This is a genomic window from Streptomyces sp. NEAU-174 (genome assembly GCF_052665095.1).
Map to the genome: position 1 here is coordinate 402,740 of NZ_JBQTCE010000003.1, position 113,398 is coordinate 516,137.

General features: G+C 70.3%; 99 protein-coding genes, 2 tRNA genes and 4 pseudogenes (2 of these 105 cut by a window edge). 44 read left to right on the top strand and 61 right to left on the bottom strand.

Annotated elements, in window-relative coordinates:
• From thrB to ACT2CW_RS11165, 6 genes are all read right to left on the bottom strand, one after another.
• Positions 1–388 carry the 5' end (the start) of a homoserine kinase gene (gene thrB, locus ACT2CW_RS11140; protein ID WP_037951055.1) on the bottom strand. It extends 527 nt beyond the left edge of the window, so 388 of the gene's 915 nt are visible here — the first part of the coding sequence; it begins with the start codon at positions 386–388; its stop codon lies off the left edge, out of view.
• A 507-nt stretch (positions 389–895) separates the two neighbouring features.
• A complete protein-coding gene (gene thrC / locus ACT2CW_RS11145) occupies positions 896–2,014 on the bottom strand; it encodes a threonine synthase (RefSeq protein WP_233361966.1) in 1,119 nt (372 codons plus the stop codon).
• A gap of 125 nt (positions 2,015–2,139) precedes the next feature.
• Positions 2,140–3,432: a homoserine dehydrogenase gene (locus ACT2CW_RS11150; RefSeq protein ID WP_445516431.1), complete on the bottom strand. Its 1,293-nt coding sequence runs from the start codon at positions 3,430–3,432 to the stop codon at positions 2,140–2,142.
• A 222-nt stretch (positions 3,433–3,654) separates the two neighbouring features.
• Positions 3,655–5,058, bottom strand: coding sequence for a diaminopimelate decarboxylase (lysA, locus tag ACT2CW_RS11155; RefSeq protein ID WP_182472052.1), 1,404 nt, complete (start codon positions 5,056–5,058; stop codon positions 3,655–3,657).
• 38 nt (positions 5,059–5,096) lie between these two features.
• A complete protein-coding gene (nrtL, locus tag ACT2CW_RS11160; protein WP_445516432.1) occupies positions 5,097–6,101 on the bottom strand; it encodes an ArgS-related anticodon-binding protein NrtL in 1,005 nt (334 codons plus the stop codon).
• Between the two features lie 251 nt (positions 6,102–6,352).
• Positions 6,353–6,793: a response regulator gene (locus ACT2CW_RS11165; protein ID WP_256652455.1), complete on the bottom strand. Its 441-nt coding sequence runs from the start codon at positions 6,791–6,793 to the stop codon at positions 6,353–6,355.
• 230 nt (positions 6,794–7,023) lie between these two features.
• Between ACT2CW_RS11165 and ACT2CW_RS11170 the strand changes: the two genes are divergently transcribed.
• Positions 7,024–7,095: transfer RNA gene (locus ACT2CW_RS11170), tRNA-Arg, on the top strand.
• A 947-nt stretch (positions 7,096–8,042) separates the two neighbouring features.
• On the opposite strand, the pseudogene ACT2CW_RS11175 reads toward ACT2CW_RS11170, so the two are convergent.
• The 4 genes and pseudogenes from ACT2CW_RS11175 to ACT2CW_RS11190 all read right to left on the bottom strand — a co-directional run.
• Positions 8,043–9,041: pseudogene (locus ACT2CW_RS11175) on the bottom strand (recombinase family protein); the annotation flags it as partial.
• Between the two features lie 35 nt (positions 9,042–9,076).
• Positions 9,077–9,337, bottom strand: a complete 261-nt coding sequence (locus ACT2CW_RS11180; protein ID WP_445516433.1) for a hypothetical protein — start codon at positions 9,335–9,337, stop codon at positions 9,077–9,079.
• 1,045 nt (positions 9,338–10,382) lie between these two features.
• Complete coding sequence (locus ACT2CW_RS11185) at positions 10,383–10,745, bottom strand: ATP-binding protein (protein WP_445516434.1); 363 nt, start codon at positions 10,743–10,745, stop codon at positions 10,383–10,385.
• Between the two features lie 547 nt (positions 10,746–11,292).
• Positions 11,293–11,916, bottom strand: a complete 624-nt coding sequence (locus tag ACT2CW_RS11190) for an ATP-binding protein (RefSeq protein WP_445516667.1) — start codon at positions 11,914–11,916, stop codon at positions 11,293–11,295.
• Between the two features lie 296 nt (positions 11,917–12,212).
• Here ACT2CW_RS11190 and ACT2CW_RS11195 point away from each other — a divergent pair, with 296 nt between their 5' ends.
• The 3 genes and pseudogenes from ACT2CW_RS11195 to ACT2CW_RS11205 all read left to right on the top strand — a co-directional run.
• The gene (locus ACT2CW_RS11195; protein WP_445516435.1) at positions 12,213–13,088 is read left to right on the top strand and encodes a helix-turn-helix domain-containing protein; all 876 of its coding nucleotides are present in this window, start codon (positions 12,213–12,215) and stop codon (positions 13,086–13,088) included.
• Between the two features lie 3 nt (positions 13,089–13,091).
• Positions 13,092–13,316, top strand: coding sequence for a DUF397 domain-containing protein (locus tag ACT2CW_RS11200; protein ID WP_445516436.1), 225 nt, complete (start codon positions 13,092–13,094; stop codon positions 13,314–13,316).
• Positions 13,317–13,624: 308 nt separating this feature from the next.
• Positions 13,625–13,957 (top strand): annotated as a pseudogene (locus tag ACT2CW_RS11205) (DNA-binding protein); the annotation flags it as partial.
• 115 nt (positions 13,958–14,072) lie between these two features.
• Here ACT2CW_RS11205 and ACT2CW_RS11210 read toward each other — a convergent pair.
• Complete coding sequence (locus ACT2CW_RS11210; RefSeq protein ID WP_445516437.1) at positions 14,073–15,425, bottom strand: nucleotidyl transferase AbiEii/AbiGii toxin family protein; 1,353 nt, start codon at positions 15,423–15,425, stop codon at positions 14,073–14,075.
• Positions 15,426–15,699: 274 nt separating this feature from the next.
• Between ACT2CW_RS11210 and ACT2CW_RS11215 the strand changes: the two genes are divergently transcribed.
• Positions 15,700–15,776 (top strand) — tRNA-Met (locus ACT2CW_RS11215).
• Positions 15,777–15,817: 41 nt separating this feature from the next.
• On the opposite strand, the gene ACT2CW_RS11220 is transcribed toward ACT2CW_RS11215, so the two are convergent.
• The 9 genes from ACT2CW_RS11220 to ACT2CW_RS11260 form a co-directional block, all read right to left on the bottom strand.
• Positions 15,818–16,804, bottom strand: coding sequence for a hypothetical protein (locus ACT2CW_RS11220; protein ID WP_445516438.1), 987 nt, complete (start codon positions 16,802–16,804; stop codon positions 15,818–15,820).
• Positions 16,804–18,483: a restriction endonuclease subunit M gene (locus ACT2CW_RS11225; protein WP_445516439.1), complete on the bottom strand. Its 1,680-nt coding sequence runs from the start codon at positions 18,481–18,483 to the stop codon at positions 16,804–16,806. Before ACT2CW_RS11225 ends, ACT2CW_RS11220 begins: the two co-directional genes overlap by 1 nt.
• A gap of 644 nt (positions 18,484–19,127) precedes the next feature.
• Entirely contained in the window at positions 19,128–20,747 is a 1,620-nt protein-coding gene (locus ACT2CW_RS11230; protein ID WP_445516440.1) for a hypothetical protein, read from the bottom strand.
• Between the two features lie 185 nt (positions 20,748–20,932).
• Entirely contained in the window at positions 20,933–21,985 is a 1,053-nt protein-coding gene (locus tag ACT2CW_RS11235) for a beta family protein (protein WP_445516441.1), read from the bottom strand.
• A 414-nt stretch (positions 21,986–22,399) separates the two neighbouring features.
• A complete protein-coding gene (locus ACT2CW_RS11240) occupies positions 22,400–24,319 on the bottom strand; it encodes a tetratricopeptide repeat protein (protein ID WP_445516442.1) in 1,920 nt (639 codons plus the stop codon).
• A 500-nt stretch (positions 24,320–24,819) separates the two neighbouring features.
• Positions 24,820–25,458: a DUF6879 family protein gene (locus ACT2CW_RS11245; protein WP_445516443.1), complete on the bottom strand. Its 639-nt coding sequence runs from the start codon at positions 25,456–25,458 to the stop codon at positions 24,820–24,822.
• On the bottom strand, positions 25,451–25,720 hold the full coding sequence (locus tag ACT2CW_RS11250) for a hypothetical protein (RefSeq protein WP_361500504.1): 270 nt from the start codon (positions 25,718–25,720) through the stop codon (positions 25,451–25,453). The genes ACT2CW_RS11245 and ACT2CW_RS11250 overlap by 8 nt, the downstream gene beginning before the upstream one ends.
• A 590-nt stretch (positions 25,721–26,310) precedes the next feature.
• Positions 26,311–26,766 (bottom strand): hypothetical protein, encoded by a 456-nt coding sequence (locus ACT2CW_RS11255; protein ID WP_445516444.1) that lies wholly within the window; start codon positions 26,764–26,766, stop codon positions 26,311–26,313.
• A gap of 105 nt (positions 26,767–26,871) precedes the next feature.
• The gene (locus ACT2CW_RS11260; protein ID WP_445516445.1) at positions 26,872–27,813 is read right to left on the bottom strand and encodes a DUF72 domain-containing protein; all 942 of its coding nucleotides are present in this window, start codon (positions 27,811–27,813) and stop codon (positions 26,872–26,874) included.
• Positions 27,814–27,956: 143 nt separating this feature from the next.
• On the opposite strand from ACT2CW_RS11260, the gene ACT2CW_RS11265 reads away from it, so the two are divergent.
• Both ACT2CW_RS11265 and ACT2CW_RS11270 read left to right on the top strand, forming a co-directional pair.
• Entirely contained in the window at positions 27,957–28,625 is a 669-nt protein-coding gene (locus ACT2CW_RS11265) for a lytic polysaccharide monooxygenase auxiliary activity family 9 protein (protein ID WP_445516446.1), read from the top strand.
• A gap of 173 nt (positions 28,626–28,798) precedes the next feature.
• Positions 28,799–29,479 carry a DUF4234 domain-containing protein gene (locus tag ACT2CW_RS11270; RefSeq protein WP_414084733.1) on the top strand — a complete coding sequence of 227 codons (681 nt, stop codon included), beginning with the start codon at positions 28,799–28,801 and terminating at the stop codon, positions 29,477–29,479.
• 41 nt (positions 29,480–29,520) lie between these two features.
• On the opposite strand, the gene ACT2CW_RS11275 is transcribed toward ACT2CW_RS11270, so the two are convergent.
• The 3 genes from ACT2CW_RS11275 to ACT2CW_RS11285 all read right to left on the bottom strand — a co-directional run bounded on the left by ACT2CW_RS11275 (position 29,521) and on the right by ACT2CW_RS11285 (position 31,190).
• Positions 29,521–29,982 carry a hypothetical protein gene (locus ACT2CW_RS11275; RefSeq protein ID WP_182472073.1) on the bottom strand — a complete coding sequence of 154 codons (462 nt, stop codon included), beginning with the start codon at positions 29,980–29,982 and terminating at the stop codon, positions 29,521–29,523.
• A gap of 98 nt (positions 29,983–30,080) precedes the next feature.
• The gene (locus tag ACT2CW_RS11280; protein WP_445516447.1) at positions 30,081–30,479 is read right to left on the bottom strand and encodes a DUF427 domain-containing protein; all 399 of its coding nucleotides are present in this window, start codon (positions 30,477–30,479) and stop codon (positions 30,081–30,083) included.
• Positions 30,480–30,635: 156 nt separating this feature from the next.
• On the bottom strand, positions 30,636–31,190 hold the full coding sequence (locus ACT2CW_RS11285) for a MarR family winged helix-turn-helix transcriptional regulator (protein ID WP_445516448.1): 555 nt from the start codon (positions 31,188–31,190) through the stop codon (positions 30,636–30,638).
• Between the two features lie 125 nt (positions 31,191–31,315).
• On the opposite strand from ACT2CW_RS11285, the gene ACT2CW_RS11290 reads away from it, so the two are divergent.
• The gene (locus tag ACT2CW_RS11290) at positions 31,316–33,703 is read left to right on the top strand and encodes an MFS transporter (RefSeq protein WP_445516449.1); all 2,388 of its coding nucleotides are present in this window, start codon (positions 31,316–31,318) and stop codon (positions 33,701–33,703) included.
• Between the two features lie 92 nt (positions 33,704–33,795).
• Here ACT2CW_RS11290 and ACT2CW_RS11295 read toward each other — a convergent pair whose 3' ends face one another.
• Both ACT2CW_RS11295 and ACT2CW_RS11300 read right to left on the bottom strand, forming a co-directional pair.
• Positions 33,796–34,104 carry a hypothetical protein gene (locus ACT2CW_RS11295; protein WP_445516450.1) on the bottom strand — a complete coding sequence of 103 codons (309 nt, stop codon included), beginning with the start codon at positions 34,102–34,104 and terminating at the stop codon, positions 33,796–33,798.
• Between the two features lie 81 nt (positions 34,105–34,185).
• Positions 34,186–35,454, bottom strand: a complete 1,269-nt coding sequence (locus ACT2CW_RS11300) for an MFS transporter (RefSeq protein ID WP_445516451.1) — start codon at positions 35,452–35,454, stop codon at positions 34,186–34,188.
• A 129-nt stretch (positions 35,455–35,583) separates the two neighbouring features.
• Between ACT2CW_RS11300 and ACT2CW_RS11305 the strand changes: the two genes are divergently transcribed.
• Positions 35,584–36,474, top strand: coding sequence for a LysR family transcriptional regulator (locus ACT2CW_RS11305; RefSeq protein ID WP_182472077.1), 891 nt, complete (start codon positions 35,584–35,586; stop codon positions 36,472–36,474).
• Positions 36,475–36,520: 46 nt separating this feature from the next.
• Here the strand turns inward: ACT2CW_RS11305 and ACT2CW_RS11310 are convergent, their stop codons facing one another.
• Both ACT2CW_RS11310 and ACT2CW_RS11315 read right to left on the bottom strand, forming a co-directional pair.
• Positions 36,521–37,033, bottom strand: a complete 513-nt coding sequence (locus tag ACT2CW_RS11310) for a GNAT family N-acetyltransferase (RefSeq protein WP_138913835.1) — start codon at positions 37,031–37,033, stop codon at positions 36,521–36,523.
• A 241-nt stretch (positions 37,034–37,274) separates the two neighbouring features.
• On the bottom strand, positions 37,275–38,390 hold the full coding sequence (locus tag ACT2CW_RS11315; protein ID WP_445516452.1) for a ferritin-like domain-containing protein: 1,116 nt from the start codon (positions 38,388–38,390) through the stop codon (positions 37,275–37,277).
• A gap of 191 nt (positions 38,391–38,581) precedes the next feature.
• Between ACT2CW_RS11315 and ACT2CW_RS11320 the strand changes: the two genes are divergently transcribed.
• The 4 genes from ACT2CW_RS11320 to ACT2CW_RS11335 all read left to right on the top strand — a co-directional run bounded on the left by ACT2CW_RS11320 (position 38,582) and on the right by ACT2CW_RS11335 (position 42,492).
• On the top strand, positions 38,582–39,511 hold the full coding sequence (locus ACT2CW_RS11320; RefSeq protein WP_037951122.1) for an AurF N-oxygenase family protein: 930 nt from the start codon (positions 38,582–38,584) through the stop codon (positions 39,509–39,511).
• Positions 39,512–39,851: 340 nt separating this feature from the next.
• On the top strand, positions 39,852–40,682 hold the full coding sequence (locus tag ACT2CW_RS11325; RefSeq protein ID WP_445516453.1) for a TetR/AcrR family transcriptional regulator: 831 nt from the start codon (positions 39,852–39,854) through the stop codon (positions 40,680–40,682).
• Between the two features lie 88 nt (positions 40,683–40,770).
• The gene (locus ACT2CW_RS11330) at positions 40,771–41,037 is read left to right on the top strand and encodes a hypothetical protein (RefSeq protein ID WP_138913838.1); all 267 of its coding nucleotides are present in this window, start codon (positions 40,771–40,773) and stop codon (positions 41,035–41,037) included.
• A 192-nt stretch (positions 41,038–41,229) separates the two neighbouring features.
• The gene (locus ACT2CW_RS11335) at positions 41,230–42,492 is read left to right on the top strand and encodes an NlpC/P60 family protein (protein ID WP_445516454.1); all 1,263 of its coding nucleotides are present in this window, start codon (positions 41,230–41,232) and stop codon (positions 42,490–42,492) included.
• A 9-nt stretch (positions 42,493–42,501) separates the two neighbouring features.
• Here the strand turns inward: ACT2CW_RS11335 and ACT2CW_RS11340 are convergent, their stop codons facing one another.
• From ACT2CW_RS11340 to ACT2CW_RS11360, 5 genes are all read right to left on the bottom strand, one after another.
• Complete coding sequence (locus ACT2CW_RS11340) at positions 42,502–43,881, bottom strand: styrene monooxygenase/indole monooxygenase family protein (RefSeq protein ID WP_445516455.1); 1,380 nt, start codon at positions 43,879–43,881, stop codon at positions 42,502–42,504.
• A 77-nt stretch (positions 43,882–43,958) separates the two neighbouring features.
• Positions 43,959–44,570, bottom strand: coding sequence for a GTP-binding protein (locus ACT2CW_RS11345; protein ID WP_106969044.1), 612 nt, complete (start codon positions 44,568–44,570; stop codon positions 43,959–43,961).
• A 34-nt stretch (positions 44,571–44,604) separates the two neighbouring features.
• Complete coding sequence (locus tag ACT2CW_RS11350) at positions 44,605–44,997, bottom strand: DUF742 domain-containing protein (protein WP_020868455.1); 393 nt, start codon at positions 44,995–44,997, stop codon at positions 44,605–44,607.
• Positions 44,994–45,485, bottom strand: coding sequence for a roadblock/LC7 domain-containing protein (locus tag ACT2CW_RS11355; RefSeq protein WP_138913841.1), 492 nt, complete (start codon positions 45,483–45,485; stop codon positions 44,994–44,996). The genes ACT2CW_RS11350 and ACT2CW_RS11355 overlap by 4 nt, the downstream gene beginning before the upstream one ends.
• Positions 45,482–48,865, bottom strand: a complete 3,384-nt coding sequence (locus ACT2CW_RS11360) for a nitrate- and nitrite sensing domain-containing protein (RefSeq protein ID WP_445516456.1) — start codon at positions 48,863–48,865, stop codon at positions 45,482–45,484. The genes ACT2CW_RS11355 and ACT2CW_RS11360 overlap by 4 nt, the downstream gene beginning before the upstream one ends.
• A 390-nt stretch (positions 48,866–49,255) precedes the next feature.
• Here ACT2CW_RS11360 and ACT2CW_RS11365 point away from each other — a divergent pair, with 390 nt between their 5' ends.
• The gene (locus ACT2CW_RS11365; protein WP_445516457.1) at positions 49,256–50,026 is read left to right on the top strand and encodes a hypothetical protein; all 771 of its coding nucleotides are present in this window, start codon (positions 49,256–49,258) and stop codon (positions 50,024–50,026) included.
• A 94-nt stretch (positions 50,027–50,120) separates the two neighbouring features.
• Here the strand turns inward: ACT2CW_RS11365 and ACT2CW_RS11370 are convergent, their stop codons facing one another.
• Positions 50,121–50,603, bottom strand: coding sequence for a MarR family winged helix-turn-helix transcriptional regulator (locus ACT2CW_RS11370; protein ID WP_138913844.1), 483 nt, complete (start codon positions 50,601–50,603; stop codon positions 50,121–50,123).
• Between the two features lie 250 nt (positions 50,604–50,853).
• Between ACT2CW_RS11370 and ACT2CW_RS11375 the strand changes: the two genes are divergently transcribed.
• Positions 50,854–51,702 (top strand): lysozyme, encoded by an 849-nt coding sequence (locus ACT2CW_RS11375; protein ID WP_164428167.1) that lies wholly within the window; start codon positions 50,854–50,856, stop codon positions 51,700–51,702.
• Positions 51,703–51,881: 179 nt separating this feature from the next.
• Positions 51,882–52,460, top strand: a complete 579-nt coding sequence (locus ACT2CW_RS11380; RefSeq protein ID WP_432046249.1) for a TetR/AcrR family transcriptional regulator — start codon at positions 51,882–51,884, stop codon at positions 52,458–52,460.
• A gap of 70 nt (positions 52,461–52,530) precedes the next feature.
• Here ACT2CW_RS11380 and ACT2CW_RS11385 read toward each other — a convergent pair whose 3' ends face one another.
• The 5 genes from ACT2CW_RS11385 to ACT2CW_RS11405 all read right to left on the bottom strand — a co-directional run bounded on the left by ACT2CW_RS11385 (position 52,531) and on the right by ACT2CW_RS11405 (position 57,761).
• Entirely contained in the window at positions 52,531–53,082 is a 552-nt protein-coding gene (locus ACT2CW_RS11385) for an NAD(P)H-dependent oxidoreductase (protein WP_445516458.1), read from the bottom strand.
• Positions 53,083–53,192: 110 nt separating this feature from the next.
• Positions 53,193–53,798 carry a short chain dehydrogenase gene (locus ACT2CW_RS11390; protein WP_164428174.1) on the bottom strand — a complete coding sequence of 202 codons (606 nt, stop codon included), beginning with the start codon at positions 53,796–53,798 and terminating at the stop codon, positions 53,193–53,195.
• 68 nt (positions 53,799–53,866) lie between these two features.
• Positions 53,867–54,457: a Uma2 family endonuclease gene (locus tag ACT2CW_RS11395; RefSeq protein ID WP_432046246.1), complete on the bottom strand. Its 591-nt coding sequence runs from the start codon at positions 54,455–54,457 to the stop codon at positions 53,867–53,869.
• A 134-nt stretch (positions 54,458–54,591) separates the two neighbouring features.
• Positions 54,592–57,009: an endopeptidase La gene (gene lon / locus ACT2CW_RS11400; RefSeq protein ID WP_445516459.1), complete on the bottom strand. Its 2,418-nt coding sequence runs from the start codon at positions 57,007–57,009 to the stop codon at positions 54,592–54,594.
• A gap of 74 nt (positions 57,010–57,083) precedes the next feature.
• Complete coding sequence (locus ACT2CW_RS11405) at positions 57,084–57,761, bottom strand: rhomboid-like protein (RefSeq protein ID WP_445516460.1); 678 nt, start codon at positions 57,759–57,761, stop codon at positions 57,084–57,086.
• A gap of 469 nt (positions 57,762–58,230) precedes the next feature.
• On the opposite strand from ACT2CW_RS11405, the gene ACT2CW_RS11410 reads away from it, so the two are divergent.
• The 4 genes from ACT2CW_RS11410 (at position 58,231) to ACT2CW_RS11425 (ending at position 65,288) form a co-directional block, all read left to right on the top strand.
• Positions 58,231–58,959 carry a spermidine synthase gene (locus tag ACT2CW_RS11410; protein ID WP_445516461.1) on the top strand — a complete coding sequence of 243 codons (729 nt, stop codon included), beginning with the start codon at positions 58,231–58,233 and terminating at the stop codon, positions 58,957–58,959.
• Positions 58,960–59,063: 104 nt separating this feature from the next.
• Entirely contained in the window at positions 59,064–59,804 is a 741-nt protein-coding gene (locus ACT2CW_RS11415; RefSeq protein ID WP_086709713.1) for a response regulator transcription factor, read from the top strand.
• Complete coding sequence (locus tag ACT2CW_RS11420; protein ID WP_445516462.1) at positions 59,801–61,177, top strand: sensor histidine kinase; 1,377 nt, start codon at positions 59,801–59,803, stop codon at positions 61,175–61,177. Before ACT2CW_RS11415 ends, ACT2CW_RS11420 begins: the two co-directional genes overlap by 4 nt.
• Before the next feature lie 250 nt (positions 61,178–61,427).
• Positions 61,428–65,288 carry a multifunctional oxoglutarate decarboxylase/oxoglutarate dehydrogenase thiamine pyrophosphate-binding subunit/dihydrolipoyllysine-residue succinyltransferase subunit gene (locus ACT2CW_RS11425; protein ID WP_445516463.1) on the top strand — a complete coding sequence of 1,287 codons (3,861 nt, stop codon included), beginning with the start codon at positions 61,428–61,430 and terminating at the stop codon, positions 65,286–65,288.
• A 73-nt stretch (positions 65,289–65,361) separates the two neighbouring features.
• Here ACT2CW_RS11425 and fxsT read toward each other — a convergent pair whose 3' ends face one another.
• From fxsT to ACT2CW_RS11440, 3 genes are all read right to left on the bottom strand, one after another.
• Entirely contained in the window at positions 65,362–68,676 is a 3,315-nt protein-coding gene (fxsT, locus tag ACT2CW_RS11430) for an FxSxx-COOH system tetratricopeptide repeat protein (RefSeq protein WP_445516464.1), read from the bottom strand.
• Positions 68,677–68,914: 238 nt separating this feature from the next.
• A complete protein-coding gene (locus ACT2CW_RS11435) occupies positions 68,915–69,292 on the bottom strand; it encodes a MerR family transcriptional regulator (protein WP_445516465.1) in 378 nt (125 codons plus the stop codon).
• A gap of 190 nt (positions 69,293–69,482) precedes the next feature.
• On the bottom strand, positions 69,483–70,253 hold the full coding sequence (locus tag ACT2CW_RS11440; RefSeq protein ID WP_445516466.1) for an SDR family NAD(P)-dependent oxidoreductase: 771 nt from the start codon (positions 70,251–70,253) through the stop codon (positions 69,483–69,485).
• A 125-nt stretch (positions 70,254–70,378) separates the two neighbouring features.
• Here ACT2CW_RS11440 and ACT2CW_RS11445 point away from each other — a divergent pair, with 125 nt between their 5' ends.
• On the top strand, positions 70,379–70,561 hold the full coding sequence (locus ACT2CW_RS11445) for a DUF6104 family protein (RefSeq protein WP_037964994.1): 183 nt from the start codon (positions 70,379–70,381) through the stop codon (positions 70,559–70,561).
• 137 nt (positions 70,562–70,698) lie between these two features.
• Here the strand turns inward: ACT2CW_RS11445 and ACT2CW_RS11450 are convergent, their stop codons facing one another.
• Both ACT2CW_RS11450 and ACT2CW_RS11455 read right to left on the bottom strand, forming a co-directional pair.
• Positions 70,699–71,514: an AfsR/SARP family transcriptional regulator gene (locus ACT2CW_RS11450; protein WP_182472093.1), complete on the bottom strand. Its 816-nt coding sequence runs from the start codon at positions 71,512–71,514 to the stop codon at positions 70,699–70,701.
• Positions 71,515–71,553: 39 nt separating this feature from the next.
• Complete coding sequence (locus ACT2CW_RS11455) at positions 71,554–72,237, bottom strand: TetR/AcrR family transcriptional regulator (RefSeq protein ID WP_138913854.1); 684 nt, start codon at positions 72,235–72,237, stop codon at positions 71,554–71,556.
• A 147-nt stretch (positions 72,238–72,384) separates the two neighbouring features.
• Between ACT2CW_RS11455 and ACT2CW_RS11460 the strand changes: the two genes are divergently transcribed.
• Positions 72,385–73,005, top strand: coding sequence for a malonic semialdehyde reductase (locus ACT2CW_RS11460; RefSeq protein ID WP_414082917.1), 621 nt, complete (start codon positions 72,385–72,387; stop codon positions 73,003–73,005).
• A gap of 104 nt (positions 73,006–73,109) precedes the next feature.
• Here the strand turns inward: ACT2CW_RS11460 and ACT2CW_RS11465 are convergent, their stop codons facing one another.
• The 3 genes from ACT2CW_RS11465 to ACT2CW_RS11475 are packed head-to-tail and all read right to left on the bottom strand — an operon-like array spanning position 73,110 to position 77,376.
• Positions 73,110–73,508: a nuclear transport factor 2 family protein gene (locus tag ACT2CW_RS11465; protein WP_086884810.1), complete on the bottom strand. Its 399-nt coding sequence runs from the start codon at positions 73,506–73,508 to the stop codon at positions 73,110–73,112.
• 38 nt (positions 73,509–73,546) lie between these two features.
• Positions 73,547–74,470, bottom strand: coding sequence for an NAD-dependent epimerase/dehydratase family protein (locus ACT2CW_RS11470; RefSeq protein WP_138913855.1), 924 nt, complete (start codon positions 74,468–74,470; stop codon positions 73,547–73,549).
• 35 nt (positions 74,471–74,505) lie between these two features.
• On the bottom strand, positions 74,506–77,376 hold the full coding sequence (locus ACT2CW_RS11475; protein WP_445516467.1) for an AMP-binding protein: 2,871 nt from the start codon (positions 77,374–77,376) through the stop codon (positions 74,506–74,508).
• A gap of 400 nt (positions 77,377–77,776) precedes the next feature.
• On the opposite strand from ACT2CW_RS11475, the gene ACT2CW_RS11480 reads away from it, so the two are divergent.
• The 3 genes from ACT2CW_RS11480 (at position 77,777) to ACT2CW_RS11490 (ending at position 81,468) form a co-directional block, all read left to right on the top strand.
• Positions 77,777–78,646, top strand: a complete 870-nt coding sequence (locus tag ACT2CW_RS11480; RefSeq protein ID WP_182472097.1) for a DUF4097 family beta strand repeat-containing protein — start codon at positions 77,777–77,779, stop codon at positions 78,644–78,646.
• Positions 78,646–79,809 carry a helix-turn-helix transcriptional regulator gene (locus ACT2CW_RS11485; protein WP_445516468.1) on the top strand — a complete coding sequence of 388 codons (1,164 nt, stop codon included), beginning with the start codon at positions 78,646–78,648 and terminating at the stop codon, positions 79,807–79,809. The genes ACT2CW_RS11480 and ACT2CW_RS11485 overlap by 1 nt, the downstream gene beginning before the upstream one ends.
• A gap of 915 nt (positions 79,810–80,724) precedes the next feature.
• Complete coding sequence (locus tag ACT2CW_RS11490; protein WP_445516469.1) at positions 80,725–81,468, top strand: antibiotic biosynthesis monooxygenase; 744 nt, start codon at positions 80,725–80,727, stop codon at positions 81,466–81,468.
• A 164-nt stretch (positions 81,469–81,632) separates the two neighbouring features.
• On the opposite strand, the gene ACT2CW_RS11495 is transcribed toward ACT2CW_RS11490, so the two are convergent.
• Entirely contained in the window at positions 81,633–82,595 is a 963-nt protein-coding gene (locus ACT2CW_RS11495; protein WP_164428199.1) for a zinc-binding dehydrogenase, read from the bottom strand.
• Between the two features lie 169 nt (positions 82,596–82,764).
• Positions 82,765–83,997: an NAD(P)-dependent malic enzyme gene (locus tag ACT2CW_RS11500; RefSeq protein WP_138913861.1), complete on the bottom strand. Its 1,233-nt coding sequence runs from the start codon at positions 83,995–83,997 to the stop codon at positions 82,765–82,767.
• 512 nt (positions 83,998–84,509) lie between these two features.
• Here ACT2CW_RS11500 and ACT2CW_RS11505 point away from each other — a divergent pair.
• Genes ACT2CW_RS11505 through ACT2CW_RS11515 form a run of 3 tightly spaced genes read left to right on the top strand, consistent with a single transcriptional unit; the run spans position 84,510 to position 87,203 of the window.
• On the top strand, positions 84,510–85,463 hold the full coding sequence (locus ACT2CW_RS11505; protein WP_164428201.1) for an ABC transporter substrate-binding protein: 954 nt from the start codon (positions 84,510–84,512) through the stop codon (positions 85,461–85,463).
• A gap of 43 nt (positions 85,464–85,506) precedes the next feature.
• Complete coding sequence (locus ACT2CW_RS11510; protein ID WP_182469985.1) at positions 85,507–86,445, top strand: amino acid ABC transporter permease; 939 nt, start codon at positions 85,507–85,509, stop codon at positions 86,443–86,445.
• Positions 86,446–86,450: 5 nt separating this feature from the next.
• On the top strand, positions 86,451–87,203 hold the full coding sequence (locus ACT2CW_RS11515; RefSeq protein ID WP_037965037.1) for an amino acid ABC transporter ATP-binding protein: 753 nt from the start codon (positions 86,451–86,453) through the stop codon (positions 87,201–87,203).
• A gap of 218 nt (positions 87,204–87,421) precedes the next feature.
• Here ACT2CW_RS11515 and ACT2CW_RS11520 read toward each other — a convergent pair whose 3' ends face one another.
• The gene (locus ACT2CW_RS11520) at positions 87,422–88,210 is read right to left on the bottom strand and encodes a class I SAM-dependent methyltransferase (protein ID WP_445516470.1); all 789 of its coding nucleotides are present in this window, start codon (positions 88,208–88,210) and stop codon (positions 87,422–87,424) included.
• Between the two features lie 118 nt (positions 88,211–88,328).
• Here ACT2CW_RS11520 and ACT2CW_RS11525 point away from each other — a divergent pair, with 118 nt between their 5' ends.
• A complete protein-coding gene (locus ACT2CW_RS11525; protein WP_311766797.1) occupies positions 88,329–88,985 on the top strand; it encodes a CGNR zinc finger domain-containing protein in 657 nt (218 codons plus the stop codon).
• A 104-nt stretch (positions 88,986–89,089) separates the two neighbouring features.
• Here ACT2CW_RS11525 and ACT2CW_RS11530 read toward each other — a convergent pair.
• A pseudogene (locus ACT2CW_RS11530) lies at positions 89,090–89,350 on the bottom strand (S24 family peptidase); the annotation flags it as partial.
• 160 nt (positions 89,351–89,510) lie between these two features.
• On the opposite strand from ACT2CW_RS11530, the gene sodN reads away from it, so the two are divergent.
• Entirely contained in the window at positions 89,511–89,906 is a 396-nt protein-coding gene (gene sodN, locus ACT2CW_RS11535; protein ID WP_037965025.1) for a superoxide dismutase, Ni, read from the top strand.
• 134 nt (positions 89,907–90,040) lie between these two features.
• Here the strand turns inward: sodN and ACT2CW_RS11540 are convergent, their stop codons facing one another.
• Positions 90,041–90,601, bottom strand: a complete 561-nt coding sequence (locus ACT2CW_RS11540) for a TetR/AcrR family transcriptional regulator (RefSeq protein ID WP_414082924.1) — start codon at positions 90,599–90,601, stop codon at positions 90,041–90,043.
• A 140-nt stretch (positions 90,602–90,741) separates the two neighbouring features.
• On the opposite strand from ACT2CW_RS11540, the gene ACT2CW_RS11545 reads away from it, so the two are divergent.
• Entirely contained in the window at positions 90,742–91,668 is a 927-nt protein-coding gene (locus ACT2CW_RS11545) for an NmrA family NAD(P)-binding protein (RefSeq protein WP_445516471.1), read from the top strand.
• 153 nt (positions 91,669–91,821) lie between these two features.
• Complete coding sequence (locus tag ACT2CW_RS11550) at positions 91,822–94,278, top strand: SpoIIE family protein phosphatase (RefSeq protein WP_445516472.1); 2,457 nt, start codon at positions 91,822–91,824, stop codon at positions 94,276–94,278.
• 55 nt (positions 94,279–94,333) lie between these two features.
• Here ACT2CW_RS11550 and ACT2CW_RS11555 read toward each other — a convergent pair whose 3' ends face one another.
• Together ACT2CW_RS11555 and ACT2CW_RS11560 are read right to left on the bottom strand one after the other, a co-directional pair.
• A complete protein-coding gene (locus ACT2CW_RS11555) occupies positions 94,334–94,843 on the bottom strand; it encodes a pyridoxamine 5'-phosphate oxidase family protein (RefSeq protein WP_432048885.1) in 510 nt (169 codons plus the stop codon).
• 579 nt (positions 94,844–95,422) lie between these two features.
• Positions 95,423–96,256, bottom strand: a pseudogene (locus ACT2CW_RS11560) (LysR family transcriptional regulator); the annotation flags it as partial.
• Positions 96,257–96,548: 292 nt separating this feature from the next.
• Between ACT2CW_RS11560 and snpA the strand changes: the two are divergent.
• Together snpA and ACT2CW_RS11570 are read left to right on the top strand one after the other, a co-directional pair.
• Complete coding sequence (gene snpA, locus ACT2CW_RS11565) at positions 96,549–97,214, top strand: snapalysin (protein WP_164428217.1); 666 nt, start codon at positions 96,549–96,551, stop codon at positions 97,212–97,214.
• Between the two features lie 258 nt (positions 97,215–97,472).
• Positions 97,473–97,691: a hypothetical protein gene (locus ACT2CW_RS11570; protein WP_164428220.1), complete on the top strand. Its 219-nt coding sequence runs from the start codon at positions 97,473–97,475 to the stop codon at positions 97,689–97,691.
• 105 nt (positions 97,692–97,796) lie between these two features.
• Here the strand turns inward: ACT2CW_RS11570 and ACT2CW_RS11575 are convergent, their stop codons facing one another.
• Both ACT2CW_RS11575 and ACT2CW_RS11580 read right to left on the bottom strand, forming a co-directional pair.
• Entirely contained in the window at positions 97,797–98,243 is a 447-nt protein-coding gene (locus ACT2CW_RS11575) for an STAS domain-containing protein (protein WP_445516473.1), read from the bottom strand.
• Positions 98,244–98,471: 228 nt separating this feature from the next.
• A complete protein-coding gene (locus ACT2CW_RS11580; protein ID WP_445516474.1) occupies positions 98,472–98,873 on the bottom strand; it encodes an STAS domain-containing protein in 402 nt (133 codons plus the stop codon).
• Positions 98,874–99,138: 265 nt separating this feature from the next.
• Between ACT2CW_RS11580 and ACT2CW_RS11585 the strand changes: the two genes are divergently transcribed.
• The 3 genes from ACT2CW_RS11585 to ACT2CW_RS11595 all read left to right on the top strand — a co-directional run bounded on the left by ACT2CW_RS11585 (position 99,139) and on the right by ACT2CW_RS11595 (position 101,498).
• Positions 99,139–99,825 carry an HAD family acid phosphatase gene (locus tag ACT2CW_RS11585; RefSeq protein ID WP_445516475.1) on the top strand — a complete coding sequence of 229 codons (687 nt, stop codon included), beginning with the start codon at positions 99,139–99,141 and terminating at the stop codon, positions 99,823–99,825.
• Between the two features lie 238 nt (positions 99,826–100,063).
• Positions 100,064–101,002, top strand: coding sequence for a beta-ketoacyl-ACP synthase III (locus tag ACT2CW_RS11590; protein WP_164428228.1), 939 nt, complete (start codon positions 100,064–100,066; stop codon positions 101,000–101,002).
• 100 nt (positions 101,003–101,102) lie between these two features.
• Positions 101,103–101,498 (top strand): VOC family protein, encoded by a 396-nt coding sequence (locus ACT2CW_RS11595; protein WP_138913878.1) that lies wholly within the window; start codon positions 101,103–101,105, stop codon positions 101,496–101,498.
• Here the strand turns inward: ACT2CW_RS11595 and ACT2CW_RS11600 are convergent.
• From ACT2CW_RS11600 to ACT2CW_RS11610, 3 genes are all read right to left on the bottom strand, one after another.
• Positions 101,487–102,218 carry a helix-turn-helix domain-containing protein gene (locus ACT2CW_RS11600; protein WP_445516476.1) on the bottom strand — a complete coding sequence of 244 codons (732 nt, stop codon included), beginning with the start codon at positions 102,216–102,218 and terminating at the stop codon, positions 101,487–101,489. The genes ACT2CW_RS11595 and ACT2CW_RS11600 overlap by 12 nt on opposite strands.
• Positions 102,215–102,439, bottom strand: coding sequence for a hypothetical protein (locus ACT2CW_RS11605; RefSeq protein ID WP_020868512.1), 225 nt, complete (start codon positions 102,437–102,439; stop codon positions 102,215–102,217). The genes ACT2CW_RS11600 and ACT2CW_RS11605 overlap by 4 nt, the downstream gene beginning before the upstream one ends.
• 766 nt (positions 102,440–103,205) lie before the next feature.
• On the bottom strand, positions 103,206–104,117 hold the full coding sequence (locus ACT2CW_RS11610) for a glutaminase (RefSeq protein WP_445516477.1): 912 nt from the start codon (positions 104,115–104,117) through the stop codon (positions 103,206–103,208).
• Positions 104,118–104,288: 171 nt separating this feature from the next.
• Here ACT2CW_RS11610 and ACT2CW_RS11615 point away from each other — a divergent pair, with 171 nt between their 5' ends.
• Positions 104,289–104,879 (top strand): N-acetylmuramoyl-L-alanine amidase, encoded by a 591-nt coding sequence (locus ACT2CW_RS11615; RefSeq protein ID WP_182469996.1) that lies wholly within the window; start codon positions 104,289–104,291, stop codon positions 104,877–104,879.
• A 370-nt stretch (positions 104,880–105,249) separates the two neighbouring features.
• Here the strand turns inward: ACT2CW_RS11615 and ACT2CW_RS11620 are convergent, their stop codons facing one another.
• On the bottom strand, positions 105,250–106,860 hold the full coding sequence (locus ACT2CW_RS11620) for a Na+/H+ antiporter (RefSeq protein ID WP_445516478.1): 1,611 nt from the start codon (positions 106,858–106,860) through the stop codon (positions 105,250–105,252).
• A 77-nt stretch (positions 106,861–106,937) separates the two neighbouring features.
• On the opposite strand from ACT2CW_RS11620, the gene ACT2CW_RS11625 reads away from it, so the two are divergent.
• The 4 genes from ACT2CW_RS11625 to ACT2CW_RS11640 all read left to right on the top strand — a co-directional run bounded on the left by ACT2CW_RS11625 (position 106,938) and on the right by ACT2CW_RS11640 (position 109,483).
• The gene (locus ACT2CW_RS11625; protein ID WP_086886057.1) at positions 106,938–107,201 is read left to right on the top strand and encodes a UBP-type zinc finger domain-containing protein; all 264 of its coding nucleotides are present in this window, start codon (positions 106,938–106,940) and stop codon (positions 107,199–107,201) included.
• A gap of 152 nt (positions 107,202–107,353) precedes the next feature.
• On the top strand, positions 107,354–107,899 hold the full coding sequence (locus ACT2CW_RS11630) for a GNAT family N-acetyltransferase (protein WP_445516479.1): 546 nt from the start codon (positions 107,354–107,356) through the stop codon (positions 107,897–107,899).
• 247 nt (positions 107,900–108,146) lie between these two features.
• Entirely contained in the window at positions 108,147–108,560 is a 414-nt protein-coding gene (locus tag ACT2CW_RS11635) for an anti-sigma regulatory factor (protein WP_014054819.1), read from the top strand.
• A 17-nt stretch (positions 108,561–108,577) separates the two neighbouring features.
• A complete protein-coding gene (locus ACT2CW_RS11640) occupies positions 108,578–109,483 on the top strand; it encodes an RNA polymerase sigma factor SigF (RefSeq protein WP_086886059.1) in 906 nt (301 codons plus the stop codon).
• Positions 109,484–110,288: 805 nt separating this feature from the next.
• On the opposite strand, the gene ACT2CW_RS11645 is transcribed toward ACT2CW_RS11640, so the two are convergent.
• Positions 110,289–110,843, bottom strand: coding sequence for a hypothetical protein (locus ACT2CW_RS11645; protein WP_445516480.1), 555 nt, complete (start codon positions 110,841–110,843; stop codon positions 110,289–110,291).
• Positions 110,844–110,923: 80 nt separating this feature from the next.
• Here ACT2CW_RS11645 and ACT2CW_RS11650 point away from each other — a divergent pair, with 80 nt between their 5' ends.
• Together ACT2CW_RS11650 and ACT2CW_RS11655 are read left to right on the top strand one after the other, a co-directional pair.
• Complete coding sequence (locus ACT2CW_RS11650) at positions 110,924–111,892, top strand: diacylglycerol/lipid kinase family protein (protein WP_086879181.1); 969 nt, start codon at positions 110,924–110,926, stop codon at positions 111,890–111,892.
• Between the two features lie 319 nt (positions 111,893–112,211).
• Positions 112,212–112,469, top strand: a complete 258-nt coding sequence (locus ACT2CW_RS11655) for a WhiB family transcriptional regulator (RefSeq protein WP_014054815.1) — start codon at positions 112,212–112,214, stop codon at positions 112,467–112,469.
• 140 nt (positions 112,470–112,609) lie between these two features.
• Here ACT2CW_RS11655 and ACT2CW_RS11660 read toward each other — a convergent pair whose 3' ends face one another.
• A protein-coding gene (locus ACT2CW_RS11660) for a sensor histidine kinase (RefSeq protein ID WP_138915925.1) crosses the window boundary here: on the bottom strand, positions 112,610–113,398 show its 3' portion. Its footprint extends 681 nt past the window's final position; only the last 789 of its 1,470 coding nucleotides appear in the window; its start codon lies beyond the right edge, outside the window; its stop codon occupies positions 112,610–112,612.

Sequence of the window (113,398 nt, forward strand, 5' to 3'; positions counted from 1 at the left end):
TCGCCGCGTCGTCGAGCCGCTCGGCGCCGCCTATGGTCACCGCGCGAGCGGCGACGATCCCGGCGCAGATGGCGGCGGAGGAGGAGCCCAGGCCCCGGCCGTGCGGAATGCGGTTGGCGCAGACCAGCTCCAGGCCGCGGGGCTGCCCGCCCAGCAGGTCGAAGGCGGTGCGCAGGGAGCGTACGAGCAGATGGTTCTCATCACGCGGGAGCGACTCCGCGCCTTCACCGGCGATGTCGACGTGAAGACCGGAGTCGGCCACCCGGACCACCACGTCGTCGTAGAGGCCCAGGGCCAGGCCGAGGGCGTCGAAGCCAGGACCGAGATTGGCGCTCGTGGCGGGGACGCGCACTCGGACGGCGGCGGCGCGGAACGCTGGACCGGCCATCGCTCGATGACTCTCCTTGTGGTTACGTGCGATTGCTCGAAGAGGTACGGAACACCGCGAGGGCCGTGACAAGTACGGCGACGCCGCGCAGAGGCGATCGCTCTGCGTCGGGGCGGATTCAGTACAGCCTATCGAAGGAAGGTTCTGTGGCGACATAGGGCGCACGGGAGGCGCACGATGCGTGTCGCGCTCCCTGCCATCGTCCGCGACCACTCTACTGGAGCCCTCCGCGCGCCCTCGCGCTTCTCTGCCACCACTTGAGTGGATCTTTAGAAAAGCGCCGTGGGAGGGGCTGGAGGGGCTGGGTGGCGTACCCAGGGAGGGCCCGGCGGGCGGGGGCCGACGTGCACGCGGAGGGCCCGGCGAGCCCGAGGGCCGACGCGGACGCGCGGGGGTCGGCGGGCCGGGCCGGGGGCCCGCCGTAACCCTCGTCGCGCCAGGTCCCCGGCCCTGCTCAGGGCCGGTTCGCGGCGACCCGGCCTGCTCAGGGCCGGTTCGCGCGGCGCGTCAGGCCAGTCCGAGCCGTACGGCCGCGGCGTCCGCGTCCACCGGGACCACGACCGGCTGCGGCGCACCCGCCACCGCCCAGTCCGGGTCCTTGAGCCCGTTCCCGGTCACCGTGCAGACGATGCGCTGGCCCGGGTCGACCAGCCCCTGCTCGGCCGCCTTCAGCAGACCCGCCACGCTCGCCGCGGAGGCGGGCTCGACGAAAACGCCCTCCTGGGCGGCGAGCAGCCGGTACGCGGCGAGGATCTGACGGTCGGTCACCTCGTCGATGAGGCCGCCGGACTCGTCGCGCGCCTGCTCGGCGAAGGTCCACGAGGCCGGGTTGCCGATGCGGATGGCGGTGGCGATGGTGCTCGGCTCCTTGACCGGCTCACCACGCACGATCGGCGCCGCGCCGGACGCCTGGAAGCCCCACATCCGGGGCGTACGGGAGGCGTGCGGTTCGCCGTCGGCGAACGGCGCCGCGTACTCCGTGTAGCCCTTCCAGTAGGCCGTGATGTTGCCCGCGTTGCCGACCGGCAGCACATGGATGTCGGGCGCGTCCCCGAGCATGTCCACGATCTCGAAGGCGGCGGTCTTCTGGCCCTCGATCCGGGCCGGGTTGACCGAATTGACCAGCGCCACCGGGTACTTCTCCGACAGCCCGCGCGCCAGCGTCAGACAGTCGTCGAAGTTGCCGTCGACCTGGAGGATCTTCGCGCCGTGGACGAGGGCCTGGCCCATCTTGCCCAGCGCGATCTTCCCCTGCGGGACCAGCACCGCGCAGACCATCCCGGCCCGTACGGCGTACGCCGCCGCCGAGGCCGAGGTGTTGCCGGTCGAGGCGCAGATGACGGCCTTGGCGCCGGCCTCCTTGGCCACGCTGATGGCCATCGTCATCCCGCGGTCCTTGAACGACCCGGTGGGGTTGGCGCCCTCGACCTTGAGGTGCACCTCACAGCCGGTGCGCTCGGAGAGCACCTGCGCGGGGACCAGCGGCGTGCCGCCCTCGCGCAGGGTGACGACGGGGGTGGTCCCGCCGACCGGGAGGCGGTCGCGGTACTCCTCGATGATCCCCCGCCAGCCGTGCCACTGGCGGGTGCCGGACATTCGAGGCCCGGCGTCGGCGATTGCGTTCATGATTTCCCTTACTCTCCGCTCACCCTCTGTTCGGCCTCAGCGCGGCCGCTGCCCGGCGTCTGCTCGCCCACTGTTCGCCCATGGCTCGTCCTCCACCCGTCCTCTGCTCGCCCTCGACCGGCCCTCTACTCGCCCTCGACCCGCATGATGCTCGCGACATCGCGGACGGTGTCGAGCCGGCGGAGCGCCTCCACGGTCGCCGACAGCGCGGCGTCGCTCGCGCGGTGGGTCACGGCGACGAGGGACGCCTCGCCGTCCTTCCCCTGCTGGCGGACCGTATCGATGGACACGCCGTGCTCGGCGAAGACCGTGGCGACCTGCGCCAGAACTCCGGGTTTGTCGGCGACGTCCAGGCTGATGTGGTAGCGAGTGACCACATCGCCCATCGGGCTCACCGGGAGCCGGCTGTAGGCGGACTCCCCGGGTCCGGTGGCACCCGCCAGCTTGTTGCGGCAGGCGGCGACGAGGTCGCCGAGGACGGCCGAGGCGGTCGGCGAACCGCCCGCGCCCGGGCCGTAGAACATCAGCTTCCCCGCGGCGTCGGCCTCGACGAAGACCGCGTTGTACGCCTCGCGGACGGAAGCGAGGGGGTGGCTCAGCGGAATCATCGCCGGGTGCACCCGCGCGGTGACCGACCGGCCGTCGGCGGCCCGCTCACAGATCGCGAGCAGCTTGACCGTGCAGCCCATGCGCTTGGCGGAGGCGATGTCGGCGGCGGTCACCTCGGTGATGCCCTCGCGGTGCACATCGTCGAGGGTGACCCGGGTGTGGAAGGCGATCCCGGCGAGGATCGCGGCCTTCGCGGCGGCGTCGAAGCCCTCGACATCGGCGGTCGGGTCGGCCTCGGCGTACCCCAGGGCCGTGGCCTCGTCCAGCGCCTCGCTGTAGCCGGCGCCGCTTCCGTCCATCCGGTCGAGGATGAAGTTGGTGGTGCCGTTGACGATGCCGAGGACGCGGTTGACCTTGTCGCCCGCGAGCGACTCGCGCAGCGGCCGCACCAGCGGGATCGCCCCCGCGACCGCGGCCTCGTAGTAGAGGTCCGCACCGCGCTGCTCGGCCGCGCCGTGCAGCGCCGCGCCGTCCTGGGCGACCAGCGCCTTGTTCGCGGACACCACGCTCGCGCCGTGGTCGAAGGCGGTGGTGATGAGGGTGCGGGCGGGCTCGATCCCGCCGATGACCTCGACCACCACATCGATGTCCCCGCGTTTGACCAGGGCCGTGGCATCGGTGGTGACCAGCTCCGCGGGCACCCCCTCCCGGACCCGGCCGGGGCGGCGCACGGCGATCCCGGCCAGCTCGACCGGGGCCCCGATCCGCGCCGCGAGGTCGTCCGCCTGCGTCGTCATGATGCGCGCCACCTCTGAGCCGACCACTCCACAGCCCAGCAGCGCCACTTTCAGCGGACGCGTACGCATCATCCGACCTCGTTTCTCATCCATCGCGTTAATGCATCAGCGCGTTAGTGCACCAGTCTCATGCACTGGACGGGATTTTCTGTCCCGGGTCCAGTATCCGAGATCCATTTCTCGCAGGCTGAAGCCGCTCGCTGAAGCCGCCTGCTGAATCCGCTGCCTGAAGCCGCTCGCTGATTCCGCTGGCGGCAGCGGCCGACGACAGCGGCCGGCGAGTAGCGGATCTCGCTAGCCGACATCGAGCCGCAGCAGATCTTCCTCCGTCTCCCGCCGGACGATCTCGCGCGCCTGCCCGTCCCGTACGGCGACGACGGGCGGCCGGAGCGCGTGGTTGTAGTTGCTCGCCATCGAGCGGCAGTACGCGCCGGTGGCGGGGACGGCGATCAGATCGCCGGGCGCCAGGTCGGCGGGCAGGAAGGCGTCCCGTACGACGATGTCGCCGGATTCACAGTGCTTACCGACGACGCGGGAGAGCATCGGCTCGGCGGTGGAGGCGCGGGAGACCAGCGCCACCGAGTACTCGGCGTCGTAGAGCGCGGTACGGATGTTGTCGGACATCCCGCCATCGACGCTGACGTATGTCCGCAGCCCCGGCAGCTCCTTGACCGTGCCCACCTCGTAGAGCGTGAACGCGGTCGGCCCGACGATCGCCCGCCCCGGCTCGACCGACAGCCGCGGCACCGCGAGCCCGGCCGCGTCGCACTCCCGGTGCACGATGTCGCGCAGCGCCTTGGCGATCTCATGCGGCTCGCGGGGGTCGTCCTCCGAGGTGTACGCGATGCCGAGACCGCCGCCGAGGTCGATCTCGGGCAGCTCGACGCCGTGCTCGTCCCGGATCTCCTTCAGCAGCCCCACGACCCGGTGCGCCGCGACCTCGAACCCGGATGTGTCGAAGATCTGCGACCCGATGTGCGAGTGAATGCCGATGAGCTCGAGCCCATCGAGCTTGAGCGCCCGCCGCACGGCCTCGGCGGCCTGCCCGCCCGCGAGCGGAATGCCGAACTTCTGGTCCTCGTGAGCGGTCGCGATGAACTCGTGGGTATGCGCCTCCACACCCACGGTGATCCGGATCTGCACCCGCTGGCGCCTGCCGAGCCGCTGGGCGATATGCGCGACCCGCACGATCTCCTGGAACGAGTCGAGCACGATCCGCCCGACGCCCTCCTCGACCGCCCGCTCGATCTCGGCGGTGGACTTGTTGTTCCCGTGCAGCGCGATCCGCTCGGCGGGCATCCCGGCGGCGAGCGCGGTGGCCAGCTCCCCGGCGGAACACACGTCGAGGTTGAGCCCCTCCTCGTTCAGCCAGCGCACGACGGCGCGGGAGAGGAACGCCTTCCCGGCGTAGAACACGTCAGCGTCCTCCCCCTCCCCCTTGAACGCCTCCCGCCAGGCCCGACAGCGGGCCCGGAAGTCGGCCTCGTCGAGGAAGTACGCGGGCGTCCCGAACTCCTCCGCGAGCGTCTTGACGTCGATCCCGCCGACGGTCACGACGCCATCGGCGGCGTTCCGGCCGACCGTACGGGACCAGACGCGCGGATCGAGCTGATTGAGATCGGCGGGCGGCGCGGCGTAGTGCCCCTCGGGGAGGACATCGGCGTGGCGGGGCCCGGCGGGATGGGCGGAACGGCTCATGCTGTCTCTGCTGTCTCTCTCAAGGTCTTACACAAGGTCTACAGATGTTCGGGTGCGCTGATGCCGAGCAGATGCAGGCCGCCGGCGAGCACCGCCCCGGTGGCATCGGCAAGGGCCAGCCGGGAACGGTGGACGGCCGAGGGTTTGAGCTGGCCGGAAGGGATCGGCGGGCAGTCGTCATGAAACCGGTCATGGAACCGGAAGAAGGCGTCCGCGACAGCGACGAGATGCCGCGCGAGCTGGTCGGGCGCACGATGCCGGGCGGCGGCCTCGATGGTGCGGGGATGATCGGCGAGGAGGCGGAGTAGGCCGATCTCGGCGGGGTGGTCATACGCCCCGGAGTCGGGCTGGGGCTCAGGTGCGAGGCCGAGCCGGCCGGCGTTCCGCATCAGGGCGCGGGTACGGGCATGGGCATACCGAACCCGGAAGAGGGGGTTGTCCTCGCGCTGCGAGAGAAGCGGGGAGGGGTCGAGATCGGGCAGATCGTGCCCGGCGGGCCGAAGCAGTGCCCAGCGGGCGGCGTCGGGGCCGAGAGAGCGGAGCAGCTCGGCCCCGGAGACGGGAACAGGCCGAACAATAGGCCCCTGACCAGGAACAACGACTCCCCCGACGGCGTGGACGAGCCCCCGCACAACATGAGCGACCAAGGCGGCCCGCACCTCGTTCGCAGCCCCAAGGGGGACCGAAACCCCGGCAAGCGCCTCCCCGTGCCCGTAGCGAGACCCCTGGGAGAGAACGTCCCGCACGAGCTGAGCATGGGAGGTGGCATCAAGGGTGATGTTGAGAAACCCGGGGTCGGCGACATCAACGCGGGCGATCCCGGGCGTACGGAGAAGCCGCCGCCGCAAAACCTGGGCGATACCCAGCGCATCCCCACCGCCTCTGGCCAGCAGCAGAGCAACATTAGTGGCGTAATCCCCACACCCGGGCCGAGGCGGGGTCCGCACCTTCACCCGCTCCGGCACGGCAACGCACAGCTCGTCGTCCTCAACGGCACGACGCACGGTGTGCAGCACAGTGCGGGAGAGCTGGGCGGGAGTCACGGGACCAGCGTATGGGAGGAGGGGGGTACGAAAGCGAACCGGTTTCGCCCTTCGGACGAGCACACGACGGGGGAGCCGAGGCCGGGACCGGAAGGAAGCCCCGGGCCCCGAACCCCCCAAAGAAGCCCAAGCCCCGAACACACCCAAAGCCCAAGCCCCGGCCACAACCGAAGCCCGACCCCCGGACACCACCGAAGTCCAATCCCCCCGGGCCGAACCGGAGGGAAGAGGCCCGGGCCTGGGGCCCACCACTACCCGGTGGGCCCCACAACCGGCTCGGCATCACCAGGCGCGGCCGCACCGGTCGCACCGGCCGCCCCCTGCCGCATCAGCCGCCGCACGAGCTCGACAAGATCGACGGGCTCGAAGGGTTTCGCGAGGAAGGCATCGACGCCCAGCGCCTTCCCGCTGTCCATCTCGTACTGCGTACACGCACTGATGATCGCGACGGGCACATGACACGTTCGAGCATCAGCGCGCAGCCTCGATGCCGTATGCAGCCCATCGAGTCTGGGCATCACGACATCGAGAGTGATCACATCGGGCCGCACCTGGTGAACGATCTCCAGGCACTCGGCACCATCGGCCGCGGTCACGACCTCGAAGCCCTCCAGCTCGAGGTTGACCCTGATCAGCTGCCGGATGACCTTGTTGTCGTCGACGACAAGGACCCGGCCGGACAAGCCAGGCACATCCTGAAGAGTAGGCGCGCAGCCGCGGCTGCGTCCGGGTTTTCCCCACTTCCGCCCCGTGCGAGGGACCTTTCCCCAAGACCCCTGCGCCCCACCCTCCACATGCGGTATACGCCCCTCCGCTCCCACATCCACCCCCCGACCGCCGCCGCCCGATAAACGTTCATGACCACCCTCTGCGAGCTGATAGTGTTCTACCTGTCGCCGCGAGACAGCAGCGACAGACGCAAGCCCCCGTAGCTCAGGGGATAGAGCAACGGCCTCCGGAGCCGTGTGCGCAGGTTCGAATCCTGCCGGGGGCACTCAGAGGATGGGAATGAACGCGACGGTTATGCCGCGTTTGTCCACCCCGGGTGTCATGATCGGGTGCCAGCGCTTCGCTGCGGGCGCCCGATTTTTTGTTCCACGGATCCAGCTCACGGGTGACGACCACCAGTCCATCAAGCAGATGCCCCGGGACCGTCACCCGTAGGGTCACCTCTTCACGGGGTCGGCTGTAACGGACCTCCAGCCCGAAAGCGTCGTAGAGCCGCCGCTGGATCTCCTCCGGGACCAGGGCAAGGTCGATGTCGAGGTGCGGAAGCGCGTCTAGCAGAGCCTCGCTGTCGACGGAACGCACCTCCGGCTTCGGGGCTTCCAGCCGGGCCAGCTGCTCGGCGAGCGTCATGCGCTGCGTACCCAGGGTGGCGTGCTCCCGACGGATAGCGTCGCGGAACTCCTTCGCCTGTTCCGGGTCGGTCCCGCTGGCCCGCTCGTCATCACCAAACCCATCGGCGAGAGTGCGGATGAGCCGGGCCTGGCGCTCGCCGATGGCCTTGATGGCCTGCTCCAGCGCGATGCGTTCTTTCGCGGTGCGGTCGCCGGGCCCGTCCGCGAGCCGGGCGGCTTCGAGCGCGGCTCCGAGATGGGTGCGCCGGTCGGGGCCGAAGACGCGGGTGGCGAAGAAGCGGGAGACGGATGTGATCAAGGCCTCTTCCCGGACCCACAAACTCTTGGGATGCCCGCCGAACCAGGACTTGTCTCGGTGTTCGTTCGGGTCGACCTGGCAGGCGTAGTACGAGATCTGGTGGCGGTTCTTGCCGAACATACGGCGGTCGCAGATCTCGCAGACGACGTACGACCGCAGGACATAGGAACGCCGGGTCGCCGGGTGAGAGTTGGGACCGGAGGTCGTCCGCGACCCTCGGCGCTTCCGCGCCACGGTGGAAGCCACATCGAACAGTTCCTTGGAGACAAGAGGCTCGTGGGTGGGCTGCGGGGACCACACCCAGTCCTTGGGGTCGTTGTAGCAACCGCCTTTCGTCGTCGCGCGGCGATTCCAGACCTGATAGCCGGTGTACTTGGGGTTGCGCAGGATCTCTCTCACGGCCGACCCGCTCCAGCGATGGAGGGCCATGTCGGGACGAGTGGGCTCTGGCGGCGGGTACGCGACGGGATCCAGGTTCAGGCGGTCGGCGATGGCGTCGTATCCGAGCTTGTCCAGTCCGCGGAGCTGGAAGATGTAGGTGACGGCCGACGCCCGGGACGCGTCCGGGACGAGCCGGTGCTTGGTGCGGCCCTCGGCCCGGCGGGCCGGGACGGGATGCGGGACCTTTTCCGCGCGATAGCCGTAAGGCGGCTTGCCCACATTCCAGCCCTGAGATACATGCTCGATGAAGCCATCCCACGACAGCTCCAGCATCTGCAACACGTACCACTCGGAGACCGCCTGCTTAACGCGCCGCGTGAGCGTGGGCGTGGCGCGTTTGGCTCGCGGACCGGTGACGATCGGCTCATCGGCGGCACACAGGGCCACCCCGGCCTGCTCCAGCTCGTACTCGATCTTCGTGCCGAAGTAGGTCCGGCGCGCGACGCGTTCAATGGACTCGCAGATGACGGCGGCGAAACGGCGGTCGGGCCGCTGCGCCTCATCAAGCAGATTGGCCACACTGCCATCGCGGGGAATGGGAATCTGGAACTGCTGGTGCGCAAGGGAATTGCCCCGCTCACGCAACTCCTTACGGCCGGATTCCACATCGTAGAAATGGGCGACAATCACCCAGCCGGGCGGGAGCGCGGCTCTCGCGTTACGCAACTGCCGGGGCAGCGACAGGGTGGGGTCCTGGGCGTCCTCCGTAGAGGTCCGGCCGAGCCATGCCACCGGAACGGTCACCGGAAACGCCGAGGCGTCTGGGATACCGGCCGTGGACCAGGGACGGCCAGCTACGGGTTGCGCCCAGGGCCGAGTGCTGGGCGGGTTGCCGTGCATACGTTCTCTCTCTCCCAGGGTTCGGGGCGGGAGGCTCAGACGCGGCCACTCTTCGCGGCACTGTGACCGGCGTACAGCCACTCCAGCACCTCACGAATCACGACCCCCTGGCGCTGGGCCAGCGCCTGAGCCTCGCCACCATCGACGACGACGTACTCCACGACCGTCCGCAACCCCTCCGAAGTGCGCGTTTCAGTGTTGCCGCGACCGGTCGACGTCCATGGACGCTCGATCTCGGTGGTGTCGTCAAGGCCGCGATCTTGCGTGTCGGAAGATGGCTGTGAGGGCCGGTTCACGACCGCTCTCCAGCCGCCCGTTGCCGCACGTGAACGGCCACCCGCACACCCAGAACCCCATCTCCGCCGGAACAACCCGCCCCGAGCCACTGCCGAGCCTGCGCTCCCCAGCCCTCCACTGGCACAGGTGCGGCACCGGGCTGTGGCGACGGTTGCCGACCCGGTGCCGGGCAGGGGATGTCTCGGCGGCGGGTATCGCGGACGTTCTTCATCTGGAACCCCCAGGCGTGGTGCCGAGTTCGACAGTGGCGGCCAACTGGCGCTGTCATGATCAATAGAGATTCCAGGAGTGGGTCTTTGCCACCGCCGGGGAGCGGGTCCGCTCCCCACTGCACCTCAGCCACACGCACCTAGGGCGCGAGCCCACCCCACACCCGAGCCATCACCGAGCCAGTACCGGTCCACTTCGGCGGCACGGACGGACACGGGAGCAGGTGCTCCAAGATACTCGGGGCGCGCTCCCCCACACCGGGTGCACAACCGCGACCACCGCGAGCCACGGGGTCACCCCGAGAGCACCGCTCCCCCTCCGTTCCCCGACCGCTCCCGCCGCCCAAACCCCACGGCATCGGCCGCCAGGCCGCCAGGACACCCGCACCCGGCCCCGCGACACACGCACCGGCGCGGGCGCACAGCACCCGGCTCGCACCCCAGGAGCCGCCCTGAAGGAGCCAGGAAACGAGGTGCTCCCGACCCGCACCTCACCAGCCCGCCACGGGACCCGTACAGAACCCACGCTGCACCTGAGTCCCGCAGGGAGAAGGCATCCACCACAGCTCAACAGCCGAGCAACCAGCAACACGCGATCCGCGCACGCTGGGCCGCGCTGACCAGGTAGATCGGGATGCTTCGCTGTACCGATATAAAGTCGCCCTCGCCAGCAGCCAGCTCGTCTACGGCCTGGCCTGCGGTGATTCCCTGCACGGGGGCGTCGCATCCAAGGACGGCCCCGGACACGCCGATGGAAACGACGGGGGAAACGACAGGGGAAACGCCAGCGGGCCACGTCCGGTCAGCCCACTCGCCGACGCCCCAGCCGAGCAAGTCATTCCCCGGACCAATCCTCCCCACTGGCGGGCAGGGGCAAGGCGATCCAAGCTGCCTTCGCGCCCAGCAACCGGCGGAACCCCCAAGCTCCTCCGGTCAGTTCATGCACGATGTGCAAGCCCCGACCGCGCTCTGACAACAGCGCGCACAGCGCCTCCAGACCGCCACCCCGATCTGCCTCCACCGGAGCAAACAGAGCACCTACCGCAAAAGACGGGATCTCGGGAATCCTCGGATCGTGATCAACCACTTCGCAGATGACGTCCAATGCCGTGCGGTGCAGCCGCAGCTCATACGGCCCCACCGCGTGCTCAAGGGCGTTCGCCACCAACTCCGATACGGCAAGCACGGCATCACTCACCGACTCGCCGTCATACCCCAGACCGCTCAGGGCATACCCCAAGACGGCCCGGGCACGAGCCGGCCCCCCCGCTCGCCACCACGCCAACGCCACAGCACAACCGGTGCGCCGTCCGACATGCCCGACGAATTCATCGCTGCCCACTCCGAGCCGCGTGACGCCCACGCCAGACACGGCGATGTCGCCCCGTACCGAGCCCTACGACAGCCCAAACCCCGGGCAGCGCATGCGGCCCGCCGACCATGAGACAGGAACCGAGCAGAGCGGATGTGGCCAGAACAGACGCCGCCACAACGGCCTCCAAGGGTAGTCGCGACCAGAACGCGACCACCACACCGTCGACCCCGCCAAGACCGGGACCGTCCTCCCACCACGACTTTCCTCCGCAACTCCGGCTGCACCGGCCGCCACGTCGTCTACATGATCTGACAGGCCTCGTACACGGGCCAGACGTACTTCCCGTACAGCGAAGTCACCTTCGGCTGAGCCGTGCCCCGCCCCCGCCGACGCGTCGCGTCCGGCGGGGTGCTCGGTTGGCATCCGGGACTCACGGGGCCGCGTTGGCGGCTCGGACGGTCAGCGGCTCGGCAGCATCGATGCGCACCGCAGAGCCGTCGTCGAAGCGGAGTACGACGGTGAGCCCACCCGACGCCTGCTGCTGAGTGTCCACGCTGCGGACAAGGTGCCACCCGCCCCGCCTCCATACGGACTGGCCCGCTTGGACCATGCATGCGGCGACCTCGGCGCCGTCGCGCGCCGACACCAGGTCTGGGGCCTTCAGCTCAGCCCAGATGGTCTTCCCGATTCCGCAACTGCGCCTCTCGTAGCCCCAGCGATGAGCCAGAGCTTCCACAAGCAGCAGCCCTCGCCCGCATGTCTCGTCTTCTTCCGGCTTTCGCACCTCGGGCTTGCCGTCGCCGGCGTCGCTGACTTCCAGCCGGAGCACGCCTTCTTCCAATAGCCGCACGATCCGCACCCCCACCAGTCGATCATTGGGCACACGCACCCGCAGGGCGTTGGTCACGAGTTCGGACAAGATCAGCTCCGCTACCTCCCTGACGTCTTGCCCGATGTCCCAGGCACCGAGCACGGAGTGCAGCAATGCTCGCGACCTCGGAACGCTGTTCCGTCGACGGGGCAGTCGGAACTTGACTTCGTACGGTTCGCCCATGAGAGCTCCCACCGATCCAGCGAGCAGTTCGAACTCCAAGGTGAGAGCGGGAACGTGCTCGGTCGTCAGTCATCCGTGCATCTGAGCAAGCGCACGAACCTTGGCCACGCTTAGCGTTCATTTGAACGCACAACGTCATGAACGCTAAGCTGCACCTGGCAACGGGGCATCGTCAAGTCACGCGCCTTGTCAATTGACAAGCCGTTGCTAATTGATCGTTCTTGGTCGCACAGAGATCGAGAACGTCCCTCACCTGACCGATCTTTCAGGTCAGCTCGCGGGCACAAGGAGAAGCAATGACCAACAGCAACAGCACCTTGCTGATGTCACGCGTCACGTTCGGCCGGGCTCTGCGGCGGCTGCGGCATGAGACCAATCGCTTCACCATCGCGGAGGTCGCGGCAGCCCTCGGTTGCGATGTTTCCTTGATCAGCCGCATCGAGAATGGAAAGCGGGTCTGCTCCCAGCAGCACTTCGCCCAGCTCATGGACCTCTATGAGGTCCCCGCCGACCAGCGTGACGAACTTGCCGAGCTGCACGCAGCCGCTCGGGAGCGGCGCCAGCCATGGTGGGCGCCGTACGGCGAAGTGATCAGCGCGCAGTACGAACGCTTCCTCGGGTTCGAGGCGGCAGCCTCAAAGGTCCACGAGTATCAAGTCGGCATCGTGCCGGGACTCTTGCAGACCGAGGCTTACGCAACGGCGGTGACCGGCGTGGGCTTCGCCTCGCTGGGACCGGACCAGATCGAGGCACTTGTCGAGGTACGCAGCCTGCGTCAGCGGCACTGCCTCCACGAAACGAAACCCCCGCTGGAGTGCCACTACGTCCTCGCGCAGGCGGCCCTGGACTTCCAGGTCGGCGGGGCGCGCACGCACCAGGAACAGTTGGAGCACCTACTGGATATCTCGGCGCATCCGGGCGTCGACCTCCGCGTCATCCCCTACGAGAAGGGTGAACAGGCCGCTCAGATCTCAGCGTTCATGATCCTTCATTTCCTGGACGAAGACGTTCCCGACGTGGCCTTCGGCGAGTCAGTGGCTGGTAGCTTGACGATGGACGACCCCCGGGACCTGCGACGCCTGCACCGACTGTTCCGCAGTCTTACAGATGCAGCCCTCTCCCCAGAAGAGAGCCGCGACGTCATCGCTCACACGAGAAACAGGGAAAGCTGACTGATGGAGAAGATAGACCTCTACTCGATCGACCCTGCGTCCCTCACCTGGCAGAAGAGCAGCTTCACCGCGAACAATGGCCAGTGCTTCGAGCTGGCGCCCCTTCCCGGTGGAGGAGTGGCCGTCCGTGATTCGAAGAACCCGTCCGGCCCGCATCTCTGCTTCACCTCCGACGAGTGGCGAGCCTTCAAAGCAGGCATAACCGCAGGAGACTTCGACAATCTTTAACTCGATCTTCCGGAGCAGCTCACCGGTTCAACTTGCGGATCTTTCGGCCGTGGGCCTTGCAGGCGGAGACTGAGAAGCCACCAAGGAGATGAGCGCCGCCGAAGCAGCGGCCCCGCCCAGTCCACGTCACCCTCCGCCTCGGTCAGTGCTTCCGTGTTTCGGTCAGCCCACATTCGATGGTCTCGCGCACCGCTCCTGCTCGGAGGTCACCGAAGCCGGCGAGGAGCCTCAGCACCTCTGCTCAGCGCCGGTGGGCTTCCTCCGGGTGTTCGTCTCGTACGGCCAAGCCGGACCCAGAGCGTGGCGCCATGCATCGCCGAGGTCGTGGTGCTCGAGGCGGCACGGTCACCGGCTGGCTTGCCCTGGACCGCGCCGACGACCTGGGCGTGATCACCTCGGCGGTTACCCTCGTTGAAGTGGTCCACCCTCGCAACAAGCGTCCGGCCTTGAGGTGGACGCTCTCTCGCCTGGTCGTCGAACCGGTCACCGCGTCGATCGCCCCCACACAACTGGCCTCCTCGCCGACGCCGACCTGCACGGCCACAAGTACGCCATCGGCGCCCTGCTCACCTCTACCGCCCTCGCCGTCCCAAGGCCGGTCGATCCTCGCCTCCGGCGCGACGGGCCTCACTGCCCTGTGCAGCGACGGGCCGGGGGCACCTTATAGAAGGTGCCGAAAGACCCCGTCATCAGCCCAAACGCTGAGTGCGGGGTCTTCGCGTATGTGCAGCCAGACGTGCAAGCCTCCGACCCGGATCACACCCGATGACCGCCGCGACCATAGCAGTCGTTGCCGTATCGATCCCTATGGGCGTCCAGTCGCGTCGAAGGAGTGGCGCGGGAAAACGTCATGCCACAGTAGGCGCACTGGACGCGGTAGTACGGCGTCGCTGGGCTACGCCGAACTCCCGTCGGCCGGCAGACGGACTGGGAGAAGGTCGTTCGATCGCCAGGTTCGCCTGCCTTCCTGAGCTCAATGTCATAGCGAGGCTTGAAGGCGATATCCGTGACCTCGACACTGCCGATCTTGTAGTTGAACAGAGACTTGAGTCCCGGGCCGGACTGCCCTCCGGTCTGGTCCCATGCGTACAGGTACTCCTGGCCAACGCCGTCCTTACGCCTCTTGAAGCGCAGCGCGTACGGCTCAACCAGACGTTGAGTACCTTCGTAGGTTATGCGTAGCAGGATGCGGTTTACGCCAGCCTTCATGATCGGCGTACGGAGCTCGGCCGGGAAGAAGGCGAGCGCTCCGTGGTCGCCGTTTCGGAACGTGGAGAAAAGGGATCCAAGCTCTCCCCTGAAGCGATCCACGGCTGTCGAGAAGTCCAGCAAACTTTCCCTGGCGCAGACGATCTTGTGCTCCCAGTAGTAGCGCATTGTATCGAACGGAACGGCCAGCAGGAGCGACAGCGCAGCCCCGGGGCTGGGTTCGAAGATCGTCTTCTTCAGAAAGGTTTTGACAATGGCGCGCTTGTCCACCTCGATGTCATCATTGACGAAGATCGAATAAACCAAGTCAAACAGATCAAAGGAAGACTCGCGCTGCAGCAGGCACTTGAGCTTGTCCGCCAGGCCCTCCTCAAGGCTGACGACACGAATGTCGACATCGCAGTCCTGTCGGTCGCTGTAAGGATGAATCAGTCGACGCTTCTGCGGAAGCCGGTGGAGCCGACCGAACTCGGTGACGTCCATGTCGAGACCGATCGTCACCTTGCTTTGACTGCCGTGGAAGTCTGTGAAGTAGAGCTTGTACTTGTAGACCGTCTTGTCGTTCCCGATGCCGTGGCCGCCGGCCTGACGATTGCGCTCAAGGTCGAAGACCACGCCCGTGCGCGCCTGGATGAGGCGGCAGACCTCGTTGAGGGCACTGAGCAACTGGTCAGGGTCGATGGCGTCGGGGGCAGCGAAGTCAAGGTCGCTCGAGAAGCGTGTAGCGCTGAAGTACCCCTTACGGAAGGCGTTCCCACCCTTGAGGACCAGACGGTCCGCGAGCCGGCTCTCGCCGTACAGGCCCGCGAGGAGCCATCCGAACACATAGTCACGTTGCACATTGACAGCGTTGACGCCGAGCACGGCGCCCATCTCGTCGAGTTCCTCGCGGCTGATCATCTCGCCATTGTCCGCACAACAGCCTTGTGAGTCATCCGTTTTGCAACCGATCCGACGTGCCTCCGACAGGCGCCTGGCTGCCCACACCTGCCAGGGGCCACCGCGGCGGCCAACGTGCGGAGCATCGAAGCAATGCCCCTGTCAGGAGCGAGGCGCCGACCAGTGACGGGGGCCACACGCGCCCGAGAGGTGCAGCCTCAACGGTCCAGCAGCCTTGATGGCGGGCGGTGTCATACAGCGGCCCGCAGATGGCGTATAGTCTGAGAAATAACGACGCGGGGTGGAGCAGCTCGGTAGCTCGCTGGGCTCATAACCCAGAGGTCGCAGGTTCAAATCCTGTCCCCGCTACCAAAGGCGGCCCGACATTCATTGTCGGGCCGCATCTTTTTCAGCTAGGCCAGCTCCTCATCTTCTTGCACCTCGACATCATTCTCTGCATCCGAGACAAAGAAGTGATGTTCGCCCGACTCGGCAAGATATTGCCCGAGGCTGGTGCGCGCCTTGGCCACTGCCTGATAGTAGCTACGGAACGGACGAGATACCTCGGCTGCCGTTTCAGGGTCATTGGGCACCGGAATCTCGATCTCCAGGAACCGGTCACCTACATCCTCACGGTTCGTTTGCATGAAGATTACGCGCTTCCATTGCTCCCTGACAATCTTGAGAGTCATGGCCCAGAGCAGATAGAACGAGTCAAACTCGGCAGCTCGGCCAGGACGGATGATAATGATCTCTTTTGTCAGAAGGAGCTGCTCCTGCCCAGGCATCAGGACGCAGAAGTCACCAATATTCTTACTGGTGCGTTCCGGGCAGAGGATGTCGAATGCCTGCAGCCCGGACTCCTCGCCCCTCCAGAAGGATTCCGCAATCGAACGAGGCACGCGATTCGTCGGGTTAATGTTTACAAATCCAGCCCTCAAGTCCGAGACTTTAATATATGGAACGTTCCCGATGCGCTGCCCCGAGGATGGCGACCCGTGCCCACCACGAATAGTGATTACTCCACTGGTTGCGAGCTCAGCCAGCGTAGCGCTCCGAAAATCCTGAAACCTGGGCGACTTCATCTCTGACATGAAGTTCTCGTGGTAGCGACGGTCATAGTAGACCGGCACACGGGTGCGTGGGTGCACTTTCGCGGCAGGAATGTCGCGCATCGTGTCCGTGCGCTCACCATTCCGGAGGGCGAGGGCGTCCCGAAGCAGGATGTCGTTGATGGCCCCAACAGTCTCCCCCGTTTCGGGGTCTGTTTCCAGAACATGAGCACCAGTCGAGTCAAGCAGTGGAAGTAGGCGCCCCCCTTTGGTGAGCCCGCAGGTCGGCGCCGTGGAGACCGTAACTGTCCCCTCCGAGAACCAAGACGGTGCATTGATCGCCGACATCAGGATCCCTCCTCCTCTTCCATCACTGTTTGCACAGCTCTACCCTTTACCCCGTCGCCAACTTTTTCGAATACATAAAAGTTGGTCTTTGCTCGACAGAATTCTTCGAACGCTTCCATGGCAATGTTGAACATGCCTCGAAGCTCAAACCTGCCTTCCAACCATGACGGAAGCCACCGATACTTGTAAGAAAAGAAGTAGGTCTCAGGAAGGATGATGCCTACCCGGCCACCCACCTGCAGAAGGCGATGCGCCAGTTCCAAATAGATGAGGCCGATTTCGAGGTCAACGTATTCCTTGCGGCCACTTGCTGCAGCCTTCGAAATCGTGTATCCGGAAGCACGCGCATCAGACGCCTTGACCTTCAGCTCCTCGCCAAACGGCGGGTTGGTTAGGACAACGGTGAACGACTCAGCAACATGCTGATTCAGACCGCCACCAAGTTCTTCCTTGAGGCGAGGAAAGTCTCCTGGCCACATGTGCTGACGGACAGCGTCTCCCAGGAGGACATGAGTGGAGCCATCGCGCATGGAGATCATCATCGCCCGAGTCAGCTTTACACTCAGTGGATCGCGATCAACCCCATACAGGTTGTCATTGGCAAACTTGACCAATCGCCAGGTCTCGTCATCGCCAGGAAATTCATGCTCTTGAATCTGTCGAAGCGCCTCGACGATAAATCCGCCTGTTCCGCAAGCCGGGTCGATCACCTTGTCCTCGGAGGTGATCTCCATGATCGAAACACATGGCCGAATGACGCGCTGCGGAGTAAGGAATTGCCCCTCTCCTGATTTGAGCGCCTTGGTGCGGAAGATCTGGAATGCCTTCGACAGAAGATCGACCTGATCTCCCAGAATCTTCCAGGGCGACAGTATGTCGACGACAGCGAAAATCGTCGCGTCGGAGAGGAAGATTTCCTCACGGTCATCAGGATTGAAAACCCGATTGCGCTGCTTGACGAAGTACTCCCTGAACTGCTGCCTGATGTGATCAGCTGTCTCATGCACCATCGATGTTTGGTTACCGTACACCCGAAATGGAACAGCCTTATCGTGGTTTTTGGAATTTGATGACCAAGAATCAGACTGCACTTTCACCAACACCACATGAAGCAGCTCCCGAAGCTGATCCTCACGCCGAGTGGAACGCGAGTCGCCGACGACCGTTGTGGCCACAAGCCGTCGGAGGGCCGCCGAGAGCTGTCCCTCGGTTGGGACTACCAAGTCGTTCCACGTAGGCGGACTAACCGGCGGAGCGGTGAGATCGTCGCCTGGATTCGGAAGAGGCGCGTTCCTGATCTCAAGCCAGTCATTTGTATGCGACTTGTAGATCGCCAGGCTCTCGTTACCGTTGGTCCAGTAGCCCATACGGACAACTGGCTCCATGGCAAGGTAGCTCTTCAGCTGCTCCTTGCCTTCGCTGATAGAGGGAGCCTTAAACTCAAACAGCACCTGAAGTGCATGTGGTTCACCAGAGTCGTCAGCGAAGGCGGCGAGGTCAACTTGTCCGAGCGCTTTGAAGGACTGCCCACGCTCGCGCTTAGTGAGTTCGTTCGGCGCTGCTGGCACCCGCCACTCTGGGCGCCACCGGAGCTGGGTATCCTTCCAGCCCAAGTTCTTGAGGTCGGCGATCACGCGCTGACGCACGCCTTCCTCCGGCGAGCTGTTCTTCGGGCTCAAGGTTGGAGTCCTTCCTCCGCCAGATCCCTTGGGTTCAGGGATACAGACCACAACCCTAGCGGAAAGTGAGCTGCTCTTTTCGCACGCTCGATAGGGGTACGACCACCTAGTGGTACCCCCCGCGTCATGCGTCAGGGCCGCGTCGCGAAGCCCACGAAGGCTGCCCAGCTCTGCTGGGCGAAGACGAGGTCGGACCTCGTTGGCTTCCTCCGCCGGGACCTCGACACCGTGACCGCTGGACTCACCCTCCCCTGGAGTTCCAGAGTCGACAAAGGCACGTAAACCGGATGAAAACACTCAAGCGAGCTATGTATAGCCGAGCCTCGTTCGAACTCCTCCGGACCCGCATCCTCACCCAACCATGACCTTCACGGAACTGATGCTGTTGGTGATCTTCGCTCGTTGGTGTGAAGCTATGCGGTCTTCCGTTCTCGCTTGGTTTGGGTGTGCTGCTCTTGCCTGAGCGGGGCGGATCGAGCGGTCAGAGGGCCACGATGGCGATGGGCTCAGGTACGGGGCGGGTGGTTCCGCCGTTGACGGTGCGGATGGCTCGGGCGAGCAATCCGCGAGGCACGGCCGCGATGTGGGTGCGGGACCGGCTGAGCACTGCCTCATCTCGCCACTCGCCTCCATACGCTGGGGATTCACCCTCGTCTCCACTCCTCCAGCACCAACCAGACGTCGCGAGGCCAGGACATGGTCAGCGGGTCGAAGGAGTAGTCCTCCGCGGTGGTCTCCTTCCACAGGGCCTCAGCATGCTCGGCCTCGTCTGCGAGGAGGCGTGCGGTCGCCAGATGACCCCAGGCAGAGCCGTAGTTCCTCTCCCTCACGGCCTCCACCAAAGCAGGCCAGATTTCCCAAACGAGGCACTGTTGGAGGTTTCGCAGGTGATCGGCCGCCTTCTGAAGGATCACACCGCTCACGTGCCGGTTGACCTCGTGCCACTGGTCGTCGACTTCATGAATCCGATCGTTGTCCCAGCCGTGTTTCTCGACAAGTCCTCCCCAGAACGTCCAGGAACGCTGGGCCTGGTCACGCGCGTACTCGGCAAGCTCCTGCCGAGTCAGCCGAGGGAAGTCGTCGTCCGGTGTGACGGGCTCGGGTCCATCCGGCGGCAGGCTCGAGTCGTCTCCGTACCTGATCCGGGTCAGAACCTCCAGAGACCGGAGGGCAGACTCAACGTCCTCGTCCCGTACCAGGCCGCAGATCTCAGCCACGTCTTCTGCCACAGCGGCCCAGTCGGTCTCTGCGAGGTGGTTGTCCAGATCAGTGGCCAACCAGTCCGCCGAACCGCGACCACCAAGGCCATCCAGGATCCCCTGGATCTCGGAGTCAAGCCGCTCCAGAACGGCCTCGGGGGTCTCTCGCGCCCGCTGGGCCGCTACCTCGTGTTCCGCCCGCTCGGCCGCCTCTCTGTGCTGGTCACGGGCCGCCCGCACTGTCGGAAGACGTGTCTGCAAGGCACGCATCTCCTGAGACTTGGCCGCGTCGACCTCGTCCAGCAATTCGATCGCCTGCATCCGGTGGCTGGGCTGGACCAGCGGATCTGACGCGAGACGGCAAAGCAGAACCACGCTGTCCTTGGGGGCACGCTGGGCCACGGCTATCGCCAGAGCAAGACGGTCCGCGCTCGCGGCATCCGGGTGAGCCACAAGCTTCTCCACGGCTTCGGGTACGTACCCGGCCGGACGGTCGTGCTCAGCGAGGGCGAGGCCGACTTTCATGCGTGTCCTGAGCGGGACTGTCTCGTCTTCGGCAAAGAGCTGCGCAGTCCAAACAGCCCAGCCTTCGCGCACCGCATGCGTCAGCAAGCCCCAGGCGCTTCTGGGCAGCAGGTTCCGTGCTTCCGCGTAGCCCGCCTCATTGGCTCGGGCCACGAGTGTGTCGGCGGCACGGAGGCGCAGTTCCGGCGGCAGCCCCTTGGTGCCTGCTACGTAGCAGAGTCCGACGGTGTACTCGGCATAGGTATACGAGGGGCGGTAAGCGTCAACCCTCAACTCTGGGGCGATGCGCTGTAGGTCCTCGTGGAATGGGCCCGGTGTCTGAACCATGAACGATGCCGCTGCCAGCGCTGCCCCGCCGCGGATCTGACAGGCCCGCAGGCCGCCGGTCCGCCAATTGTCGGCCTGCGTCTCGTCGGCAAGGCGAACCAGGGAAGTCTCGATCACCTCGTCGGGTTTTCTGCGAGAGGCCGGTACGTCGCAGTCCGGCAACAACTCGGGGCGCTCTATGCACCCCGCCATATTGCGTTCCTTCATCGACACCAGATAGATCCTAGCCGCGATGCACGTGATCTCCAGGTGAGCAGGAGGGCCACCCACCAGGCTGGGACCACCACCATGACGGCGCCTGGCCTAGCAAGCACTTTCACCGCAGACAAGGCTTGCCACAGCAAACTCTGTACCTGGTGTCACACTGAGTGCGGGATGCCTTCCATCGAAGACGCAAGTCAACGGGGGTGCCCTGCGAGACAACTGACGACGAACGTCATGTGCTGGATGTTCCCCATCCGGTTCCAAACAGAGTGGTTGCCGGTGGTGACGGATCCCTGGGCACAGTCCCGCAGCCAGCCCTCCCCTGTTCCGGCCGACGGGCCCCGGAAGTCCGAGAGGCAGGCGAGGCGCCGGGCGGCGTCGCGGTTGATCGCGTCGCGGTGCTCGCCGCGCTGTAGCACCTTGGCCAGGAAATATGAACGGGTGGTGGTGTAACGGAGGATGCCCCACTCCGGTCCGCCGTTGCCCGAGACCGGGGTCTGAGCGGCGTATCCGGTGGGAAGGATGCCGTAGTCGCCGTAGTGCAGTTGGGAAAGGTAGGGGCGCCCGCTGTGGTGGATCTCGTGCCAGGTATCCCAGTCCGATCGTGGCGCCTCGTGCCAGCCGCTCTCCAGGAAGCCCTCAGGCCGCTCGGGGAAGCCACCCGCCGCGACAGCCACCGTCCGCCAGGTGGCGAGCGGGACCAGCACGTCGAGAGCGCGCAGAGCCTCTTTGGCGGCGTCCCGGCGAGAGGGCAGTACGGCGCCCAGATCGAGGAATAGGTCGACCGGTCCGATGGGACAGGCCCGGTCGAGCAGTTCGCCCAGCCACGGAACATCCCGGTCGTGCCACTCACCCGGGACCTGCATGCGGATACCCAGACCGCCGCCATGCTGCTCGGCCGCCGCAAGGGCCAGGGACTGCTGAGCCACGGGTCGACGCGGGCCGGTCACCGGGCGCAGGTTTCGCAGGGCCCACCACTCGGGCGGCAGGGTTTCGGCTAGGACAGCGGCCTCGCTCTCGTCAGCGAACGGCGCGTCCAGCCACGCAGGCCAATGGCGGTGCGCGGCGGCGACCCGGCGTGCGTCCTTTCGAAGTTCTATGGCAAGCGGATCTGGCAGCATCCCGGGGCGGGGTGGCAAGGTCCACAGCGGAGCGACCGTGGCCTGTATGTCCGGCCGTAGTCCACGGTATGCCTCCACCGCATGCGGGCGGGTCGGCAGAACGGCAACGTACAACGGTCCGGACATGGCGGCCCCCTCGGCACAGTCCGTGTCGTCTCCCCGCCCTCAGGGTGATTTGTGGGCCGAGGTATGGAAAGGGTGCTAATCAGCCACGACGGCGTGTATGCGTCAGGGGCGAGGGGTCGAGGAACCAGGGCCCGTGCTTCTCTGCTCACGGACGTAGTGCCCTCGCAGCGATGTGGGCCGCCCCGAGCCACGGCTGGCCTCATCGCGGACGGGCATGCGCCGGCAGCGGCTCACGTGGCGGGCCCAGGCATGTGGTGTGCGTCGAGCCCTACAAGAGCGTCCGCCCGCCGTTGTCCAGCTGTACCCCGCCGGGAGCGTGGCCAGCGCACCCGAGCCCAGGCTGCTACTGCGACACCCCAATGGGGTCTTCGGCTGATCAGCGTCGGACACCAGCCGGAACGGTCAGCCCCTGCCTCAGCTTGTTTCTGCCAGTCGACGTTCGATGCCCTCGCGTACCGCTACCGCTCGTGGGTCACTGAAATCTGCGATGAGTCTCAGCGCCTCCGCCCAGTGCCGACGGGCCTCGTCCGGGCTTTCGCCGAGTACGGCCGAGGCCAGGCCATCCAGAGCCAGGGCCTGGTGCCACTCATCGCCGAGATCGCGATGCGCCGAGGCAGCCTGGCGGTAGAAGTCGGCCGCCTCGGCATGACGTCCGAGCCGGCGGTACACCTCACCAACTCCCTGCCAGGCCAGCGCCTCTCGGCTGCGGTCGGCGAGGCGTCGGTGGAGTGTGGCGGAGCGCTGGTAGGAGGTCAGTGCCTCGGCGTACTGGCATTTCGCCTGCTGGGCATCGCCGAGGGTCAGCAGCCAGAAGCCCTCCAGACGCAGGTTACGGAGGCTGAGGGCGATATCGAGGGCGGCCTGGGCCGAGACCAGGGATGCTTCGACATCGCCCTGCTCACGCTGGACGTCGCTCAGCACGCGCAGGATGTTGCCCTCGCCGCGCTGATCACCGAGGGTTCGGTGCGCTGCCAGGGCCTGGTCGATGACGGTGGCCGCCTCTGGAAGGCGACCGGCGCGGTAGTGGGTGGTCGCGAGGTTGGACAGCGCAGTGGCGGCCCAGTGGGCGGCGTCCTGCTCCTGGAAGGCGGAGATGGCCTGCTCGAAGTAGCGGGCAGCGGTGTCGAGTCGTCTGCCGCGAAGGTGGTTCAGCCCGATCAGTTTGAGTGAGCGTGCTTCGCCAAGACGGTCGCCCAGGTCGCGCCGGATCGTCAGCGCGTTCTCGTGGGATTCGAGGCTCTCGGTCTGGCGGTTGAGGCGGGTGTAGGCCATTCCGAGGTAGGTATGGAGTGCGCCTTGTGCGGCGCGTTCGTCCAACCGTTCGGCTGCCTCCAGGCCGATGCGGCCCACGGCCGGCCAGCTTGTGCCTGAGACGGAAGGGAACTGCGCGTTCCACAGGACTGTGGCCATCTGCCACGTCAGTCGGTCATATCCGGCATCGGCGGCCGTACGTATGGCCTGGAGGAGGTTGTTGTGCTCCCTCTCGGCCCAGTCCACGGCGGCGTCGTACTCGGAGAACGTCAGCGGGCTGACGTCATCCGGGGCAGGTGTGAGGGGCACACGGTCCTCGGCGGGGTTGATCCAGCCCTGCGCGGCGTCGGCGGTGTGCAGGTACCACTCCAGCACGCGGCGTAGAGCTGCCTTCCGCTCGGCTGGCGGCTCCTCGTGCTGGGCCTGGTCGATGGCGTAGGCACGCAGAAGGTCATGGAACTGGTAGCGGTCCGGGGCGGTCTGTTCCAGGAGGTGTGCGCCGACCAGAGAGTCCAGCAGTTGCCGGGACCGACTGATGCTGGTCGCCCCTGCCAGGGCCGCCGCGGCCCGCAGCCCGAACTCGGGTCCGGGGTGTAGGCCCAGCAGGCGGAACAGACGGGCGGCTTGCTCGGACAGGGCGCGATAGGACCACGCGAAGACGGTGCGGACGGCTTCGGCCTCCTCGTCGTCGCCCGTGCTCAGGGCGTCCCAGAGGGCCGATTCGTCGCGTAGGTCGGCGATCAGGTCGTCCAGCCGTAGGTGGGGATGACTGGCGGCGCGTTCGGCGGCTATCCGCAGAGCGAGCGGAAGTCGTGCGCACAGCTGGGCCAACTCGGCGAGCTGCCGTTCGTCATCGACCGGCCGGTATCCCGCGGTGACGACGCGCAGCAGGGCAACCGCCTCCGGCTCCGGCAGCACACCGAGCGTGAGTCGGCGAGCTCCATCACGGATGGCAAGACCGGACAGGCGGCTGCGGCTGGTGACCAGCACCAGGCTGTGTGCGCTCCCGGGCAGCAACGGCCTGACCTGGCCGACGGTGGCCGCGTTGTCCAGAACGACCAGTACCCGGCGGTCGGCCAGCAACGAGCGGTATAGCGCGGCGGCCGCGTCGAGATCCTGCGGTACGGCTTCGGCCGGGACACCGCGAGGTCAGCAAGCGGTGCAGGGCCTCGCGTGCCGCGACCGGCTCCCCGGGGTCATAGCCGCGCAGATTGGCGTACAGCTGGCCATCCGGGAAGCGCTCCCGGACCTGGTGTGCCCAGCGCAGTGCCAACGATGTCTTTCCGGCGCCGGCAGTCCCGGCAATCACGTATACCGAGACGACGAGCGGGCCGCCGTCCTCGGTAGTGAGGACGGCATTCAACTGGCCAAGCTCATCGGTTCGGTTGACGAATCCGCCCACGTCGGCCGGTAACTGGCGTGGGACAGGGCTGGAAGAGCTCCCCGGGTCCGGTGTGCCCTGCGCGTGGAAGTGGATGCCTCCGTGCACACTTCTCGCCTGGACGACGTCACGTGAGGATCCCGACAGCTCGGAGTGGGTGCTGCGGAAGTGCTCGTCCTGTCCGCCTGGCGATGTGATCGGCCTACTCCCTTCCCGCGTCGCTCAGCGTCGGCGGATCAAGGTGCGCCACCTCGCGGTCGAAGTAGGAGATCACCTCTTCACCCACCGCGTAGAGCGCCTTGATGTAGTTCTCCCAGCGCTCGACGAGGTCACGGTCGGTGTAGCGGATCGCGCCGTTCGCAACTCCCGCTTCGGTGTAGAGGACTTGGAAGAGGGTGTGGCCGCCCAGCACAACCACTTCCGGAAGCGGGCCGGTGTCCTCCGAGGCGGCTACCTGTTCAGCGGGAACGATCCTGATCCGCTGCCCGTACTCCGCGCGCTGCCGCTGGGAGTGGAGTTCCCACTGCACGTACGGCGTCAGTGGCCTCTCGACCACCCGCACACGGTGAAAGGCATACCCTCTGCGCTCGTCCTCTTCAGCGGTCGCGGCCAAGGTGTCGCGCCGGTCGGCGAGGAGCCGAAGCGCCTCCTCCCAGTCACCCCGGCGCAGGGCGTCCCGGCTCGGACTGCCCTGCTCCTCGAAGTGCTGCCGGCGCTCCAGCTTCCAGGAACTCCCGTCACGGACCGCATCCTCCCGCTGCCGGAAGTCCTGCTTGTAGGCGGTGCGGATGAGCCGATCGCCCTGCTCGGGATCGAGATCGGGGGCGAGGAGGTCAAGCATCGGGAATGTCCTTCTTTGCCGCGCTGAGCATGTTCCCCGGGATGACGACCAGCCGCTCATCAGGAGCGAGGTTCACGCCCTGCGGCAGGCGGGGGCCGTAGACGGCTGTCAGATCCCTGCCGATCACAGCCACATCACCGTTGTCGAGCTGCCAGATGTCCGGACACTCGTCGTTGCCGTCGGAGTTCCCGAGCTCTTCGGCCGACTTCCCCAGCCGACGGTCGAATAACGCGGACGGGTCAGCCTCCCAGGCACGGGCCATGTCTGCCTCCGGTCGAGGTGGTCGAGCACGCTGTGGCTACCCACTGTATCCAGGACCACACCCATAGGTGAGGGGTCGCCCCACGGCCGAGCCGCCGGGCCGGTGGGACGGAAGGCATCAGGGGCGGCGCCCGTGCGGTCGGAGCGCAGGTCGGTTACGTGCGCGCCCGAGTCACCGGCACCGGGAAGGCCGTCTGGATCACCAGCTCACCGCCCACCAATGGGTCGGTCCGTCCCCATTCGCTGCGTCCCCCGCCGGGGGCACCTCGCAGAAGGTGCCAGCAGACCCCGCCATCAGCCCAGACGCTGAGTGCGGGGTCTTCGCGTGTGCGCAGCCGGACGCCGCCGAAAGGCGCTGAGCGCTTGGCTCACGAGATCAGTCCAGTCCGGCACACACGAAGCCGCAGGTTGACCTACGCTCGGCAACGGGCGTCCTCTTGTCCGATCCATGCGCGACGACTTCCCCGGGAGGTCAGTCGTCGCCGCCCTCTGGCGGCGGGGCACCGGACCATCCAGCCCGCGAGTCGGCAGACCGCTGCCATTGAGGCCCAACGCGTGTGGATGGCCGGAGCCCGAAGCGGTTTGGCGCCGTCAGATGTCCGTGACGGTGACGTGGGCAGCGGGTGTGGTCACCGCGACGCGTAGCGGTCCCTCGGTTGAGGGAACGAGCTGCGCCACCGTTTGGTCCTCTTCGTGAAGGGCGAACAGGGCAGGCACAGAGACATCCGTGGCGACGTGGCGTACGGTCCAGTTGGCGTTCTCGAGGTACGCCTGTGCCCGTCCGATCGCGTCGGCTGCCTCCTCGGCGGTGAGCGGATCGGTAGACCAGTTGTGGTGGAGCCAGGTGCCGTCGGCGTCCTCAACGGTACGCACGCCGTTGCCCTCGCCCCGCGAGGCGTGCCTGACCCGCAGCGCGTCGTAGATCCGGCTGGAGTGGTCGAGGGCACGGCGCACATCGGGGCGGTCGGCGGCCGGAGCCGAGTGCAGGGCGGTGCTGTCGGCCTTGGACGCGGGCTCACCGGCGGGGGCGAAGCAGGGCGAGGTCACCCCGTTACCCCTCCCCGATTCTGTCGCTGAAGTGCCTTATTGTGGCGTACTTTTGGGACGCGACGCAGACGGGGTGTATGCCGTTGCCTGGTCTGTTACGGGATGTCAGACCAGCCCCTGACGGCGGCCATGCGGTAACCGCGTGCCCGCGGGTGCCCCGAGCAGATGCCGCATTGACTCCGCGGCGCGGGCGGCCGCGTCGGCGCAGCAATTGTTGAACAGGGCATGGACCTCGTCGGCCTGTTCGGCCATTTCGTGGAGGCGGGGGATCCACTCCGTCAGTTCCTCCGGGGCGTAGATGTGGCGAAAGCGCTCCTCCTTGGTGCCCGTGCCCCAGGCGTCGTTGCGGCCGTGGAAGCGGGCCACCGCCAGGCGGGGTGAGGTGACCGGGGTGACCGGGGGTATGGAGGTGGGCAGTTTCTGGGTCATGTCTACGGCCACGGCGGACATGTCCCAGTCCTTGAGGGTCGCCTCGGTCTTGGCGCGTTCGTCCTCTTGCCACCAGGCGGGGTGCCGGAACTCCACGGCGACGGGCCAGCCCGCCGTGCGCTGCCCGCACTGGGCGAGGAACGCCTTTGAGTGTGCGTCGCCGGGGGTGAACCAGGGCGGGAATTGGAAGAGTAGGGTGCCGAGCCGACCTGACGACTTCAGGGGTTCCAGCGCTCCGCTGAAGCGCTGCCATACCTCGTCGAGCAGGGCCGGATCGATGTCTGCGGGCCTCGGTCGGCCGCCCCTTCGTCCGGGCAGGGCGGCCAAGCTGCTCGCGCGCAGCTCGGCAGGCAGGGCGTTCGGAGTCGTCGGGTGGGCGGTGAGGAGGGAGAACGCCTTGACGTCGAAGCGGAAACCGTCCGGGGTGCGCTCCGTCCACAGGGTGCTGTTGCGGGCGTTGGGGAGGGAGTAGTACGTGGCGTCGACCTCCACCACCGGGAACTGGGCGGCGTAGTGGCGCAGTCTTCCCTCCGCGTCGCGGAGCCCCGGTGGGTACCAGCCGCTGGACACCAGCGCGCGGTCCGTCCATGAACAGGTGCCGACCAGAATCTCTCCCATGCCCGCCGACTACCCGGGGTCAACACTCATGTAGCCCCGGTGAGTTCGAGGTTTCGAGGGCTTTGCTGTAGGGCAATCTGCGAGTTTGGGAGCGCTCCCACCACTCTCCCACTCCCCCTAGGACGATGGAGGAAGATCGCGAAATGATTTGTCATGAACGCGGAAATTCCTTACGTTGGGCATCCCGCGCCCTCGGCCTGCTGGCCGCGGCGCTGCTGTGTCTGATCCCGTGGTCCACCACCGCGAGCGCCCATGGATCCGTCGTCGACCCCGCGTCCCGCAACTACGGCTGCTGGCTCCGCTGGGGAGACGACTTCCAGAACCCCGAGATGGCGCAGCTGGACCCCATGTGCTGGCAGGCGTGGCAGGACAACCCGAACGCCATGTGGAACTGGAACGGGCTGTACCGCAACGGCTCCGCCGGCGACTTCCCGGCGGTGATTCCGGACGGACAGCTGTGCAGCGGTGGCCACACCGAGAGTGGCCGCTACAACTCGCTGGACAAGCCGGGCGCCTGGCAGACGACGAAGATCGGCGGCAAGTTCACCGTCAAGCTGTACGACCAGGCCAGCCATGGTGCGGACTACTTCAAGGTCTACGTGAGCCGGCAGGGCTACGACCCCACCACCCAGCCGCTCAAGTGGAGTGACCTGCAACTGGTCGCCACGACCGGCAAGTACGCCCCCAGCCAGAACTACTCGATCGACGTCAGCACCTCCGGCTACACCGGCCGCCACGTCGTCTACACGATCTGGCAGGCCTCGCACATGGACCAGACGTACTTCCTGTGCAGTGACGTGAACTTCAGCTGAGCCGCCTCTCAAAGACGCATGCACCCGCGCACTACGCGGCCCCGCCGGACACGCCTGTCCGGCGGGCCGTCGGCCCCGGTCCTGGAACCGCTTACGGATGAACGGGGCCGGAGCGATGATGGAGGGGGAGACAAACACCGCGTCTGTTCCAGCATGAGAGGACTGGAATCAGCATGGAACAGATTCACGCAGTTCGTCAGGTCGATCGCTATGTGCACCAGCGGCGCGCCACCGACCAGAGGTTCGTCAGCTGGCCTCTCTACTACTTTCTGCTCAGGTGGGTCACTCTTGGCATCTACTCGATTGTGATCTTTTATCGTCGCTTGAAACGCGCTGACCTCTTCAGGGAGCGCCAGGCCCATTACACCGCTGCGGTCATCACCGCCACCCGCCAGTTCGCCGAGCAGCACGAACACTACGGAGCGGCCCGCGATGACCTCAACGACCTGTGGCGATTCATGAAGGAGCGCTTCGAGGACGAACACAAGCCGATCAAGGCAGGAGCGTCCCTCGCGCTCTCATTTCTCACGCTCGGCATTTACGGGTTCTATGCCACCTACCGCACGATGCGATTTTGGTGGGAGATACAGCTGACCGAGCAGGATTTCTATGACCAACTGGGCACCATCTGGGCCAAGTTGGGGATGGTCAACTATCCCGTGACTCTTGAAGTGAACGAGAACCTGCATCGCAGCTTTGGAATCTACCTCTTTCTCACCATCATCACACTCGGAATTTTCTGGATCGTATGGGATTACCGCATGCATACCGATCCTGAAAAGATCTACCCAGAGTTCCATTCAGCCGAGGACGGCGTTCTCGGCGCACTCCGCACCGTCGATATGCGCGGGTGAGGTCGGCGCCTCAGCGCGGCAGGTACGTCCGCTGCCGCCGGTCAGGTGAGGGGGCACGGGAGGGATGGGGTCCAGTGGTTCGGGGTGCAGGTCACCAGGGCCAGGGAGAGGAAGGATGTGCGGCCCAGGTAGAAGCCGAAGGAGACGTCCGTGCCGTGGGTCAGGCGGTCGGTGGCCGTGGTGACCAGGCGGGCCTGGCGGGCGGTGTCGGCTTCCTGGTGGGAGAGGAAGCCGGGGGCGTGTTCGGTCAGTTCGCGGCCCAGCCAAGCCGCCGCGTCCTTCGGTTCTTCGAAGGTGGCGCGGATGAGGGTGGGGGTCTTCAGGAGCCAGAGGGACGTTTCCAGTGGGGGGAGCTCCGAGTGGCGGAACGTTTCCAGGAGCGTGCGGTAGTGCTCCTCGTCCTCCGCCGTGACGGGCGGGTGGGGGCGGTCGGGCGGGCGGCGGAGGGCCTCCCGGTCGAACAGTTCCTTCTCGCCCAGCCACGAGTACGCGTGGATGTGCACGCGTCAGGGGTTCCCCCCGGGGGGTTTCCGGAAGGCCCCTGACTGGGTGATGTCCCGGGTGGGGGCCGCCCTGCCCCTGCCGGTCTGTTGGTGTGCTCCTACTTTGCTACGTCGATCTTTGCCACCTCGTCGTAGAACGACAGGTGGTCCTTGATCTCCGACACCTTCTCGATCGGCCGCGGGTACGCCCACACCACGTCCGGCCGCGGCTCCGCGCCCTCGCCTGCCGGGCCGCGGTAGGTCCAGTACGCGGCCTCGCCCTTGAAGGGGCAGATGGTGTGGGTGTCAGTGGGCTCGAAGAGGGTCAGGTCCACGTCCTCCGGGGGGAGGTAGTAGCGGACCGGGAGACCGGTCTCATGGACGAGCAGGGGGCGGGTCGACTCGGCGACTACGCGGCCGTCGATCGTGACCGTGACGTGCTGCGTGCCGCGCTCCACGTCCACGCGGTGTCCGCCGCTCGTGCCGGTGGTCTTGGGGTGGGAAGCGGGGGTGGACATTTCTTCCTGGCCTCCTCGGTGTGGCATTCCCGGGTGGGGTTCCGGGGTTCCGGGGTTCCCGGGGGTCCCGAGTGGGGTTCCGGGGTTCCCGGGTGGGTTCCCTTGTGTGACGGGCGTCATGTTCCTTTCCCCCTCACAACGCTCTTCGCCGCGCCCTCATTCCGGACTGCGGGCCGCCTCGTCCGGCTCCCGTGGCCAGGCCCGGCCCTCCTGGCGTTCCACCTCGCGGTTGAAGCGGGTCAGGACGTCCTCGAAGCGGGCCACGTCCTCCGGGGTCCACGACTTCAGGAGCCGGGACAGGTCGGTCTGCCGGCAGGTCCGTTCCGCCGCCATGCGGTCGGCGCCCCGCGGGGTGACGCGGAGCTTGCGGGCCAGGCCGCCCTCCGGGTCCGGGATGCGTTCGACGAGGCCGGACCGGAGCAGGGCGCCGGTCTGGCGGTTGACGGTCGAGACGTCCAGTTGGAACGCGTCGGCCAGCTGGCCGATGGTCATCGCGCCCTCGGCGTCCAGGCGGGAGAGGAGCAGGTAGCCGGAGCGGTCCAGGCGGGTGGGGGTGCATGATTCAACCCCAGGGGTTGTGCCGGTGTCCGGCCGCGTCGTGGGGTCCTGGGCGTCCGTCGCCTGGCCCTTGCGCTCGCGGGGGGTCAGGACCGAGCACCTGGCCACCAGCATCAGCTCGCGTTCCAGTCGCTCCAGCCGACGATCCAGCACGATTCCTCCTCGCCTCCCCCGCGCCCCTCAATGGAAGTGTGCACGATACACACCCTGTGTAGGATGCACATCTCTCATGCTTCCATCAATCTCCTGAACTGAACTTCTTTGGAGGCGGCATTCGCATGCCCCAGTCAGCCCCACCTCGCGTCGCGGAACCCCTGAGCGCCGCGCCGTCCGGCACGCCGCTCCCGCGGGAGGTCGGCGGCGGCTTCGTGGCGGTGCTCGCGTTCTGCGGCATCGCCGTGTCCGTCATGCAGACGCTGGTCGTTCCGCTGGTCACCGAGTTGCCCCAGCTGCTGCACACCACCAGCTCCAACGCGTCCTGGGTGGTCACCGCCACCCTGCTCGCCGGTGCCGTCTCCACGCCCGTCATGGGGCGGCTCGGGGACATGTTCGGCAAGCGCCGGATGCTGATGGTCGCGCTGGCGCTGATGGTCATCGGCTCGCTGACCTGCGCCGTCACCTCCGACCTGGTCGTGATGGTGATCGGCCGGGCCATCCAGGGCGGGGCCATGGGCGCCATTCCGCTCGGCATCAGCGTCATGCGGGACGAGCTCCCGCCGCACAAGCTCGGCTCGGCGATGGCCCTGATGAGCTCGTCGCTCGGCATCGGCGGCGCGCTGGGGCTGCCCGCCGCCGCGTTCGTGGCGCAGCACACCAACTGGCATGTGCTCTTCTACGGGGCCGCTGGGCTGGGCGCGATATCCATCGCCCTCGTGCTCGCCGTCGTCCCGGAGTCCGCCGTCCGCACCCCCAGCCGCTTCGACGCCATCGGCGCGCTCGGGCTGACGGCCGGTCTCGTCTGTCTGCTGCTGCCCATCACCAAGGGCGGTGACTGGGGGTGGACGAGCGGCACCACGCTCGGGCTGTTCGGCGCGTCCGTGGTGATCCTGCTGCTCTGGGGCGTCTTCGAGCTCCGTACCGCCGAGCCGCTGGTCGATCTGCGGACCACGGCGCGGCGCCAGGTGCTGCTGACCAACCTCACCTCGATCATGGTCGGCTTCTCGTTCTACGCGATGTCGCTGATCCTGCCGCAGCTGCTGCAACTGCCGGAGGCCACCGGGTACGGCCTGGGCCAGTCGATGGTCATGGCCGGGCTCTACTTCGCCCCCATGGGCGTCGCGATGATGCTGGTCTCCCCGCTGTCCGCGCGGATCAACGCCGCGAGCGGGCCGAAGGTCTCGCTGGTCCTCGGGCTGCTCGTCATCGGCGCGACGTACGGTGCGGGGCTCGTCATGATCGACCACATCTGGCAGATCGTGGTGCTGTCCACCGCGCTCGGCGTCGGTATCGGCATCGCGTACTCGGCGATGCCCACCCTGATCGTCAGCGCCGTCCCCGCCGCCGAGACGGGCGCGGCGAACGGGCTCAACACCCTCATGCGGTCGATCGGCATGTCCACCTCCAGCGCGGTGGTGGGCGTGATCCTGGCGCATCAGACCATCGACTTCGGTGGGGTGGCGCTGCCGAGCAAGGACGGGTTCAAGATCTCGTTCCTGGTGGCGTGCGCCGCCTCGGTCGGCGGTCTGCTGATCGCCCTCTGCCTGCCCGGGCGGCAGCGGGCCAAGCGGACGGCGAGCTCGGGTCCCGTGGCCACTGCGGCTCCGGTGGCCACTTCGGCTCCGGTGGCCGACCCCGTTCCCGTTCCCGCTGCCGTCGCCGTCGCTCCCGCCGCTCCCAAAACTGCGGTCGCCGAGGTTGGCGAGGTTGTCGACGATCTCCCCGACCTCACCGGCGGCGTCATCCACGGCCGGGTCCTCGGCCCCGGCGACACCCCGCTCGCCGACGCCGCCATCACCCTCATCGACACGGGCGGCCGCCAGCTCGGCCGTACGGTCACCGGCCGCGACGGCCGGTACCACCTGCCCGCGCCCGACACCGCGAGCGTCGTCCTCATCGGCTCGGCCGCCGGGCATCAGCCGCAGGCCGCCACGCTGCTGGTCTCGGACCTGCCGGTCGTCTGCGATCTGCGGCTGTCCGGCGGGGGCGGGCTGACCGGGTCCGTACGGGCCCTCGGCGGCGAGCCGCTGACCGGTGCGACCGCCACGGCCACCGGGCCCGAGGGCGAGGTCGCGGGGTCGGCGACCGCCGACGAGAAGGGCGAGTTCGCGCTGCCGGAGCTGGCTCCGGGGACGTACGCCCTGACCGTGGCCGCCGCCGGGCACCGGCCGTACGCCACTCAGGTGGAGCTCACCGCCGGTGAGCCGGTGCGCGTGGACGCCGAGCTGTCGCCCGCGGCCCGGGTCCGGGGCACCGTACGGGACCGGGGCGGCCGGCCGCTCGGGGACGCGCGGGTCTCGCTGCTGGACGCCTCCGGGGACGTGGTCGGCCAGGTCATCACCGGTGCGGACGGGTCCTTCGGCTTCGAGGCGCTCACCGGCGACCACTACACGGTGGTGGCCAGCGGCTACGCCCCGGCGACCCGCCAGGTCACGGTCGGCGGTGCGGCGGGCACCGAGCGGCGGGACGTGGACTTCCTGCTGGGGCACGGCGACGACGGCGAGGAGTGAGTCCGGGCCCTGAGCGGGGCCCGGCGGAGCACGACGTAAAGAGGCGTAAAGAGCGGCAGGTAAGGAGCGGCGCCCTGGGCGCCGCTCCTTACTCATTCGTTCTCCTCGGAGAGGCCCTCCTCCTCGGAGAGGCCCTCCTCCTCGGAGAGGCCCTCCTCCTCGGAAAGCCCCTCCTCCTCGGGAAGGCTCTCCCACGCCTCGCCCTTCCGGTACAGCTCGAAGCCCTCCTCGTCCGCGATGGACTCCGCCTGGGCCCGGCTGCGGAGGGAGATCTCATACGTATGGCTGTCGACGGTCGCGTGGACGCCCGAGCCATCGGTGACCGTCTCGATGGAATGCGTCTCGTAGATGACGCGTCCCGGCTCGCACTTGCTCCAGACCACGTGCATGCTCACTGCCATCGGACCCACTCCCGCCGACGAGTCCCCTGGTTTCAGGGTCTCACCTGATCGCCAGGTCCACATGGCCTGACGTGGCCCTCGTCACCTCCGTCTGCCGAACAGCACCACGTTCGCCAGGGCGAGGACCACCAGCGCGCCCCCGAACCACATGACACTCGGGACCGCGATCCCGTCCGCCGCCCGGCCGCCGAGCAGCGCGCCCAGCGATATCGCCACGTTGAAGACGCCGACGTACAGCGCCGACGCCGCCTCCCGCGCGTCCGGCGCCGCGTGCAGCACCCAGGTCTGGCAGGTCACCGACACCCCGCCGTACGCCAGGCCCCACACCAGCAGCAGTACGGCCGCCCCCGCCGTCGTGGCCCCGGCGACCGGGACCAGCAGCTCGGCCGCCGCCAGCAGGGTGAAGATGACCATGAGGGTGCGGCGCGGATCGCGGTGGGCGGTGGCGCCGGCCAGGAAGTTCCCGGCGATGCCCGCCACGCCGTACGCCAGCAGCAGGGTGCTGATCAGGCCCGCCCCGACCCCGGCGACGTCCTCGAGCACCGGACGGACGTAGGTGTACGCGGCGAAGTGGCCGGTGACCAGCAGCAGGGTGGTGATGAGGCCGGTCCGCAAACGGACGTTGCGGAACAGCCCCGGCACCTCGCGCAGCCGGATGGTCCCGGTGGCGGGCAGCGACGGCAGGGTGACGGCCATGGCGGCGGCCACGGCCAGCGACAGCGCGGCGAAGGCGGCGAACGCGATCCGCCAGTGGACCAGATCGCCGATGAGCGTCCCGATCGGCACCCCGAGCACCGAGGCCACCGCGATACCGCTGAAGATCAGCGTGGTGGCGTGGCCCGCGGAGCGCTCGGGCACCAGCCGCACCGCGAGCCCGCCCGCGATCGACCACACTCCGCCGATGCTCACCCCGACCAGCACCCGGGCGAACAGCAGGACGGCGAAGCCGGGCGCCAGCGCGGAGAGCAGATTGGCGACCGCCAGCAGCACCATCAGACCGCACAGCACCAGCCGCCGGTCGTAGCGGCCGACGGTGACGGTGAGCAGCGGGGCGGCGAGCGCGGCGACCAGGCCGGGCACGGTCATGGCCAGCCCCGCCGTACCGTCCGAGACCCCGAGCGCGGAGCCGATCGAGGTGAGCAGGCCGACCGGCAGCATCTCGGTGGTGACCACCGCGAAGGTGCCGACCGCGACGGCGACGACGGCGGGCCAGGCTCCGGGCCGGGACCCGGGCCGGGCTCCGAGCCGGGACCCGAGCCAGGCCCCGAGCCGGGCTCTGAACGGCGAGCGCCCCTCGGGAGGTGACCCGGATGCGCCTGCCGGAGCGCTGAGTTCCGTGCTATTGGACATGTCTTTAGCGAACAGCCGTGCCCCTGCGGGAACAACGCCGAAGTTTTCAGCCTTCCATGAGCGAGGCTCATCAATCGGTGGAGGCTCGACAAAGGCTCGACAATCGGCGTCGGTGGGAGGCCATTGCCCATGGCCGAGTTGGAGATCCGCGAGCTGGAGTGCTTCCTCGTGCTGAGCGAGGAGCTCCACTTCGGCCGCGCGGCGGAGCGGTTGTATGTCTCGCAGAGCCGGGTGAGCCAGCTGCTGCGGAACCTGGAGCGCCGGATCGGCGCCCGACTGCTGGAGCGCACCAGCCGCCGGGCGCGGCTGACCCCACTCGGCGAGCGGTTCCTGACCGAGCTCCGGCCCGCCTACGAGGCGCTGTACGGAGCCTTCGAGAGCGCCCGCGGAGCGGCGCGCGGGGTGGACGGCGTGCTGCGGATCGGGTTCCAGGGGGCCGCCGACGAACGGGTGACCGCGGCCATCGCGGCCTTCCGGGAGCGCCACCCCGACTGTGAGCCGACGACCGTGGAGATCCCGCTGGCCGATCCGTTCGGCGCGGTGCGGGCCGGTGAGGTGGACGCCGCGATCGTCTGTCTGCCGGTGGCCGAGCCCGACCTCGTCCTCGGCCCGGTCTTCTCCAAGCAGCCGCAGACGGTGGTGGTCTCGGCCCGCCATCCGTTCGCGGGCCGCGGCCGGGTGGACGCCGAGGCGCTGGCCGACTGCCCGCTGATCGGACCGTCCGCCCCCGCGCCGCGCTACTGGCACGACGCGATGGCGCCCACCGCCACCCCCGGCGGGCGGCCCATCCCGCGCGGGCCGCTGGTGCATACGCTCCAGGAGGGGCTGGCGGCGGTCGCGGCGGGCCGGGGCGGGATGCTGCTGTGCGCCCCGACGGCGGAGTACCACCGCCGCCGGGACATCACCTTCGTAGCGGTCGAGGGGGTGCCGGACTCGATGCTCGGCCTGGTGTGGCGGCGGGCGGACGAGACCGCGCGGTTACGGGCGTTCGGGCGGGCGGTGGCGGAGCTGTGCGCTTAGGCGGTGGCCGAGCCGATGGGCGGTCGAGTGCGCACGTAGGCGGTGGCTAGCCCACATCCCTGCGCATGCACACCCGTGGCCAGCGGTCCAGCCCGTGACCGGCCTCGCTGAGCCGGATCTCGCGGAGGCCGGGGGTCAGCTCGGCCTCGGTCAGGGCCCGGAAGCCGCACCGTGCGGCGTAGTACGGGGCGTTCCAGGCCACGTCCACGAACGTGGTCAGGGTGAGCGCGGGGACGCCGTCGCCCGCGGCCCGCGTCGCGATGTGGTCGATCAGGGCCCGTCCCACGCCACGGCGGGCGCTGTCGGGATGGACCGAGATCTGCTCGATATGGATGTTTCCGTCGACGGGGTCGGTGATCAGGTACGCCATCGCCCGGTCGGCGTCGTCCACCGCGACCCAGGCCCGTCCGGCCCGCTGGTAACGGCTCAGCTCTTCCAGGCTCAGGGGCTCGTCATCGGCGACTTCGTCCATTCCGATGTCCCGGAAGCAGAGTCCGGCGGCGCGCTCTATGTCCTGGAGGACGGGGAGTTCTTCACTGGTGCTCGTTCGAATCCGCACCCCACCATCATCCTCCGGAACGCCGGAACAAAGGCGTGCCCCCCACCGCCGTGGAGAGCACCCTTCGGCCGTTCCTTCATATGAACGCATATGAACGCATATGAACGCCACCGGACCGAGGTCACCCCAATGACCTCGGCCTTATCCGCTGGCGGTGATCATGAATCTACCAAGGTCGGTGCGTTGAGGCGAGGTTGAGGGGGTGTCATGTGCGTACGCACGCCCGAGCGTCATGTACGTACTACGCCCGCGCGTCCGCCGCCCCCTCCGCGATCGCCTCGTCCACCTCGCCCGTGCGCGCCGCCTCCTCCGCCGCGAAGCGCTGCTGGTCCAGCCGCTCGGCCAGCTCCTCGTCCTGGTGCATCAGCAGGTCGAGGTTGCTGTCGCCCAGCTCCAGCACGCCCATGTCGACATACGCCCGCTGGAGCCGCTCGCCCCACAGCCCGATGTCCTTCACACACGGCACGATCCGGCTGAAGAGCAGCTTGCGGAACATATGCAGGAACTGCGACTGCTCGCAGTACTCCTCGGCCTCGGCCTTCGGGATGCCGAAGTTCTCCAGGACCTCCACGCCGCGCAGCCGGTCGCGCATCAAGTAGCAGCCCTCGATGACGAATTCCTCGCGCTCGCGCAGCTCCGCGTCGCTCAGCTGCCGGTAGTAGTCGCGCAGCGCCATCCGGCCGAAGGCCACATGGCGGGCCTCGTCCTGCATGACGTAGGCGAGGATCTGCTGGGGCAGCGGCTTGTCGGTGGTGTCGCGGATGAGGCCGAACGCGGCGAGCGCCAGGCCCTCGATGAGCACCTGCATGCCCAGGTAGGCCATGTCCCAGCGGGAGTCGCGGAGGGTGTCGCCGAGGAGGGTCCGCAGATCGGTGTTGATGGGGTAGACCGTGCCGAGCTTGTCGTGCAGGAAGCGGCCGTAGAGCTCGGCGTGGCGCGCCTCGTCCATGGTCTGGGTCGCGGAGTAGAACTTGGCGTCGAGGTCGGGCGCGGCCTCCACGATCCGGGCCGCGCACACCATCGCGCCCTGTTCGCCGTGGAGGAACTGGCTGAACTGCCAGGCGGCGACGTGATGGCGCAATTCGCCCTTGTCCCGGTCGGTCATCCGGTCCCAATGGCGGGTGCCGTAGAGGGCGAGCGACTCATCGGGGGTGCCCAGCGGATCGTACGGGTCCACGTCCAGGCCCCAGTCGATCCGCTTGACCGCGTCCCACTGCTTGTCCTTGCCCTTCTGGTAGAGGGCGAGCAGCCGGGCCCGGTGGTCGTCGTACTCCCAGTTGAACCGGGCGGCACCCCCGGCGGGCACCTGCCAGAGGGGGTCTCCGGGATCCATCGCGTAGAGCTCTTGCGTCGCCACCGACGCCTCCTTCGCCTCGCTCCCCCGTGAACGGATGCGTACTCGGCAGGCTCACACGTCCGTTACTCGGCGGTCAATAAGACCTCCCCAAGGGATTGACGGCCTTGCTGACACGGAGTCTCATAAGAGGTATCCGCCGGTAACCGTTCCCGCCGGCGTCTGTCCGAGCCATCAGTGAGGTGCCCTCGACGATGTCCACCATGACCGAACCACCCGCGCTCCGGGACGCGCTCGGGCTGATCAAGGACCGCGAACGGGTCGCGGAGCGGCTGCTCCAGTCCTCCGCCAAGCACTCCTTCGACCCCGACACCGAACTGGACTGGGACGCGCCGTTCGAGCCCGGCAAGTGGTTCTGGCCACCGGAGCTGGTGTCGCTCTACGACACTCCCATGTGGCGCCGGATGTCGGAGGAGCAGCGGCTGCTGCTGTCCCAGCACGAGGCGGCGGCCCTCGCCTCGCTGGGCATATGGTTCGAGATCATCCTGATCCAGCTGCTCACCCGGCACATCTACGACAAGCCCGCGACCAGCGCCCATGTGCGGTACGCGCTCACCGAGATCGCCGATGAGTGCCGCCACTCCAAGATGTTCGCGCGGCTGATCACCAAGGGCGGCACCCCGGCGTATCCGGTCGCCCCGCTCCACCACAACCTGGGCCGGTTCTTCAAGACGTTCTCCACCACGCCCGGTTCGTTCACCGCGACCCTCCTCGGCGAGGAGATCCTGGACTGGATGCAGCGGCTGACCTTCCCGGACGAGCGCGTTCAGCCGCTGATCCGCGGGGTGACCCGGATCCATGTGGTCGAGGAGGCCCGCCATGTGCGGTACGCGCGCGAGGAACTGCGCCGCCAGATGCTGCGGGCGCCGCGCTGGGAGGCGGAGCTGACCCGGATCGGTTCCGGGGAGTTCTCCCGGATCTTCTCGCAGGCGTTCATCAACCCCAAGGTCTACACGGACGTGGGACTCGACCGCCGCGCGGCCGTCGCTCAAGTGCGGGCCAGCGCCCATCGGCGCGAGGTGATGCGCAACGGCGCCCGCAAGCTCACCGAATTCCTCGATGACGTCGGGGTGATGCGGGGTGTGGGGCGCCGACTGTGGAAGAGCTCGGGGCTGCTGGCCTAAGCGCTCCGCGGGAAGTGCCCTGACCTGTCGTCGATCGTCCGCGGCGCCGTCGTGGCTGGTCGCGCAGTTCCCCGCGCCCCTTCGGGGCGCACCCGAACCGCACCGGACTTCAATGAGGCCGCTTAGGGGGCGCCTGCGGCGGACTGTTCCCCTCCCCGCCCCTTCCTACGCGGCGGAGCCGCATCTCGATGCCGCGGGACGGACGGGGCCATCGGCCGCCGGGCCAAGGGGGATTGGGCCGCCGGGCCCAAGGGCGCGGTCGGGCCGGGCCCGAGGGCCCATCCGGGTCGGGCCGAAGGGGGCATCCGCTTCGTAACGATGGGCGGTTACGCTGCCAGGCATGACGACAGGCAGCGGCACCGCTCCGGCGCCCCCGGAGGCGACACCCCCGGCGGAGGCGAGTGCCGCCGCGCGCCCGGCGGCGGAACCCCCGGTCGCCGCGGGCCCACCGGCCGCGCGCCGGGGCAGCTACCGCAGGCTGAGCGTCGAGGCGCGGCGCGCCGAACTCCTCACCGCCGCGCTCGACCTCTTCGCCCACCGCGCGCCCGAGGACGTGTCGCTGGACGATGTGGCCTCGGCCGCCGGGGCCTCCCGTCCGCTGGTCTACCGCTACTTCCCGGGCGGTAAGCAGCAGTTGTACGAGGCGGCGCTGCGCAGCGCCGCCGATGAGCTGGAACGGTGCTTCGAGGAGCCCATGAGCGGTCCGCTCAGCGCCCGGCTGAGCCGGGTGCTGGACCGCTATCTGGGCTTCGTGGACGAGCATGACGCGGGGTTCAGCGCGCTGTTGCAGAGCGGCAGCGTGGCCGAGACCTCGCGCACGAACGCGATCGTGGACGAGGTGCGGCGGGCGGCGGCCGAGGAGATCCTGCTCCATCTGGCGGTCAAGGAGCCCGGTGCGCGGCTGCGGATGATGGTGCGCACCTGGATCACGGCCGTCGAGGCGGCCTCGTTGATCTGGCTGGACGAGGGGAAGCGGCCGTCGCTCGAGGAGTTGCGCGACTGGCTGGTGGACCAGTTCGTGGCGATGCTGACCGCCACCGCGGCCACCGATCCGCAGACGGCGCGGGTGCTGAGGGCCGCGGTCAGGATGGAGCCCGCCGATGGGCCGGTCGGGCGGCTGGCGCGCCGTGTGGTGCCCGCGCTGGGTGAGGCGTCGCATCTGCTGTCCTGACGGGCGCGGCCGGTGGGACGACGTACGGCCGCGGTGAAGCGAACGTCCCGGTGAGACGTACGGTCGTCGTGAGACGTACGGTCATGGCGTGAGAAGCGAGGAGACGCCCTTCGTGGGCGGGCCGCTGGACGGCCGGGTGCTGTCGGTGCTGGTCGGCCTCACGGGCCAGCCGCCGAAGACCTACGAGGTGCCGGTGGAGGACGAGGCGGGCGGACCGCCGACGGTGTATGTCTATCGCAGGGTTCCCGCCGCCACTTCCAAGCGGCTGGGCCTGGTCCGGGGCTGGGCCTATGAGTACGACCCGGAGGGAAAGCCGGGTGGCGGGCCGAAGTGGCCATGGTCCAAGCCGAACTGACCGGCGGGTCGAACTGACCGCCGGGCCGGGCCGGGTCGAGCGACCGCCGGGCCGAGCCGACCAACCGCCCGCCGGACGGGTGACCGTATTCGCCCGACTCGCCCACAATTCTCCTGAAGATACGAACGTCATGCCACGATCCCTGCTGAGCTGGACGCCGGACAGAGGCGTCTCGGAGCCGGAGGTGATCACGTGTCAGGACGGATCGTGGGCTCGGTCTGCGCGGCGGCGATCACCGCGGCCGCCGCACTGGTGCCCGCCGTTCCAGCGGCCAAGGCGTCGGCCGCCCCCGCCCGCCCCGCCGACCGGTCCGTGTCCGAGCTGCTGACGCAGCTCAAGACGCTGTACCGGAAGGCCGAGGAGGCGACGGAGGCGTACAACGGGACCGAGGAGAAGCTGCACAAGCAGCGCACCAGGACCAGGGAGCTCACGGCCCAACTCGTCCACGCCCGTACGGAGCTCGCCGACAGCCACGACGACGCGGGACGGCTGGCCCGCCGGCAGTACCAGGGCCACAGCGCGCTCTCCTCCTACAGTTTCCTGCTCACCCTGCTCACCCCGCATCCGGAGAACGCCGCCGACGAAGCGCGCGAGCTGGATCGGGCGGCCGGCCGCGAGGCCGCCCTGATCCAGCGGCTGACCAAGGGCGAGCGGCGCGCCGACACCATCGCCACCCGGGCACGGACCGCGCTGGACAAACAGCTGTCCCTGGCGGCGAAGCGGAAGAAACAGCGGGACAAGGTGAAGAAGCAGCTCCGCTCCATCGAGAAACTGCTGGCCTCGCTCAGCACCCGCCAGATCGCCCAGGTGGCCCAGCGCGAACGCCAGGAGACCGCGAAGGCCCAGCGCAAACTGCTCGCCTCCGGGGCGCTCGGCTCCGCGAACGGCGCCTCGCCCGGCGCCGCGGGCCCGCCCGCCACCACGAACGGGGGCACGGGCGGCGGCACAGGCGGCGCCGCCCCGGCCCCCGGAGGCCGCCGGGACGCCCCGGCGGCGGGCACCCCCTCCCCGGTGGCCACCGTCACCGCGCCCGGCCCCCGCCCCCACCAGTCCCCCGGCCGCCGCCCCGGCATGGCGTCCGCGGAGGCCGGGCGGCGGGCCCTCGCCTACGCCCTGAACCAGATCGGCAAGCCGTACGTCTGGGGCGCCGAGGGGCCGAACTCCTTCGACTGCTCGGGGCTGACCTCCTCCGCCTGGGCGTACGCCGGGCGGACCATCCCGCGCACCAGCCAGGAGCAGTGGCGCCGGCTGCCACGGGTACCGCTCAGCCAGCTGCGCCCCGGCGATCTGGTGATCTACTACAAGGGGGCGAGCCATGTGGCGATGTACGCGGGCAACGGCCAGGTGGTCCAGGCGCCGCGCCCCGGCCAGCGGGTGAAGCTCTCCCCGCTCGCCTCCAATCCGTTGCAGGGCGTGGTGCGCCCGGGTCCGGTCACGGTGGCCAAGAAGCGGTGACGGCTCGTGTCAGCGGAAGGACCGGACGGCCTCGGGGGCGTGGTCGTCCACCTCGGCTTCGGCTTCGGCCCCAGCCAGATCGTCGGCCTCGTCATCGACCTCGACCTCGTCATCAACCTCGGCTTCGGCCTCAGCCGCCTCGGCCTCTTCCCTGACCTCGTCCAGATAGGCGGCCGCCTTCTCCGGCTCGTAGAAGAAGTTCTCGAAGTCGGAGGGGTCGTCGAAGCCGTTGGCGATGCGGTGGGCGACGGCGGGGAAGGCGGACCCCGCGCCGAGCAGGTTCACGATGTGCTCCGGCGGCGGGGCCAGCATCGCGTTGGTCCACTTGGTGACGTGCCGCGCGCTCTCCCAGTAGCGGTCGAACGTCGTCCGCATCCACTCCTCGTCGAACGGCCGGTCGCCGCGCTCGAGGATGCTCTCCAGATAGGCCGCCGCGCACTTGGCCGCGGAGTTGGAGCCCTGGCCGGTGATCGGGTCGTTGGCCACCACGACATCGGCCACGCCCAGCACCAGACCGCCGCCCGGCAGCCGCCCGACCGGGTGGCGTACGGTCGGCGCGTACCGCCCGGACAGCGTGCCGCCCGCGTCCGTCAGCTCGACCTTGGTGGCGCGCGCGTACTCCCAGGGCGTGAAGTGTTCCATCAGCTCCAGGACGCGCTCCAGGTGCTCCGAGGGGTCGGTGATGCCCTGGAACGCGTCGGCCGGACCGCCCGGGACGGTCTCCCAGAAGAGGATGTCGGCGCGGCCGCTGGTGGTGAGCGCGGGCATCACGAAGAGCTCGCCGACGCCGGGCACGAGATTGCAGCGCACCGCGTCGAGGCCGGGGTGCTCGGGGCGCGGGCCGAGGCCGTGCACATAGGCGACCGCGAGGGCGCGCCGCGGGGTGTCGTACGGGGAGCGGGCGGCGTCCCGGTCGAAGAGCGAGACCAGTTCGCCCTTGCCCGCGGCCACCAGCACCAGGTCGTACTTCCTGACGAGGACGTCCAGGTCGGAGACGGCGGCGCCGTGGATGACCACCTGGCCGCCGCGCTGCTCGAACGTCTCCATCCAGCCGGCCATCTTGATCCGCTGGTCGACGGACTGGGCGTAACCGTCGAGCCGGCCGACCCAGTCGACGACCCGCGGATGGCCCCCGGGGGCCGGCGGCCCGGCGACCGAGACCCCGAGGCCCTCGATCCGGGGCGCCCGCTCCTCCCAGAAGTTGAGCCCCAGGTCGCGCTCGTGGTCCAGCGCGGTGCGGAACATGCACTGGGTGGACATCACCCGCCCGCCGCGGATCTCATCGGCCGTCCGGTTGGACATCAGCGTGAGCTCGTAGCCCTGGGACTGGAGGCCGAGAGCGAGTTGGAGGCCGGATTGACCGGCACCCACGATGAGTATCTTCCGCATGGCTGTCGACTCTCCCTCATGCTCGGGCCGGAAAGAGGAACGGATCATTCCATCCCACGGGCGGAGCAGAGGTTACGTCACTCGGGTGACACGTCAACGGCGTGCCTCACCAGCGCCAGCAGCGCGTCCACGACCGCGATCCGGCGCCGGGCGTCCATCATCACCACGGGGACGGAGGACGCCACCGAGAGTGCGTCCCGTACGTCCTCGGCCTGGTAGAGCGGAGTCCCCTCGAAGTGGTTGACCGCCACCACATACGGCAGTCCGAGGCTCTCGAAGTAGTCCAGCGCCGGGAAGCTCTCGTCCAGGCGCCGGGTGTCGACCATCACCACCGCGCCGATGGCCCCGCGCATCAGGTCGTCCCACATGAACCAGAAGCGCTGCTGACCGGGGGTGCCGAAGAGATACAGGACCAGATCGTTCTCCAGCGTGATCCGGCCGAAGTCCATCGCGACGGTGGTGGTCAGCTTCTCGGGCGTCGCCTCGAGGTCGTCCACGCTCTCGCTGGCCTGCGTCATCAGCGCTTCGGTCTGGAGCGGAGTGATCTCCGAGACCGCGCCGACGAAGGTCGTCTTACCGACGCCGAAGCCTCCCGCTATCACTATCTTGGTGGCGATCGGCGCGCGGGAGCGGTCCGTCTGCCACCTCTGGAGCACCTCCTCGGCCCCGGGTATCCCGGCCCCGGGTATCTCCGACGTCGCCGGCGGGGTCGCCGTGATCGTCTCAGAGCCTGCGAAGTCCACTGAGCACCCTTTCGAGCAACGCGCGGTCCGGCTGGCCGGGGCCCCGCCCGGTGCCGTAGACGCGGATCTTTCCCTGGTCGGCCAGGTCGCTGAGCAGGACGCGCACCACACCGAGTGGGATCTTGAGCATCGCGGACACCTCCGCGACGGAGCGCATCCTGGCGCACAGTTCGATGATCGCCCGGATCTCCGGCAGCATCCGGGAGTTCAACCCGCTGGGGGCCAGGTCGAGCCGTCCGTCCGGAGACTCCAGCGCCGCGACGAAGGTCTCCACCAGCAGCACATGGCCGGAGCGGGTGCGGCCACCGGTGAGTGAGTACGGACGTACGCGAGCGGGTTTACGGGCGGGCCGGCCGGACCCGGCGGCCGTCACTGTGCGTGCTCCAGCGACCTGCGTAGTTCATTGCGGAGCTCGGGGGTGAGCACATGCCCGGCCCGGCCCACGAACAGCGCCATGTGATAGGCGACGACGGTCATGTCGCAGTCGGGGGTGGCGTGCACCCCCAGCAGCGAACCGTCGCTGATCGACATGACGAACAGACTGCCCTCGTCCATCGCCACCATCGTCTGCTTGACGCTCCCGGCGTCCATCAGCTTCGCCGCGCCGAGCGTGAGGCTGCCGAGCCCCGAGACGATCGTCGCCAGATCCGCGCTGGAGCCCTTGGGGCCGTCCTGCACCGACGGATCGGCCGACGCGGCCGCGGCGTGGTGCCGTGTGTCGGAGGAGAGCAGCATCAGCCCGTCGGTCGAGACGACCACGACCGAACGGACGCCCGGCACCTCCTCGACCAGGTTCGCCAGCAACCAGTGCAGATTACGGGCCTCGCGACTCAACCCGTAGGTACTACTGGGCGCATTCACCCGCGTGCCTCCTCAACCGTGCCACCCTCGTTCTGCGCCCCCGTTTGCCCTGCTGCTCCCCCGTGCCCCCGAGCGGGCTCGCCGTGGGCGGCGATCTCGGCGGCGGCGTCACGGTGCCCCTCGCGGGCGCCGCGCTGGAAGCCACCGAGCCGGCGCCGCAGTTCCTCCGCGTCCACCGAGCCGGTCCGCTCCCGTGCGTCGGGCTCCCGGACCGCCACGTTCCGCGGTCGGCGCTTGGGAAGCCCCTTGTCGGTGCGCACCGGCTCGTCGTCCGGGCGGGCGTGCTGGTCGGGGCCGATGGCGTACGGATCGGCGGACGGCTCACCGCCGCCTGCCCGCTCACCACCCTCCGCCGTCCTGCCGCCGGGTGGCGACGGGACGCTGTCTTCCGGGCCGTCGTACGACGCCGGGGCGCCGTTGGCCGGGCCGCCGTGGGCCGGGCCGCGGTTGGCGGGGCCGCCGTGGGCCGAGCCGCCGTGGGCCGGGCCCCAGGCGGCCGCGCCGACCGGGCGTATGCCGTGGCCGCCGATGTACCACTCGCGGTCCGCGCGGTCGCCGGGGTCCGCGCGGTCGTCGCTGCGGTCGGCGTCCAAGCGGTCGGCCGTGTCCGCCGCGTCCGCACGTACCTCGCGGCCCTCACGATCCCTAAGGTCCTCGCGGTCCTTACGGCTTTCGCGGCCGTCGCCACCCGTACGGTCCGAGCGGTCATCGCGGCCAGCGCGGTCCTCGGGGTCCCGTTGGCTCTCGCGCAGGCGGCGGAGCGTCAGCTCCATCGTCTGCTCGACGGCCGGGACCTCCGGCTCCTCGGGCCGAGGCGCCGGGGCCTTGTCGTCCGCGCCGGACCGGGTGCCCTCCGGCCCGTCCGCCTGGGCCAGCTTGGGGACGCGCTTGGGCAGGGCGGGCAGCGCACCAGCGCCTTCCGGGACCGGCGCACCGGCGCCTTCCGGGACCGGCGCACCGGCGCCTTCCGGGGCCGGATGGCCGCGCGGCGGCGTGGGCTCCATGGGGTAGTCGCGGCCCGTGTCCCCCGTCAGCCCCCACCGCGCACCGGGGACGGCCCAGGGGGCGCTCGGCTCCGGTTCGGCGGCGGCGTCGACGGGCTCGGGCACGGTACGGGGCTCGTCCTCGGGCACCGGCTCGGCGGCCCGGGGCACCGGGTCCGGCTCGGGCACCGGCTCCGCGGGCGGGGCGATCGGCTCCGCGTCGGCCCCCGCCACACCCTCTCGGTCGTGCGCGACCGAACGGGCCTGCCCCGGCAGCGCGTTGGAGTTCGCCTCGGCCTCCGAGCCCGGGAAGCCCAGGAAGGACGACGGCCCGGTGGCGCCGAACGTCGCGCCCGCGCCCACCGGCGGGGCGGGCGGCAGCCCGGCGCCGGGCGGACCGGAGGGAAGGATCTTCGTCGGGAGGACGACCACGGCCGCCACCCCGCCCGGCTGCTGCTCGCGCAGCTGCACCCGGATGCCGTGGCGCGCCGCGAGCCGGGTCACCACATACAGCCCGAGGCCCAGCGGGTCCTCCGGCTGGGGGCCCTGGCAGTACTCCGGTACCGGGTCGGCGAGCCGGTTGTTCAGCTCCACGAACCGCTCGGGCGTCATGCCGATGCCCTCGTCCTGGACGGAGAGCATGACCTCGCCGCTCTCCAGCAGCCAGCCGGAGATCTGGACCGCCGCGTCCGGCGGAGAAAACGATGTCGCGTTCTCCAGGAGCTCGGCGATCAGGTGGCTGACGCTGTCCGCGGCGAACCCCGCGACCTGGGCATGTGGCGGCAGCGCCTGGATCTGCACCCGGTCGTACCGCTCGACCTCGCTGATCGAGGCGCGCAGCACATCCAGCAGCGGCACCGGCCCCGGATGGGTGGCCTTCTGCTCGGAGCCCGCGATCACCAGGAGGTTCTCGCCGTAGCGGCGCATCCCGGTGGCCAGGTGGTCGAGCTGGAAGAGCGTCTCGAGGCGGTCGGGGTCCTGCTCCCGCTCCTCCAGGGACTCGATGATGGCGAGCTGGCGCTCGATCAGGCCGAGCGAGCGCAGCGCGAGGCTGACGAAGCTGCCGTGGACCCGGGCCCGCAGCCCCTCAAGCCGGGTGGCGACCGCATCCCGCTCGGCGCGCAGCCCGTCCCGCTCATCGGCCAGCCGCTGCCGCTCGCCGACGAGCCGGGTGCGCTCGCGCTCGAGCTCGGCGACCCGCTCGTACGTCTGCGTGGCCTTGGCGTGCAGTTCGTTGATCGCCCGTACGGCGTCCGCGAACTCGTCGTCGCGGCCCTTGAACGCGACCGGTTCCTCGGCCGCCGGATCGGCCGCGACCCGCCGGGCGCCGAGCCGGAGCGCGGCCAGCGGCCGGGTCATCGAGCGGGCGCTGTGCACTCCGGCGCCGAGGGCGACCAGCAGGGCGGCGCCGACGATGCCGATGCGCAGCTCCAGGTCGGTGACCTCGTCGTCGCGCACCCGCGCGAGCTGGGCGGCCTCGGCGGAGGCCAGCGAGGACTGCGCGCCGCGCATCTGGTCGATCCGGGCGTTCAGGGCGGCCTCGACGCGGTCCTTCTGGAGGAAGAAGTCATTGCCCGCGAGGCGGCCCTGGTCGGTGAGCCGGGCGAGGTAGCGCTCGGCGGAGTCGACCTCGGCGCCGCTGACGGTGCGCTGGTACGCCTCGCCCATGGCGGCCGGGGCGAGCTGCTCGAAGTCGTCGAGCGCCGCCTGCTCGCGGACGTTGGTCCGCTGGGCGGCCGAGACCAGCGTGGGCTGGCCGCCGCCCGCGTCGAGCGCGGCCAGCAGCAGTCCGCGGGTGGCGGACGCCTCCTCCACCGCGCGTCCGAGCGGGGCCAGCGCGGCGGTGCCGCCGGTCTCGGCATCGGCCGGGAGCCGGCGGGCGAGGGTGTCGGTGATCCCGTTCAAGGCCTGGACGGTCCGGGTGTAGGCGGTGAAGACGTCGGTGGCCGAGCCCTTGCCGGTCAGCGCCTCCTGCCGCAGCTCGGGGAGGGCGTCCAGGCGCCGCCGGACGGAGGCCGGGACGTCCCCGCGCACCTCCCGGACCCGGCGGTCGACCCGGGCGCGCATCTCCTCGGAGACCCCGTGGCCGGATGCGGAGGTGCGGCCGTCGGCGACATAGCGGGTCATGGCGTCGCGCTCGTCGGCGAGGGCGTGGGCGAGGGTCACCGCGCCGCGGTTGGTCTCCGCGAGGTCGACGAGGGCTTGAGCGTCGGTGGTGTCGTCGAGGGCGAGCAGCACGGCGGGGGTTCCGGCCCCGAGGACGGCGACGGAGACGAGGACGACCGACGTGGTGAGCCGACGACGGACGCGTACGGTGCGGCGTCGCGGCGCCGCCTCATCCTGGCGTGGCTCGCCGACCGCCTCGCGCGTGGTGCCCCGAAGCCGCTTCTTCCGCACCGGTGCTCACAATCCATTCTCGCCCGACCGCTGACGTGGACCAGAGGTGACGACGGATCACCAATTGTGTTTCCCCACCTCTGGTAGGGATTCCGACCCTTTCAGGACGGGTCTGGGGCAGGTATGCATCACCCGCCCGGCCACCCGAACGAGTGAACCGTATTGCGTAGTTGACCACCAACTTTGGCTCGCGGCCATACCTTCCCACCACCTTGCGCGGATTGGTAAAGACCTCGGCGCCCTGAGAAGATGCCCACCCGCAGCTTCCCAGAAGTGTCAATCCCGCCCCAATCAGGCAGCGGAGAAACCGGCGACGGATTTGGTACGGACCAACACCCGGTCCGGCCCTCGCCGCCATGGTGATCGACAGGGCTCCGGCAGACTGAGGGAATGCGCATCGAACTCGCGACCGCCCCCGGCGATCAGCACCATCCCAACGAGGACTACGCATCAGTAGCCCTTCCGGCCTCGGGGAGCGGCGGTGCGCTCGTGGTGCTGGACGGGGTGACCCCGCCCGAGGGAGGGGACGGATGCGTCCACAGCGTGGACTGGTTCACCGCGCGGCTCGGCGGATCGCTGCTCGAACTGTCCGGTTCGCGGCGGGATATGCCACTGACACAGTGCCTCTCCGAGGCGATCGCGCGGACCGCCGCCGCCCATAGTTCAACATGTGACCTTTCTCACCCACTGACACCCCAGGCAACCGTTGTCACAGCGCGCTGGAACACCGAGCGCATCGAGTATCTGGTGCTGTCCGACTCGGTGTTGCTCATCGAGCGGACCCATGACGGAGTGACCCCGGTCCTGGACGACCGCATCGACCGGCTGCGGGCCGAGGGCCGCCGGCTCGCCCCGCTGCGCAACGCGGCGGACGGCTTCTTCACCGCCGCCGCCGACCCCGGCGTCGCCGGTAAGGCGGTCACCGGGGAGCTCCCGCGCGGCGAGGTACGGGCGCTGGCGGCGCTCACCGACGGGGCGTCGCGCTGGGTGGAGCGGTTCGGCGAGGGCGACTGGACCGAGTGCTTCGCGCTGCTGCGCAAGGAGGGCCCGCAGGCGCTGATCGACCGGGTGCGGGCGGCCGAGCACGCCGATCCGGACCGTACGGCCTTCCCCCGGGGCAAGACCCATGACGACGCGGCCGTGGTCTTCGTGGAGCCCTGACGGCGGGGCCGCCCTCCCCTGGGCGGGTAGCGCGGTTGCCACATCCGCGTCGCCGGATGGGCGGGGGTCGCCGATCCTGACGGGTATGAGCGCCCTACTCCTGCGCCGCGCGCGCCGTCTGACCGCGGTCGTCGGCCTCCTGCTCCGCGTTCAACCGGTGCAGCAGCCTGGCGAGTTCGGCGACCTCGCTGCGCTCCCACGCGGCGAGACGGCGCGCATACCGCGCCCGCCGTGCTCCGCGCACGGCACGGAAGCGGCTGCGGCCCTCCTCGGTCAACTCCACCAGGAAGGCCCGGCCGTCGGCCGGATCGGGCGCCCGCGTCACCAGTCCGAGCCCCTCGAGAGCCCGGAGCTGACGGCTCATCGTGGCCTTTCCGACGCCCACGAAGCCCGCGAGCTCGGTGGCGCGCTGCGGACCGGCGTCCTCCAGCCGCATCAGCAGTCCATAGGCGGCGGATTCAAGCTCCGGGTGGACCTCCCGGGCCAATTCCCCCGAAGCGGCACGGGCTCTGCGGAGGAAAACCGCCAATTCGCGCTCCAGAGCCAGGAATGCATGGTCCACACCAATGCCGCCCATGGTGCCCCCCTCACCCCGCTCAGGGGGCAACGCCCCGTTGTCGTGCACGTCAGAGCCCTCTCCGGGTTTTCACTTCGTGAAAGTTTCTACCACGCGCGGCTGTTACCGCAGCTCCACCAGTATTTCGCAGGATTAGACCAACGGCATCACACTCTCCCCCTTCCGTCGGCCTATCTACGCCCGTAGCGTCAACTCCTGACATGGTCATTCCAATCGGAGCTCCCCCCACCGAGGTTTCGGAGGCAACGCCATGCCCGTGCACAGACCTGGTTCGGTCCGACGCGCCCTCAGTGCGCTGATCGGCACTCTCGCCGCGCTCCTCGCCATGACCCTCGCGCTGCCCGGTTCGGCGTTCGCCGCCCAGGCCCAGCGCGACAAGGCCATCCCGCATCCCGAGGACGACTGGGCGGGTTCCCAGATAGCCAAGCACGAGGGCGGATCCACGACCGGTGAGGCGCCGACGGGGCTGCTCGCCACCGTCGAGGGCGTGGACGTCAGCAGCCACCAGGGCAATGTCAGCTGGTCGACGCTGTGGGGCAGCGGCGTCCGGTTCGCCTACGTCAAGGCGACCGAGGGCACCAGCTACACCAACCCGTACTTCGCGCAGCAGTACAACGGCTCGTACAACGTCGGCATGATCCGCGGCGCGTACCACTTCGCCCTGCCGAACAACTCGACGGGTGCCGCGCAGGCCAACTACTTCGTCGACCACGGCGGCGGCTGGTCCAAGGACGGCAAGACCCTGCCGGGCGCGCTCGACATGGAGTACAACCCCTACGGCGCGACCTGCTACGGGCTGAGCGCCAGTGCGATGGTCAACTGGATCAAGTCCTTCAGCAGCACCTACAAGTCGCGCACCGGCCGCGATCCGGTGATCTACACCTCCACCAGCTGGTGGAAGACCTGCACGGGCAACTCCGCCGCCTTCGGTGGCGTCAACCCGCTGTGGATCCCGCGCTACGGCTCGTCCGTCGGCGAGCTTCCGGCCGGCTGGGGCTTCCACACCATCTGGCAGTACACCTCCAGCGGCCCGACGGTCGGCGACCACAACAAGTTCAACGGCGCCATGGACCGGTTGCAGGCGCTCGCCAACGGCTGAGCCCCGCATCGCGTCACCCCCCACACCTGGCGCGTCGACCGCATGCGGCGCGTCCGCCCTCCGGCATACGGACAGGTCTGTCTGTACGCTGGAGGGCGTCGGCCGTATCCCGGCCCCGGTCGCTCCCCGGCCTCGGTCACCCCGCACGGCCCCGTGTGTCCGCGTCAAGGAGCTTGATCATGAGCAGCGCCCGCCCCTCCGCCCATGAGCGGATCCTGTCCACCGCGACCGCCCTGTTCAACGCCCATGGGGTGCGCGGGGTCGGAGTGGACCGCATCATCGCCGAGTCGGGCGTGGCGAAGGCGACGCTCTACTCCCACTTCCGCACCAAGGACGATCTGGTGCTGGCCTATCTGCGCGGCTCGGACGAGCGCTGGGGCGGGGCGCTGCGGGAAGCCGCAGAGGCAGCCGGCGCCGACCCCCGGGACCGGCTCATCGGTCTCTTCGACGCGCTGGACTCGGCGACCGAGCGCGACGGCTTCCGCGGCTGCGCGTTCATCAGGACCGCCGGCGAGACCGAGCCGGGCACCGCCACCCACACCGCGACGGTCGAGCACAAGCGCTCCGTACGGGCCTGGCTGACCGAGCTGGCCCGGGAGGCCGGGGCCGCCGACCCCGAGCGGCTCGCCACGCAGCTCTCCGTGCTCGTGGACGGGGTGATGGCCGCGGCGGCGCTGGAGCCGAGGCCGGAGTTCACGGAGGCCGCCCGGGAGGCGGCGCGGGCGCTGGTCGCGCAGGCGTGCCCGGCCCGGGTGTAGACCGGCCCGTGCGTGGATACGGCGAAGGGCCCGGCCGCATACGCGCGGCCGGGCCCTTGTCTTCCGTCTGTTACGCGATGGCGAGATCACGCTCGTGCGGCAGCCCGGACGCCAGCAGCGCGCGGTAGCGCTCCTGGTGCGCGGCGAGCGCCGCGTCATCCATCCCGTGCGTACCGTAGACGACGAACGGCTCCTCGTAAGCCATGCCCGTGATGTTCGCGGCCGCGTCGAAGGGCTTCAGCAGTTCGACGACCGTGAAGCGGTTGAACCCGTCGGGCCGGTACATCTCCTCCTGCGCACCCGCCGTGGTGGCGATCCGCAGCGACTTGCCGCGCAGCGAGGTGCCGCCGCTGCCGTAGGCGAAGCCGCGCAGGAACACCTCGTCCAGCCACTTCTTCAGCAGCGGGGGCGCCGAGTACCAGTAGAAGGGGAACTGGAGCACGATCCGGTCGTGCTCCAGCAGCAGCCGCTGCTCGCGCTCGACGTCGATCCGCAGATCGGGATAGGCGGCGTAGAGGTCATTGAACGTGACGTTCTCCACCGGCCGAGCCGCCTCGGCGAGGGCGGCGTTCACCCGGGACGCGGCGAGATCGGGGTGGGCGAGGACGAGCAGGGTGCGCACGGAGTTCCTCCGGAGACGGTACGGCATGCGAACAGACAGGTCTGTCTGCCTCGCTCTCGAAACTACCAGACAGACCTGTCTGGCTGCCAGCGGTCCCGCCCGGGCCCGGGTCAGCCGCGGCCGGGCACGATCACCTGCCCCTGCGCCGCCCCCTCGATGACCTGCGCATACGCCTGGGCCACGGTCTCCACCGGGGTCCCCTCGGCGGGGTCCATGCCCAGCTTCTCCAGGGTTTCCCGCACCCATCCCGGGCAGATCGCGTTCACCCTCAGCCCGCGCTCCATCTCGATCGCGGCGGCCCGGACGAAGGCGTCGAGCCCCGCGTTCACCAGCGCGCCGAAGGCCCCGCCGGGGGTGGGCTTCTCGAAGACCCCACTGGTGAGGGTGATGGACCCGCCGTCGCGGAGGTGGTGGAGGGCACGGCGCACGAGCGCGACCTGGCCCAGCAGCTTGGCGTCCAGACCGGTGGTGAACTCCTCGTCCGAGGCGTCCCCGCCGAGCGGGGTGAGCGCGCCGGAGGCGGCGCAGCAGACGACGGCGTCGACGTCCTGGACGGTCGCGAAGAGGTGGTCGAGGGTGGCGGGGTCGGCCACATCGACGCGTACGGCGCCGCCGGCGCCGGTGCGGGAGGCCCGTACGACCTCATGCCGACCTTCGAGGGCGTCCACCACGGCACGCCCGATGGTTCCTGTCGCTCCGATCACGATGACCTTCATGCGGCTCAGCGTGCCGGAGCGCGGGGTGCGCCGCCTGGCCCTGTGGGAACCAGGCAGCGGGGGGTGGATCAGTCGCGGGGGAACTCGTCGGTCTTGAGCGTGAGGCCCACAACAGTGTTGGTCAGATCCACCTCATCGCCGAAAGACACCGTGCGTTCGTTGACGTAGGCGCCATCCTTGGGCTCGGTGAACAGATGACACCTGCCGGTGTAGGGGTCAATGATCAGGTAGACGGGGACCTCGGCAATGGCGTATGCCGACTTCTTGGGTCCGTAATCATTGGCACCCGTGCGCTTCGAGATCACCTCGGCCACGAACTCGACGTCCTGATGACGCCACAGGCCTTTGGAGTTCTTGACGGCGCCCTCGGCGATCAGCGTGACATCGGTCGCGAAGCCGTTGAGATAGCCGGGGTAGTCGATGCGGACATCCGACTTGATCCGCTTGCGCGGGTAGCGTGTCCGCAGTTGCTCGACGACGTCCAGGATGATGTCCCAATGCGTGTCCCGCTGCGGCGACATGAAGATGTTCCCCTCGACAATCTCAACCTTGATTCCCTCGGGGACGGGCATCTTCTCGAGCGCCTCGAACATCGCGTCCAAGGTGAGTTCGTCGCTGCTGTCGGCCATCTCGATCCTGTCAATCGCCATGACGGTCACCGTGCCGCTCCTCCCCGCCGCGCACCGAACGCACGCGGCCGGTTAGTCCAACGATACGCACGGCCGACAGGTCACGCGTGGCCCGGAACCCCGTTCGACACAGGGCCCCGGGCCACCGCTCCCGGCAGCGTCCGTCACGCCGCTACCGGAACCCCGGGGGTCGCCGCCCGGGCGGGCTCGAGGGCCAGCTCCAGCACCCGGCGGACGTCCGAGACCGGGTGGACGTCGAGCTTGTCCAGGACCTCGGCGGGGACGTCGTCCAGGTCGGGCTCATTGCGCTTGGGGATGATCACGGTGGTCACCCCGGCCCGGTGCGCCGCCAGCAGCTTCTGCTTGACGCCGCCGATGGGCAGCACCCGCCCGGTCAGGGACACCTCGCCGGTCATCGCCACGTCCGGGCGCACCTGGCGGCCGGAGAGCAGCGAGGCCAGCGCGGTGGTCATGGTGATGCCCGCACTCGGGCCGTCCTTGGGCACCGCGCCCGCCGGGACGTGGAGGTGGACGCCGCGCTCCTTCAGATCGCCGACCGGCAGCTCCAGCTCCGCGCCGTGCGAGCGCAGGAAGGAGAGCGCGATCTGGGCGGACTCCTTCATGACGTCGCCGAGCTGACCGGTGAGGTTCAGCCCCGCGCCGCCCGTCTCCGGGTCGGCCAGCGACGCCTCCACGAACAGCACATCACCGCCCGCGCCGGTGACCGCGAGCCCGGTCGCCACGCCGGGGACGGCGGTGCGGCGCTCGGCCGGGTCCTGGGCGGACTCGGGGGTGTGGTGCGGCCGCCCGATCAGCGGGCGCAGCTCCGCCACGCCCACCGTGAACGGCAGCTCGCGCTCCCCCAGCTCGTGCTGGGCCGCCACCTTGCGCAGCAGCCGGGCGATGGACCGCTCCAGGGTCCGTACGCCCGCCTCGCGGGTGTACTCGCCCGCGAGCTTGCGCAGCGCCTCGTCGGTCACCGTGACCTCGCCCGGCTCCAGACCGGCCCGCTCCAGCTGACGGGGCAGCAGGTGGTCACGGGCGATGGTGACCTTCTCGTCCTCGGTGTAGCCGTCCAGGCGCACCAGTTCCATCCGGTCCAGCAGCGCCTCCGGGATGGCCTCCAGGACGTTGGCGGTGGCGAGGAAGACCACGTCGCTCAGGTCGAGTTCGACCTCCAGGTAGTGGTCGCGGAAGGTGTGGTTCTGCGCCGGGTCCAGGACCTCGAGCAGGGCCGCGGCCGGGTCGCCGCGGAAGTCGGAGCCCACCTTGTCGATCTCGTCCAGCAGGACGACGGGGTTCATCGAGCCCGCCTCCTTGATGGCCCGGACGACCCGGCCGGGCAGCGCGCCCACGTAGGTGCGCCGGTGGCCGCGGATCTCCGCCTCGTCGCGGACGCCGCCGAGCGCGACCCGGACGAACTTCCGCCCCATCGCGCGGGCGACGCTCTCGCCCAGGCTGGTCTTGCCGACGCCGGGCGGGCCCACCAGGGCCAGCACCGCGCCGCCGCGGCGGCCGCCGACGACGCCGAGGCCCCGGTCGGCGCGGCGCTTGCGCACCGCCAGGTACTCGGTGATCCGCTCCTTGACGTCCTCCAGGCCCGCGTGGTCGGCGTCGAGGACGGCCTTGGCGCCCTGGATGTCGTACGCGTCCTCGGTGCGCTCGTTCCAGGGCAGCTCCAGGACGGTGTCCAGCCAGGTGCGGATCCAGCTGCCCTCGGGGCTCTGGTCGCTGGACCGCTCCAGCTTGTCGACCTCCTTCAGGGCCGCCTCGCGCACCTTCTCGGGCAGATCGGCGGCCTCGACGCGGGCGCGGTAGTCGTCGGACTCGTCCTCGGGGTCGCCGTTGAGCTCGGCGAGCTCCTTACGGACGGCTTCGAGCTGGCGCCGCAGCAGGAACTCGCGCTGCTGCTTGTCGACGCCCTCCTGGACGTCCTTGGCGATCGACTCGGCCACGTCCTGCTCGGCGATGTGGTCGCTCAGCCAGGTGACGGCGAGCTTCAGCCGGGCCACCGGGTCGGTGGTCTCCAGCAGCTCGACGCGCTGGGCGACGGACAGGAAGGGCGAGTAGCCCGAGTTGTCGGCGAGCTGCGAGACGTCGTCGATCTGCTGCACCCGGTCCACGACCTGCCAGGCGCCGCGCTTGCGCAGCCAGCTGGTGGCCAGCGCCTTGTACTCCTTGATCAGTTCGGTGACGGCACCGGGCAGCGGATCGGGCACGATCTCCTCGACCGTGGTGCCCTCCACCCACAGGGCCGCCCCGGGTCCGGTGGTCCCAGCCCCGATGCGGACGCGGCGCACCCCGCGGATCAGCGCGCCGGGGTCTCCGTCGGAGAGCCGGCCCACCTGCTCGACGGTGCCGAGCGTGCCGATACCGGCGTAGGTGCCGTCGACGCGCGGCACCAGCAGCACCTTCGGCTTGCCGCCTCCGCTCCCACTGGAGCGTGCGGCGGCCTGGGCGGCCTCCACCGCGGCGCGTACCTCGGTATCGGAAAGGTCCAGCGGCACCACCATGCCGGGGAGCACCACCTCATCGTCGAGAGGCAGTACGGGCAGGGTGAGCGGTGTGGACAGCGAAGCCATGATCTCCCCTTCGGCAGGCAAGTTGAGTCATGAGGACTCAATAAGTCAATGCCCACTCAATGCGCGAAGGGGGTTCAGGTGTTCCCGGAGGCTCGTTCGCTGTGAGCGAAGCCGGGCGAGGCGTCGTCCTTTCGCTCCGCCTGCGGGCGCCACCTGATGTTTCGCCGGACATACGGCCAGGAGACGACACCGAGCAGCAGGGCGAAGGCATGGCCCCAGCCGGTGAGCGGATCGACGTCGACGAGGATCCCGGCGACGAGCGCGAGGGCGACCCCGCCGAGCAGCGTCCACCGGCGCCGGGGCGACAGCAGCCCGGCGAGCGCGGCGGCGCACGCGATCAGCCCGTAGCTCACCCCGTAGTCGAGGCGGCGCAGCGAGCTGTCCGGGAGATGCCCGGCGGCCACGGAGACGGCCACCGGGACCTCGGTGAGCAGCGTCGCCAGCACATGGCCGAGCAGGAACACGGCGGCGGTGCGCACCCCGCCGAGCCGCCGCTCCAGCGCGCCGAGCACCAGGGGGAAGGCGGCCAGATACGGCGAGGTGATCCCGCCCACCGCCCACAAGGCGCTGACCAGCAGCGTCAGCAGCGGCCGCTGGGACAGGTGGAACACATCGGTGCTGGAGCCCGCGAGCAGATCGCGCACGGTGCCGGGATCGCCGAGGCGGGCGTAGAGCCCGGTGCCGAGCAGGACGAGGGTGTAGCCGAGGGTGAACGGCACGGTGAGCAGCGCGCGCGACAGCGAACGCGCCACCGCCGCCCTGTGGTGTCCATGCGCCCGTCCGACACTCGGCACCCGCGGCGTACTGGCCCCCACGGCCGCGGGCCAGCCGCGGCCCACCACCCGCCGCGCACCGGCCACGCGAGCGCATGGCCCGGCGGGGGCGACGGCCCGGGGGCCGTCCGGGTCACCGCCGTCCGCCGCCCGCGCGCCCGGAACGGCCGACGCGTCCGTCCCGCTCGCCGATGTCGCCCTTACCGATGTCGTCAACGCCCGCGCCCCTCTCTCACTCCCGCCGCTCCCCCTGCTCCCCGCTTATCCGCCACGACCGGAACAACAACCAGGACGCCGTGAGTCATGTCACGGCGCCCTCAGCTGTGACATGGACGACGCCACACCACGCCCCGGCACGGCCCCGCGGCACCGTGAATCGGTTGGACCGGCGAGCCGGGGCGGCGCGAGGATGGCGGGGTCAGGAGCCACCCGGGAGGACCTCACACCCATGCAGCCGCAGCCGCCGTACGACCTCCACACCGACGCCGACGACCGGCCGGTGACCGTCGACCGCCGGGAGGGCCCGTACGGCGAGGTGGTACTGCGGCGGCGCGGCGGCGCGGGATCCTCGGACGACGCCGTCTTCGAGATCATCGCCAACGGCTGCTTCCTCATGGACACCTCCGACGGCCGCTCCGAGCGGCTGCTCATCCGTGCCGCCCTCGGCGCACTGCCCGCCGACCGCCCCTCCCCCGCGCTGCTCATCGGCGGGCTCGGCGTCGGGTTTTCGCTGGTCGAGGCGGTGGCGGAGCCCCGGTGGGGGCGGATCGAGGTGGTCGAGCGGGAGGCCGCGGTGATCGACTGGCACCGCGCGGGACCCCTGGCGGCCATGACCGCCGGGGCCCTGGCCGATCCGCGCACCGAGATCGTCCACACCGATCTGGTCGAGTGGCTGCGAACGGGCCCGCGGACCTATGACGCGCTGTGCCTGGACATCGACAACGGCCCCGACTGGACCGTCACCGAGGACAACGACGGTCTCTACTCCCCCACCGGGCTCGCGGCCTGCGCGGCGCGTCTCGCGCCGGGCGGGGTACTGGCCGTATGGTCGGCGCAGCCGTCGCCCGCGTTCGAGGAATCTCTCCGGAATGCCGGGTTCACACAGGTGCGTACGGAAGAGGTCGCCGTTGCCCGGGGTGTTCCCGACGTCGTGCATCTCGCGGTTCGGGGCGCGTAGCAAAGCCGCGTACGCTGGCTTTACGCTTGCTTGCCTACCAAACGCGGCTGAGCGATGACCAGGCGCGAGCCGCGGGTTTCACCGGAAGACGCAGGGGCGGGCGTATGGAGCAGACTCACAACGGTCACAACGGGGCCGCCACGACCACCCCTGGCGCACAGCGCCGGGTCCTCGTCGTCGAGGACGATCCGACCATAGTGGACGCCATCGCGGCCCGGCTGCGCGCCGAGGGGTTCCAGGTCCAGACGGCGGGGGACGGTCCGGCGGCGGTCGACACGGCCGAGGCGTGGCAGCCCGATCTGCTCGTCCTCGACGTGATGCTGCCGGGCTTCGACGGCCTGGAGGTCTGCCGGCGGGTGCAGGCCCGGCGGCCGGTGCCCGTGCTGATGCTGACCGCGCGCGACGACGAGACCGACATGCTGGTGGGGCTCGGGGTCGGCGCCGACGACTACATGACCAAGCCGTTCTCCATGCGCGAACTGGCCGCGCGGGTGCACGTACTGCTGCGGCGGGTGGAGCGGGCGGCGCTGGCCGCGCACACCCCGCGCAGCGGGATCCTCCGCCTGGGCGAGCTGGAGATCGACCACGCACAGCGCCGGGTGCGGGTGCGCGGCTCGGATGTGCACCTCACCCCGACCGAGTTCGATCTGCTGGTCTGTCTGGCCAACACCCCGCGCGCGGTGCTCTCGCGCGAGCAGCTGCTGGCCGAGGTGTGGGACTGGGCGGACGCCTCGGGCACCCGCACCGTGGACAGCCACATCAAGGCGCTGCGCCGGAAGATCGGCGCGGAGCGGATCCGTACGGTGCACGGCGTCGGCTACGCCCTCGAGACCCCGGCGGCATGACGAGGGCCCGCTGGGCACGCAGGCTCCCCAAGGTCCGGGCAGGCACGGCCCCCAAGGACACGGCTCCCAGGGTCCTGGCACGCGGGGGCTGGGCGCGCGGCGGCTGGGCACGCGGCGGCTGGGCGCGCGGCGGCTGGGCGCGCCGGGCTCCCCAGGCCTGGGCGGACAAGTCCCCCAGGCTCTGGCCGCGCGGGGTCCCCAAGGGCTCCCGGCTGCCCGGGGCCCCCACGGACCGGCGGGCGTGGTCCCGCGCCACCTGGGCCCGGGTCTGGGAGGCGCTGCGCCCCTTCGACCCGTACCGCTCGGTCAAGGCGGCGCTGGGGGCGCTGGTCGTCGGCTCGGTGATCATCACCACGCTGCTCGTCTTCGCGGCGATGCACTCCGACACCGAGCTGCGCGTCATCACCATCTTCTCGATCATCGCCTCGCTGCTGATCACCCAGTTCGTGGCGAACGGGCTCACGGCCCCGCTGGACGAGATGACCGAGGTCACCCGAGCGATGGCCAACGGCGACTACACCCGGCGGGTGCGGGCGGCGCAGCGCGGGGACGAGTTCGGCGACCTGGCGTCCGCGTTCAACCGGATGGCGGCCGACCTGGAGGCGGTGGACACCCACCGCAAGGAGCTGGTGGCCAACGTCTCGCATGAGCTGCGCACCCCGATCGCGGCGCTGCGGGCGGTGCTGGAGAACGTGGTGGACGGCGTCTCGGAGGCCGATCCGGAGACCATGCGGGTCGCGCTGAAGCAGACCCAGCGCCTGGGCCGCCTGGTGGACCAGCTGCTCGATCTGTCCCGCCTCGACAACGGGGTGGTGCCGCTGCACGCGCGGCGGTTCGAGGTCTGGCCGTATCTGGCCGGGATCCTCAAGGAGGCCGGCATGGCCAAGGGCGCCGAGTCCCATTCGGGCGCGCACACCCGTAAGGACGTCCATCTCAACCTGGACGTCTCGCCGCCGGAGCTGACCGCCCACGCCGATGCCGAGCGGCTGCACCAGGTGATGGCGAACCTCATCGACAACGCGGTGAAGCACAGCCCGGCACATGGCCGGGTGACCGTGCGCGCCCGGCGCGGCGACGGCCCGGAGAGCCTGGAGCTGGAGGTGCTGGACGAGGGCCCGGGCATTCCGGAGGCGGATTGGCACCGGGTCTTCGAGCGGTTCAACCGGGGCGGGCTCTCCCCGGACGGCTCGGTGGACGGCCGGCGGCGGCCGGGGCCGGCCAGCGACGGCGGCACCGGTCTGGGGCTGGCGATCGCGCGCTGGGCGGTGGATCTGCACGGCGGGCGGATAGGGGTGGCGGAGTCCGCGCGCGGCTGCCGGATCAAGGTCAGCCTCCCCGGACCTGCCCCGGAATCCAAACCAGGGACCCCCTGAGATCAAAGCTGAAGTAAAGTCGACCCTGTCGCGCACATACGAGCGGCAGGGGTGCACGTCTGCGCTGCCCCGCGCCGGAGGAAATGCACGAAACCCCGTGTGTTTCCCGGTGCGTCATGCGCTGAAACCCGCCAATCAATGTGACGTGCGCGACGTTGACCAGTGCGGCCTGCACGTAAGGGTCCAAGAGGCGTAGCCTTTATTCCCGCTGTCCACCACCTTTAGGAAGCGGAAGAGGGCGGTTGCCGCCGTGTCGCCACAGTCCCCCAACACCTCGAGCGTCTCGACCGATGAACAGGACGGGCAGGGGAGTAACCCTGCCGCTGCCTTCGGCCCCAATGAGTGGCTCGTCGACGAGATCTACCAGCAGTACCTCCAGGACCCGAACTCGGTCGACCGAGCCTGGTGGGACTTCTTCGCCGACTACAAGCCGGGTCAGGACACCGGCTCCGCGGTGGCCAAGCCACCACAGGGAGTAGCCGCGAGCGCCGCCCCGGCGGCCCCGGCCAAGCCCGCTGCGGCGGGGCCGGCGGAGGCCAAGCCCGCCGCCCCGGCCGCGAAGCCCGCCGAGGCCAAGCCGGCCGCCGCGGCCCCCGCCGCTCCCGCCGCCGCGAAGCCCGCGGCGGCGCAGCCCGCGCCCCCCGCCGCGAAGGCCGCCCCGGCGGCCCCCGCCAAGCCCGCGCCGGTCAAGCCGACCCCGGCCGAGCCGACGGTCTCCAAGAAGGAGCCCGCCGCGCCCTCCGCGGGGCCCGAGCTGGTCACGCTGCGCGGCCCGTCCGCCGCCGTGGCGAAGAACATGAACGCGTCGCTGGAGCTGCCGACCGCCACCTCGGTCCGCGCGGTCCCGGTGAAGCTGCTGTTCGACAACCGCATCGTCATCAACAACCACCTCAAGCGCGCCCGCGGCGGCAAGGTGTCCTTCACGCACCTGATCGGCTACGCCATGGTGCAGGCGCTGAAGGCGATGCCCTCGATGAACTACTCGTTCACCGAGAAGGACGGCAAGCCGACCCTGGTCAAGCCCGAGCACATCAACCTCGGCCTCGCCATCGACCTGGTCAAGCCCAACGGCGACCGCCAGCTCGTGGTCGCGGCGATCAAGAAGGCCGAGACGCTCAACTTCTTCGAGTTCTGGCAGGCGTACGAGGACATCGTCCGCCGCGCCCGCGCGAACAAGCTGACGATGGAGGACTTCACCGGCGTCACGGCCTCCCTCACCAACCCGGGCGGCATCGGCACCGTCCACTCGGTGCCGCGGCTGATGCCCGGCCAGGGCCTGATCATCGGCGTCGGCGCCATGGAGTACCCGGCCGAGTTCCAGGGCACCTCCCAGGACACCCTGAACAAGCTGGGCATCTCCAAGGTCATGACGCTGACCAGCACCTATGACCACCGGGTGATCCAGGGCGCCGCCTCCGGCGAGTTCCTGCGGATCATGAGCCAGCTGCTGCTCGGCGAGAACGACTTCTTCGACGAGATCTTCAAGGCGCTGCGCATCCCCTACGAGCCGGTCCGCTGGCTCAAGGACATCGACGTCAGCCACGACGACGACGTCACCAAGGCGGCGCGGGTCTTCGACCTGATCCACTCCTACCGGGTCCGCGGCCATGTCATGGCCGACACCGACCCGCTGGAGTACCGCCAGCGCAAGCACCCCGACCTGGACATCATCGAGCACGGGCTCACCCTGTGGGACCTGGAGCGCGAGTTCGCGGTCGGCGGCTTCGCGGGCAAGTCCATGATGAAGCTGCGCGACATCCTGGGCGTGCTGCGCGACTCGTACTGCCGCACCACCGGCATCGAGTTCATGCACATCCAGGACCCCAAGCAGCGCAAGTGGATCCAGGACCGCGTCGAGCGCAACCACGACAAGCCGGAGCGCGAGGAGCAGCTGCGCATCCTGCGCCGGCTCAACGCGGCCGAGGCGTTCGAGACCTTCCTCCAGACCAAGTACGTCGGCCAGAAGCGGTTCTCCCTGGAGGGCGGCGAGTCCGTCATCCCGCTGCTGGACGCGGTGCTGGACGCGGCCGCCGAGTCGCGCCTCGACGAGGTCGTCATCGGCATGGCCCACCGCGGCCGGCTGAACGTGCTGGCCAACATCGTCGGCAAGTCGTACGCGCAGATCTTCCGCGAGTTCGAGGGCAACCTCGACCCGAAGTCCATGCACGGCTCCGGTGACGTCAAGTACCACCTGGGCGCCGAGGGCACCTTCACCGGTCTGGACGGCGAGCAGATCAAGGTCTCGCTCGCCGCGAACCCCTCCCACCTGGAGGCCGTGGACCCGGTCCTGGAGGGCGTCGTCCGCGCCAAGCAGGACATCATCGGCAAGGCCGGCACCGACTTCACGGTGCTGCCCGTCGCCCTCCACGGCGACGCTGCCTTCGCGGGCCAGGGTGTGGTGGCCGAGACGCTGAACATGTCGCAGCTGCGCGGCTACCGCACCGGCGGCACCGTGCACATCGTGATCAACAACCAGGTCGGCTTCACCGCCGCCCCGGCCGCGTCCCGCTCCTCGATGTACGCCACGGACGTCGCGCGCATGATCGAGGCGCCGATCTTCCACGTCAACGGCGACGACCCGGAGGCCGTCGTGCGCGTCGCGCGGCTCGCCTTCGAGTTCCGCCAGGCGTTCAACAAGGACGTGGTCATCGACCTGATCTGCTACCGCCGCCGCGGCCACAACGAGACCGACAACCCCGGTTTCACCCAGCCGCTGATGTACGACCTGATCGACAAGAAGCGCTCGGTGCGCAAGCTCTACACCGAGTCGCTGATCGGGCGCGGCGACATCACCCTGGAGGAGGCCGAGCAGGCGCTCCAGGACTTCCAGGGCCAGCTGGAGAAGGTCTTCACCGAGGTCCGCGACGCGGTCTCGGCCCCGGCCCCGGCCGAGGTCCCCGAGCCGCAGGCGGAGTTCCCGGTCTCGGTCCAGACGGCGGTCTCCCAGGAGGTCATCAAGCGGATCGCCGAGTCCCAGGTCAACACCCCCGACCGGATCACCGTCCACCCGCGGCTGTTCCCGCAGCTCCAGCGGCGCGCGGCGATGATCGAGGACGACTCGATCGACTGGGGCATGGGCGAGACCCTCGCCATCGGCTCGCTGCTGATGGAGGGCACCCCGGTCCGGCTCGCCGGCCAGGACTCCCGCCGCGGCACCTTCGGCCAGCGCCACGCGGTGCTGGTGGACCGCGAGACCGGCGACGACTACACCCCGCTGCTGTACCTCACCGAGGACCAGGCGCGGTACAACGTCTACGACTCGCTGCTCAGCGAGTACGCGGCGATGGGCTTCGAGTACGGCTACTCGCTGGCCCGCCCGAACGCGCTGGTCATGTGGGAGGCGCAGTTCGGTGACTTCGTCAACGGCGCGCAGACCATCGTCGACGAGTTCATCTCCTCGGCCGAGCAGAAGTGGGGCCAGACCTCTGGTGTCACGCTGCTGCTGCCGCACGGCTACGAGGGCCAGGGCCCGGACCACTCCTCGGCCCGGATCGAGCGCTTCCTCCAGCTGTGCGCGCAGAACAACATGACGGTCGCCGCGCCGACGCTGCCGTCGAACTACTTCCACCTGCTGCGCTGGCAGGTCCACAACCCGCACCACAAGCCGCTGGTCGTCTTCACCCCGAAGTCGATGCTGCGTCTGAAGGCCGCGGCGTCGAAGACGGAGGAGTTCCTCTCCGGCTCGTTCCGCCCGGTCATCGGCGACGAGACGGTCGACCCGGCCGCGGTGCGCAAGGTGGTCTTCTGCTCCGGCAAGGTCTACTACGACCTGGCCGCGGAGCGGGACAAGCGCGGTGCGAACGACACGGCGATCATCCGCCTGGAGCGGCTGTACCCGCTGCCGGGTGCGGAGCTCCAAGCCGAGATCGCCAAGTACTCGGGCGTCGAGAAGTTCGTCTGGGCGCAGGAGGAACCGGCGAACCAGGGTGCGTGGCCGTTTATCGCGCTCAACCTGATCGACCACCTGGAGCTGTCGGTCGGCGCGGACGTCCCCGCCGCCGAGCGCCTGGTCCGGGTCTCCCGCCCGCACTCGTCCTCGCCCGCGGTGGGGTCGAACAAGCGGCACCAGTCGGAGCAGGGGGCGCTGGTGGCCGAGGTCTTCGAGATCTGATTCACCACGTTCGCCACGGAAGGCCCGGTCCCGCGTCGCGCGGGGCCGGGCCTTCCGCCGTGTGGGGCTGCCGTCAGACCGGCAGCGGTTCGAAGTCCCAGACCGGGCGGATGCGCTTGCGGGCCGCCACGGTCTCGGGGTGGTCCCGTCCCAGGACGGCGGTCAGGCCGCCGAGGGCCACCTCCTCGATCACATCCGCCTCCTCGCCTCCCCCCGGAATCACCCGCAGATCCGCGGCCAGTCCAATCTGGGCCAGCAGGGTCAGCGGATGCCGCTCGCCCAGCACCTCGGCTGCGTGCAGCGCGGTCTCCCGGCTCATGGCGCACGCGTCCTGGTACCGCCCCGTCGCGTGGTACGTGGCGGCGGTGTTGAGCGCGATCCCCAGTGTCCAGGGATGGTGCTCGCCGACGGCGTGGGCCATGGCCGTGAACAGCGAGTCCCGAACTCGCGCCTTGTCGTCGGCGCCCAGAGTGAGCGCCTCGTTCGCCCAGGCACCAATGGTGTACGGATGCCGGGACCCCAAAGCGGTCGAGTAACCCTCCGAGGTCTTCTCGGCGATACTCGCCGCCCGCTCCAGATCACCCTGGCACCGGAGGGCGCGGGCGACCCCGGCAGCAATCATCAGCGTCAGCGGGGCGCCCTCGCCCAGCAGGCGCTTCGCCAGCTCCCACAGGACGTGGATGTCGATGTCGCCCTCCCAGCCACACCGCCACAGGTGGTACTCGGCGGTCAGGGTCAGCGGATGCCCGGTGCCCAGCACGGCGCGGTGCCGCTCGACGCTGGGCGCCTGAAGCGTCAGAGCGTCCCCGTAGCGACCGGACAGCCGCAGGTCGTACGCGTGCTCCGTCTCGCAGGCCAGCGTCACCAGCGCGGACGGGCCCAGCTCCGCACGCGCGCTGTCCAGCGTCCGCCCGGACAGCTCCGCGGCCTCGGCGTAGGAGCCGAGCATCCGCAGCGAGTGGGACAGGCCGCGCTGGGCGTTCCGTACCGCCGCACCGTCCTGCGGACAGCTGTCGGTGCACAGGGCGCGCTGTTGGCGGGCGAGTTCGTGCGCCTCGTCATAGCGGGCCAGGCCCCGCAGATCCGACCCGAGCCGGGCCATCGCGACGAGTCTGCCTGGCACGTCGGCCACCGTGACGAGTCTGCCCGGCGCGTCGATCCCGCCCAGGCTCTTCAGCACCGCCCGGTCCAGCGTCTCCGCGGCTGCGTAGTCCCCGGTCTCGCGCAGCAGCGCGGCGCGGCGCGCCATCAGCTCCTGATAGTCGCCCGCCGCGCGGTCCGCGAGCCGCCCGCCCGTCGCGTAGTCGCCGCTCAGCGTCAGATACGTGAGGAACCCGACGACCAGCCGGCGCGACGCGGCGTCCGATGACTCCAGCGCGCCCGAGGGCTCCAGGTACGGCACCAGCCGGGCGTAGCGCGGCCATGCCGCCGGGTCGTCCGGGCAGCGTGGATCCGCCGCGACGAGGGCGCCGCGGACGATCCGGGCGTCCTTCTCCCGCTTGTCCTCCGGCGTCCGCCGCCGCACCGCGTCCCGTACGAAGCGGCTCATCCACACCGCCTCGGCCTCCAGCGCCGACCGCCCCATCACCGACCACTGCGCCAGCTTGCCGATGGCCAGCTCCAGCTGGCTGGGGTTCTCCAGGAGCGCCGCCACCGCCGGGGAGACCTGCCCCGCCGGGACGGCCCGGAGCAGGGCGAGCGGGACCGGGCCGGGGCCGAACAGGGCACACAGGCGCAGCAATTCGGCCGCCGCCTTCGTGCTCTCCCTCAGCCGGGTGATCAGGTCCTTGAAGGCGGAGTGGTACGGCATCGGGTAGTCGGCGGCGGGCCGTACCGGGTTGGGCTCGCCGTCGCTCGCCATGCGCACGTACTCGGCGACCGGTGTGGACGCGCCGTCCAGCCAGCCCGCCGTCTGGTCCAGCGCCAGCGGCAGGTCCTCGACGGCCGCCGCCAGCCGGTCCGCGTCCTCGGGGCCGATGCGCGGCGCCCGGCGGCGTACGAAGGCGACGCTGTCCTGCCGATTCAGCGGCGGGACGTCCAGCAGCTCGGCGTAGTGGTCGGCCCAGGCCCGGTTGCGCGAGGTGATCAGCACATGGCCGCCGCCGGCGGGCAGCACCTCGGCGATGGCCTCCGGGTCGTCGGCGTCGTCCAGGACGATGAGCCAGCGCCCGTACGGATCGCCACGCCGCAGCGCCTCCAGGGCGGCGCGGACCAGGTCCGCCGCGTCCCTGCCGTCCCCGCCGCCCAGGGCCCGGGCGAGCGCGGCCAGCCGTTCCTTCAGGGCGGGCAGCCCGTCCACGCCTGCCCACCACACGACGTCGTACCGAGCGGCGAAACGATGGGCGTACTCGGCGGCGAGCTGCGTCTTGCCGATGCCCGGCAGCCCGACGAGGGCGACCACGGCGGTGTCGGCGGGGGCGGCCTCCAGCCGCTCGCGCACCTCGGCGAGCAGCTCGTCCCGCCCGGTGAACCGCGGATTGCGGCGCGGCACACCACCCCAGACGTCGGGGACGCGCCCGGGTTCCATCGGTGAGCGGTCGTCGGGGGCGGTGGCGCGGCTCCGTAACGCCGCCAGTTCCCGCTCCAGCCGCCGCGCCCGCTCCTCGGCCACCACCACCTGCTCCTGGGCGTGCGACAGCCGGTGCGACGCGGGCTCCTCGGCCTGCGCCTTCGCCCCGGCGGCCTCCTCCTCCGCCTGGAGCTGGTGCTCCAGCGCCTCGCAGCGCCGTTCGGCCTCCAGTGCCTGGCGGCGGGCCTGGGTCAACGCGTCCTGGAGGCGGGCGACTTCCTCCCGCAGCCGGTCGCGTTCGGCCGTCACCTCCTCGCGCTCCTGGCGCAGCCGGTCCAGCTCCGCGCCACGGGTCTCGCGGTCGGCCGCCGCGACCGCGATCCGGCGCTGTTCGACCTCCATCTCGGCGATGCGCTGTTTCCGTACCAGCAACGCCTCCGACAGGGCCTCCGCCCGCACCTCGGCCTGCTGGCGCTGCCGGTCCGCGTCGGCGAGCCGGTCGCGCAGCCGCTGGAGCTCCCAGCCCATCTTGTTGGTGGCCTGCAACGCCCGGCGTTGCAGGGTGTGCACATGCGCCACGACCTCGGTGGCGGGCGGCCGTCCCGCGGCCTTGGCGGCATGGGTGAAGAGCTGGTCCACGAACTCGGCCGGGGGCACCACGGTTCCGTTGAGATAGCGCGAGACGGTCCCCGCGTCGTAGTGCAGCCGTATGGCGAGGACCCGCAGCGACACCCCGACCGTGCCGAACAGCTCCCGCAGGTTCTCGGCCAGCGCCCGGCACTCCGGTCTCACCTGCTCGGGGATCGGCTTCAGATCCCCGATCCGCCGTGCCGCGTCCCGCTCCGGCACCAGCTCCCCGCTGACGGGTTCGTCCTCCATGGGTCGCCCCTCCCCCGTTGCCACCCCGTTGCGGCCCACTGCAACGTGTGCGGGCTGCCGCAACACCCCAGACCCCGCACATCGTGAAACGTACCCCGGCGCCTTCGCCGGTTTCACGAAAGCAGGTCGAAGATGCCGGAAAGCAGGTCAAAGATGCCGGACCGCCGCCGTCCCGCCCTTCTCACCCTCGCCGCCGCCGCGCTCGGCGGCGCCGTCCGCGCGCTGGTGTCCTGGCTGCTCAGCCGGGCGGACTGACCGCGGTCCGGCCGCCGGAGGCGGCGGCCAGCCGCCCGGCGAGCTCGTCGCGCACCCGCGTGAGGGTGTCGATCCGGTCGTCCAGCACGCTCAGGCGGCGACGCGCGATGTCCAGCATGGCCTCGGCGGGCCGGCTGCTCGGCAGGTCGCCGTCCAGGCAGGCGCCGAAGTGCTCGATGTCCTCGAGCGTGAGCCCGGCGTCGAGCAGATACCGGATGTTGGCCACCCGCCGGACCGCCCGCTCGTCGTAGACCCGATAGCCGTTCCCCGCCCGCGCGGAGCTCAGCAGCCCCCGCTCCTCGTAGAAGCGCAAGGCCCTGGCCGTGGCACCGGTGGCCTTCGCCAACTCCCCTATCCGCATGTCCGCGAGACTACCGGCGGACGGGGGCGTCCGACGGCTCATGCCGCCTGCGGCGGGCTGTTCCCCTCCCCGCCCCTTCCCACAACTGGGGCTCCGCCCCAGACCCCGAGATCCAGGGGCAAAGCCCCAGCCACACGGCGGAGGCGCCGCGGACGATCGACGACAGGTCAGGGCACTTCCCGCGGAGCGCTTAGCCGACCAGCGCGCCGCCGTCCACCGGTAGTACGACGCCCGTGGTGTAGGCCGCCTCCGGGCGGGCGAGCTGGGTGATCCAGAAGGCGACCTCCTCGGCCCGGCCGAGCCGTCCCAGTGGCACATGCTCGATCAGGGTCTTGCGCAGGGCGGCGACCTGCTCGGCGTCGAGCCCCTGGTGATGCCCGATCCCGGTGGCGATGGGGCCGGGGGCCACAGCGGCCACGCGCACCCCGCGCGGGGCGAGTTGGACGGCCCAGCTGCGCGTCAGCGTGTCCAGGGCGGCCTTCAGCGCGGCGTACAGCTCCGCGCCGGCCATCGGCCAGCCGCGCTGGCCGATGGCCGTGCTGACGTTGATCACGACACCCGCGCTCTCGCTCAGCTGCGGCAGCGCGGCCTGGGTGAGGTACATCGGGGCGAGCAGATTGACGGCCAGCATCTCCTCGGCGGCTTCCCGCCGGATGTCCCCGAGCGGCGTCTGCCGGACCACGGCGGCGTTGTTGACCAGCACATCGATACGGCCGAACGCCTCCACCGCGGTGTTCACGATCAACTCGGCGGCCCCGGGGGCCGAGACATCGGCCACCAGCGGCCGGATGCCCGGGGCGTCGGCGGCCGTCTCGGCGAGCCGGGCCGCCGTACGGCCGACCACCAGGACCTGGGCGCCCTGCTCGGCGAAGGTCCGCGCGGTGATCCGCCCGATCCCCGTGCCTCCGCCGGTGACGATCACTGCTCTGCCGGAAAAGTGCGCTGCTGTCATCTCGGTCATGTCGATGCACCGTAAACATTGACGCCCGCGTCAACGTCAACCCCGGCGCCCCTCGGGTCGCTCACCGGGGTAGGGGGCCGCATATCCTGGGCGAGTAGATCCACACCACCCTTCCGGAGCGACCCTTGTACTTCACCGATCGCGGTATCGAGGAGCTGGAGCAGCGACGCGGCGATGAGGAGGTCACCTTCGAGTGGCTCGCCGAGCAGCTGCGGGCGTTCGTCGACCTGAACCCGGACTTCGAGGTCCCGGTGGAGCGGCTGGCGACCTGGCTGGCCCGGCTCGACGAGGAGGACGACGACGTCTGAGGGCTACGGGCTCTGAGGGTTACGGCCTCTGAGGGCCGCGTCATCTGAGGGCCGCGCCGTCTGGAGGCCGCGTCGTCTGAGGGCTACGGCCTCCGAGGGCCGCGCGTTCCGCAGCGCTGCGCGGCCCCGGCCACCCCTCACGCCACCACCGGCCCCCGCCCCGCCGCCCCCGCCTCGTGGTCCAGCCGGGGGTCCGACACCAGCACCGCCTGCTGAAGCCGCTGAAGCTTCGCCGAGGGTTCGAGCCCCAGCTCCTCCGTCATCGCCATCCGCAGCCGCTGGTAGACCGTCAGGGCGCGGGTGCGCTGGCCGGAGCGGTGGAGGGCGAGCATGTACTGACCGTGCAGGCCCTCGTGGAAGCGGTGCTCCACGACCAGCGAGGCGAGGTCGCTCAGCACCTCCAGATGGCCGCCGAGCCGCAGCCGGGTCTCGATGCCGCGCTCGGTGACCGTGAGCCGGGACTGCTCCAGCCGGGCGACCTCCGCCTGAAGCGGCCGCCCGTGCGGGGTGACGTCGACCAGGGCCGGGCCCTGCCAGAGGGCCAGCGCCCGCCGGAAGGAGGTGTCCGCCGTCCGCTCGTCGCCGGCCTCCAGCGCGCCCTCGCCCTCGGCGACGAGGTCGCGGTACTCATGGACGTCGAGCTCCCCCGGGCTCACCACCATGGCGTACCCCCCGGGCCGGGTCTGGAGCACCTCCCGGGTGACGGCGGCCGACGACATCCCCAGCCCCTCGGCGAGCAGCTTGCGCAGATGCAGGATGTACGTCTGGAGCGTGGTCAGCCCGGTGCGCGGCGGCTGATCGCCCCACAGCTCGGCCATCAGCGACTGCACCGGCACCATCCGGCCCGCGTTGAGCAGCAGCAGGGACAGCACCTTGCGCGGCTTCATCGCGCTGGGCACTCCGGACCGGGCGCCGAGGCCGAGTGTCAGCGGTCCGAGCACGCTCACCCGCATGGGTGGCACCTCTCTTCGGGCTTCATGGGCGGTACGGCTTCATGGGCCGTACGCACGGACGAGCAGATCGGCGGCGCTCTCGCAGACGGCCGTGGCCTCGTCCTCGGCGAGCGGGCGGGTGCCGTACATCGACTGGTAGAGCCCCTGTTGGATGATCAGGGCCACGAACTGACGGGCCGCGGTGGCCGGATCCGGCACGCTCAGCTCACCGCTGCCGGTGCGCCGGCCGAGCATCTCGGCGAGGTACTTCACCAGCTGCTGGGGCTCCCCCTCCGCACACGCGGGGCGCAGCGAGGGGTGGCGGGCGACCTCGGCGATGACCAGGCGGCGCAGCGCGGAGGCCCGCGCGTCGAGCAGTACGGCGAGCACCCGGTGGCCGAAGGCGAGCAGCGCGGTGCGGGCGTCGCCGGAGTCGTAGGCCTCGGGGGGCCCGGCGCCGTCCGGCCCGAGGGCGTACGGGGAACCGGCGGCGAAACCGGCCGCCACCCGCTCCCGCTCCTCCTCGACGGCGGCGATGAACAGCCGCTCCTTGTCGCCGAAGTGGTTGTAGACGGTCTGTTTGGACACGCGGGCCTCGTCCGCGATGACGTCCACGCTCGCCCGGTCGTACCCCTCGCGCAGGAAGACGGCCACCGCCGCCTCCAATATCGCCTGCCGCTTGGCGGGCTGGGGGCCCACGGGCCGTCCCGCCGCGCCGCGCCGGGGACCGCTGTCCGTCCGCAACGGCCCAACCTCCTCGCCCCAAGCCGGTCTTGCCCTCGATGGACTTGTGAGTCTAGCCTTCGTTTACCGCGATGGACTAGCCCGTCTAGTCCAATTAATTCATCGGCGGATCACGTCGTTTCACCATCGCTTCACAAGGAGAGCTCCATGAGCGCACCGGAGAGCAGCGAGGCCCTGCGCCCTCTCACCCTGGCGCCGGAGGCGCAGCGGCAGCTGTTCCTGGAGGCCCGTACGGCCAACACCTTCACCGATGAGCCGGTGACGGACGAGCAGGTCCGCGCCATCCACGAACTGGTCAAGTACGCCCCCACCTCGCTGAACCAGCAGCCGCTGCGGGTGGTGCTGGTGCGCTCGGAGGAGGCGCGCGCCCGGCTGGTGGCGCATATGACGGGGCGGAACCAGGAGAAGACGGCCAAGGCCCCGCTGGTGGCGGTGCTCGCCGCGGACCTGGACTTCCATGAGGAGCTGCCGCGGCTGGTGCCGTTCATGGAGAACCCGCAGGCGATCTTCGCCGACCCCGAGGCCCGGGAGGGGTCGGCGCGGTTCAACACCGCGATCCAGGTAGGCTACTTCATCCTGGGCGTGCGCGCCGCGGGGCTCGCCGCCGGGCCCATGATCGGCTTCGACCACGCGGCCGTCTCCAAGGAGTTCTTCGAGGACGGGCGGCACGCCGCGGTCTGTGTGGTCAACATCGGCAAGCCGGGTCCTGACGCCTGGATGGAGCGGCTGCCGCGCCTGGAGTACGAAGAGGTCTTCCGTACGGTCTGAGTCCGTATCGTCTGAGTCCGTACGGTCTGAGATCTTCCGGAAGAACGGCCGTCCGCTCCCGCCCCTTCCCGGCTCGGGAGCGGACGGCCGCCGTGCGATTCCGGTCAGCTCTCGATCAGTTCATGGAACGCCACCGTGTCGAAGATGTCCTCCATCCTCGTCGCCCTGCCGTCCCGCATCGTCCACGAGTGGACGAAGTCCAGCGTCACGGTCCTCCCGCTCAGCGAGGTCACCTCGCGGGTGCCGAACACCACGACCCGGTCGCCCTGCTCGATGAACTCCTTCGGCGCGAGCCTCATCCCGCCCAGCACGGTCGGCACCCGGGCGAGGAACTCCTTGATGCCCGCATGGCCCAGCTTGGTGCCGCCGAGCCCGTACTTGGCCATCCCCTCCGGATGCACCCACTCCACATCGGGGTGCATGCCCGAGAGGATCCCCTCGATGTCGCGGTCGCGGAAACCCGCGTAGCAGGCCTGGATGGCCTCGATGTTCGGTGATGCCATGGTGGTGGCCACTCCTCGGACGGCGGCGTTGCCGCGGCTCAAGACGGAAGGTGCTCGGGGTGGAGCGCCTGGAGCGTGCGCCGTACGCCCTCGCGCCACGGCACCCGGCAGGGGCCGGTGATCTCCCGCCGCTTCGTGGGGTCGAATTGGTAGGTCTCCCGGGTGACCTCGCTCGGCACGAGCCGGGCGGTGACCCCGGTGAGCTCCTCCAGATGGCGCACGCAGTCGGTCATCCCGACCGCCTCGTCCCCGCCCCAGTTGACCAGCGTGGCCGGGGTCGACGCGGCCTGCCACAGATGGGGGACGTGGGCGATGAGATCGTCGGTGTGGAGGAGGGAGCACCAGTTCTGGCCCTCCATGGGCACCGGTATCGGCTCGCCCGCGAGCATCCGCTTGAAGTAGAGCATCGGTACCCCGCCGTAGCCGCCGGGGCCGTAGGCGATGTTGAGCCGGGCGATGGTCGTCGGCAGGTTCAGCACCTGGGCGAATGCCCGTACCGCGCCCTCCGCCGCGATCTTGCCCACCGGGTAGGCGGGCAGCCAGTCGGCCACTCCGTCCACGGGGTCGTCCTCGGTGTACGCGTGGTCGAGGGTCTGCCGCTTGTAGAGCGCCCCGGTGGAGACGAAGAGGAACGCCTCCGCCGTCCGGCAGTGGGACATCAGCCGGCCGGTGGCCACCGAGTTGACCTCGATGGCCGTGTTGACATCGCCGTCCTCACCGCGGCGCACCGCCGAGTGGAAGACATGGGTGAAGTCGTCGGGCAGCCCCTCGTACGCCGCCTCGCGCGGGTCGTTCATATCCCAGCGGAATGTGGTGATCCCCTGGTCGTTCAGCTCCTTCTCGACACCGGGGGTGCCGAACCGGCCCAGGCACCACACCTCGTTGCGCCCGGCCAGCGCCTCGGCCACCGGCCGGGCGACCTGCCCGGTGCCGCCGGTGACCAGGATCTTCTTGCCTTCCACCCTGCTCTTCTCCTTGTGCCTGGCCCTGTCGGGTCCTATGACTGGCCCGCGGTCCGGGCCCGGTCGGCGTCGTCCAGCGCACGGTCGAGCTCCCTGCGCAGAACCGCCTGGAAGGCCGCGACATGCCGCGGGCCCATCAGTGTGTAGTGCTCACCGGGTACGTCCACATACCGGTTGGGCTCGGTGGTGTAGTCGTCCCACCGGCGCAGCTCGTTCGCCAGCCAGTCCTCCTTGGTGCCGCGCAGCGGGATCGCGTAGAAGACCGTCATGGACCGGGTGGTGCCGCTGGGGTGGTAGTCGCGGCCCAGGGTGGTCAGGCCATGGGCCAGCTCCGCCCAGGCGGTGAACTTGGCCAGGTCCAGGTCGAGTTCGTCCAGCCGGGCCGGCGGGGCGATCCGCAGCAGATGCGCGAGCTGCTCCTCCCGGGACAGCGGGCGCAGCTCGGCGGGGAGGTCGAGCGACTGCTTCTTGTTGATCAGGTCGAGGAAGAAGGCCAGGTTGGTCGCGGTCTCGATGAAGTCGAGCTCGTCCATGCGGTACTTGATGTGCGGCGGAAGGTTGAAGCTGCCGACGAAGTCGACCCGCTCGCCCTGGGCCTCGAGCACCTTGGCGATCTCGAAGGCCACGGCGCCGCCGTAGGAGTATCCGGCCACGGCGTAGGGGCCGTGCGGCTGGCGGGCGCGGATGGCCTCCACATAGCACTCCACCATCTCCTGGAAGCTGGTGAAGGGCTTCTCGCCCTCGTTGAAGCCCCGGGCGCGCAGCGCGTGGAACGGCCGGTCGCCGACGAAGTACTTCGCGAGGTTGACGAAGACCAGGACCTCGCCGACGCCGGGGTGGACGCAGAACAGCGGGGTCTTCTCGCCACCGGACTGGAGCGTGACGACCGGGTCGTACGCCGCGCCGCCGGGCGCGCCGCCGCCGTCGAGCCGGGCGGCGAGCTGCCGTACCGACGGCGCCGTGAGCACCGTGATGACCGGCAGGTCCGCGACCCCCAGCCGCCGGTGGACCTGGCGGCGCAGCCGCAGGATGTCCAGCGAGGTGCCGCCCAGGTCGAAGAAGCTGGCGGTGGCGCTGATCCGCTCCGCGGTGGTGTCGAACATCTCGGCGTAGATCCCGGCGAGGATCCGCTCGGTCTCGCCCTCGGGCGGGGTGTGGCCGCCGAGCCGGCGGGTGGTCAGCTCCGCGACGCGCTCGATGACGTCGTCGTACCCGCCGGACTCCAGGCGCTGGCGCATCCGGCGGCGCAGCGTCTTGCCGAGGCTGGTCTTGGGGAAGGCGTCCTTGGGCAGCGGCAGGATGAGGGAGGGCCGGAAGCCCCAGTGCATGACGACGGTGGAGCGCACCGCGGTGATCATGCGGTGCAGCCCGGCCTCGTCGTCGTCCGCCGGTTCGGGGCTGACGGCGATGACCAGCTGCTCGGTGTCGCTGCCGGGGCGGCGGGTCGGGAACGCCGCGACATAGCCGCCGGCGACATCGTCGAGCTGTTCCAGCGCGGCCTCTATCTCATGGCTGAAGTAGTTGACGCCATTGACGATGACGCTGTCCTTGCTGCGGCCGACGAGGGTCAGCCTGCCCTCGTCGATCCGGCCGAGGTCGCCGCTGCGGAACCAGCCGTCGGGGGTGAAGGCTTCCTCGGTGGCCTCGGCGTTGTTGTAGTAGCCGGGGGTGATCATCGGGCCGCTGAGCTGGAGCTCGCCGACCTCGCCCTCGGGCAGCGCCCGGTGGTCGTCGTCGGCGACCCGGATCCGCAGCCCCTCGACGGGGGTGCCGAGGTTGGCGAACTCCTGGCCCGCGTCGGTGGCCGGGAACGCGCGGTTGTAGATGCTGCCCGCGCAGGTCTCGGTCATGCCGAAGGCGGGCCAGAGCGCGGCCTCCCGCAGTCCGTACGGGGCGTAATGCGCCAGGAATGCCTCGCCGGTCGCGACGACATTCGCCTCACCACCGCTGACGATATGGCGCAGCGCGCTGAGATCGAGCCCTTCGCCGCCCGCCGATATCTCCTCCGCCACCTCATGGACGGAGGAATTGAGCGGACCGAGAAGGAAGTTCGGCGTAAAGGTCATCGTGACCTTGTGGCGGGATATGATCCGGAGGAAACGCAGCGGCTCCTCGAGAATGACCGCGGCTTCCGCATGCAATTGCTCGGCACCCACGTACAGCGGCAGCATATGCGCTTCGAGAAGCGCGGCCACATGGTCGTAGGAAATCCAGTTGAAGGTGGTGTCGGCGGCGGTGAGCCGCTGCTTCCCCGCCTTTCCGGCCATCGACGCCAGGATATTTCCATGGGTCAGCATGACCGCTTTGGAATTCCCGGTGGAGCCGGAGGTCAGCACCAGCAGGGCGAGGTCGTCCGGGGCCGCGGAGTGCACGGCGGGCGGCTGTCCGCGCTCCGCTCCGGAGGCGTGTCCGGAGGCGTCCCCGGAGGCGTCCTCGGCCGCCCGCAGCTCCTCCATGACGGCCACCGCGAGCCCGGGCACCTCGGGCAGCTCGGCCCGCGTCGCCTCGGTGGTCACCAGCAGCGGGCCGTCCAACAGCTCGTTGACGTGGGTGAGTTGGGCCGCCCAGCGGGCCGGGTCGCCGGAGATCGGCACCATCGGGCAGGGCACGAAGCCACCCAGCAGACAGGCCCAGAAGACCGTCAGGAACTCCGGCTGCCGGTCCAGCAGCAGGGCCACCTTGTCCCGTGGCCGCAATCCCCGGTCGCGGAGTGCGGAGAGAAGCCCGAGCGCCGATTCCAGAAGTTCCGGATAAGACTGCCGCACGGATTCACTCGCGGTGGGGCCGACCAGATAACGCACCCCCGAATGGGCATGGTCGCGCGCCGCCCGCAACAACAGCCGGGCAACCGAGTTCGGCTCCGCGTCCTGCTGTGGTACCGAGGTATTCAAGGGTTGTGTCGTCATTCCCCCCACGGCCCCTCTTCCTTCCCGATTCTGAGGCCACGAAGGTAACAGTCCCGAACATATGTCTCCATGATGCTCTACCAGGGCTCTAGCGAGGCTCTAGCGGAAATTCTCAGTCCGGAGAAGTTTCTTCAAAAAATGCGATTCAGCCCACAGAGAAACGATGGTTGCGCCATGCATCTTCCACCACCTCGTGCGTTTGTGCACGGATGCGAGGCCGGGGCGGGGATGGATCAGGGGCGGACCGGGGCCGGAGCGGGGGCGGATCGGGGACAGACCGGGGGTGGACGGGGGCGGACCGGGCTTGACTCCGCCCGGCCGCGATATATCGTGTTGTGCAGGAGACACGATATGTTGCGTCCAGATGGCGCGTCGCACGTCCAGCCAGGGGAGGCCAGGGATGTCAGCCCGATCACAGTGGTCGATCAACGCGCCACAGAAGCTCACCCTCGACGACCCGGTGTCCGCGCTCGACGTCCAGATCGCGGGCGGCACGGTCAATGTGGTCGGCGCCGCCCCCGGCCCCGCCCGCCTTGAGGTCTCCGAGATCGACGGCCCGCCGCTGAAGGTCACCCACATCGACGGCACCCTGAGCGTCGGCTATGACGACCTCCCCCGTAAAGGCTTCCGCAAGTGGCTCGGGCACTACACCCGCACCGCCCATGTCACCCTCACCGTGCCCGTCGGCACCCGCGCCACCGTCGGCGTGGTCGGGGGCTCCGCCGTGGTCTCCGGGCTGTCCGGCCGTGCCGAGCTGCACGGCGTCTCCGGCGACTTCACCCTGCTCGGGCTGACCGGACCGGTCCAGGCCGACACCGTATCCGGCCGGGTCGAGGCCCAGGCCGTCACCGGCGATCTGCGGTTCCACTCCGTCTCCGGCGACCTCACCGTGATCGAGGGCTCGGGGCCCTCCGTACGGGCCGAGTCGGTCAGTGGCGACATGGTGCTCGACCTGGCGCCCGCCCCCAAGTGCTCCGACATCTGCCTCACCACCGTCTCCGGTGAGATCGCCATCCGGCTGCCGCACCCCACCGACGCGGAGGTGGAGGCCAACACGGCCAGCGGCTCGGTCTCCAACGGCTTCGACGATCTGCGGGTCACCGGCCAGTGGGGAGCCAAGAGGATCACCGGCCGGCTCGGCACGGGCAATGGCAGCCTGAAGGCCACCACCGTCTCGGGCGCCATCGCGCTGCTGCGCCGTCCGCCGTCCGAGGACGACAAGGACACGGACACGGACTCCACCGACGGCACCCAGGGAAAGGTCCTCTGATGCCCCCCGTATTCGCCCACGGCCGACTGCGCCTGTATCTGCTCAAGCTGCTCGACGAGGCGCCGCGCCACGGCTATGAGGTCATCCGGCTGCTGGAGGAGCGGTTCCAGGGGCTGTACGCGCCCTCGGCCGGCACGGTCTATCCGCGGCTGGCCAAGCTGGAGGCCGAGGGTCTGGTCACCCACACCACCGAGGGCGGCCGCAAGGTCTACTCCATCACCGACGCCGGGCGCGCCGAACTGGCCGACCGCAGCGGTGAGCTGGCCGATCTGGAGCTGGAGATCCGCGAGTCGGTCGCCGAACTCGCCGCCGAGATCCGGGAGGACGTCCGCGGCTCCGCGAGCGATCTGCGGCGGGAGATGCGCGAGGCGGCCCAGCAGGCCCGCGCCTCCGGCGGCGCCCAGGACAAGCAGGCCCCGTGGGAGGGGGCGTGGGGCGACAAGGAGACCTGGCGGCAGGCGAAGGAGGAGATGCGGCGCGCGAAGGAGGAGTGGAAGGAGCAGGCGCGCCGGGCCAAGGAGGAGAGCCGGCGGGCCCGGCAGGACGCCCAGCGCGCCCGTAAGCAAGCCAGGGACGCGCAGGACTTCGCCCGCGAGGAGGTCCAGCGGATCGCCCGGCGGGTCCAGGAGCAGACGCAGGAGCACATCCGGGCGGGCGACTGGCAGCGGGCGGTGCGCGAGGGGCTGGCCGAGGTGTCACGCGGTATGGGCCGGATCTCCCGGCCGGGCGCCTCGCGCTCGGACTGGGGCTGGGGCTGGGACGACGACGAGGCGTCCGGGCCTGATGTCACGGTGGAGCGGGTGGACGTGACGAAGCCGGAGGGCGGGGGCGCGGAGGAGAAGCGGAGCGCCGGGGGCGGGGGCGCGGAGGAGAAGCGGAGCGCCGGGGGCGGCGGCGCGGAGGAGAAGCCGGGCGCCGGGGGCGATGGCGTCGGTGGTGGCGGCGGTACGGCCGGGGTGCGGGAGCCCGAGTGGGCGAGGGACTTCACCCCCTCCGGCGCCCCCGCCCGCGATCTGGAGCGGCTGCTCGACCGGTTCCGGGACGACGTCCGCGACGCGGCCCGCGACCACGGGGTGACGGACGCCCAGCTGGCCGAGGCCCGCCACCACCTGGGGGCGGCCGCGGCGCGGATCACGGCGCGGCTGCGGGGGGAGCGGGCGTAGGGCTGCTGTCCGGGTCGGGGTGACGCCTGCGGCGGGCTGCTCCCCTACCCGCCCCTCCCCGAAACTGGGGCTCAGCCCCAGACCCCGGCCTCTGGGGAGCAGCCCCGCCACGCGGTGGGGCCGCACACCGATGCCGCAGACAGGGACTACCCCCCCGCACCCAGAGATGCCCGACGGATCGCGCCACCCGAGGCGGGGCTGCTCCCCTCCCCGCCCCTCCCCGAAACTGGGGCTCTGCCCCAGGCCCCGGCGTCTAGGGCGGAGCCCCCGCCACGCGGTGGGGCCGCACACCGATACCGCGGCCCAGCCGCACCCAGGGATGCCCGGCCGATCGCGCTACCCAGGGCGGGCTGTTCCCCTACCCGCCCCTTCCCGAAGCTGGGGCTCAGCCCCAGACCCCAGCCTCTGGGACGCAGCGAAACCGCACACCGATGCCGCAGACAGGGGCGCCCGCGCCCAGGGTTGCCCGACGGATCGCGCCGCCCGGGGCGGGCTGCTCCGCCCCTGCCCCGCCCCCGGCCCGGGGTCCAGGGCCCCGGGTCCAGGGCCCGGGGCCGCCCGGGGGCCGGGGTCCAGAGCCCGGGGGCCGGGGTCCAGAGCCCGGGGGCCGGGGGCCGGGGCCCGGGAGCCGGGGGCCGGGGGCCGGGGCCCGGCACCCCCGGCCCCGGGTCCAGGGGCGGAGCCCCTGGTAGCGGGAAGGGGCGGGGAGGGGAAAGCACCCATATGCGGCGCCGCACCCCTGCCCGCTTGACCTGAACCGCGGTTGAAGTTTCAGGATCGGGGTCGGAGGGGCGCACCACGGGGGAGCGCGCCCCTCCGGCACCGATGCCCTCTCCCCCGGCTTGCCCGGCATCCCGATGCCCCGGCGTCCCGACGTTCCGACGTTCCGACGTCCCCAACCGCGAGGAGCCCGCCATGTCCGCCCCGACCAGCCCCGGACCGCTGCCCGATCTCACCCGGCCCGATGTGGGCGCCGCACTGTTCAGCACCTGGAGCGTCGGCACACCGCAGCGGCAGCGGGCCGCCGTCGACGCCATCGCCGCCGCCTGGGACAGCCGCCCCTGGCCGGCGCCCGAGCTGCTCTCGTACAACCTCTACGAGGGCACGGACGGCGATACGCTGATGCACCACTCCCAGTGGGCCGACGAGGCCGCGTACCACGCCTTCTTCCGGACCCAGCGCCAGCAGCGCAACGACGCGATCGACGCCGCGGTCCCGGACATCAAGCGGCTCGGCCTCGCCTACTACCGCCACTACCGCAGCTTCCAGGCACCGGCCGCCACCCAGGGCGCCACGACGGACCCCGGGCTGTTCGTCGTGGTCGAGATCGACTTCAACGACCCCGATCCCCAAGTCCGCCGGTCCTGGGTGGATCTGGTCATCGAGGCCCTGGAGAGCGAGCCCGACCCGGGCCTGCTCTCCGCCGACTTCCATCTGATCGCCGACGGCGAGCGCCATCTGTCCACCGACCGGGCCCGGGTGCTCAACTACGCCCACTGGACCGACGTGGAGGCGTACGAGGCGGCGCTGGCGGCCGACGGGCCGCGCGGCGGCGGCTCGCCCGCCTGGGACCGGGTGCTCGACTTCCCCGGCCGGGTGGGTGCCTCGTCCCGCTCCTATCGCTTCCGGCGGAGCTTCGTACGGCCGTCGGCGTCGTAACGGAATTCCAGGAATTCACTGGAGCGTGACGGTCGGCGGGCCGCCCGCATTACTCCGCGAATCCCCGGCCCGCGCAACGGCCCGCGCAACAGCCCACGCAACGGCCGGGGACCCGCACAACGCCCGGGAATATGCCCCCGCGATATTCAGACCGTCAGTACGGCTCACACCGTCAGTACGACCTTGCCGAAGAGATCGCCGCCCGCCATCTTCTCGAACCCCTCACGGGCCCGGTCCAGCGGCAGCACCGAATCGATCACCGGCCGCACCCCGCGCGCCGCGCAGAAGCTCAGCAGGTCCTCCAGCTCGTCCTTCCCGCCCATCGTGGAGCCGACCACCTTCAGCTCCAGGAAGAAGATCCGGTTGAGCTCGGCGGCCTTCGGGTTGGGGCCGCTGGTGGCGCCCGAAATCACCAGGGTGCCGCCGGGCTTGAGGGACTTCACCGAATGCGACCAGGTCGCGGCGCCCACCGTCTCGATCACCGCGTCCACCCGGCGCGGCAGCCGCTCCCCCGGCTCGTACGCGCCCTCGGCGCCCAGCTCGACGGCGCGGGCCCGCTTGGCCTCGTCACGGCTGGTGGCCAGCACCCGCAGCCCGGCGGCCGCGCCCAGCACGATCGCGGCGGTGGCCACACCGCCCCCGGCGCCCTGGACCAGGACGCTGTCGCCGGGGCGCACCCCCGCGTTGGTGAACAGCATGCGGTACGCGGTCAGCCACGCCGTGGGCAGACAGGCGGCCTCCTCGAAGGAGAGCTCCTTGGGCTTGGGCAGCACATTCCAGCTGGGGACGGTCACCTTCTCGGCGAAGGTGCCCTGGTAGCGCTCGGTGAGGATGGAGCGGGGCTCCTTCGGGCCGACGCCGTGTCCGCTCTGGCCGATGACGGAGTGGAGGACGACCTCGTTGCCGTCCTCGTCGATCCCGGCCGCGTCACAGCCGAGGATCATCGGAAGCGACTCCTCGCCGAGGCCCACACCGCGCAGCGACCACAGGTCGTGGTGGTTGAGCGAGGCGGCCTTGACGTTCACGGTGGTCCAGCCGGGCCGGGCCTCCGGCTCGGGGCGCTCCCCCAGTTCGAGGCCGCTCAGCGGCTGGTCACGGTCGATACGTGCGGCATAGGCAGCGAACATGATCCCGACCTTAGGGCGCGGGGCGACCCCGCGGAACCGCACCACGGTGTGACCCCGCTCGCCCGCCGGACAGCTCGCCCGCCGGACAGCGCACGGGCCGGACAGCCCCTCAGCCGGAGGGGCGGCCCGGCCCGTAAACGCACCTGACCGCAAGCCAACGCCACCGGCGTCAGCGGCGCGCCACACCCTCCGCACGGGCGGCCGCGGCCACGGCCGCGGTCACGGCGGGGGCGACCCGCTCGTCGAACGGCGAGGGAATGACCTTGTCCGCGCTCAGCTCGTCGGCCACCACGGCGGCCAGCGCCTCGGCGGCCGCGAGCTTCATGCCCTCGGTGATCCGGGAGGCCCGGACCTGGAGGGCGCCCGCGAAGATGCCGGGGAAGGCGAGGACGTTGTTGATCTGGTTCGGGAAGTCGCTGCGCCCGGTGGCGACCACGGACGCGTACTGGTGGGCGACGTCCGGGTGGATCTCCGGGTTGGGGTTGGCCATCGCGAAGATGAAGGCGTCCGGCGCCATCTTGGCCACCGCGTCCTGCGGCACCGTGCCGCCGCTGACGCCGATGAAGACGTCGGCGCCGTCCAGCGCGGCCTCCAGGGACCCGGTGAGCCCGGCCTTGTTGGTGAAGCCGGCCAGCTCGCGCTTGACGTCGGTGAGGTCCTCGCGGTCCGGCGAGACGACGCCCTTGCGGTCGCACACCGCCACATCGCCGATGCCCGCCTCGGTGAGGATCCGGGCGATGGCCACACCGGCGGCGCCCGCCCCGGAGATGACGGCGCGCAGCTGGCCCAGCGCGCGGTTCGTCAGCTTGGCGGCGTTGCGCAGCGCGGCGAGGGTGACCACCGCCGTGCCGTGCTGGTCGTCGTGGAAGATCGGGATGTCGACCCGCTCCTGGAGCTTGCGCTCGATCTCGAAGCAGCGGGGCGCGGAGATGTCCTCCAGATTGACGCCGCCGAACGAGGGCGCGAACCGGGCGACAGTCTCCACGATCTCGTCCACGTCCCGGCAGTCGAGCGCGATCGGCACCGCGTCCACACCGCCGAACTGCTTGAAGAGGATCGCCTTGCCCTCCATCACCGGAAGGGACGCCTCCGGACCGATGTCGCCGAGCCCCAGCACCGCGCTGCCGTCCGTCACCACGGCCACGACCTGGGACTTCCAGGTGTAGTCATGGACCAGCTCGGGCTGCTCGGCGATCGCGCTGCACACCTTGGCCACACCCGGTGTGTACGCGAGGGACAGATCGTCCCGGTCGCGCACGGGCACGGTCGCCTGGACGGCCATCTTGCCGCCGCGGTGCAGGGCGAACGCCGGATCGAAGGGCTCCCCGTCGGTCACGCCTTCGGCTCCTTCGCCGCTGCCGCTTGTGCTGTCGCTGCGAGGATTGACCATCTCCGCTGCCACTGTTTTGACCCCTTTGTCGTTTTTCTGTCGAGGGTATCCGCCCCAGGTTCGGAGCGGGCGGGCACCGCGTCGTCCCATTCAGCGGATGACCACCGCATGGGTGTGGGTACGAACGCCGGGCGCGTCGCACACGCGCCCTGAGCCCCGGGTGAGGGGTGTAGCCGTCTGTTCTACCTGAAGCGCGCGTCGAGGGACGAACGAGTTCTGGTGCCATGACGCCGGAAAACCAGGCATTACGCCCGAAGGCGGGCAAAGCTCTAGGGAAAGTCCACGCCACCGTCACGCGCTGTTCCCCGCATGATCATGAGCCTGCCCCGCGTCACCGGCCGCCGCTGTCGGGCCGGTACCGCTGTCCGGTTGTGCACCACGGGGATCGCCCGTTATCCGATTTTGACATGGCCAGCGGCCCGTACGGGCCCGTCCGATGGCAAGATGCCCCAATCACACGAGATCGCGACACCCACAAACGTGTTCCCCAGATCTCACCCCCTCACCCTGCCGGAGGAATCAGCATGACCACCAGCTTCACGCCCCGTGGGGCCACCCTGAAGTCCCGGATGGCCCCCGTCGGCGCGATAGCGGTGGTGGGTGCCCTGCTGCTGACGGGCTGCGGCGATCAGACCGACAAGGCCACGGGCGGGTCCAACAGCAACTCCGCCCCGCTGTTCAACCAGCTGCCCAAGGAGATCCAGAGCTCCAAGGTGATCAAGGTGGGCTCGGACATCAACTACCCGCCGGTCGAGTTCAAGAAGAACGGCCAGGTCATGGGCATCGACCCGGATATCGCCGACGCCCTCGGCAAGCAGCTCGGGGTGAAGTTCGAGTTCAACAACGGCACCTTCGACACCCTGCTCTCGGGTCTGCGCTCCAAGCGCTACGACATCGCCATGTCGGCCATGACCGACAACAAGGGCCGCCAGGAGGGCGTCGACCCGGACACCGGCAAGAAGGCGGGCGAGGGCGTCGACTTCGTCGACTACTTCACCGCGGGTGTCTCGATCTACACCAAGAAGGGCGCCAACTCGGGCATCAAGACCTGGGACGACCTGTGCGGCAAGAAGATCGTCGTGCAGCGCGGCACGGTCTCCCACGACCTGGCCAAGTCCCAGTCGAAGACCTGCCAGAAGAACGGCAAGGGCAAGATCTCGGTCGAGGCCTTCGGCAATGACACCGAGGCCCAGACCCGGCTGCGCGGCGGTGGCGCCGTCGCCGGCTCCAGCGACTTCCCGGTCGCCGCGTACGCGGTGAAGACCTCCGGCGGCGGCAAGGACTTCGAGCTCGTCGGCGATCAGGTGGAGGCGGCCCCGTACGGCATCGCCGTCGCCAAGAAGAACACCCAGCTGCGCGATGCCCTCAAGCAGGCCCTCGCCCTGATCATCGCGAACGGCGAATACGACAAGATCATCGCGAAGTGGGGCGTCAAGGACGGCGCGGTCACCAAGGCCATCATCAACGGCGGCAAGTGATCCGGCCCTCCCCCGTCCGCGCTCGCGCTGAAAGGCACCATCCGTGACTACTAAGATCGAAAAGGCGGGTCCGGTCGACGTCCCGCCGCCGGCGCCGGAGAGCATCAAGGCCATCCCGGTGCGGCACTACGGCCGCTGGGTCGCAGCGATCATCGCCATCGCCCTGATCGTCCTGCTGATCTCCGCCTTCGCCGGCGGTGACGTCAACTGGAACGCCATCCCGGACTACTTCTTCGACGGCGAGGTCCTCAGGGGCGTTCGCAACACCGTCTGGATCACCATCCTCTCGATGGTGCTCGGCGTGGCCCTCGGCATCATCCTCGCGGTGATGCGGCTGTCGAAGAACCCGGTGACCGCCTCCATCGCCTGGGGCTACATCTGGTTCTTCCGCGGCACCCCGGTCTATGTGCAGCTGCTCGTCTGGTTCAACCTCGGCCTGGTGTTCGACTACATCAACATCATGCCGATCTACAAGGACGAGTGGTCGGACTTCATGACCCCGTTCCTGGCCGCCCTGCTGGGCCTGGGCCTGAACGAGGCCGCGTACATGGCCGAGATCTGCCGGGCCGGCATCCAGTCGGTCGACGAGGGCCAGTCCGAGGCCGCCCAGGCGCTCGGCATGAGCCACGCCAAGACGCTGCGCCGGGTGGTGCTGCCGCAGGCGATGCGGGTGATCGTGCCGCCGACCGGCAATGAGTTCATCAACATGCTCAAGACCACCTCGCTGGTGATCGCGGTGCAGTACTGGGATCTGCTCCAGGCCACCTCCGAGGTCGGGCAGAACTCCGGCGCCACGGCGGAGATGCTCTTCCTGGCGGCCGCCTGGTACCTGATCCTCACCTCCGTGCTCAGCGTCGGCCAGTACTACCTGGAGCGGTACTACGCGCGCGGCTCGAGCCGTAGCCTCCCGGCCACCCCGCTCCAGCGGGTCCGGGCCAATCTGCTCTCCTTCAGCAACCGCTCCGGAGGTGTCGGCGCATGACCGCGATGGTGAAGGCCGAGGGCGTCCACAAGTCCTTCGGCCCGGTTCAGGTCCTCAAGGGCATCGACCTCGAGGTCGCCCCGCGCGAGGTGTTCTGTCTGATCGGCCCGTCCGGCTCCGGCAAGTCCACCTTCCTGCGCTGCATCAACCACCTAGAGAAGATCAACTCCGGGCGGCTGTACGTGGACGGCGATCTGGTCGGCTACCGCCAGAAGGGCGACAAGCTCTACGAGCTCAAGGACCGCGAGGTCGCCGAGAAGCGGCGCGACATCGGCATGGTGTTCCAGCGCTTCAACCTCTTCCCGCACATGACCGCGCTGGAGAACGTGATCGAGGCGCCGGTCCAGGTCAAGCGGGAGTCCAAGGCGGTGGCCCGGGAGCGCGCGCTGAAGCTGCTGGACCGGGTGGGCCTCGCCGACAAGGCGGCCAACTACCCCTCCCAGCTCTCCGGCGGCCAGCAGCAGCGCGTGGCGATCGCGCGGGCGCTGGCGATGGAGCCGAAGCTGATGCTCTTCGACGAGCCCACCTCGGCGCTCGACCCGGAGCTGGTCGGCGATGTGCTCGATGTGATGCGCGGGCTCGCGGAGGACGGCATGACGATGATCGTCGTGACGCATGAGATGGGCTTCGCGCGCGAGGTCGGGGACTCGGTCGTCTTCATGGACGACGGCGTGGTGGTGGAGTCCGGGCATCCGCGGGAGGTGCTGACCAATCCGCGGCACGAGCGGACGAAGTCGTTCCTGTCCAAGGTGCTCTAACCGGATCGACGGAATTCGGCTGGGGTTCGGTGGCGCCCCCAAGCGGCGCGGGGCCGTGTCGATGTGCGGCTCCGCCGCGCGGGCGCGACCAGCCACGACGGCGCCGCGGACGATCGACGGCAGGTCAGGGCACTTCCAGCGGAGCGCTTAGGCGCCGCACATGCGCGAGGGCGGTACGGGCACCTGCCCGTACCGCCCTCGCGCACTCCGCCCCGGGATCACCTCAGCCCGAGCACCATCGCGTCCGAGGGCGAGCACCAGACGGCCCGTGCCTCCCCGAAGCCCGCCGCGCGCAGCGTGTCCACATGCCAGGCGACCGGCTGGAACGCCTCGGCCACGCCGTTCGCGTGGTCCGGCCCGTCCGCCGGATTGCCGAAGATCGAGAACCGCTCGGCGACCGGCCCCGCCAGCGCCTCGTCCCGCGCGGCGGTCTGCCACCAGTCCACCCAGTCCTGGGTGCCCTCGGCCCTGGCCCGCGCCTGCCGCGCCTTCTGGTACGCGTGGTCGGCCGCGTTGAGCCGGGGCGTCTCCGGATCGGGCATGTGGTCGGCGTTGAGGAACACCCCGCCCTCCCGCACCACGCCCGCGACCTGCCCGTACAGCACCCGCAGCTCGTCCGAGCGCAGCCAGTGGAGCGCCGTGGCGGTCAGCACGGCGTCGTACGCGCGGTGCGGCAGCCGCTCGGTCCACGCCGGGTCGCGCAGATCGGCGGTCACGAACTCGGCGCGCGGCTCGGCCGCGAAGTGGCCGCGGGCGATCGTCAGCAGCGCGGGGTCGAGGTCCACGCCGGTGCTGGTGGCGCCCGGGAACCGGCGCAGCGCCCGGTCCGAGATACTGCCCGTGCCACATGCCAGGTCGAGGATCCGGGGCTCCGGGCCGACGACGGCCTCGACCGCGTCGAGCATCACCCGGAACCGTTCCTCACGATCGGGGAGGTACCACTCCTGCTGCCGGTCCCAGCTCCGCTGCCACGCCTGCCAGTCCGCCACGGCGACGGTGTCCGTCATCGAGCCCCTCCAAGCCATGCGTCATCGTCTCGGCGCCGCCGCCCGTAATACCCTAGTAGGCAGAACGCCTCTTACCTGACCTGATGCGACCATAGACCGCCGTTCGTAAGGACCACAAGTGGAACTGGCTTATTACTCGGATCTCGCCGTGCGCCTGGTCAACAGCGAGGAGCCGAGCCGCGGCACCGACACCCTGACCTCGGTGGAGGCCGTACGGGCGCTCTTCGGGGAGAGTCAGGCCCGGCGGACGACCGACGCGGATGTCACCCGGCTGAGGTCGGTCAGGGCCCGGCTGCGCGCGGTCTTCGAGGCGGCGGCGGGCGGCGACGAGGTACTGGCGGTGGACCTGCTGAACGCGCTGCTCATCGAGTTCCCGGTGAGCCCGCAGATCTCCGGCCATGAGCTCCGCGACGAGGACGGCCGCCCCAAGTGGCATATGCACATCGCGGACTACGCCGCCAACGCGGGCGCCGGATACGCCGCGACCGCCTCGATGGGGCTGGCCTTCCACCTCACCGAGCTGGGCGCCGACCGGCTGGGCATCTGTGAGGCGTCACCCTGCCGCAACGCCTATCTCGACACATCGACAAATCGTTCCCGGCGCTACTGCTCCGACCGCTGCGCCACCCGCGCCAATGTGGCCGCCTACCGCGCCCGCAAACGCCTGGACGCCGAGCGGACGGCCGGCGCCGAGCGCAGCCGCCGCCAGGACCGCGAACCCACGGGCCGTACGGCGGACACCGCCCAGGAGACCAGCCCGGCCATCGACCGCTGACCACCGCGCCCGGCGCCCCGCAGCGGCCGCAGCCGCACCCAGGCCCGGGCCACCACCAGCTCGTCCGGCACGACGCCGAACTCCCGGCTGTCGTTCTCCACGTACGGGTTGTCGCCCCTGACCCACCAGCCGCCCTCGCGCCGCTCCACCGCGCGCTTGACGATCAGCAGATCCTGCCGGAACGGATGGCGCAGCACCACCACGTCCCCCGGCCGTACGGGCGCGCCGTAGCGCACCACCAACTGATCGCCGGGGTACAGCGTCGGCTGCATCGACGGGTTGTACACCTCCGCGAGCCCGATCCGCAGCAGCCCGCGCTGGTCGCGGTCCGACTCCTGCCCGCGATCGCCCTGCTGCTCCCGCATCACGGCACCTCCGGTCCTCACCCTGCACCCATCACGATCCCAGGCATCCCAGCCTTGCACTGGACTTTTGACCTAAGCCCCCCGGGGCACCCGAGAAAAGGCTTCCCCCACGGAGTAATCTCGCACCTGAGAAGACGATCACGAATGGAAGGACAGCTCTATGCTCTCCCGCCTGTTCGCCCCCAAGGTTCAGGTCAGCGCCCACTGCGACCTGCCCTGCGGTGTGTACGACCCGGCCCAGGCCCGCATCGAAGCCGAGTCCGTCAAGGCCATCCAGGAGAAGTACCAGGCCAACGAGGACCCGCACTTCCGCGCTCGTGCCACCACCATCAAGGAGGAGCGCGCGGAGCTCGCCAAGCACCATGTCTCGGTGCTGTGGAGCGACTACTTCAAGCCCCCGCACTTTGAGAAGTACCCCGAGCTGCACCAGCTGGTCAACGACACCCTCAAGGCCCTGAGCGCGGCCAAGGGCTCGACCGACCCGGCCACGGGTCAGAAGGCCCTGGACTACATCGCCCAGATCGACAAGATCTTCTGGGAGACCAAGAAGGGCTGACCCCGCCCTTCCTCAGCACCACCAGACCGCACCCGAGCCGCCCCGAGCGGCCCGGGTGCGGTCTTCTTTGGCTTGATTGCCCTTGCCGGGTCGTGAATGGCCTTGCCGGGCGCCGGGGTTGACGCCCCCGCATCTCACCCCCGCGGGCTGATGCCCGCCACGGTCAGGTGCAGCAGGCGGGTCGCCTCGGTGGCGGGGTCGGGGTGGTGTTGGGTGGTCAGGGCGATGCCGGCGATCAGGGTGACCAGGTCGACCGGGGTTACGCCGGGGGCCACCGCGCCGGCCTGGGCGGCTCGGCGCAGCAGGGGTTCGCCCGCCTCGGCGAGGGTGTTCACGCAGGGGTTCGCGTGTTCCGGGTCGAGTTCGCCGTCCCGTAGGAGCGCGGTGGCCAAGCCCTGGACGGTGGCGGAGTAGACGGTGAGCGCGCCCAGCCAGTCCAGCAGGGCGGCCCGTACGTCGTCCGCCTCCGCGAGTTCGCGGGCGCGGGTGGCCAGGGAGTCGATGCGCTCGCGGAAGACCGCTTCCAGCAGGGCCCGCCGGGTGGGGAAGTGGCGGCGCACGGTGGCCGAGCCGACTCCGGCGGTGCGGGCGATCTGTTCCAGGGAGGCGTCGGCGCCGTGTGTGGCGACCTCCTCCTCGGCGACGGCGAGGATGCGCGCGTAGTTGCGCCGGGCGTCCGCGCGCTGGGCGGGCATGGCGTCACCTCCGGGTTGCCAAGGGTTGCTAAGTGGCGGGGGCCTCCGTATCGTACCGAGTCGTAAGTGGCGGGGCCCGCCGTTTAGCGTTCTCAGTCGACTTGTCGATGAGTCGATTTCACCTCTGCCCGAGGAGCAGCATGCCTTCGCAATCCCCGACCTCCGCCCCCGTCCTCGTCACCGGTGCCACCGGACAGCAGGGCGGCGCCACCGCCCGTGCCCTGCTCTCGGCGGGCGTTCCCGTGCGGGCCCTGGTCCGCGATCCGACCGGCGAGCGGGCCAGGGCCGTGGCGGCGCTCGGTGCCGAGCTGGTCGGCGGCGATCTGCTCGATCTCGACTCGGTGCGGCGGGCCGCCGAGGGGGCGCGTGCCGTCTTCTCGATCCAGATGCCCGATATGAACGATCTCCAGGGCGACTCCGAGTGGATCCAGGGGCGCAACCTGATCGAGGCCGCGCGGGACGCGGGGGTGGCGCAGTTCGTGCACACCTCCGTCTCGGGCGCCGGGCAGCACCACACCGCGCCCGGCTGGGCGGAGGGCCGCTGGGCGGCGATGGAGCACTACTTCGCGACCAAGAGCGGCCTCCAGGACCGGATCCGGGAGGCGGGTTTCCGCCACTGGACGCTCCTCAAGCCCGCCTTCTTCATGGAGAACTTCCTGTCCCTGCTCCCGAACGGCCCGGAGGGCGGCCTGGCCACCATCCTCGAGCCCGGCACCGAGCTCTCCCTCATCGCCGTCGCCGACATCGGCACGGCGGCGGCCGCGGCCATCGCGGAGCCCGAGCGGTTCCATGAGGTCGAGCTGGAACTGGCGGGCGACCACATGACCATGACCCGGGTCGCCGAGGTCCTCTCCGAGGTCACGGGCGCCGAAGTGACCGCCCCGTCGATGACCATGGACGAGGCGCTCGCCGCCGGGATGCCGCAGTGGGGCCTCGGGCACGAGTGGCTGAACGCGGTCGACCAGCCCGCCCGCCCCGAGTTCGCGCGGGCCCTCGGCCTCCCGCTCACCGGCTTCGCCGAGTGGGCCGGACGCCACCTGCGGCCCGCGCGGCCCGCGGTGGTCTGACCCGCGCGCGCCCCAAGCCGTCCGCTCCGGGCCCCGGGCTCAGGGCTCCGGGCTCCAAGCTCCGGGCTGTGGTTGATGCCCGGACCGGAGTGGACCAGGCTGGAAGAGAGCCCTGGTGGACGGACCCGGTGCCGTCCCGGAGGGATGGCGAGGATGAAGCGCCACGACAGCGGCTCCGCACGGGAGCGGGGCGGCTTCGACGAAACGGATACGGCACAAGCCACCGTCAGCGACGATGGGACGCTGACCAGCTGGAACGAGGGCGCCCGCCGACTGCTCGGGCATCCGTCCCCCGATGTCGTGGGGCGGCCTGCCGCCGAGCTGCTGGCCGACCCGGGCCGCGCGACGGGCGCCGAGGCCCGCCATGCCCGCGCCCGGCTGACCCGGTGGCACGGGACCGTGGCGCTGCGCCACCGGGACGGCCGCGAGGTGCCCGTACCGCTGCTGGCGCACCGCAGACGGCCGGAGGGCGACTGGCTGCTGGTGACCGCGGCACCCCGGGCGGAGCAGCCCCCCGAGTCGTGGAACGACGCGCTGATGCAATGGGCCTACGCCCAGTCGCCCTGCCCGATGGCGATCTACGACGCCGATTTGCGGCTGCGCAAGGTGAACGCCGAGATGGCCCGCGTCACCGGCCTCCCCGAGGCGGAGATCCGCGGTCTGCGGCTGTCGGAGATCAAGGGCAAGCTCCAGAGCGAACAGCTCGAAGCGGCCATGCGCCATGTGCTGACCACCGGCGAGCCGCGCGAGGTGGAGACATATCTGCGCCCCGGAAGCGGCGAGATCAAGGAGCAGGCGTGGTCGGCCAGGTTCGCCCCGCTACAGGCGAGGGACGGGCGGGTCTACGCGGTCTGCATGGCGGCGCACGACATCACCGATCAGTATCTGGCCCGCCAGCGGCTGCTGCTGCTGAGCGCGGCCAGTGAACGGATCGGCTCCACCCTCGACATCGACCACACCGCGCAGGAGCTCGCCGACGTCTGCGTACCGCGGCTGGCCGACTACGCCAGCATCGACCTGCTGGACCGGCTGACCCAGGAGGAGGAGCTGCCGTCCGGGCCGCTCACCGACCCGGTCGTGCTGCGCCGCGCCGCCCGGCAGTCCATCTACGAGGGATGCCCCGAGGCCGTGGTGCCGGTGGGGAAGGTGGACACCTATCCGAAGGTCTCGCCGATAGCCGAATGCCTGGTGGCGGGGCATCCCATCATCCACGCGTCCACCGACCCCTCGATCGCGAAGTGGGGCGCGCTGAAACCCCAGCGCGCCCAGGCGATCCGGCGGTTCGGCGTCCACTCGATCATGTCGGTGCCGATCCGGGCGCGGGGGACGACGCTCGGAGTGGCCGTGTTCGCCCGCCACCGCACCCCCGAGGCGTTCACCCAGGACGATGTGGTGCTGGCCGAGGAGATCACCACCCGGGCCGCCGTCTGCGTGGACAACGCCCGCCGCTTCACCCGGGAGCGCAACACCGCCCTGGCCCTCCAGCGCAGCCTGCTGCCGCAGACCCTGCCCCAGCCGCCGGCCGTCGAGGTCGCCTCCCGCTATCTGCCCGCGGGCCCGTACGCGGGCGCGGGCGGGGACTGGTTCGACGTCATCCCGCTCTCCGGGGCGCGGGTCGCGCTGGTGGTGGGCGATGTGGTCGGCCACGGCATCCAGGCGTCGGCCACCATGGGCCGGCTGCGGACGGCGGTCCGTACCCTCGCCGACGTCGATCTGCCGCCGGACGAACTGCTCACCCACCTCGACGACCTGGTGATCCACCTGGCCGCGGAGACCGGGGCCGAGGAGGCCACCGGGGATGTGGGGGCCACCTGTCTGTACGCGGTCTACGACCCGGTCTCGCACCGCTGCTCGCTGGCCGCGGCCGGGCATCCCGCCCCGGCGCTGGCCAGGCCGGACGGCTCCGTGGAGTTCCTGCCGGTGCCGCCCGGACCGCCGCTCGGGGTCGGCGGGCTGCCCTTCGAGGCGATGGAGACCGAGCTGCCCGAGGACGCCGTGCTCGCCCTCTACACCAACGGGCTGATGGGCGAATGGGACCGCGATGTGGACGAGGGGCGTCTGCTGCTGGCCGACGCGCTCGCCCACCCCTGCGGCTCCCTGAGCGGCACCTGCGACGCCGTGCTGCGCACGCTCCTCCCCGGCGAGGGCGTGCTGGACGACGTCGCGCTGCTGCTCGCCCGCACCCGCGCCCTGGACGCGGCGCACGTGGCCACCTGGGACGTGCCCGCCGACCCGGCGTGGGTGGCGCGGTCCCGCCGGAACGTGACGCAGCGGCTGACCGAATGGGGGCTCGACGAGGCCGTCTTCACCACCGAGCTGGTCGTCAGCGAGCTGGTCACCAACGCCATCCGGCACGCCGTCCCGCCCATCCAGCTGCGGCTGATCCATGACCACTCGCTGATCTGCGAGGTCACCGACTCCTCCAGCACCGCCCCGCATATGCGCCGCGCCCGCACCTTCGACGAGGGCGGCCGCGGGCTGCTGCTGGTCGCGCGGCTCAGCCAGCGCTGGGGAAGCCGCCAGACCGCCGAGGGCAAGACGATCTGGTCGGAGCAGACGCTGCCGGTGGGGCTGCCCGGCGAACTGCTCGACTTGGACCGGCTGGACTGAACGGCCCGGGGCGGCGGGGAACGGCGCGGGGCGGCCGGGGGGTGACCCGTGGACGTCAGAAGCGCCAGCGCGTCTGGCCGTACTCGCCCTTGCGGAAGCCGAACGCCGTGGCCGGGGCGACCCGGTAGACCAGGGCCTCATGGCTCTCGTGGTGGACGGCGCCGTCGCGCACCTCGAAGGTCCACTCCGCGCCGTACTTCTCCACGTACGCCGCGGCGATCCGCCGCAGCGTGGCGTCGTCCCGCACCGGCTCGGCCGTGCCCTCGACCACCAGGTCGAGACCCTCGCGCAGCACGCCCGCACCCGTGGTGAGGACGCAGCGCGGATTGTGCGCGAGGTTGCGGGCCTTCTGCTCGGCGGGGCCGGTGCAGAAGCAGAGCGCGCCGTCGAGCCAGACGGCGACGAGCGGGGTGACATGGGGGCGGCCGTCCCGGCGGACCGTGGACAGCCAGTAGAGCTCCGCGGCCGCCAGCCCCGCCCGCCCCTCCGGCCAGGCGGTGGCGGTGGCGTCCGGGCTGCTGAAACGGGTGTCCAGCGCGGTCTGCGGTTCGTGCTCGGTGATCATCTGCTCGCTCCTCGCATGGCGTGGCGGTCCGGTGCGGTCCGGTGCGGTCCCGTGTGCTTGGACCGCCCGGCGGAGCGAAAGTCATCGCCCGCCACGCCTTGGGGGTTACGAGTTCGGATCTACGCGTGCGGGGTTACGCGTTCTGGGCTACGAGACCTCGGCGGGCCCGGCGAGCCCCAGGATGTCGAGCTCGTCGCGGGTCGGGGGCTCCTGGAAGCGCAGCAGCGGGCTCTCGTTGCGGACCAGCCACTGGCGGTACGCGACGCTCGCCCAGGCGATCTCGAAGTACGCGTCCGCGAGGTCGCCGAAGAAGGCGTCCACGTCGAGGGGCGCACCGGGCGCCGGGGCGTCGACGTCAGCATCGACGTCGAGGGGCGCCGCACCGGGCTCCGTGGTGTCGACGCCGATGGGCACACCGGACACCGGGTCCAGGACGGGTTCGGCGGCGCCGCTACGGACCACCGCGTCCGGGACGGGTTCGGTGCCACCGGTACGGACCACCGCGCCCGGGACGGGTTCCGCGGCACCGGTACGGACCACCGCGCCCGGAGCGAATCCGTCGGCGCCGCTACGGGCCGCCGCCGGGACCGCCCGCGAGGCCAGGAACAGCCGGACCGTCAGCGGATCCCCGTGCAGCGGGCGGACCGCCACGCCCTGGCGGGACCGCGCGGTGGGCTGGCAGGGGGTGACCACCTCGCCCGAGGCGACCAGGTCGGCGGCGGTCAGATAGTCCCCGTAGACGACCCTCGGATTGAGCCCCGCGGCGGCCAGCACCCTGCGCAGCCCGGGGCCCTCGCCGTCCACGCTGGGGTCCACCATCCACTGGTCGGCGGCGAGGTCGGCGAGCCGCACCACGGGCCGCGCGGCGGCCGGATGGGTTTCGGCCAGCGCCACGAACTGCGGCTCACGCTCCACGAGCACGCGGCGCTCCACGCCCTCGGGCACCCGCAGCGGCGCGCCCTCGACCTCGTGGACGAAGGCGACGTCCAGCTGGTTGGCGGCGACCATCTGGAGCAGCGCGTTGGCGGAGACGTCGATGTGGATGGTGGTGTCCGCGTCCGGGTAGCGGGCGCGGAGCCTGCGCAGCCAGCCGACCACGGCCCGGCTGCCCGTGCTGCCGATGCGCAGCCGGGCGTCCGCGGTCTGCCTCGCCTCCAGCCGGACCTCGTCGACGAGGGCGTTCATCTCGGCCACGATCGGCCGGGCGCGGCACAGCACGGACCGCCCCAGCGGGGTCGGCCGACTGCCGGTGACCTCCCGCGAGAACAGCCGGCCGCCGATGGTGTTCTCGATCCGCCGGAGCTGGGTCGTCAAGGACGGCTGGGTCATGCCCAGTTGACGCGCCGCCTTCCGTAGGCTGCCGGTGTCGGCTATGGCGCACAGTGCACGGAGGTGCCTCACCTCGAGCTCCACGGCGGGAGCATAACTGCGCACTTGTCCGTCACACCAGACTCTGAAATCCCGCCAACCCGTACCGGAATCGATCAATCGGTGGCCAAACACGGGTCAACGGGGCGTCAAACGCCGGTCATCGGCGGGGCCCTGAACACCCGGCGGGGGATATGCCCTCGTCCTATCACCGGTTGATATCTCCGCGTACGGCTGGTTCTCCTCAAGACTCTGCGTCAGCCAAGAGTTCATCCCACGGCCCCGGCCGCCACCCCACACGGCGACCGGGGCCCGAGGACGATGAGGAGTCCCCCACATGTCACTCCCCAAACTGGCGCTGTCCGCGACCATCGGCCTCGGCCTGGCGGTGTCCCTGTCCGCCATGCCCGCGTCCGCGGCCACGCCCGACCACTCCACGGCCCAGCGCGGTGCCGCTGCCGCCGCCTATACGGCGAGCGGCGAGGAGCGGGCCGACACCGACGCCTTCATCAAGGCCGTCATGAAGTCGGCGCTGGAGAAGCGGGCCAAGGCGCGCAGCGCGACCGCGGCCGTCACCGTGACCTACAGCGCGAGCCAGGCCCCGACCTTCAAGTCGGTGATAGCCCGCTCCACCCAGATCTGGAACTCCGCGGTGAGCAACGTGAAGCTCCAGGAGGGCGGCAGCCCGGACTTCACCTACCGCGAGGGCAATGACCCCCGGGGCTCGTACGCGAGCACCGACGGGCACGGCAGCGGCTATGTCTTCCTGGACTACGCCCAGAACCAGCAGTACGACTCGACCCGGGTCACCGCGCACGAGACCGGCCATGTGCTGGGGCTTCCGGACCACTACTCGGGTCCGTGCAGCGAGCTGATGTCCGGCGGCGGCCCCGGCACGTCCTGCACCAACTCGCAGCCGAACCAGGCCGAGATCAACCGCGTCAACCAGCTCTGGGCCAATGGCCTGGCCAAGCTCGAGAAGCAGCTGGCCAAGAGCCACTGACGCCGCTTGGGCCGCTGAGCCCGCCGAACCCACTGATCCGCTGGATCAGGGCCTGACCGCCCGCACCCGGTTCCCGACGCCGGGTGCGGGCGCTCGGCGTGTGCGGACGCGGTATCGGCGCACGCGGGCTCCGGGGCCGCCGCACACGAGAAGCGACGCCGCCTCCGGCCGGAGGTACCGTATAGACACCAGGAGCATTTCGCACAAACCGGCCGGATTCCCTCCAGCTGTGGGCCCCGGTCCCAGGGAGTGAGCACCATGGAGACCCTGATCACCGTGGTCGTCATCCTCGCGCTGATCGCCGTGGGCGCCCTGCTGATCCACCGGACCAATGTCCAGAACGGCAACCGCATGTCCCCCGAGAGCCACGAGACCCTCCCGGGCGGCGGGCGCCCCCGCCACCGCGCCTGGAGCCGCGGACGCCAGCACCGGCCCCATCGAACGCCCCCACCCCCACCCCAGAACCACCACCCCTGAGCCCGGCAGCCACCTATAGCCGATCCGGGGCCCGGGGCGGGGCCCCGGTTTCGGGAAGGGGCGGGGAGGGGAACGGCCCGCCGCAGGCGCGACGGCCCGCCGCCCCTAGCCCTCCTCGCCCAGCGCCTCACCCATCGTGGCCACCGGCTCAAGCACATCCAGCATCCGCCCCGCCCGAATCGTTCGGAGAATCAACGCATCGTCGCAGACCAGCCGCATCCGCCCACCCCGCTCCCGGACACGCCGATGGGCCCGGCACAGCAGCCCCAGGCCCGAGCAGTCGAAGAAGGCGGTCGGGCGTAAGTCCACGATCACCGCGGGCCGGTCCCCGGCCGTGGCCGCGTCCAGCGCCGGCCCCACGCTGCCCACCCCGGCGATGTCGATCTCACCGTGGAGCTCCACGACGGTGTACCCGCCGACCCGGTGCGTACGGGCCCGGGCGACGACATCATCGGATCGGCCCGGACCCCCGCTCACGGGCTCCCGCGCGGCGTCCTGGGCACCGCGATCCAGCGGCACCGGCGCATCACGGGGAGCGCCTTGCTGCGTCATCGCGATATCCCCTCGGAACGGCACACTGCCCCCTCTCACCTTCGTCAGGTCCCGGAAGCGGGCAGGGTCGGGCATCGGGTGCGAAATCCGCCGGGTCCCCAGGCGACGTCTCGCGAGCGTAAGGGGGTGACCCCCGGTTACAGAGGGAGGGACGCAGCATTCCGCCGATAAAGACCGCTCGTCCGAGTGAATTTCGTTTCTTACTATTGACACTTGGTCAGATACGGCCTACGTGAAGGCGTCACCGCCCCCTCCGGCCACCGGACCCGCCGCGCCCGCCGCACCCGCGATCGCCGGAGTCAGCTCTTCCAGTACTTCGAAGGCGTCGTCCAGCCGGACCGTGCGCAGCAGCCGCAGAAAGCGCGGATCGGCGATGACGAGCCGCAGCCGCCCGTCCCGCTCCAGCACCCGATTACGCAATCGGCACAGTAACGACAATCCGGCGCAGTCCAGGAAGGTGACCGGCCGTAGGTCCAGGACCAGATCCGGACACCGCACCTGAACGAGGGAATCGAGCCGAGCCACGATCCGCCCCGCGGCGAAGATGTCCAGCTCTCCCGCGATCTCGGCGACAGTGACGCCGCCGAGCACCTGGACTCGGACGCCGAAGGCGGGCCGATCATCGAACATGCAAGCCTCCTTGACCTGGTGGAGGCGCGCGACACCGGAGCCCGCAGCCACGCCGGTCATCGCCGGGGTCCAGGCCGGCCCTTCAGTAGATGACATACCCATCTACCGGCTGACCAGTCAACGAACGGCCCGGCACGTGTCGTTGGCGTATTTGAGCCTCTCGGTCGCGAACCGTTACTCGCCGGTAAAGCAGAGGCCTTCTCATGTCCACCGGCAGCCGTGAGCATGCCATCCGGCAATCGCCTCGACGCGAAGGAAGTGACCGATGACAGCAGGACGCGTGCGATCACGGCGGCTCGGCATGACGACGGCGGTCGTCGCCCTCGCCATCGGCGTCGGCGGAACGGCCACCACGGCGACCGCCGCCACGCCCGGCGCCGACGCCCCCACCGCCACCACCCCCACCACGGCGGCCGCGGCAGCCACGGCGGCACCCTCGAGCGCCACCGCCGCCGAGGAGGTCGACTACGAGACCTGGCAGCGTGACGTTCGCGCCATCATCGACGAGCAGGCCCGCCCGTACATCGAGGAGCGCACCACCGACCCCTCGGGCGAGAAGCAGGCCATCGTCCTGGACATCGACAACACCTCGCTGGAGACGGACTTCGGGTTCAGCTTCCCCCAGCCCGCCGTCGGGCCGGTGCTGAAGCTCGCCCAGTACGCCCACGACCGCGGTGTGGCCATCTTCTTCGTCACCGCGCGCCCCGGCATCATCTACCTGCCGACCGAGTACAACCTGGAGAAGGTCGGCTATTCGGTCGCCGGTCTGTACGTACGCCATCTGCCGGACCTCTTCCAGGACGTGGCGGAGTACAAGACCGCCAAGCGAGCGGAGATCGAGAAGAACGGCTACACGATCATCGCCAACATCGGCAACAGCCCCACCGACATCAGCGGTGGCCACGCCGAGAAGTCCTTCAAGCTCCCGGACTACGACGGCCAGCTGTCCTGAACCGACTGCCCTGAGTCGGCTCTTCTGAGCCACGGTCAGAGGGCATCCCCTTCCGCCACGACCCTCGGCACCCGCCGGGGAAAGGCCGGGAACTCCAGATCTTGGCGCCCAAGATTGGTGAGTAACCCGAGCGCACGGCAGGTCTGCTCCGCTCAAGACTGGACACACCGCAGACTGTCCGTCGAGATCTCCGCAAAATTGCGCGGATACGTCGACACTGGCGCGAAGGGGATGACCGATGACCGGCTCGCACGTACTGGCGCTCGGCCACTACCAGCCCGCGAAGGTGCTCGGCAACGACGACCTCGCGGCCATGGTCGACACCAGCGACGAGTGGATCCGCAGCCGGGTCGGCATCCGCACCCGCCATCTCGCCCGCGCAGACGAGACGGTCGACGAGATGGCCGCGGCGGCGGCCGCCAAGGCGCTGGCCAACAGCGGGCTCGCCCCCGCCGACATCGACCTCGTGCTCGTCGCCACCTGCACGGCGATCGACCGCAGCCCCAATATGGCGGCCCGGGTCGCCGCCCGGCTCGGGCTGGCCCACCCCGCCACCATGGACCTCAATGTGGTGTGCGCCGGCTTCACCCACGCCCTCGCCACCGCCGACCACACCATCCGGGCCGGGGCGGCCACCGCGGCCCTGGTGATCGGCGCGGAGAAGTTCAGCGCGGCCACCGACTGGACCGACCGCTCCACCTGCGTACTGACCGGCGACGGCGCGGGCGCGGCCGTGGTGGTGGCCGCCGAGCGGCCCGGCGTCGGCCCGGTGGTGTGGGGCTCGGTACCGGAGATGGGCGGCGCGGTCCGTATCGAGGGCACGCCGCCCCGGTTCGCGCAGGAGGGCCAGACGGTCTACCGCTGGGCCACCACCCGTCTGCCGCCGATCGCGCGGGAGGTGTGCGAACGGGCCGGGCTCTCCCCGGAGGACCTGGCCGGTGTCGTACTGCACCAGGCCAATCTGCGGATCATCGAACCGGTCGCGCGCAAGCTGGGCGCCGTCAACGCGGTGATCGCCCGCGATGTGGTGGAGTCCGGCAACACCTCGGCGGCCAGCATTCCGCTCGCCCTCTCCAAGCTGGTCGAGCGCGGCGAGGTGCCCTCCGGCGCCCCGGTGCTGCTCTTCGGCTTCGGCGGCAACCTGTCGTACGCGGGCCAGGTCATCCACTGCCCGTGACGCCGTCGGCGATCCCGGCCTCGACGTCCGGCCTCGACATCCGGCCTCGACGTCCGATTCGTTCAAGACCGGCCGCCCGGGCGCTCCCTACGCTGCCCGTATGACAGCACGATTCGACGCCATCGGCCTGGTCGTCGCCGACATGGCCGCCTCCCTCGCCTTCTACCGCCGCCTCGGCCTCGACATCCCCGCCGACGCCGACACCCAGCCCCACGTCGAGGCCGCCCTGCCCGGCGGCACGCGGCTGATGTGGGACACCGTCGCGACGGTGCGCTCCTTCGACCCGGAGTGGACGCCGCCGAGCGGCTCCCACCAGGTGGGGCTCGCCTTCGCCTGCGACAGCCCGGCCGACGTGGACAAGACCTACCAGGATCTCGTCGGGGCGGGGGTACGCGGCAAGCTGGAGCCGTGGGACGCGCCCTGGGGCCAGCGCTACGCCACGGTCCTCGACCCCGACAACAACGGCATCGACTTGTTCGCCCCGCTACCCTCCTGACCCCCGCAGCAGACGTCCCAGGGGCACTCCCGCCAGCGCCCTGACGTCGCGGGCGAGGTGGGCCTGGTCCGCGTAGCCCGCCGTGGCCGCGACCTCCGCGAAGGGGAAGCCGGTGCGCGCGAGGTCCAGGGCCCGGTTCAGCCGGAGCACCCGGCCCAGCGTCTTGGGGCCGTAGCCGAACGCGGCGAGGGAGCGGCGGTGCAGTTGCCGCTCCCCCAGGCCCACGGCGGCGGCGATCCCGGCCACGCCGGTGCCGCGCGAGACCCCCGCGACGATCGCGGCGAGCACCGGATCGGGGGGCTCCGCCGTCCGCAGCCGTCCGAGGGCCGCCTCCTCCAGAAGGCGGCCCGCGGCCGTCTGCCCGGTGGCGATCCGCTCGGCCAGCCGCCGGACCTCCGCGCCTGGCCAGAGCGCGGCCAAGGGCACCCGCTGATCGCGGAGCTCATGTGCCGGTACGCCCAGCACGGCGGGGCCCGTGCCGGGCGCGAACCGCAGCCCCACAGCCCGGGTGCCCGGCGCGCCTGGGGCCAGATGCGCGCGGGTATCCGGCCCGGCGACCAGCAGCTCTCCGTCCGGTCCCGGTCCCGCCTCGCTCCAGATCAGATCCGTGCAGCCGTCGGGGAGCACCCGCTGCGGCCCGATGCCGGCCGTACGGGTCCACACCACGGCGCCGTGGCCGATCAGCGCACTCCGCTCCCGGTACTCGCTCGAGGCGCTCAAGGGACCTCGCGCAGATACATCGCGCCGCAGGAGTGGCAGAAGGGCCCCGCGTCACCCGTGGCCCACAGGTCGGCGGCCTGGGTCTCGGCGTCCGGGTCCAGCTCCCGCCCGCACATCGCGGTCGTTCCGTTCCCGCGGACCATGTGCCAGATCTTGACCGGCGCGCCCGCGACCCGCCCCGAGCTGCCCTCCTCGTATTCGGCGCGCATCTCGTGCTGCATGGCGGTACACCTCCTGCTCACCACCACTCCCCTCCATGCTCCCGCCACGCCACGCCACGCGCCACCCCCACCGAAGCGCCACCGCCGCGCCCGGGCGCCCACGCGTCCGTGCCCACACTCGTCCGCACGCCCGTGCCGGAGCCATGCGCCCGCGGTGCGGGGTGTCCGGCGGATCACGCGGCAACCGCATATCGAGGCTTTCCCCTCCCCGCCCCTTCCCGATACCAGGGGCTCCGCCCCTGGACCCCGGCGCCCGGGGCGGACCCGCATATCGATGCCACGGGAAGGGGCGAAGCCCCGGTCCGCGGCTGGCACCCAGCCCGGTATCAGGGCCCGGGGCACAGCCCCAGCACCGAGACCCGGGGCACAGCCCGGTACCGGGGCCCGGAGCGCAGCCCTAGCATCGGGGCCCGGGGCACAACCCCGGTGCGGGGTCTTAGGGCGGAACCCCGGTATCGAGGCCCAGGACAGCCCCAGCACCGAGGCCCGGAGCGCAGCCCCGGTATCGGGCCCCGGGCACAGCCCGGTATCGAGGCCCAGGGCGCAACCCCGGTGCGGGGTCTAGGCGGAGCCCCGGTATGGAGGCCCAGGCACAGCCCCAGCACCGGGGTCCGGGGCACAGCCCCGGTGCGGGGCCCGGAGTGCAGCCCCCGGCTTCGAGGCCTGGGGCGCAGCCCCAGCATCGGGGCCCGGGGCGGAGCCCCGGTTTTGGGAAGGGGCGGGGAGGGGACAGCCCGCCGCAGGCGGCGCGGTCCGCCCGACGGCCCTAGAAGACGGACCAGCCGGTCAGCGTGGTGAAGTGGTCCAGCGCAGCCAGCCCCGCCACCGAGTTCCCGCGCGCGTCGAGGCCAGGGCTCCAGACGCACAGCGTGCAGCGGCCGGGCACCACCGCGACGATGCCACCGCCGACCCCGCTCTTCCCGGGCAGCCCGACGCGATAGGCGAAGTCGCCCGCCGCGTCATACGTACCGCACGTGAGCATCACCGCGTTGACCCGCTTCGCCTCGCTGCTCGACAGCAGCCGGGAGCCGTCCGCGCGCAGCCCGTGGCGGGCGAGGAAGCCGCCGGCCAGAGCGAGGTCGCGGCAGCTCATCTCGATCGAGCACTGCCAGAAGTAGTGCTCGAGGACGGTCGGCACGGGGTTGTCGAGATTGCCGTATCCGGCCATGAAGTGGGCTAGGGCGGCATTACGGTCGCCATGGGCGGTCTCGGAGGCGGCGACCTCCTGGTCGAAGGCGAGGTCCGGATTGCCGCTCTCGGCCCGCAGGAAGTCCAGCATGGTCGTGCTGGCGTCACCGGTAAGGGTGTGCAGCCGGTCCGTGACGACGAGCGCCCCGGCGTTGATGAACGGATTACGCGGGATGCCGTGCTCGTACTCCAGCTGCACCAGGGAGTTGAAGGGGTTGCCCGAGGGCTCCCGGCCGACCCGCCGCCACAGCTTCTCGCCGTCGTCGGCGAGGACGAGCGCGAGGCTGAACGCCTTGGAGATGGACTGCATCGAGAAGGGCCGCTCCCAGTCGCCGACCCCGGTGACCCGGCCGTCCACGTCGGCGAGGGCGATCCCGAAGCGGTCCGCGTCCACCGAGGCGAGCGCCGGGATGTACTGGGCCACCCGACCCCGGCCGATCTGCGGCTCCACATGGGCCGCGACCTCCTCCAGCACTGCCTGGTAGTCCATGGTGCGGTGCGTCTCCTGTTGCGAGGTCGTACGGATGAGCCGGTCCGCACGATAACGCGCCCCCCACCATTCATCACCCCATGTGTTTATGGATGTGCGGCGGGTAAGCAAGCGGGTGAACGAGGCGGACCGCGACCGGGGCCCGCCTCAGGACCAGAACGGAGGCGGGGCATGGCCTCACCCATGTCCGCGGGGGACTTCCTGGCGGCGCTGACGAACGAGGGCTTACGGGTGACGCAGGTCGGCGACTGGCGGCACCACAACCGGAACCACAAGGGGCCGTGGGGCCCGGTGCACGGGGTGATGATCCACCACACCGTCACCTCCGGCACCCAGGAGACCGTGGAGATCTGCCGGGACGGCTTCGAGGGGCTGCCCGGCCCGCTGTGCCACGGCGTGATCGCCAAGGACGGCGGCGTCCATCTGGTCGGCTACGGCCGCGCCAACCACGCCGGGCTCGGCGACGACGACGTCCTGCGGGCGGTGATCGCCGAGAAGGCTCTCCCTTCGGACAACGAAGCGAACACCGACGGGAACCGCGCCTTCTACGGCTTCGAATGCGAGAACCTGGGCGACGGCGAGGACCCGTGGCCCGAGGCCCAGCTGGACGCGATCGCACGGGCCGCGGCGGCCGTCTGCCGCCATCACGGCTGGACCGAGCGCTCGGTGATCGGCCACCTCGAATGGCAGCCCGGCAAGGTGGATCCGCGCGGCTTCACCATGGCCTCGATGCGCGACCGCATCCGCGAACAGCTCAAGTAGGACGCTCACCACGGAGTGTCCGGCGCGCAGCTGGGGCTCCGCCCCAGACCCCGAGGTCTGGGGCGGAGCCCCGCCCTCCAGCCCCTCCGGAGTTTGGCCTTCCAGCCCCTCCGGCGTTTGCCCTTCCAGCCCCTCCAGGGGGCACCTCCCAGCGGTAGCTGGGGGAGTTTGAGGAGCGGGTCTGGGGCGGAGCCCCCCACGCGGCGGAGCCGCATATCGTCAGGTGTCGGGAAGGGGCGGGGAGGGGGCAGCATCGATATGCGGCTCCGCCGCGTGGCCCGCCGCAGGCATACGCGTACCGCCGGACACCCCGTAGCGCCCGTCCGGGCACAGGCACGGGCACGACAGGCGGCCCCGAAGGGGCCAAGGCTCAGGCCCCCTCCTCCGTAGCCCCCTCCCGGTACAGCGCCGCCTCCTCCAAATCCAGCCGCCGCAACAACGACCGCAGCATCTCCTCATCGATCCGCCGCGCGTCCCGCAGATCCACGAACACCGCCCGCTCGGCCTCGATCATCTCCCGGGCCAGCCTCCGATACGTGTCGTCCGCCGACTCCCCGGTCACCTCGTTGACCGCGCCCAGCCGCTCCCACACGGCGTTGCGGCGCTGCTCAAGCACCGTGCGCAGCCGGTCGGCGAGCGGCGACGGCAGGGCGTTGCGCTCATCGGCGAGCAGCTCCGCCAGCCGGCGCTCGGCCGCCAGCGACGCCGTGTTCTGCGCCTGCGCCTCGGCGAGGGTCTCGGCGTGGGGATCGCGGCCGGGCAGCCCGAGCAGCCGGATCAGGGACGGCAGGGTGAGCCCATGGATCACCAGGGTGCCGATGACGGTCGTGAAGGTGAGGAAAAGGATCAGATTGCGGGCCGGGAAGGGCGCGCCGCCGTGCACGGTCTCGGGGATCGAGAAGGCGATGGCCAGCGAGACCACACCGCGCATCCCGGCCCAGCCGACGATGACCGGCGCGGTCCAGTTGGTGCCGGGCTCGCGCTCGCGGATCCCGGGGAAGAGCATGCGCGGCACGAAGGTGGACGGGAAGACCCAGACGTAGCGGGCGACCACCACGGCCAGGAAGACGACGGCCGCGTACCAGGCGGCCTCGGCCGCCCCGTACTCCCCCAGACCGCCCACCACGACCCTCAGTTGCAGCCCGATCAGCGCGAAGACCGCCGACTCCAGAACGAAGTCGATCATGCGCCAGACCGCCGCCTCCTGGAGCCGGGTGGCGAAGTCGACCTGCCAGGAGTGGTGTCCGAGGTAGAGCCCGACCACCACGACGGCCAGCACGCCCGACGCCTCGAACTGCTCGGCGACGGCGTAGGCGACGAAGGGGATGAGCAGCGAGAGGGTGTTCTGGAGCAGGGGGTCCCGCAGCCGGGTGCGCAGCCAGTGCAGCGGCACCATCAGGATCAGACCGAACACCACGCCGCCGATGGCCGCGAAGGCGAACTCCCGCAGTCCCTCGGCCCAGCTGACGCCCTCCCCCACCGCCGCGGCCACCGCCACCCGATAGGCGGTGATCGCGGTCGCGTCGTTGAACAGGGACTCGCCCTGGAGGAGCGTGGTGAGCCGGGAGGGCAGCCCGATCCGGCGGGCGATGGCGGTGGCGGCCACGGCGTCCGGCGGCGCCACCACCGCGCCCAGCACGAGGGCAGCGGTCAGCGGCAGCTGCGGGATCAGCAGATGGGCGACCACGCCGACCGCGACCGTCGCGAAGAGCACATACCCGACGGAGAGCAGCGCGATCGGCCGCAGATTGGCCCGCAGATCGAGGTACGAGCTGTCCAGCGCGGCGCTGTGCAGCAGCGGCGGCAGCACCAGGGGCAGCACGATATGCGGGTCCAGCGTGTAGTCCGGCACCCCGGGCAGGTACGAGACGACGAGCCCGGCCGCGACCAGCAGCAGGGGGGCGGGCACCGGGGTCCGGCGCGCCGCGCCCGCGACCACCGCGCTGCCCGCGACCAGCATCAACAACGGCAATACGTCCATCGTCCGGCCCTGTCTCCGTCGGCCGTCCCGACGGTCGTCCATGTGCTCCGCTTGCGCGGCGTTTTAGTCTGGCAATCATGAACGAGTGCCCGCATGTTCCCGCACTGCCGCGTCCCGAACCGGAGCCGCGGTCCGACACCTGTCCCGAATGCCTGGCGGTCGGCAGCCACCCCGTCCAGCTGCGGAAGTGTCTGGTGTGCGGCCATGTGGGCTGCTGCGACTCCTCGCCGTACCAGCACACCACCCGCCACTTCGAGGAGACCGGCCATCCGGTGATGCGCAGCTTCGAGGAGGGCGAGGACTGGCGCTGGTGCTTCGTCGATCAGCTCATCGTGGGGTGAGATGGATCAGCTCATCGTGGGGTGAGACGCCGGAGGGTGATGCCGGGGTGTGGTGGGTCCCGGCTCCGGGGACGCCCTGGTCTTGGCGTTTTCCGCGCAATGTCGGAGATCGATTGCCGCGTTTGTCGGTGTGGCCCGCTAGCCTTCACCACATGATCCGATCAGCGAAGCCGTCCGACGTTCCGGCGATCCATGCGATGATCCGCGAGCTGGCGGACTACGAGCGGGCTCCGCAGGAGGCGAAGGCCACCGAGGAGCAGCTGCGCGAGGCGCTCTTCGGGGCGCATCCCGCGGTGTTCGCGCTGATCGCCGAGGAGACCGATGGCGCCGGAGAGCCCGCCGGTCCGGTGGGGTTCGCCCTGTGGTTCCGTAACTTCTCCACCTGGACGGGCACCCATGGCGTGTATCTGGAGGACCTGTACGTCACCCCGCGGGCCCGCGGGGGCGGCCACGGCAAGGCGCTGCTCGCCGAGCTGGCGCGGATCTGCGTGGAGCGGGGATATGCCCGTTTCGAATGGTCGGTGCTCGACTGGAACGAGCCCGCGATCGGCTTCTACGCCGCGATCGGCGCGGAGGCGATGGACGAATGGACGGTGCGCAGGCTCTCGGGAGAGCCGCTGCGAGCGCTGGCCGCTCAGGCCATGGGCACCGCCGTGACCAGCGATTTCCTGAGTGAGGCGACATCTCTTTCGAATTGAGACCGCAAACCCTCTAGCCACGCTGCGTACTCATGTGCTTACTATGAGTGATATCGCGGCCTTGTGGGCCGGGGTTCACCCGTGATGGGGGCCGTGCATCGTCCGGGCGACACCGAACCGCAGATCGCGATAGCGTCGCAGCCAAAGTACATACAGCGTCGACCCGTATCACCCTCCACCATAAGGGTTCGGGGCCGACGCTCCAATCAGCTCAGCTCAATCAGCTTGTGTCACCTTGGAGGTGAGGGTGTCCCAGATCGCAGGCGAGCCCGGGACCCAGGACTTCGTGGAAGTCCGGCTGCCCGCTGCGGGTGCCTATCTGTCGGTGCTGCGGACGGCCACCGCCGGCCTCGCAGCCCGCTTGGACTTCACCCTCGACGAAATCGAGGATCTGCGTATCGCCGTCGACGAGGCGTGCGCGATCCTGCTTCAGCAAGCCGTGTCCGGCAGTGTGCTGAGCTGCGTCTTCCGCTTGATCGACGACGCACTCCAGGTGACCGTCTCGGCTCCCACCACCGACGGTCGCGCCCCCGAGCGCGACACCTTCGCCTGGACGGTGCTCTCCGCGCTGGCGGGCAAGGTGGACTCGACGGTGGCCGAGGACCGAACGGTCAGCATCAGCCTGTACAAGGAGCGCGGCGCCGGCCCCGGACAGCCGTGACGGAACAAGGGGGCTCCGTGAGCACTGCATCATCGCGGGGAGTAGGTACCCCGGCCATCCCGCACCCGCCGGCCCGGCCGCATCCCGCGGACTCGGAGGCGGCAGGAGACCGACCAGAGCGGGCGGACCACATGGATCAGCACGAGCAGGTGCATCAGCAGCACGATCCGCAGGACCGGAGTGGCGCGCGGGCGATGTTCGCCGAGCTGCGACGGCTGCCGGAGGGCTCCGCCGAGCGGGCCGAGCTGCGCAACAACCTCGTGCGTATGCATCTGCCGCTGGTGGAGCATCTGGCCCGGCGCTTCCGCAACCGCGGTGAGCCGCTGGACGACCTCACCCAGGTCGCCACCATCGGGCTGATCAAGTCCGTGGACCGGTTCGATCCGGACCGCGGTGTGGAGTTCTCCACCTATGCGACACCCACGGTCGTGGGCGAGATCAAGCGCCACTTCCGCGACAAGGGCTGGGCGGTGCGGGTGCCGCGCCGGCTCCAGGAGCTGCGGCTGTCGCTGACCACGGCCACCGCGGAGCTCTCCCAGCGCCATGGCCGCGCCCCGACCGTCCATGAGCTGGCCCAGCATCTGTCCATCTCCGAGGAGGAGGTGCTGGAGGGGCTGGAGTCCGCCAATGCCTACAGCACCCTGTCCCTGGACGTCCCGGACACGGACGACGAGTCCCCGGCAGTCGCCGACACCCTCGGCGCGGAGGACGAGGCGCTCGAGGGCGTCGAGTACCGCGAGTCGCTCAAACCTCTGCTGGAGGATCTGCCGCCGCGCGAGAAGAAGATCCTGCTGCTGCGCTTCTTCGGCAATATGACGCAGTCGCAGATCGCGCAGGAGGTCGGCATCTCTCAGATGCATGTCTCCCGGCTGCTGGCCCGCACGCTTGCGCAGTTGCGCGACAAGCTGCTGGTCGAGGAGTAGCGAGCGCGCGCCACGGGGTGCCCGGTGGTTCTTTCCCCTCCCCGTCCCTTCCCGAAGCACCCGATACGCGGCTCCCCCGCGCGGCAGGGGCTCCACCCCTGACCCCGGGCCTGGGGCGGAGCCCGCCCTCCGGCCCCTCCGGCGTTTGAGGAGCAGGGGCTGGGGCGTCTTTCCCCTCCCCGCCCCTTCCCGATACCAGGGGCTCCGCCCCTGGACCCCGTGGACCTGGGCCGGAGCCCCGTGCCACGCGGCGGAGCCGCATATCGATGCCACGGGAAGGGGCCGAGCCCCCGGCCCGAGGCCTAGGGCGGAGCCCAGCCCCCGACGCTTGAGGAGCGGGGTCCGGGGCGGAGCCTCCCCTTCCAGCCCCTCCGGCGATTGAGAAGCGGAGCCCGGGGCCGAGCCCCGCCTTCCAGCCCCTCCGGCGATTGAGAAGCGGGGCCCGGGACCGAGCCCCGCCTTCCAGCCCCTCCGGCGATTGAGAAGCGGAGCCCGGGGCCGAGCCCCGCCCTCCAGCCCTCCGGCGGTTCAGGAACGGGGCCGGGGCCGAGCCCCGCCTTCCAGCCCCTCCGGCGATTGAGGAGCAGGGCCCGGGACCGAGCCCCACCCTCCAGCCCCTCCGGCGATTGAGGAGCAGGGCCCGGGACCGAGCCCCACCCTCCAGCCCCTCCGGCGATTGAGGAGCAGGGCCCGGGACCGAGCCCCACCCTCCAGCCCCTCCGGCGATTGAGGAGCGGGGGCTGGGGCGGAGCCTCAGGTTCGGGGAGGGGCGGGGAGGGGAGCAGTCCGCCGGAGGCGCAAACGGCTATGCGTCGCGCGGGCCGATGCCGAGGGCTTCAGTCGCCGTCGGGTTGATCAGCAGCGCCAGGACGGCGAGGGCCGCGACGCCGGTGGCCACCCCGGCGGCGATCAGCCCGCCACCGTTCTGCACCAGCGTCCACGCCACCGGCAGCGCCATCAGCTGGGTGATCGTCGCGGGCCCGCGGCTCCAGCGGCGCCGCAGCCACAGCCCACGGGCCGCCAGCAGCGGCAGCAGGGCCAGCGCCAGCACGGTGACCCCGAGCATCTCCGCCTGCTGGGGGCTCTCCGGATCCCCGGTCAGCCCCATGATCAGTACGTAGACGCCGAAGCCCAGCAGCACCACGCCCTCCGCGGCGGCCAGCACCGCGGCGGCGGTCAGCCGGGCGGGGCGCGGCCCGGTGGGCGCGGCGTTGGCGGCGGCACCAGCGGCGTCGGCCGCCTTGGCCGTCTTGGCGGCCTTGGCGTCCGGCCGCGCCGTCGCCTTCTGCCCCTGCCCCGTGGCCCTCTGCGCCTTCTTCGCCGTAGCGGACTTCCCCGTAGCGGACTTCTTACTGCTCACCCCAGCAGCCTAGCCGTCCTCGAGGCGCCCGGCCCCTACCCCCCTGGGGCCGGTCGCCCCGGATAGGTAGGCTGGCGCGCATGCGCGCACTCCTCGTGGTCAATCCGGCAGCAACCACCACCAGTGCCCGCACCCGGGATGTTCTGTTCCACGCGCTCGCCAGCGATCTGAAGCTTGACGTGGCGACCACGGAGTACCGGGGGCACGCCCGCGACCTGGCGCGGCGGGCGGTCGACGGCGGCACTCATGAACTGGTCGTGGCGTTCGGCGGCGACGGCACCGTCAACGAGGTCGTCAACGGACTGCTGCACCATGGCCCCGCCCCGCAGGAGTTGCCCCGGCTCGCGGTCGTGCCCGGCGGCTCCACCAATGTCTTCGCCCGCGCCCTCGGGCTGCCCAACGACGCCGTCGAGGCGACCGGCGCCCTGCTGGACGCGTTGAGAGACGGCACCGAGCGCACCGTGGGCCTCGGGCTCGCGGGCGGCACGCCCGGCACCCGGGACGAGTCGGTCCCGGCCCGCTGGTTCACCTTCTGCGCCGGGCTCGGCTTCGACGCGAGCGTCATCGGCCGGGTGGAGCAGCAGCGCGAGCGCGGCAAGCGGTCCACCCACGCCCTCTACATACGGCAGATGGTGCGGCAGTTCATGGGGGAGCCGCACCGGCGGCAGGGCACCATCACCATCGGGCGGCCGGGCGAGGACCCGATCGAGGAGCTCGCGCTGTCGATAGTCTGCAACACCTCCCCGTGGACCTTTCTGGGCAACCGCCCGGTCTACGCGGCGCCCCAGGCGTCCTTCGACACCGCCCTCGACGTGCTGGGACTCGCCAAGCTGTCGGCGCCGGCGGTGACCCGCTACGCGACCCAGCTGCTGATGTCGACCCCCGAGCGCGGGCCCCGCGGCAAGCATGTGGTAGCGCTTCACGATCTGACGGACTTCACCTTGCAATCCCAGGCGCCACTGCCGTTCCAGATGGACGGTGACCATCTGGGACTGCGTACGAGCGTGACGTTCACAGGCGTACGCCGTGCACTGCGTGTGATTGTGTGAGTGAGACCGCAAAAAGTCCTTCCAGTCGAACGTTTACCCTGGACTCCACCCACCGGAAGTACGGCTGTGACCGAGCCGACACCAAGGAATCAAAAAAAACTTTCCGGAAGGGGTTGTATCCGTCGCCGAGGTTTGCGAGTCTCTTCTTGGCGATCGGGACGGCCTTCTGAAAGGCCCCCTTGAGAGCCCGAACCCCCTCCTCATTCCACAGGACCGCACCAGCCCCAACTGGTTCGGCGGCCCTACCGTTGCGGGGGGATTCGTGAAAGCGTTCACATTCACAAGCAACGAGCCCGCAATACGAGGAGATGGAGCAGCCATGGACTGGCGTCACAACGCCGTTTGCCGCGAGGAAGACCCCGAGCTGTTCTTCCCCATCGGCAACACCGGTCCTGCGCTGCTGCAAATCGAGGAAGCCAAGGCCGTCTGCCGCCGCTGCCCCGTCATGGAGCAGTGCCTGCAGTGGGCGCTTGAGTCCGGCCAGGACTCCGGCGTCTGGGGTGGAATGAGCGAAGACGAGCGCCGCGCCATGAAGCGCCGTGCCGCTCGCAACCGGGCACGCAACGCCAGCGCCTGAAGCCCGGCACCCCGTGGCCCCCGAGCCGCAGCGCGTAGTAACCCCCATGCGCACAGCATCATGAGCTTTGAGCCCCGGACCAGATGGGTCCGGGGCTCAGTGCTTTCCGGTAACAGGTCGCTCACGGACTCGCAACGCGCTCAGTGCTTCTCCGCGCCCACCGGGAAGTCCAGCATCACCCGGGTGCCGCGCTCCGGGGCGGGCACCATGTCGAACGTCCCGCCCAGCTCCCCCTCCACCAGGGTGCGGACGATCTGAAGCCCGAGGTTGCCGGCCCGCTGGGGGTCGAACCCCTCGGGCAGCCCGCGCCCGTCGTCCTGGACGACCACCGACAGCCGGCTCTCCTCACCGCTGCCCCCGCGCACCGCCGAGACCTCGACCGTGCCCTGCTCCCCCGGTCCGAAGCCGTGCTCCAGCGCGTTCTGGAGCACCTCGGTGAGGACCATGGACAGCGGGGTGGCCACCTCGGCGTCGAGGATGCCGAACCGCCCGGTGCGGCGGCCGGTCACCTTTCCGGGCGATATCTCGGCCACCATCGCCAGCACCCGGTCGGCTATGTCGTCGAACTCGACCCGCTCGTCGAGGTTCTGCGAGAGGGTCTCATGGACGATCGCGATCGAGCCGACCCTGCGCACCGCCTCGTTGAGCGCCTCCCGCCCCTGCGCCGAGTCCATGCGGCGGGCCTGGAGCCGCAACAGGGCCGCCACCGTCTGGAGGTTGTTCTTCACCCGGTGGTGGATCTCCCGGATGGTGGCGTCCTTGGTGATCAACTCGCGCTCGCGGCGACGCAGTTCCGTGACGTCCCGCAGCAGCACCAGCGAGCCGATGTGCAGCCCCTTGGGCTTGAGCGGAATGGCTCGCAGCTGGATGACCCCGTCGCCGCCCTCGACCTCGAACTCCCGGGGCGCCCAGCCGCTGGCCAGTTTGAC

Excerpts from the sequence above, each read along its gene's own strand:
- ACT2CW_RS11440 (WP_445516466.1), bottom strand. The coding sequence starts at position 70,253 with ATGACCGAGATGACAGCAGCGCACTTTTCCGGCAGAGCAGTGATCGTC.
- ACT2CW_RS11250 (WP_361500504.1), bottom strand. The coding sequence starts at position 25,720 with ATGGCCCGTGCCTGGGAGGCTGACCCGTCCGCGTTATTCGACCGTCGG.
- ACT2CW_RS11480 (WP_182472097.1), top strand. The coding sequence starts at position 77,777 with ATGTCAGCCCGATCACAGTGGTCGATCAACGCGCCACAGAAGCTCACC.
- ACT2CW_RS11610 (WP_445516477.1), bottom strand. The coding sequence starts at position 104,117 with ATGGACTACCAGGCAGTGCTGGAGGAGGTCGCGGCCCATGTGGAGCCG.
- ACT2CW_RS11420 (WP_445516462.1), top strand. The coding sequence starts at position 59,801 with ATGACGAGGGCCCGCTGGGCACGCAGGCTCCCCAAGGTCCGGGCAGGC.
- ACT2CW_RS11570 (WP_164428220.1), top strand. The coding sequence starts at position 97,473 with ATGGAGACCCTGATCACCGTGGTCGTCATCCTCGCGCTGATCGCCGTG.
- ACT2CW_RS11390 (WP_164428174.1), bottom strand. The coding sequence starts at position 53,798 with ATGAAGGTCATCGTGATCGGAGCGACAGGAACCATCGGGCGTGCCGTG.
- ACT2CW_RS11210 (WP_445516437.1), bottom strand. The coding sequence starts at position 15,425 with ATGATCAGCCGCGAGGAACTCGACGAGATGGGCGCCGTGCTCGGCGTC.
- ACT2CW_RS11655 (WP_014054815.1), top strand. The coding sequence starts at position 112,212 with ATGGACTGGCGTCACAACGCCGTTTGCCGCGAGGAAGACCCCGAGCTG.
- ACT2CW_RS11220 (WP_445516438.1), bottom strand. The coding sequence starts at position 16,804 with ATGTCGGCGATCAATGCACCGTCTTGGTTCTCGGAGGGGACAGTTACG.
- ACT2CW_RS11365 (WP_445516457.1), top strand. The coding sequence starts at position 49,256 with ATGCGCATCGAACTCGCGACCGCCCCCGGCGATCAGCACCATCCCAAC.
- ACT2CW_RS11465 (WP_086884810.1), bottom strand. The coding sequence starts at position 73,508 with ATGGCATCACCGAACATCGAGGCCATCCAGGCCTGCTACGCGGGTTTC.
- ACT2CW_RS11585 (WP_445516475.1), top strand. The coding sequence starts at position 99,139 with ATGACAGCAGGACGCGTGCGATCACGGCGGCTCGGCATGACGACGGCG.
- ACT2CW_RS11300 (WP_445516451.1), bottom strand. The coding sequence starts at position 35,454 with ATGTCCAATAGCACGGAACTCAGCGCTCCGGCAGGCGCATCCGGGTCA.
- ACT2CW_RS11295 (WP_445516450.1), bottom strand. The coding sequence starts at position 34,104 with ATGGCAGTGAGCATGCACGTGGTCTGGAGCAAGTGCGAGCCGGGACGC.
- ACT2CW_RS11370 (WP_138913844.1), bottom strand. The coding sequence starts at position 50,603 with ATGGGCGGCATTGGTGTGGACCATGCATTCCTGGCTCTGGAGCGCGAA.
- ACT2CW_RS11375 (WP_164428167.1), top strand. The coding sequence starts at position 50,854 with ATGCCCGTGCACAGACCTGGTTCGGTCCGACGCGCCCTCAGTGCGCTG.
- ACT2CW_RS11540 (WP_414082924.1), bottom strand. The coding sequence starts at position 90,601 with ATGCCCGCCCAGCGCGCGGACGCCCGGCGCAACTACGCGCGCATCCTC.
- thrC (WP_233361966.1), bottom strand. The coding sequence starts at position 2,014 with ATGAACGCAATCGCCGACGCCGGGCCTCGAATGTCCGGCACCCGCCAG.
- ACT2CW_RS11590 (WP_164428228.1), top strand. The coding sequence starts at position 100,064 with ATGACCGGCTCGCACGTACTGGCGCTCGGCCACTACCAGCCCGCGAAG.
- ACT2CW_RS11575 (WP_445516473.1), bottom strand. The coding sequence starts at position 98,243 with ATGACGCAGCAAGGCGCTCCCCGTGATGCGCCGGTGCCGCTGGATCGC.
- ACT2CW_RS11190 (WP_445516667.1), bottom strand. The coding sequence starts at position 11,916 with ATGGGCGAACCGTACGAAGTCAAGTTCCGACTGCCCCGTCGACGGAAC.
- ACT2CW_RS11290 (WP_445516449.1), top strand. The coding sequence starts at position 31,316 with ATGCCCCAGTCAGCCCCACCTCGCGTCGCGGAACCCCTGAGCGCCGCG.
- snpA (WP_164428217.1), top strand. The coding sequence starts at position 96,549 with ATGTCACTCCCCAAACTGGCGCTGTCCGCGACCATCGGCCTCGGCCTG.
- ACT2CW_RS11435 (WP_445516465.1), bottom strand. The coding sequence starts at position 69,292 with ATGCGGATAGGGGAGTTGGCGAAGGCCACCGGTGCCACGGCCAGGGCC.
- ACT2CW_RS11485 (WP_445516468.1), top strand. The coding sequence starts at position 78,646 with ATGCCCCCCGTATTCGCCCACGGCCGACTGCGCCTGTATCTGCTCAAG.
- ACT2CW_RS11550 (WP_445516472.1), top strand. The coding sequence starts at position 91,822 with ATGAAGCGCCACGACAGCGGCTCCGCACGGGAGCGGGGCGGCTTCGAC.
- ACT2CW_RS11475 (WP_445516467.1), bottom strand. The coding sequence starts at position 77,376 with ATGACGACACAACCCTTGAATACCTCGGTACCACAGCAGGACGCGGAG.
- ACT2CW_RS11650 (WP_086879181.1), top strand. The coding sequence starts at position 110,924 with ATGCGCGCACTCCTCGTGGTCAATCCGGCAGCAACCACCACCAGTGCC.
- ACT2CW_RS11555 (WP_432048885.1), bottom strand. The coding sequence starts at position 94,843 with ATGATCACCGAGCACGAACCGCAGACCGCGCTGGACACCCGTTTCAGC.
- ACT2CW_RS11340 (WP_445516455.1), bottom strand. The coding sequence starts at position 43,881 with ATGCGGAAGATACTCATCGTGGGTGCCGGTCAATCCGGCCTCCAACTC.
- ACT2CW_RS11280 (WP_445516447.1), bottom strand. The coding sequence starts at position 30,479 with ATGTCCACCCCCGCTTCCCACCCCAAGACCACCGGCACGAGCGGCGGA.
- ACT2CW_RS11460 (WP_414082917.1), top strand. The coding sequence starts at position 72,385 with ATGAGCGCACCGGAGAGCAGCGAGGCCCTGCGCCCTCTCACCCTGGCG.
- ACT2CW_RS11505 (WP_164428201.1), top strand. The coding sequence starts at position 84,510 with ATGACCACCAGCTTCACGCCCCGTGGGGCCACCCTGAAGTCCCGGATG.
- ACT2CW_RS11245 (WP_445516443.1), bottom strand. The coding sequence starts at position 25,458 with ATGCTTGACCTCCTCGCCCCCGATCTCGATCCCGAGCAGGGCGATCGG.
- ACT2CW_RS11200 (WP_445516436.1), top strand. The coding sequence starts at position 13,092 with ATGGAGAAGATAGACCTCTACTCGATCGACCCTGCGTCCCTCACCTGG.
- lon (WP_445516459.1), bottom strand. The coding sequence starts at position 57,009 with ATGGCTTCGCTGTCCACACCGCTCACCCTGCCCGTACTGCCTCTCGAC.
- ACT2CW_RS11605 (WP_020868512.1), bottom strand. The coding sequence starts at position 102,439 with ATGCAGCACGAGATGCGCGCCGAATACGAGGAGGGCAGCTCGGGGCGG.
- ACT2CW_RS11545 (WP_445516471.1), top strand. The coding sequence starts at position 90,742 with ATGCCTTCGCAATCCCCGACCTCCGCCCCCGTCCTCGTCACCGGTGCC.
- ACT2CW_RS11595 (WP_138913878.1), top strand. The coding sequence starts at position 101,103 with ATGACAGCACGATTCGACGCCATCGGCCTGGTCGTCGCCGACATGGCC.
- ACT2CW_RS11410 (WP_445516461.1), top strand. The coding sequence starts at position 58,231 with ATGCAGCCGCAGCCGCCGTACGACCTCCACACCGACGCCGACGACCGG.
- ACT2CW_RS11495 (WP_164428199.1), bottom strand. The coding sequence starts at position 82,595 with ATGTTCGCTGCCTATGCCGCACGTATCGACCGTGACCAGCCGCTGAGC.
- ACT2CW_RS11580 (WP_445516474.1), bottom strand. The coding sequence starts at position 98,873 with ATGTTCGATGATCGGCCCGCCTTCGGCGTCCGAGTCCAGGTGCTCGGC.
- ACT2CW_RS11195 (WP_445516435.1), top strand. The coding sequence starts at position 12,213 with ATGACCAACAGCAACAGCACCTTGCTGATGTCACGCGTCACGTTCGGC.
- ACT2CW_RS11615 (WP_182469996.1), top strand. The coding sequence starts at position 104,289 with ATGGCCTCACCCATGTCCGCGGGGGACTTCCTGGCGGCGCTGACGAAC.
- ACT2CW_RS11305 (WP_182472077.1), top strand. The coding sequence starts at position 35,584 with ATGGCCGAGTTGGAGATCCGCGAGCTGGAGTGCTTCCTCGTGCTGAGC.
- ACT2CW_RS11150 (WP_445516431.1), bottom strand. The coding sequence starts at position 3,432 with ATGATGCGTACGCGTCCGCTGAAAGTGGCGCTGCTGGGCTGTGGAGTG.
- ACT2CW_RS11265 (WP_445516446.1), top strand. The coding sequence starts at position 27,957 with ATGATTTGTCATGAACGCGGAAATTCCTTACGTTGGGCATCCCGCGCC.
- ACT2CW_RS11235 (WP_445516441.1), bottom strand. The coding sequence starts at position 21,985 with ATGTCCGGACCGTTGTACGTTGCCGTTCTGCCGACCCGCCCGCATGCG.
- ACT2CW_RS11415 (WP_086709713.1), top strand. The coding sequence starts at position 59,064 with ATGGAGCAGACTCACAACGGTCACAACGGGGCCGCCACGACCACCCCT.
- ACT2CW_RS11625 (WP_086886057.1), top strand. The coding sequence starts at position 106,938 with ATGAACGAGTGCCCGCATGTTCCCGCACTGCCGCGTCCCGAACCGGAG.
- lysA (WP_182472052.1), bottom strand. The coding sequence starts at position 5,058 with ATGAGCCGTTCCGCCCATCCCGCCGGGCCCCGCCACGCCGATGTCCTC.
- fxsT (WP_445516464.1), bottom strand. The coding sequence starts at position 68,676 with ATGGAGGACGAACCCGTCAGCGGGGAGCTGGTGCCGGAGCGGGACGCG.
- ACT2CW_RS11320 (WP_037951122.1), top strand. The coding sequence starts at position 38,582 with ATGTCCACCATGACCGAACCACCCGCGCTCCGGGACGCGCTCGGGCTG.
- ACT2CW_RS11630 (WP_445516479.1), top strand. The coding sequence starts at position 107,354 with ATGATCCGATCAGCGAAGCCGTCCGACGTTCCGGCGATCCATGCGATG.
- ACT2CW_RS11515 (WP_037965037.1), top strand. The coding sequence starts at position 86,451 with ATGGTGAAGGCCGAGGGCGTCCACAAGTCCTTCGGCCCGGTTCAGGTC.
- ACT2CW_RS11260 (WP_445516445.1), bottom strand. The coding sequence starts at position 27,813 with ATGGGAGAGATTCTGGTCGGCACCTGTTCATGGACGGACCGCGCGCTG.
- ACT2CW_RS11325 (WP_445516453.1), top strand. The coding sequence starts at position 39,852 with ATGACGACAGGCAGCGGCACCGCTCCGGCGCCCCCGGAGGCGACACCC.
- ACT2CW_RS11620 (WP_445516478.1), bottom strand. The coding sequence starts at position 106,860 with ATGGACGTATTGCCGTTGTTGATGCTGGTCGCGGGCAGCGCGGTGGTC.
- ACT2CW_RS11380 (WP_432046249.1), top strand. The coding sequence starts at position 51,882 with ATGAGCAGCGCCCGCCCCTCCGCCCATGAGCGGATCCTGTCCACCGCG.
- ACT2CW_RS11490 (WP_445516469.1), top strand. The coding sequence starts at position 80,725 with ATGTCCGCCCCGACCAGCCCCGGACCGCTGCCCGATCTCACCCGGCCC.
- sodN (WP_037965025.1), top strand. The coding sequence starts at position 89,511 with ATGCTCTCCCGCCTGTTCGCCCCCAAGGTTCAGGTCAGCGCCCACTGC.
- ACT2CW_RS11270 (WP_414084733.1), top strand. The coding sequence starts at position 28,799 with ATGGAACAGATTCACGCAGTTCGTCAGGTCGATCGCTATGTGCACCAG.
- ACT2CW_RS11520 (WP_445516470.1), bottom strand. The coding sequence starts at position 88,210 with ATGACGGACACCGTCGCCGTGGCGGACTGGCAGGCGTGGCAGCGGAGC.
- ACT2CW_RS11450 (WP_182472093.1), bottom strand. The coding sequence starts at position 71,514 with ATGCGGGTGAGCGTGCTCGGACCGCTGACACTCGGCCTCGGCGCCCGG.